At 63.8% G+C, this 87,638-nt stretch carries 95 protein-coding genes, 2 tRNA genes and 2 pseudogenes (1 of these 99 running past the window's edge); 49 read left to right on the forward strand and 50 right to left on the reverse strand.

All coding sequences use genetic code 11. The features are described 5' to 3' along the window. Together AC0SZ7_RS24695 and AC0SZ7_RS24700 are read right to left on the reverse strand one after the other, a co-directional pair. On the reverse strand, nt 1-608 hold the 5' portion of the coding sequence (locus tag AC0SZ7_RS24695) for a thiamine pyrophosphate-dependent dehydrogenase E1 component subunit alpha (protein ID WP_475506840.1). 370 nt of this gene lie to the left of the window's left edge; only the first 608 of its 978 coding nucleotides appear in the window; it begins with the start codon at nt 606-608; the stop codon falls past the left edge of the window. Between the two features lie 3 nt (nt 609-611). Then, on the reverse strand, nt 612-1,688 hold the full coding sequence (locus tag AC0SZ7_RS24700) for an ATP-NAD kinase family protein (RefSeq protein WP_475506841.1): 1,077 nt from the start codon (nt 1,686-1,688) through the stop codon (nt 612-614). A 281-nt stretch (nt 1,689-1,969) separates the two neighbouring features. Between AC0SZ7_RS24700 and AC0SZ7_RS24705 the strand changes: the two genes are divergently transcribed. The 7 genes from AC0SZ7_RS24705 (at nt 1,970) to AC0SZ7_RS24735 (ending at nt 10,775) form a co-directional block, all read left to right on the forward strand. Further along, nucleotides 1,970-3,841, forward strand: coding sequence for a sigma-54-dependent Fis family transcriptional regulator (locus AC0SZ7_RS24705; protein WP_475506842.1), 1,872 nt, complete (start codon nt 1,970-1,972; stop codon nt 3,839-3,841). A 416-nt stretch (nt 3,842-4,257) separates the two neighbouring features. Beyond that, a complete protein-coding gene (locus AC0SZ7_RS24710; protein ID WP_475506843.1) occupies nt 4,258-4,665 on the forward strand; it encodes an ExbD/TolR family protein in 408 nt (135 codons plus the stop codon). Between the two features lie 3 nt (nt 4,666-4,668). Then, nucleotides 4,669-5,403 carry an energy transducer TonB family protein gene (locus AC0SZ7_RS24715; protein WP_475506844.1) on the forward strand — a complete coding sequence of 245 codons (735 nt, stop codon included), beginning with the start codon at nt 4,669-4,671 and terminating at the stop codon, nt 5,401-5,403. A 41-nt stretch (nt 5,404-5,444) separates the two neighbouring features. Then, nucleotides 5,445-7,676, forward strand: a complete 2,232-nt coding sequence (locus AC0SZ7_RS24720) for a TonB-dependent receptor family protein (protein WP_475506845.1) — start codon at nt 5,445-5,447, stop codon at nt 7,674-7,676. 50 nt (nt 7,677-7,726) lie between these two features. Next, nucleotides 7,727-8,377: a MotA/TolQ/ExbB proton channel family protein gene (locus tag AC0SZ7_RS24725; RefSeq protein WP_475506846.1), complete on the forward strand. Its 651-nt coding sequence runs from the start codon at nt 7,727-7,729 to the stop codon at nt 8,375-8,377. A gap of 18 nt (nt 8,378-8,395) precedes the next feature. Beyond that, nucleotides 8,396-10,096 carry a bifunctional metallophosphatase/5'-nucleotidase gene (locus tag AC0SZ7_RS24730; protein WP_475506847.1) on the forward strand — a complete coding sequence of 567 codons (1,701 nt, stop codon included), beginning with the start codon at nt 8,396-8,398 and terminating at the stop codon, nt 10,094-10,096. A gap of 58 nt (nt 10,097-10,154) precedes the next feature. After that, nucleotides 10,155-10,775, forward strand: a complete 621-nt coding sequence (locus AC0SZ7_RS24735; RefSeq protein WP_475506848.1) for a TetR family transcriptional regulator C-terminal domain-containing protein — start codon at nt 10,155-10,157, stop codon at nt 10,773-10,775. Between the two features lie 82 nt (nt 10,776-10,857). On the opposite strand, the gene AC0SZ7_RS24740 is transcribed toward AC0SZ7_RS24735, so the two are convergent. After that, nucleotides 10,858-11,988, reverse strand: a complete 1,131-nt coding sequence (locus AC0SZ7_RS24740) for an SMP-30/gluconolactonase/LRE family protein (protein ID WP_475506849.1) — start codon at nt 11,986-11,988, stop codon at nt 10,858-10,860. Nucleotides 11,989-12,192: 204 nt separating this feature from the next. Here AC0SZ7_RS24740 and AC0SZ7_RS24745 point away from each other — a divergent pair, with 204 nt between their 5' ends. The 4 genes from AC0SZ7_RS24745 to AC0SZ7_RS24760 all read left to right on the forward strand — a co-directional run bounded on the left by AC0SZ7_RS24745 (nt 12,193) and on the right by AC0SZ7_RS24760 (nt 15,573). Then, nucleotides 12,193-13,719, forward strand: coding sequence for a nucleobase:cation symporter-2 family protein (locus AC0SZ7_RS24745; RefSeq protein WP_475506850.1), 1,527 nt, complete (start codon nt 12,193-12,195; stop codon nt 13,717-13,719). Nucleotides 13,720-13,879: 160 nt separating this feature from the next. After that, nucleotides 13,880-14,314: a hypothetical protein gene (locus tag AC0SZ7_RS24750; RefSeq protein ID WP_475506851.1), complete on the forward strand. Its 435-nt coding sequence runs from the start codon at nt 13,880-13,882 to the stop codon at nt 14,312-14,314. 286 nt (nt 14,315-14,600) lie between these two features. Continuing rightward, nucleotides 14,601-14,831, forward strand: a complete 231-nt coding sequence (locus tag AC0SZ7_RS24755) for a hypothetical protein (RefSeq protein ID WP_473003518.1) — start codon at nt 14,601-14,603, stop codon at nt 14,829-14,831. A 217-nt stretch (nt 14,832-15,048) separates the two neighbouring features. Beyond that, nucleotides 15,049-15,573 (forward strand): hypothetical protein, encoded by a 525-nt coding sequence (locus AC0SZ7_RS24760; protein WP_475506852.1) that lies wholly within the window; start codon nt 15,049-15,051, stop codon nt 15,571-15,573. Between the two features lie 775 nt (nt 15,574-16,348). On the opposite strand, the gene AC0SZ7_RS24765 is transcribed toward AC0SZ7_RS24760, so the two are convergent. From AC0SZ7_RS24765 to thrS, 9 genes are all read right to left on the reverse strand, one after another. Then, nucleotides 16,349-16,425 (reverse strand) — tRNA-Pro (locus AC0SZ7_RS24765). A 106-nt stretch (nt 16,426-16,531) separates the two neighbouring features. Beyond that, nucleotides 16,532-16,888: a MerR family transcriptional regulator gene (locus AC0SZ7_RS24770; RefSeq protein WP_475506853.1), complete on the reverse strand. Its 357-nt coding sequence runs from the start codon at nt 16,886-16,888 to the stop codon at nt 16,532-16,534. Further along, entirely contained in the window at nt 16,869-17,171 is a 303-nt protein-coding gene (ihfA, locus tag AC0SZ7_RS24775; protein ID WP_002553164.1) for an integration host factor subunit alpha, read from the reverse strand. Before ihfA ends, AC0SZ7_RS24770 begins: the two co-directional genes overlap by 20 nt. A gap of 3 nt (nt 17,172-17,174) precedes the next feature. Further along, on the reverse strand, nt 17,175-19,553 hold the full coding sequence (pheT, locus tag AC0SZ7_RS24780; protein ID WP_475506854.1) for a phenylalanine--tRNA ligase subunit beta: 2,379 nt from the start codon (nt 19,551-19,553) through the stop codon (nt 17,175-17,177). Between the two features lie 21 nt (nt 19,554-19,574). After that, on the reverse strand, nt 19,575-20,591 hold the full coding sequence (gene pheS / locus AC0SZ7_RS24785) for a phenylalanine--tRNA ligase subunit alpha (RefSeq protein WP_475506855.1): 1,017 nt from the start codon (nt 20,589-20,591) through the stop codon (nt 19,575-19,577). A 110-nt stretch (nt 20,592-20,701) separates the two neighbouring features. Then, nucleotides 20,702-21,058, reverse strand: coding sequence for a 50S ribosomal protein L20 (gene rplT / locus AC0SZ7_RS24790; RefSeq protein WP_002553161.1), 357 nt, complete (start codon nt 21,056-21,058; stop codon nt 20,702-20,704). Nucleotides 21,059-21,086: 28 nt separating this feature from the next. Next, nucleotides 21,087-21,281, reverse strand: a complete 195-nt coding sequence (gene rpmI, locus AC0SZ7_RS24795) for a 50S ribosomal protein L35 (protein ID WP_002553160.1) — start codon at nt 21,279-21,281, stop codon at nt 21,087-21,089. Nucleotides 21,282-21,341: 60 nt separating this feature from the next. Further along, nucleotides 21,342-21,893 (reverse strand): translation initiation factor IF-3, encoded by a 552-nt coding sequence (gene infC / locus AC0SZ7_RS24800; RefSeq protein ID WP_176572446.1) that lies wholly within the window; start codon nt 21,891-21,893, stop codon nt 21,342-21,344. Next, entirely contained in the window at nt 21,893-23,815 is a 1,923-nt protein-coding gene (thrS, locus tag AC0SZ7_RS24805) for a threonine--tRNA ligase (protein ID WP_475506856.1), read from the reverse strand. Before thrS ends, infC begins: the two co-directional genes overlap by 1 nt. A 331-nt stretch (nt 23,816-24,146) precedes the next feature. Between thrS and AC0SZ7_RS24810 the strand changes: the two genes are divergently transcribed. After that, nucleotides 24,147-24,452, forward strand: coding sequence for a hypothetical protein (locus AC0SZ7_RS24810; protein ID WP_475506857.1), 306 nt, complete (start codon nt 24,147-24,149; stop codon nt 24,450-24,452). A 287-nt stretch (nt 24,453-24,739) separates the two neighbouring features. Further along, on the forward strand, nt 24,740-24,952 hold the full coding sequence (locus AC0SZ7_RS24815) for a cold-shock protein (protein WP_003234260.1): 213 nt from the start codon (nt 24,740-24,742) through the stop codon (nt 24,950-24,952). A 71-nt stretch (nt 24,953-25,023) separates the two neighbouring features. Here the strand turns inward: AC0SZ7_RS24815 and AC0SZ7_RS24820 are convergent, their stop codons facing one another. Beyond that, nucleotides 25,024-25,353, reverse strand: coding sequence for an I78 family peptidase inhibitor (locus AC0SZ7_RS24820; RefSeq protein ID WP_475506858.1), 330 nt, complete (start codon nt 25,351-25,353; stop codon nt 25,024-25,026). A 119-nt stretch (nt 25,354-25,472) separates the two neighbouring features. Continuing rightward, complete coding sequence (locus AC0SZ7_RS24825; RefSeq protein WP_475506859.1) at nt 25,473-25,775, reverse strand: hypothetical protein; 303 nt, start codon at nt 25,773-25,775, stop codon at nt 25,473-25,475. Nucleotides 25,776-25,966: 191 nt separating this feature from the next. Here AC0SZ7_RS24825 and AC0SZ7_RS24830 point away from each other — a divergent pair, with 191 nt between their 5' ends. Further along, complete coding sequence (locus AC0SZ7_RS24830) at nt 25,967-26,161, forward strand: hypothetical protein (RefSeq protein WP_475506860.1); 195 nt, start codon at nt 25,967-25,969, stop codon at nt 26,159-26,161. 35 nt (nt 26,162-26,196) lie between these two features. On the opposite strand, the gene rbsD is transcribed toward AC0SZ7_RS24830, so the two are convergent. From rbsD to AC0SZ7_RS24865, 7 genes are all read right to left on the reverse strand, one after another. After that, nucleotides 26,197-26,601 carry a D-ribose pyranase gene (gene rbsD, locus AC0SZ7_RS24835; protein ID WP_475506861.1) on the reverse strand — a complete coding sequence of 135 codons (405 nt, stop codon included), beginning with the start codon at nt 26,599-26,601 and terminating at the stop codon, nt 26,197-26,199. Then, nucleotides 26,598-27,518, reverse strand: coding sequence for a ribokinase (rbsK, locus tag AC0SZ7_RS24840; protein WP_475506862.1), 921 nt, complete (start codon nt 27,516-27,518; stop codon nt 26,598-26,600). The genes rbsD and rbsK overlap by 4 nt, the downstream gene beginning before the upstream one ends. 16 nt (nt 27,519-27,534) lie before the next feature. Next, nucleotides 27,535-28,560, reverse strand: coding sequence for a LacI family DNA-binding transcriptional regulator (locus AC0SZ7_RS24845; protein WP_475506863.1), 1,026 nt, complete (start codon nt 28,558-28,560; stop codon nt 27,535-27,537). Between the two features lie 3 nt (nt 28,561-28,563). Beyond that, nucleotides 28,564-29,556 carry an ABC transporter permease gene (locus tag AC0SZ7_RS24850; protein ID WP_475506864.1) on the reverse strand — a complete coding sequence of 331 codons (993 nt, stop codon included), beginning with the start codon at nt 29,554-29,556 and terminating at the stop codon, nt 28,564-28,566. Further along, nucleotides 29,553-31,106 carry a sugar ABC transporter ATP-binding protein gene (locus AC0SZ7_RS24855; protein WP_475506865.1) on the reverse strand — a complete coding sequence of 518 codons (1,554 nt, stop codon included), beginning with the start codon at nt 31,104-31,106 and terminating at the stop codon, nt 29,553-29,555. Before AC0SZ7_RS24855 ends, AC0SZ7_RS24850 begins: the two co-directional genes overlap by 4 nt. A 61-nt stretch (nt 31,107-31,167) precedes the next feature. Beyond that, a complete protein-coding gene (locus AC0SZ7_RS24860; protein ID WP_416425661.1) occupies nt 31,168-32,124 on the reverse strand; it encodes a sugar ABC transporter substrate-binding protein in 957 nt (318 codons plus the stop codon). A 241-nt stretch (nt 32,125-32,365) separates the two neighbouring features. Beyond that, nucleotides 32,366-32,590, reverse strand: a complete 225-nt coding sequence (locus AC0SZ7_RS24865; protein WP_475506866.1) for a YgdI/YgdR family lipoprotein — start codon at nt 32,588-32,590, stop codon at nt 32,366-32,368. A 137-nt stretch (nt 32,591-32,727) separates the two neighbouring features. Here AC0SZ7_RS24865 and AC0SZ7_RS24870 point away from each other — a divergent pair, with 137 nt between their 5' ends. The 3 genes from AC0SZ7_RS24870 (at nt 32,728) to AC0SZ7_RS24880 (ending at nt 34,576) form a co-directional block, all read left to right on the forward strand. Then, nucleotides 32,728-33,027: a DUF1654 domain-containing protein gene (locus AC0SZ7_RS24870; protein WP_475506867.1), complete on the forward strand. Its 300-nt coding sequence runs from the start codon at nt 32,728-32,730 to the stop codon at nt 33,025-33,027. Nucleotides 33,028-33,106: 79 nt separating this feature from the next. Beyond that, complete coding sequence (locus AC0SZ7_RS24875) at nt 33,107-34,171, forward strand: endonuclease/exonuclease/phosphatase family protein (protein ID WP_475506868.1); 1,065 nt, start codon at nt 33,107-33,109, stop codon at nt 34,169-34,171. Nucleotides 34,172-34,207: 36 nt separating this feature from the next. Then, nucleotides 34,208-34,576 carry a hypothetical protein gene (locus AC0SZ7_RS24880; RefSeq protein WP_475506869.1) on the forward strand — a complete coding sequence of 123 codons (369 nt, stop codon included), beginning with the start codon at nt 34,208-34,210 and terminating at the stop codon, nt 34,574-34,576. Here the strand turns inward: AC0SZ7_RS24880 and AC0SZ7_RS24885 are convergent. Together AC0SZ7_RS24885 and AC0SZ7_RS24890 are read right to left on the reverse strand one after the other, a co-directional pair. Further along, nucleotides 34,543-35,061: a GNAT family N-acetyltransferase gene (locus AC0SZ7_RS24885; protein WP_475506870.1), complete on the reverse strand. Its 519-nt coding sequence runs from the start codon at nt 35,059-35,061 to the stop codon at nt 34,543-34,545. The two genes, AC0SZ7_RS24880 and AC0SZ7_RS24885, sit on opposite strands and share 34 nt — an antisense overlap. Before the next feature lie 60 nt (nt 35,062-35,121). Beyond that, nucleotides 35,122-35,694, reverse strand: a complete 573-nt coding sequence (locus AC0SZ7_RS24890) for an SPOR domain-containing protein (protein WP_475506871.1) — start codon at nt 35,692-35,694, stop codon at nt 35,122-35,124. 272 nt (nt 35,695-35,966) lie between these two features. Between AC0SZ7_RS24890 and AC0SZ7_RS24895 the strand changes: the two genes are divergently transcribed. Then, nucleotides 35,967-36,260: a DUF6388 family protein gene (locus AC0SZ7_RS24895; protein ID WP_475506872.1), complete on the forward strand. Its 294-nt coding sequence runs from the start codon at nt 35,967-35,969 to the stop codon at nt 36,258-36,260. 26 nt (nt 36,261-36,286) lie between these two features. Beyond that, nucleotides 36,287-36,430, forward strand: coding sequence for a hypothetical protein (locus AC0SZ7_RS24900; protein WP_475506873.1), 144 nt, complete (start codon nt 36,287-36,289; stop codon nt 36,428-36,430). On the opposite strand, the gene AC0SZ7_RS24905 is transcribed toward AC0SZ7_RS24900, so the two are convergent. The 5 genes from AC0SZ7_RS24905 to AC0SZ7_RS24925 form a co-directional block, all read right to left on the reverse strand. Next, nucleotides 36,427-37,077, reverse strand: a complete 651-nt coding sequence (locus AC0SZ7_RS24905) for an SPOR domain-containing protein (protein ID WP_475506874.1) — start codon at nt 37,075-37,077, stop codon at nt 36,427-36,429. The two genes, AC0SZ7_RS24900 and AC0SZ7_RS24905, sit on opposite strands and share 4 nt — an antisense overlap. A 163-nt stretch (nt 37,078-37,240) precedes the next feature. Then, nucleotides 37,241-37,564, reverse strand: a complete 324-nt coding sequence (locus AC0SZ7_RS24910; protein WP_475506875.1) for a hypothetical protein — start codon at nt 37,562-37,564, stop codon at nt 37,241-37,243. A 9-nt stretch (nt 37,565-37,573) separates the two neighbouring features. Continuing rightward, complete coding sequence (locus AC0SZ7_RS24915) at nt 37,574-37,762, reverse strand: hypothetical protein (protein ID WP_475506876.1); 189 nt, start codon at nt 37,760-37,762, stop codon at nt 37,574-37,576. A 160-nt stretch (nt 37,763-37,922) separates the two neighbouring features. After that, a complete protein-coding gene (locus AC0SZ7_RS24920) occupies nt 37,923-38,270 on the reverse strand; it encodes a hypothetical protein (protein ID WP_475506877.1) in 348 nt (115 codons plus the stop codon). A gap of 159 nt (nt 38,271-38,429) precedes the next feature. After that, nucleotides 38,430-38,506: transfer RNA gene (locus AC0SZ7_RS24925), tRNA-Val, on the reverse strand. Nucleotides 38,507-38,681: 175 nt separating this feature from the next. Between AC0SZ7_RS24925 and AC0SZ7_RS24930 the strand changes: the two genes are divergently transcribed. Continuing rightward, entirely contained in the window at nt 38,682-39,965 is a 1,284-nt protein-coding gene (locus AC0SZ7_RS24930; RefSeq protein WP_475506878.1) for an NAD(P)/FAD-dependent oxidoreductase, read from the forward strand. 42 nt (nt 39,966-40,007) lie between these two features. Here the strand turns inward: AC0SZ7_RS24930 and AC0SZ7_RS24935 are convergent, their stop codons facing one another. Then, entirely contained in the window at nt 40,008-40,691 is a 684-nt protein-coding gene (locus tag AC0SZ7_RS24935) for a peptidase C39 family protein (RefSeq protein ID WP_475506879.1), read from the reverse strand. Between the two features lie 209 nt (nt 40,692-40,900). On the opposite strand from AC0SZ7_RS24935, the gene AC0SZ7_RS24940 reads away from it, so the two are divergent. Further along, nucleotides 40,901-41,107, forward strand: a complete 207-nt coding sequence (locus tag AC0SZ7_RS24940) for a hypothetical protein (protein ID WP_475506880.1) — start codon at nt 40,901-40,903, stop codon at nt 41,105-41,107. A gap of 31 nt (nt 41,108-41,138) precedes the next feature. Here AC0SZ7_RS24940 and AC0SZ7_RS24945 read toward each other — a convergent pair whose 3' ends face one another. Beyond that, the gene (locus tag AC0SZ7_RS24945; RefSeq protein WP_475506881.1) at nt 41,139-41,891 is read right to left on the reverse strand and encodes a TerC family protein; all 753 of its coding nucleotides are present in this window, start codon (nt 41,889-41,891) and stop codon (nt 41,139-41,141) included. 113 nt (nt 41,892-42,004) lie between these two features. On the opposite strand from AC0SZ7_RS24945, the gene nhaR reads away from it, so the two are divergent. After that, on the forward strand, nt 42,005-42,898 hold the full coding sequence (gene nhaR, locus AC0SZ7_RS24950) for a transcriptional activator NhaR (RefSeq protein WP_475506882.1): 894 nt from the start codon (nt 42,005-42,007) through the stop codon (nt 42,896-42,898). 2 nt (nt 42,899-42,900) lie between these two features. On the opposite strand, the gene AC0SZ7_RS24955 is transcribed toward nhaR, so the two are convergent. Then, a complete protein-coding gene (locus tag AC0SZ7_RS24955) occupies nt 42,901-44,061 on the reverse strand; it encodes an MFS transporter (protein ID WP_475506883.1) in 1,161 nt (386 codons plus the stop codon). A gap of 188 nt (nt 44,062-44,249) precedes the next feature. Then, the gene (locus tag AC0SZ7_RS24960; RefSeq protein WP_475506884.1) at nt 44,250-44,759 is read right to left on the reverse strand and encodes a DUF1993 domain-containing protein; all 510 of its coding nucleotides are present in this window, start codon (nt 44,757-44,759) and stop codon (nt 44,250-44,252) included. A 122-nt stretch (nt 44,760-44,881) separates the two neighbouring features. On the opposite strand from AC0SZ7_RS24960, the gene AC0SZ7_RS24965 reads away from it, so the two are divergent. Further along, the gene (locus AC0SZ7_RS24965; RefSeq protein ID WP_475506885.1) at nt 44,882-45,535 is read left to right on the forward strand and encodes a YceH family protein; all 654 of its coding nucleotides are present in this window, start codon (nt 44,882-44,884) and stop codon (nt 45,533-45,535) included. On the opposite strand, the gene AC0SZ7_RS24970 is transcribed toward AC0SZ7_RS24965, so the two are convergent. Next, nucleotides 45,536-46,354 (reverse strand): shikimate 5-dehydrogenase, encoded by an 819-nt coding sequence (locus AC0SZ7_RS24970; protein WP_475506886.1) that lies wholly within the window; start codon nt 46,352-46,354, stop codon nt 45,536-45,538. A gap of 178 nt (nt 46,355-46,532) precedes the next feature. Between AC0SZ7_RS24970 and AC0SZ7_RS24975 the strand changes: the two genes are divergently transcribed. Both AC0SZ7_RS24975 and AC0SZ7_RS24980 read left to right on the forward strand, forming a co-directional pair. Beyond that, complete coding sequence (locus AC0SZ7_RS24975; RefSeq protein ID WP_475506887.1) at nt 46,533-46,850, forward strand: hypothetical protein; 318 nt, start codon at nt 46,533-46,535, stop codon at nt 46,848-46,850. Between the two features lie 138 nt (nt 46,851-46,988). Beyond that, on the forward strand, nt 46,989-47,186 hold the full coding sequence (locus AC0SZ7_RS24980; RefSeq protein WP_475506888.1) for a hypothetical protein: 198 nt from the start codon (nt 46,989-46,991) through the stop codon (nt 47,184-47,186). A gap of 140 nt (nt 47,187-47,326) precedes the next feature. On the opposite strand, the gene AC0SZ7_RS24985 is transcribed toward AC0SZ7_RS24980, so the two are convergent. Further along, nucleotides 47,327-47,887 (reverse strand): hypothetical protein, encoded by a 561-nt coding sequence (locus AC0SZ7_RS24985; protein WP_475506889.1) that lies wholly within the window; start codon nt 47,885-47,887, stop codon nt 47,327-47,329. A 221-nt stretch (nt 47,888-48,108) separates the two neighbouring features. On the opposite strand from AC0SZ7_RS24985, the gene pbpG reads away from it, so the two are divergent. Continuing rightward, entirely contained in the window at nt 48,109-49,026 is a 918-nt protein-coding gene (pbpG, locus tag AC0SZ7_RS24990) for a D-alanyl-D-alanine endopeptidase (protein ID WP_475506890.1), read from the forward strand. A gap of 38 nt (nt 49,027-49,064) precedes the next feature. On the opposite strand, the gene AC0SZ7_RS24995 is transcribed toward pbpG, so the two are convergent. Then, nucleotides 49,065-50,030 carry a sensor domain-containing diguanylate cyclase gene (locus AC0SZ7_RS24995; RefSeq protein ID WP_475506891.1) on the reverse strand — a complete coding sequence of 322 codons (966 nt, stop codon included), beginning with the start codon at nt 50,028-50,030 and terminating at the stop codon, nt 49,065-49,067. An 83-nt stretch (nt 50,031-50,113) separates the two neighbouring features. Next, a complete protein-coding gene (locus tag AC0SZ7_RS25000) occupies nt 50,114-50,590 on the reverse strand; it encodes a hypothetical protein (RefSeq protein WP_475506892.1) in 477 nt (158 codons plus the stop codon). Between the two features lie 234 nt (nt 50,591-50,824). Between AC0SZ7_RS25000 and AC0SZ7_RS25005 the strand changes: the two genes are divergently transcribed. From AC0SZ7_RS25005 to AC0SZ7_RS25015, 3 genes are read left to right on the forward strand one after another with little or no spacing between them, the layout of a single operon-like run. Further along, the gene (locus tag AC0SZ7_RS25005; protein WP_027981497.1) at nt 50,825-51,508 is read left to right on the forward strand and encodes a response regulator transcription factor; all 684 of its coding nucleotides are present in this window, start codon (nt 50,825-50,827) and stop codon (nt 51,506-51,508) included. Continuing rightward, nucleotides 51,486-52,877: a sensor histidine kinase gene (locus AC0SZ7_RS25010; protein ID WP_475506893.1), complete on the forward strand. Its 1,392-nt coding sequence runs from the start codon at nt 51,486-51,488 to the stop codon at nt 52,875-52,877. Before AC0SZ7_RS25005 ends, AC0SZ7_RS25010 begins: the two co-directional genes overlap by 23 nt. A 5-nt stretch (nt 52,878-52,882) precedes the next feature. Continuing rightward, nucleotides 52,883-53,545 carry a response regulator transcription factor gene (locus AC0SZ7_RS25015; RefSeq protein ID WP_475506894.1) on the forward strand — a complete coding sequence of 221 codons (663 nt, stop codon included), beginning with the start codon at nt 52,883-52,885 and terminating at the stop codon, nt 53,543-53,545. 283 nt (nt 53,546-53,828) lie between these two features. Here AC0SZ7_RS25015 and AC0SZ7_RS25020 read toward each other — a convergent pair whose 3' ends face one another. Beyond that, nucleotides 53,829-54,242 carry a PA0061/PA0062 family lipoprotein gene (locus tag AC0SZ7_RS25020; RefSeq protein WP_475506895.1) on the reverse strand — a complete coding sequence of 138 codons (414 nt, stop codon included), beginning with the start codon at nt 54,240-54,242 and terminating at the stop codon, nt 53,829-53,831. Nucleotides 54,243-54,456: 214 nt separating this feature from the next. On the opposite strand from AC0SZ7_RS25020, the gene AC0SZ7_RS25025 reads away from it, so the two are divergent. The 5 genes from AC0SZ7_RS25025 to AC0SZ7_RS25045 all read left to right on the forward strand — a co-directional run bounded on the left by AC0SZ7_RS25025 (nt 54,457) and on the right by AC0SZ7_RS25045 (nt 61,417). Beyond that, nucleotides 54,457-57,678, forward strand: coding sequence for an efflux RND transporter permease subunit (locus AC0SZ7_RS25025; RefSeq protein WP_475506896.1), 3,222 nt, complete (start codon nt 54,457-54,459; stop codon nt 57,676-57,678). Beyond that, nucleotides 57,668-58,852, forward strand: coding sequence for an efflux RND transporter periplasmic adaptor subunit (locus tag AC0SZ7_RS25030; RefSeq protein ID WP_475506897.1), 1,185 nt, complete (start codon nt 57,668-57,670; stop codon nt 58,850-58,852). Before AC0SZ7_RS25025 ends, AC0SZ7_RS25030 begins: the two co-directional genes overlap by 11 nt. Next, nucleotides 58,836-60,242 (forward strand): efflux transporter outer membrane subunit, encoded by a 1,407-nt coding sequence (locus tag AC0SZ7_RS25035; RefSeq protein WP_475506898.1) that lies wholly within the window; start codon nt 58,836-58,838, stop codon nt 60,240-60,242. The genes AC0SZ7_RS25030 and AC0SZ7_RS25035 overlap by 17 nt, the downstream gene beginning before the upstream one ends. 490 nt (nt 60,243-60,732) lie before the next feature. Then, nucleotides 60,733-61,119: a transcriptional regulator gene (locus AC0SZ7_RS25040; protein WP_475506899.1), complete on the forward strand. Its 387-nt coding sequence runs from the start codon at nt 60,733-60,735 to the stop codon at nt 61,117-61,119. Further along, a complete protein-coding gene (locus AC0SZ7_RS25045) occupies nt 61,106-61,417 on the forward strand; it encodes a helix-turn-helix domain-containing protein (protein ID WP_475506900.1) in 312 nt (103 codons plus the stop codon). The genes AC0SZ7_RS25040 and AC0SZ7_RS25045 overlap by 14 nt, the downstream gene beginning before the upstream one ends. A 115-nt stretch (nt 61,418-61,532) precedes the next feature. On the opposite strand, the gene AC0SZ7_RS25050 is transcribed toward AC0SZ7_RS25045, so the two are convergent. The 5 genes from AC0SZ7_RS25050 to AC0SZ7_RS25070 form a co-directional block, all read right to left on the reverse strand. After that, nucleotides 61,533-62,534 carry an ABC transporter substrate-binding protein gene (locus AC0SZ7_RS25050; protein ID WP_475506901.1) on the reverse strand — a complete coding sequence of 334 codons (1,002 nt, stop codon included), beginning with the start codon at nt 62,532-62,534 and terminating at the stop codon, nt 61,533-61,535. A 36-nt stretch (nt 62,535-62,570) separates the two neighbouring features. After that, nucleotides 62,571-63,437, reverse strand: coding sequence for an ABC transporter permease (locus AC0SZ7_RS25055; RefSeq protein WP_475506902.1), 867 nt, complete (start codon nt 63,435-63,437; stop codon nt 62,571-62,573). 15 nt (nt 63,438-63,452) lie between these two features. Continuing rightward, nucleotides 63,453-64,331 carry an ABC transporter ATP-binding protein gene (locus AC0SZ7_RS25060; RefSeq protein ID WP_416425720.1) on the reverse strand — a complete coding sequence of 293 codons (879 nt, stop codon included), beginning with the start codon at nt 64,329-64,331 and terminating at the stop codon, nt 63,453-63,455. A gap of 13 nt (nt 64,332-64,344) precedes the next feature. After that, nucleotides 64,345-65,229: a TauD/TfdA dioxygenase family protein gene (locus AC0SZ7_RS25065; RefSeq protein WP_475506903.1), complete on the reverse strand. Its 885-nt coding sequence runs from the start codon at nt 65,227-65,229 to the stop codon at nt 64,345-64,347. 198 nt (nt 65,230-65,427) lie between these two features. Beyond that, nucleotides 65,428-66,291 (reverse strand): LysR substrate-binding domain-containing protein, encoded by an 864-nt coding sequence (locus tag AC0SZ7_RS25070; RefSeq protein ID WP_475506904.1) that lies wholly within the window; start codon nt 66,289-66,291, stop codon nt 65,428-65,430. 113 nt (nt 66,292-66,404) lie between these two features. Between AC0SZ7_RS25070 and phnD the strand changes: the two genes are divergently transcribed. The 8 genes from phnD (at nt 66,405) to AC0SZ7_RS25110 (ending at nt 74,330) form a co-directional block, all read left to right on the forward strand. Beyond that, nucleotides 66,405-67,268, forward strand: coding sequence for a phosphonate ABC transporter substrate-binding protein (gene phnD, locus AC0SZ7_RS25075; RefSeq protein ID WP_475506905.1), 864 nt, complete (start codon nt 66,405-66,407; stop codon nt 67,266-67,268). A 20-nt stretch (nt 67,269-67,288) separates the two neighbouring features. Continuing rightward, on the forward strand, nt 67,289-68,068 hold the full coding sequence (gene phnC, locus AC0SZ7_RS25080) for a phosphonate ABC transporter ATP-binding protein (protein WP_475506906.1): 780 nt from the start codon (nt 67,289-67,291) through the stop codon (nt 68,066-68,068). Then, nucleotides 68,031-68,831: a phosphonate ABC transporter, permease protein PhnE gene (gene phnE, locus AC0SZ7_RS25085; RefSeq protein ID WP_475506907.1), complete on the forward strand. Its 801-nt coding sequence runs from the start codon at nt 68,031-68,033 to the stop codon at nt 68,829-68,831. Before phnC ends, phnE (AC0SZ7_RS25085) begins: the two co-directional genes overlap by 38 nt. Before the next feature lies 1 nt (nt 68,832). After that, on the forward strand, nt 68,833-69,618 hold the full coding sequence (phnE, locus tag AC0SZ7_RS25090; protein ID WP_475506908.1) for a phosphonate ABC transporter, permease protein PhnE: 786 nt from the start codon (nt 68,833-68,835) through the stop codon (nt 69,616-69,618). A gap of 29 nt (nt 69,619-69,647) precedes the next feature. Continuing rightward, nucleotides 69,648-70,745, forward strand: coding sequence for a phosphonoacetaldehyde reductase (locus AC0SZ7_RS25095; RefSeq protein WP_475506909.1), 1,098 nt, complete (start codon nt 69,648-69,650; stop codon nt 70,743-70,745). Between the two features lie 99 nt (nt 70,746-70,844). Then, entirely contained in the window at nt 70,845-71,228 is a 384-nt protein-coding gene (locus tag AC0SZ7_RS25100; RefSeq protein WP_475506910.1) for a hypothetical protein, read from the forward strand. Nucleotides 71,229-71,418: 190 nt separating this feature from the next. Then, a complete protein-coding gene (locus AC0SZ7_RS25105) occupies nt 71,419-72,813 on the forward strand; it encodes an MFS transporter (protein WP_475506911.1) in 1,395 nt (464 codons plus the stop codon). A gap of 125 nt (nt 72,814-72,938) precedes the next feature. Continuing rightward, complete coding sequence (locus AC0SZ7_RS25110; RefSeq protein WP_475506912.1) at nt 72,939-74,330, forward strand: amidase; 1,392 nt, start codon at nt 72,939-72,941, stop codon at nt 74,328-74,330. 78 nt (nt 74,331-74,408) lie between these two features. On the opposite strand, the pseudogene AC0SZ7_RS25115 reads toward AC0SZ7_RS25110, so the two are convergent. The 3 genes and pseudogenes from AC0SZ7_RS25115 to gntR all read right to left on the reverse strand — a co-directional run. Further along, nucleotides 74,409-74,771 (reverse strand): annotated as a pseudogene (locus tag AC0SZ7_RS25115) (methyl-accepting chemotaxis protein); the annotation flags it as partial. 174 nt (nt 74,772-74,945) lie between these two features. Beyond that, nucleotides 74,946-75,728 (reverse strand): annotated as a pseudogene (locus AC0SZ7_RS25120) (PAS domain-containing protein); the annotation flags it as partial. Between the two features lie 263 nt (nt 75,729-75,991). After that, nucleotides 75,992-77,008, reverse strand: coding sequence for an HTH-type transcriptional regulator GntR (gene gntR, locus AC0SZ7_RS25125; RefSeq protein ID WP_475506913.1), 1,017 nt, complete (start codon nt 77,006-77,008; stop codon nt 75,992-75,994). Nucleotides 77,009-77,215: 207 nt separating this feature from the next. On the opposite strand from gntR, the gene AC0SZ7_RS25130 reads away from it, so the two are divergent. Continuing rightward, complete coding sequence (locus AC0SZ7_RS25130; protein ID WP_473003728.1) at nt 77,216-77,752, forward strand: gluconokinase, GntK/IdnK-type; 537 nt, start codon at nt 77,216-77,218, stop codon at nt 77,750-77,752. A 73-nt stretch (nt 77,753-77,825) separates the two neighbouring features. Further along, the gene (locus tag AC0SZ7_RS25135; RefSeq protein WP_475506914.1) at nt 77,826-79,178 is read left to right on the forward strand and encodes a GntP family permease; all 1,353 of its coding nucleotides are present in this window, start codon (nt 77,826-77,828) and stop codon (nt 79,176-79,178) included. Nucleotides 79,179-79,212: 34 nt separating this feature from the next. On the opposite strand, the gene ilvA is transcribed toward AC0SZ7_RS25135, so the two are convergent. Further along, nucleotides 79,213-80,217, reverse strand: a complete 1,005-nt coding sequence (ilvA, locus tag AC0SZ7_RS25140) for a threonine ammonia-lyase, biosynthetic (RefSeq protein WP_475506915.1) — start codon at nt 80,215-80,217, stop codon at nt 79,213-79,215. A 263-nt stretch (nt 80,218-80,480) separates the two neighbouring features. On the opposite strand from ilvA, the gene AC0SZ7_RS25145 reads away from it, so the two are divergent. Continuing rightward, nucleotides 80,481-80,792, forward strand: coding sequence for a hypothetical protein (locus AC0SZ7_RS25145; RefSeq protein ID WP_475506916.1), 312 nt, complete (start codon nt 80,481-80,483; stop codon nt 80,790-80,792). Nucleotides 80,793-80,852: 60 nt separating this feature from the next. Then, nucleotides 80,853-81,482, forward strand: coding sequence for a glutathione S-transferase family protein (locus tag AC0SZ7_RS25150; RefSeq protein WP_475506917.1), 630 nt, complete (start codon nt 80,853-80,855; stop codon nt 81,480-81,482). Nucleotides 81,483-81,533: 51 nt separating this feature from the next. Here AC0SZ7_RS25150 and AC0SZ7_RS25155 read toward each other — a convergent pair whose 3' ends face one another. Then, nucleotides 81,534-82,394: a LysR family transcriptional regulator gene (locus AC0SZ7_RS25155; RefSeq protein ID WP_475506918.1), complete on the reverse strand. Its 861-nt coding sequence runs from the start codon at nt 82,392-82,394 to the stop codon at nt 81,534-81,536. Between the two features lie 102 nt (nt 82,395-82,496). Between AC0SZ7_RS25155 and AC0SZ7_RS25160 the strand changes: the two genes are divergently transcribed. Both AC0SZ7_RS25160 and AC0SZ7_RS25165 read left to right on the forward strand, forming a co-directional pair. Continuing rightward, on the forward strand, nt 82,497-83,204 hold the full coding sequence (locus AC0SZ7_RS25160) for a CTP synthase C-terminal region-related (seleno)protein (RefSeq protein ID WP_475506919.1): 708 nt from the start codon (nt 82,497-82,499) through the stop codon (nt 83,202-83,204). 2 nt (nt 83,205-83,206) lie between these two features. Next, nucleotides 83,207-83,536 carry an antibiotic biosynthesis monooxygenase family protein gene (locus AC0SZ7_RS25165; protein ID WP_475506920.1) on the forward strand — a complete coding sequence of 110 codons (330 nt, stop codon included), beginning with the start codon at nt 83,207-83,209 and terminating at the stop codon, nt 83,534-83,536. A 7-nt stretch (nt 83,537-83,543) separates the two neighbouring features. Here AC0SZ7_RS25165 and AC0SZ7_RS25170 read toward each other — a convergent pair whose 3' ends face one another. The 3 genes from AC0SZ7_RS25170 to AC0SZ7_RS25180 all read right to left on the reverse strand — a co-directional run bounded on the left by AC0SZ7_RS25170 (nt 83,544) and on the right by AC0SZ7_RS25180 (nt 86,496). Beyond that, a complete protein-coding gene (locus tag AC0SZ7_RS25170) occupies nt 83,544-84,962 on the reverse strand; it encodes a short-chain fatty acid transporter (RefSeq protein WP_475506921.1) in 1,419 nt (472 codons plus the stop codon). 146 nt (nt 84,963-85,108) lie between these two features. After that, on the reverse strand, nt 85,109-85,765 hold the full coding sequence (locus AC0SZ7_RS25175; RefSeq protein WP_475506922.1) for a CoA transferase subunit B: 657 nt from the start codon (nt 85,763-85,765) through the stop codon (nt 85,109-85,111). 32 nt (nt 85,766-85,797) lie between these two features. Further along, complete coding sequence (locus AC0SZ7_RS25180) at nt 85,798-86,496, reverse strand: CoA transferase subunit A (protein WP_475506923.1); 699 nt, start codon at nt 86,494-86,496, stop codon at nt 85,798-85,800. A 131-nt stretch (nt 86,497-86,627) separates the two neighbouring features. Here AC0SZ7_RS25180 and AC0SZ7_RS25185 point away from each other — a divergent pair, with 131 nt between their 5' ends. Next, nucleotides 86,628-87,527 carry a LysR family transcriptional regulator gene (locus AC0SZ7_RS25185; RefSeq protein ID WP_475506924.1) on the forward strand — a complete coding sequence of 300 codons (900 nt, stop codon included), beginning with the start codon at nt 86,628-86,630 and terminating at the stop codon, nt 87,525-87,527. The last annotated feature ends 111 nt before the right edge of the window (nt 87,528-87,638 follow it).

The raw sequence follows: 87,638 nt of genomic DNA on the forward strand, positions 1-87,638 counted from the left end.
GGCATGCCGAAGCCGGCAGCGCGGTCGGCGATGTGGTCGCAGGCCACCGACCAGTTCGACGCGGTGGCCTCGGCGTAGCCGTTGTTCTCGGCGACGAAAATGCACGGCAGGTTCCACACCGAGGCCATGTTCATGGCTTCGAACACCGCTCCTTCGTTGGAGCCGCCGTCGCCGAAGAAGGCCACACCGACGCCGTCGGTGCCCTTGAGCTTGGCCGCCAGCGCTGCGCCCACGGCCAGGGGCGCGCCGGCACCGACGATGCCGTTGGCGCCGAGCATGCCTTTCTCCATGTCGGCGATGTGCATGGAGCCGCCCTTGCCCTGGCACACCCCGGTTTTCTTGCCGTAAATCTCGGCCATCATGCCGTACACCTCCACGCCCTTGGCGATGCAATGGCCGTGGCCGCGGTGGGTGGAGGCAATGAAGTCGGTGTCGCCCAGGTGCGCCATGACGCCGGCGGCGGAGGCTTCTTCGCCGGCGTACAGGTGCACGAAGCCGGGAATTTCGCCGGTGGCGAACTCCACGTGCAGGCGTTCTTCGAACACACGGATGGTGCGCATCACCCGGTAGGCGTGCAGCAGTTGGTCAGCGCTCAGCGGTGTCGACATTTTTTATTCTCCAAGGGTGTCTGGGTGCATGAGGTTCAGCGGGTGCAGCGGGTGTTCACGGGGAATGGCCAGCAGCCGTTGTTGCGCTGCAAAGGCCAGCACCGCGGGTACGTCGATGCTCAGCGGGCCGCCAGCATCGAGGGTGACCGTGGGCCGGTCATGGGCGTTGAATTCGATCTCGCGCTCGCCATCCAGGGCGAGGGTGCCGCTGGCCAGGCACAGCGGCTGGGGCTCGCCGGCTTGCAGGTAGCCGGCCTCCAACACCCCACAGCCCTGCAGCAGGCCAGGTGCCAGGGGCGCCAGCAGCGTTTCGGCCGCCTGCGCGCCCAGGCGCATCCAGGCGCCGTGGGCGGCCTGGCGGCTGACCGGCAGCCACAGCCCGCACAGCGCCGAGAGGCCGATGGCCTGGGGCTCGGCGAAGGTGACGAAGACCTCAGCGAGGTCTTCGGCGCGGCTGATGGCGCGGGCGCCGATGAACGGCAAGGCCGACACCGCCACGTCCACCAGCGCGGTCTCGCACAGGCCGCGCGCCGCTTCGCGCACCAGCAGGCGCTTATTGCGCCGCAGCGCCAGGGCGGGTGGTACCCGGCCGCTGGCGAACAGCCCCCCGGCCAGGCCGGCGCTGGTGGCTTCGCGCAATTCGGGGAACGCGTTGTTGGTGCCGGTGGACAGCGCCAGCAGCGGGACGTCGCCGACCTCGGCGGCCACCGCCTTGTGGGTGCCGTCGCCGCCTAGCACGGCGATCAACGCTACCTCGCGCTCGGCCATCCAGCGCGCGGCCTGGCGGGTGTCGTCGACGCTCTGGCGCAGCGGCAGGTCAAGGAATTCAAGGGTCGGCCAGTGGCCGTCGCGGGCCTGGCGGCCGTGGCTGTTCTTCTGCACGGCGGCGGCGATGCCGGTCATGTCGGTGGGCATCAGCACCCGCTCGATGCCAGTGGCACCGAAGGCGGCCAGCAGGCGCTGGATCACCGAGACCTTGTCGGTGCTGGAAAACAGCCCGGCGTTGGCGGTGAGGCGGCGCACATCGCGGCCCGAGGCGGGGTTGGCGATGATGCCTGCGGTCAGGGGCCGACGGCTCATGGGTGACCTCGTTGTTATTGTGGTTTGCCAAGGCCAGAGCAAGGCCGGTGCCAGTTATCGGCTGCTGGGCTGAAACGCTTGTGCCAGGGCCTCTGCGCGCTCGCAGCGAGCGACTTTCCAACCGCCTGTTTGAGACGTGCGGTCGCAACCTGCACGGTGCCCCGGCGAGACGCTGAGACGTGGCGTCTCACCGCCCGTGTCGACGGCCTGCCCCTTGTCGACGCCTGCGGATGGGGGCTTAATGCCCGTACAACTACAAGAAGCTCGACCCGGAGGCCCTGATGCTTTCCGCACACTCGAAGGCGCACGTGGAGTGCGTCAGCCGTGTATTGAAAAATGCCGCGCACCTGCCGCAACTGCCTGTCCCCGACCTGATCCTGGACTCGTGGCGGCGCTCCATGGACCAGCACCACCTGGACCCCGGCTCCCTGCAGGGGCCGCGCATCCTGTCGCACAATGTGCTGCGCGAATGCCGCGAGCGTTCCGACCTGTTCCTGCGCATTGCCAGCGAAGAAGTGGCGCGCCTGCATGGCCGGGTGCGCGACGCCGACTACTGCGTGCTGCTGACCGACGCCCAGGGCCAGACCATCGATTACCGGGTGGAAAGCGCCATCCGCAATGACTGCCGCAAGGCCGGGCTCTACCTGGGCACCTGCTGGTCGGAAGGCGAGGAAGGCACCTGCGGAGTGGCCGCCGTGCTCACCAGCGGCGCCCCGGTGACGGTGCACAAGCGCGACCATTTTCGCGCCGCCTTCATCGGCCTGACCTGCTCCGCCGCCCCGGTGTTCGACCCCCAGGGCCAGCTGCTGGGGGTGCTGGACGTGTCGGCGGTACGCTCGCCCGACGAACGCCGTTCCCAGCACCTTATCCGCCAGATGGTGGTGCAGAGCGCACGCGAGATCGAACAGGCGTTCTTCATGAGCAGCGCCCAGGGGTATTGGGTGCTGCGCGCGCACCGCAGCCCCGGCTACGTCGACAGCCAGCCTGACTACCTGTTCGCCTGGGACGACGACGGCTGCCTGCAGGCGCTGAACCCGGCGGCCCGGCATTACCTGCTGCAACGCCACGGCCAGCTGCCGGCGCACATCAGCCAGGTGTTCGACCAGGACCTGCTGCACGGCGCACGCGACCAGTCGCTGTGCCAGTTGCACGACCTGCACGGCCGCCTCAGCGGCCCCCGCCGCCCACCTGCCCATGCCCGCCGCCCGGCCTTGGCGCCGGCCGAGTCGGACCCACGCATCGAGGAAAGCCTGCGCCTGGCCGTGCGCGTGAAAGACCGTAACCTGCCAGTGCTGATCCAGGGCGAGACCGGCTCGGGCAAAGAAGTGTTCGCCCGCCAGCTGCACCAGGCCAGCCAGCGCCGGGCGCGGCCGTTCGTGGCGCTCAACTGCGCGGCCATTCCCGAAAGCCTGATCGAGAGCGAACTGTTCGGCTACAGCGCCGGCGCCTTCACCGGCGCTTCCAGCAAGGGCATGCAGGGCCTGCTGCAACAGGCCGACGGCGGCACGCTGTTCCTCGACGAGATCGGCGACATGCCCTTGGCGCTGCAAACCCGCCTGCTGCGGGTGCTGGCCGAAGGCGAAGTGGCGCCCCTGGGCGCGGCGCGGCGCCAGGCGGTGGACATCCAGGTGGTGTGCGCCAGCCACCGCGACCTGGAGGCCATGGTGGCGGCCGGCGAGTTCCGCGAGGACCTGTACTTCCGCCTGGGCGGCGCGCGCTTCCAGCTACCACCGCTGCGCGAACGCAGTGACCGCCTGAGCTTGATCAACCGCCTGCTCAAGGAAGAAGCCATTGGCAGCGACAGCCCGTTGCAACTGAGCGATGCGGCGCTGGAACTGCTGCTGGGCTACCGCTGGCCGGGCAACGTGCGCCAGCTTCGCCACGTGCTGCGCTATGCCTGCGCGGTGTGCGAGGGCGCGATAATTCAACTGGCGCATCTGCCGGAAGGCCTGCAAGGCGAGCCGGACGGTGCCACGCATGAAGATGTCGCCAGCTGCCCGGAACGCCAGGCCCTGCTGGACGCCCTGATACGCCATCGCTGGAAGCCGGCGCCAGCGGCCCAGGCCCTGGGCATATCCCGGGCAACCCTGTACCGCAGGGTGCGCCAGCACGGCATCGAGATGCCCGGCAGAAGCCCAACCAAAATTCCGTAACAGCGACTGTCTTGTGGGAGCTGGCTTGCCAGCGAGCTTTTATGGCCCCAACAGCTCGCTGGCAAGCCAGCTCCCACAGGCCGCGTCATGGCCTGCGCGCTGCGGAAACGCTTCACCTATCCTGACACCTGAGACCAACCTGCGTCGCCGCCCGCCAAACGCGTACCATCGTCCCATAAAAAACCGATATCCAGCGATCAAGCCGCGAATCCCCTGGCATCTCCATGAAAACGTTTTTTCAGGAATCTCCCGGTAAAAATCTTCCCCACTGCAATGAAACTTAAACATACCCTCCCTATCTTGCATCCTGCCGCTGGCGTCAGGTTCCGAACAACCCCTGCCCAGACGCCGCGCCACCACAGAACCTGAGCGACTGCCCAGGTTTCAAAGGACCACTGTGAAAAGGGTGTAGAGCCATGCGTACCTGGGAAGAACCAAAGAAAAAGCGCCTGCACATCGAAATTGTGCCGATGATCGACGTGATGATGTTCCTGCTGGTGTTCTTTGTGCTGATCAGCCTCAACGTGATCCCGGCGCTGGGCATCAAGACCCAGCTGCCCGGCGCCAGCCATGCGCAGCAGCTCAAGCCGCAGAACAAGGCAATCATCACCCTGGGCCTGGACCAGCGCCTGCAACTGGATGGCAAGGACGTGAGCGAAGAGGCACTGGTGAGCCAACTCAAGCCCCTGCAACAGGACAGCGACAAGCTGGTGATCATCCTCAACAGCGACCAGGGCGTGGAAGTGGCCCGGCTGGTGGCGGTGATGGACCTGTTGAAAAGCAACGGCTTTGCCTCCGTGTCCATCGCTACCCGGAAGCACTGAGCCATGTGGATGCTATTCAAGTCGCGCAAGGCCCTGGCTTGCCTGCCGGCCCTGTGTCTGCTGGCGGCGGCGATTCACAGTGCCTTGCACAGCGAACTCAAGATTACGCCCAGGTACGACAACAGCACCGTGGAAGTAGCGCTGGTGGAACCTGAAGCGCCACCGCCACCGCCGCAACCCGTGGCCCAGGCCGAACCACCACCACCGCCAGTGGAAGAAACGGCCGAGGCTGTCGAGCAGGCGCCACCGCCCAAACCCAAGCCACCGGTGGTGAAACCGCAGCCACCCAAGCCACGGCCGCAGGTGGCCAAGGCAGCCCCGGCGAAATCGGCCCCCGCAGTGCCCACGCCGCCCGCACCGGCCGCAGCTCCCGCACCGGTAGCCCCGGTGGTAGCCGCCCGCCCCGCTTCGCCGCCACCGCCGAACCCTGCGGACGCGGAAAACCGCTACATCGCCCGGCTGCTGGCCGAGCTGGAAAAGTACAAGCAATACCCCACCGGCCGCGAAGCCTCGCTGCAGCGCCCCCAGGGCAATGTGGTGGTGTGGCTGGAGGTGGACCGCAGCGGCAAGGTGCTGGACTCGGGCATCGAGAAACGCGCCACCAACATGCTGCTCAACCGCGCCGCGCAAACCAGCCTGCGACGCATGGAACAGGTGGTGCCGTTCCCGGACACCGCGTTCTCGGGCAAGGACAGATACCGCTTCAGCGCAACGCTTGTGTACAACCTGGACAACTAAAAAAACCTCGACTGCAACACTGACCTCCCTAGGGGAACACCTTGAAACTCAATCGTTTATTCGTGACGCTACTGGCCGTGGGGGCTGGCGGCTGGACGCTTGCCGCCCTGGCCGACGATTCAATGGACATTGGTGACGTGACCGTGACCGGGCAAAGCCTGGGCGGGGGCCACATGGTGCAGGAGGACAGCGCCAAGGCGCGCTCCACCGTGACCAAGGAAGCCATGGACCAGATGTCCAGCACCGCCAACGCCCTGGACAAGCTCAAGTACACCCCGGGTGTCAACGTCTCCAGCACCGACGCCACGGGCCTGGTGGGGACCAGCCTGACCATGCGCGGGATGAACGCCGACCAGATCGGTATCTCCGCCGACGGCATCCCCATCAACGACTCGGGCAGCTACACCATCTACCCCAACCTGCTGGGCGACCCGGAAAACATCGGCGAAGTGTTCGCCACCCAGGGCTCGTCCGAGGCCGACGGCCCGCACATCGGTTCCAGCGGCGGCAATATCGGCCTGGTGACCTTGCGCCCGGAGAAAGATTTCGGCGTGTTCGTCAAGCAATCGGTGGGCACCAACAACCTGCGCAAGAGCTTTGCGCGGCTCAACACCGGCGACATCAACGGCTTCCGCACCTGGGTATCGGCCTCGCACACCGAGGGCGACAAGTGGCGCGGCGCCGGTGGCGTGCGCGCGGACAAGGTGGAATGGAACACCCTGTTCGACGACGGCAGCGGCAACTCCACCAACCTGATCGTCAAGTACAACCGCCAGGAAGGCTACAACTACTACACCCTGAGCAAGGCACAGTTCGAAGCCGACCCGCGCACCGACTACCCGACCACGCCGGTGTACAAGAACGGCAAGCTGTCGAGCTACTACAAACTCAACCGCAACAACTTCGAGAACTTCAACGCCTCGCTGACCCAGCGTTTCCAGCTGCGCGACAACCTCTCGCTGTCGGTGGCGCCGTATTACTCCTGGGGTTCGGGCGGCAGTTTCTCGGGCAACGCCTCGACCCTGTCCAGCACCTCCTCCACCGCTGGCAACTACAACCTGGCAGGCCTTGCCTCCAATACGTATTACAAGCCTTCGTGGACCGAGACCTGGCGTTCGGGCGTGACCAGCAAGGTGAAGTGGGACATCAACGACGAGCACAGCGCCGACTTCGGCTACTGGTATGAACTGGCCCGCCAGCGCCAGACCCAGCCATTCATCAGCATCAACGCCGACGGCACGCCGTCCAGCGTGTGGGCCGAGTACAACGGCGCCAACCAGGTGACCGACAACAACGGCGCCACCGTGCAGGGCCGCCACTACTACACCCAGACCCCGGCGCAGAAACTGTGGGCCCAGGACACCTGGTCGCTGACCCCGGACTGGACCGTGACCGGCGGCCTGGCCTACCAGTACGTGGAGCGCAAGGGCAACCTGATGGCGAGCCTGTACGACGTGCCGGAAAAACGTGACCGCACCTACCACGAGTTCCTGCCCAACTTCAGCGTTCGCTACCAGATCAATGACCGCAACCAGGCGTTCTACAACGTCACCCGCAACCTGCGCACGCCGCCCAACTACGTGCTGTACGACACTGCCGACTCCATGTACCTGGCTCCCGAACTGAGCTGGAACCAGGAGCTGGGCTGGCGCTACACCACCAAGGACACGGCCCTGAGCGCCACGCTGTTCCACATCGCCTACAAGGACCGCGAGGTGTCCACCACCAACGCCGACGGCGACTACGAGATGCTCAACGTCGGCACCGTGGTCAACCAGGGCCTGGAACTGGAGTGGAGCGGCCTGCTGCCGCACAACTTCAACTACTACACCTCGTACACCTACACCGACTCCACCCAGAAGGACGACGTGACGTACAAGGGCGTCGAGCTGCCCACCACCGGCAAGCAGTTGGCCAACGTGCCGAAGAACATGTTCAACGCCAGCATCGGCTATGACGACAAGCACTACTACGGCAACGTCGCCGGCAAGTACGTGGGCAGTTACTACGGCGACCTGACCGACGACGAGAAGATCAGCGGCCGCACCGTGTTCGACCTCAACGCCGGTATGTACCTGCCGGTGGACAAGAAGGTGATCAAGTCGGCCACCGTGCGCTTCTCGGTGCTGAACATGTTCGACAAGCACTACCTGGCCTCGGCCAGCACCGTGGCCTTCAACGCCCAGGCCCACAACGGCCTGAGCGCCAGCACGCCGTATTACAACGTCGGCGAAGAGCGCACCGCCATGGTGTCCCTGGAAGTCGGCTTCTGACCCCCGCGGCCGGCGCGCGGGCGCCGGCCTCTACATAAGGATGCGTTTCGATGAACATGAACCTGCTGCACGACCTGACGTTCTACGTGATGTACGGCGCCGCCGCCCTCGCCGCCTTCGTGGTGGTGGAACGCTGCATTTTCTTCAGCTACTCCCTGGGCCGCGCGCGCAAGCTGGTGCCGGCGCTGAACCCCAGCGTGCGCGGCACCGCTGACCTGCCGGCCGAGCTGACCGGCCGCGACAGCCTGCCACTGCAGCTGCTGCACCAGCTGTATGAAGGCCGCCGCCACCTGCACTCGCACCAGGAGCTGGAAGACCTGGGCCAGGCCATCTACATAGAACTGCGCGGCAAGCTCTCGCGCAGCCTGTGGATTCTGGAAGCCGTGGTGGCCGGCGCGCCGCTGCTGGGGCTGTTGGGCACCATCATGGGCATCATCGACACCTTCAAGGCGCTGGCCGAGGCCGGTGTGTCGGACCCGGGCGAAGTGTCCCGCGGCATCGGCACCGCGCTGTACGCCACCGCGCTGGGTATTTCCATCGCACTGGTGGGCCTGGTATTCAACAGCCACCTGCAGGACCGCCAGGAGCAGATCGCCGACCACCTGAAAATGCTACTGTTGCGCGCAGGCCTGGGCACCCGCTACGCGCCCGCCACCGACACCAGCGCCGCTGCCGCTGCCGCCCAGCACCGTACCGCCTGACCTGGACAAGGAGTGCCCATGCCCGCCCTACCGTTCGCCCCGCGCCGCGCCAGCCTGCTGGCCGCCGCACTGCTGCTGGGTGCCTGCACCCAGGCCGCCAGCCCGGCCAAGCCGGTCACGGTCAACATTGCCGCAATCAACGACTTCCACGGCAACCTGCTGCCCACCCCGCTGAGCTACCCCATGCCCAGCGCGCCGGGCGGCAAGGTGACCATGAAAGCCGGCGGCATCAACGCCCTCAGCGGCGTGGTTGCCCAACTGCGCCAGCAAGACCCGCACCTGCTGCTGATTGGCGGCGGCGACATGATCGGCGGCAGCCCGCCGATTTCGGCGATGTGGGCCGACGAGCCAACCCTGGACGCCCTCAACCTGCTGGGCCTGGACCTCAGCGTGGTGGGCAACCACGAACTCGACCAGGGCAGCGCCGAGCTGCTGCGCCAGGTGCGCGGCGGCTGCGATTCGGCGCGCCCGGACAAGGCTTGCCAGTTCGACAAGGCCTACCGTGGCGCGCGCTTCCCCTATATCGCCGCCAACCTGATCGACCAGGCCAGCGGCAAGCCGCTGTTCGCCCCCTACCAGATAGAGCAGGTGAACGGCGTCAAGGTGGCCTTCGTCGGTGCGGTGCTGCGCGACGTGGCGTCGGTGGTCACCGCCAAGGGCATGCAAGGCCTGGGCACGCTGGACGAGGCCGACGCCATCAACGCGCAACTGCCGGCCCTGCACCAGCAAGGCGTGGACGCGGTGGTGGCGGTGATTCACCAGGGCGGTGAAACGTCCGAACATTTTGACCAGGCCGACTGCAGCCACCTGCAGGGCGACATCGTCGACGTCGCCAAGCGCCTGGCCCCTGAAATCAAAGTGGTACTGACCGCCCACACCCACCAGGGCTACCTGTGCCGGGTGGGCGACAAGCTGGTGACCCAAGGCGCATCCTACGGCCGCCTGCTGACCTACCTGACCCTGACCATCGACCCCGACAAGCACCAGCTGCTCAACGCCAGCGCGCGCAACATCGTCGTCGACCCCAAGCGCTACACCGCCACGCCGGAAATCGCCGCACTGGAAGCCCGTGTGGAGCAACGCAGCCAGGCGCTGCTGAACAAACCGGTGGCACGCATCGCCGGCACCGAGCTGACGCGCACCCTGAGCCCGGCCGGCGAATCGAGCCTGGGCGACGTGATCGCCGACGGCCAACTGGCAGCCACCCGCGGCCTGGGCGCGCAGGTGGCGTTCACCAACCCTGGCGGCATGCGCAGCGACCTGATCCTGGAACCTGGGCAGGCGCTGCTGAACTTTGGCCAGGTGGCCAGCACCCAACCGTTCAACAACACCCTGAACATCCTCACCCTCAGCGGCGCGCAGTTGCAGGCGCTGCTGGAACAGCAGTGGCAGGACGGCGACAAGGCCTTCCGCCCACTGCAGCCCTCTTCCACCCTGCGCTACCGCTGGGACGCCACCCGCCCTGCCGGCCAGCGCCTGGTGCCGGGTAGCCTCAGCGTGGATGGCAAACCCGTGCTGGCCACGCAAACCTACCGCGTGACGGTGAACTCGTTCATGGCCGAGGGCGGCGACAACTTCAGCGTGCTGGCCCAGGCCGAACACCGCCTGGACACCGGCCTCAACGACCTCGACGCGTTGGTGGCCTATTTGCAGGCGCAGGACCAGGCCGGTACGCCAGCCGGCGGGGTAGCATCGCCGCGGATTCTGCGTGCGCCATGACCCGCCTCGCCAGATACCCGCTAGAATAAAAAACCACCGCGTTTCAATCAGGCAAGCGATGACCAACCCGAAAATCAAGATTCGCCAAAAAAACGTCGAGAAAATCCTGCTGGCCGCTGAAAAGGTCTTCGCGCAGAAGGGCTATGCCGGCACCGCCATGGCCGACATCGCCCAGGAAGCCGAACTGCCACGCACCAACCTCAACTATTACTTCTCCACCAAGGAGGACCTGTACCGCGAGGTGTTGATCAACCTGCTGGGCAGCTGGCAGCAGGAAGGCGCCTGCTTCGAGCGTTTCGACGACCCGCGCGTGGTGCTCACCAGCTACATCATGGAGAAGATGACCCACTCGCGCCTGCGCCCCCACGGCTCCAAGCTGTGGACCAACGAAATGATGCACGGCGCGCCGATCTTCCGCGACAAGCTGGACGAGCACCTGGCCATCGACGCCAAGGTCAAGGAAGCGAAGATTCGCCAATGGGTCGAGGAAAAACGCATCCGCCCGGTCAGCCCGTCGGCGCTGTTGTACATGATCTGGGCGTCCACCCAGCACTACGCCGACTTCGACCACCAGGTGGCGGCGCTCAACGGCCACCAGCCGCTGTCGGATGCGCAGTTTGCCGAGGCGGTGCAGACCATCACGGCGGTGATATTGCGCGGGATCGGGCTGGAGCCTTGAGCACAGGCGCTACCGTGTGGGAGCCGGCTTGCCGGCGAGCTTTTCGAGCGCAAAAACTCGCTGGCAAGCCAGCTCCCACAAGTCAGGCGTGATCCAGCGGTGACGGCTGGGCGTCGATACGAATCTTGTACAGGTGCACCGGGTACTCCACCGTCGACGGCTTGCCGCCGGTGGTGGCCGGCGTGCGGTTGATCTGCGCGGCGGGCAGGTACAGGTAGCCGTCCTGAATCCACAGTGCATCCACCCATACCAGCCGCGGGTCGGCCACCACCGTGGTCACGGTCTTGTCCGGGGCGATGCGCTTGACGCTGCGGGTGTTTACGTCCGAGGCGTAGATATTGCCCGCCGCATCAATCGCCGTGCCGCCCGTGCTCCAGGTGTCCAGCCAATGCTCGGCACGGGCCTCCACAGCCTTAGCGGGAATTTTCGGGTCATCCAGGTACTGGGTCTCGATACGCGCCAGCGGCCCGGGAATGGCCTGGTAATACAGGTACTGGCCGTCCGGCGAGACCTCCAGCTGGTCCAGCCCTACCCGCTTCTCCTGGCCGTTGGGAATGAACAGTTTCTTGCCGTCGGCATACATGGGCACATGGTCGATGGACAAGGCGTGGCCTTCCAGCAGCGTACGCGCCTTGCCGCTGTCCAGGTCCAGCACCACCAGGCGTTCGGCACCCGGGTCGGTCAGGTAGGCCAGCCGCGAGCGGAAGCGCACGTCGTCAAAATAGCTGTTGTCCTTCTGGATGGCGCTGTCGAAGCTATACACCTTGTCGACCTGGTTGGTGGCAAGGTCGATGCGCACCAGCTTGCCCGCGCCCGCCACCGCATGGGCGCCGGTGTTGATGCCGGTGTTGCCGGCGTCCACCGCCCACAGCTTGCCATCGAGGCCTACGCGCAAGGCGTTGACGTGGAGGAAATGCTTGCCCGGCTCGCCCGCATTCCAGGTGTTCCATTGGGCATCCGGGAAAGGATGCAACTGGCCGTCCTTGCCCACCTCGGCCAGGGACATACCCGGCCCCTCGGATTGCGTCAGGGATACGAAGGTGCGGCCATCGGCCGTGACGGCCGCGCCGTTCCAGATATGCGGCGAGGTGGCTACCTCGATCAGGCGGCTGTCCTGCTGGGTGGGCAGCGTGGGCGGCAACGCATCGGCGGCGCTAGCCAGCATCGGGCAAGTCAGGGCGAGGGCGAATAGCAGGGGCTTGCTGAAGGGCATGGGCATTTCTCCGGCTTATTGTTTGTCCTGAGTATTGCCGCCGGTGATAGTTCGAATCCATTTGCGAATTTTCAAGCATCGATGCCTGGAAGGAATGAGTGATGCCAGCCATCGATCGATCCAAATATTGTATACAACTTTATGGACACAATGACGAAACATTGAATACAGTATAAAAACAACAAAAACCAGGGAACCACCATCATGATCGAGTCCCCGCCTGCCGCTGTGCGTCCTGAAGATGAGAACCTCGGCCCGTTCGCCAACGCGGCGTACGGCCTGCAACACGTGTTGACCATGTATGGCGGCATCGTTGCCGTGCCGTTGATCATCGGCCAGGCCGCCGGCCTGTCGCCGGCGGAGATCGGCTTGCTGGTGGCCGCCTCGTTGTTCGCTGGCGGCCTTGCCACGCTGCTGCAAACCCTGGGCATTCCCTTCTTCGGCTGCCAGCTGCCGCTGGTGCAAGGCGTATCGTTCTCGGGCGTGGCAACCATGGTGGCCATCGTCGGCAGCCAGGAAGGCGGTGGCGTGGCGTCGATTCTTGGCGCGGTAATGGCGGCGTCGCTGATCGGCCTGTTGATCACCCCGGTGTTCTCGCGCATCACCCGCTTCTTCCCGCCGCTGGTCACCGGCATCGTCATCACCACCATCGGCCTGACGCTGATGCCGGTGGCGGCGCGCTGGGCCATGGGCGGCAACAGCCGCGCCGAGAACTTCGGCAGCATGGGCAATATCGGCCTGGCGGCGCTGACCCTGGTGCTGGTGCTGTTCCTGAGCAAGGTGGGCAGCGCGACCATCTCGCGCCTGTCTATTTTGCTGGCCATGGTCATCGGCACGGTGATCGCCAGCCTGCTGGGCATGACCGACTTTTCCGGCGTGGGCCAAGGCCCGATCTTCGGCCTGCCCAGCCCGTTCCACTTCGGCCTGCCGACCTTTCACCTGGCGGCCATCATCTCCATGTGCATTGTCATCATGGTGACCCTGGTGGAAACCTCCGCCGACATCCTCGCCGTGGGTGAAATCATCAACACCAAGGTCGACGCCAAGCGCCTGGGCAACGGCCTGCGCGCCGACATGCTGTCGAGCCTGCTGGCGCCCATCTTCGGCTCGTTCACCCAAAGCGCGTTTGCCCAGAACGTCGGCCTGGTGGCCGTCACCGGCGTGAAAAGCCGCTACGTGGTGGCCACCGGCGGCGTGTTCCTGGTGGTTCTAGGCCTGCTGCCAGTGATGGGCCGCGTCATTGCCGCAGTGCCCACCTCGGTGCTTGGCGGCGCTGGCATCGTACTGTTCGGCACCGTGGCAGCCAGCGGCATCCGCACCCTGTCGAAGGTCAACTACCGCAACAACATGAACCTGATCATCGTCGCCACCTCCATCGGCTTCGGCATGATCCCCATCGCCGCGCCCAACTTCTACGACCACTTCCCCACCTGGTTCGCCACCATCTTCCACTCCGGCATCAGTTCGTCGGCGATCATGGCCATCCTCCTCAACCTCACCTACAACCACTTCACTGCAGGCAATTCCGACCAGCAATCGGTATTCGTCGCCGGCACCGAGCGCAGCCTGCAGTACCGCGACGTCGCCGCGCTGCGCGATGGCGACTACTTCAGCGGCGGCAAACTGTACGACGCCGAACACAACGAAATCCCCCTGCTGGGCGACGCCGCTGCGCACCACATGGCAGCGCCGCATCACGGCGCCGTGTCGCCTGTGTCGGAACATTCCTGAGGCTTGTAGGAAGCGTCCGTCAGACGCTTCTGATTCTCTCCCCACACCTTGTAGGCGGCCGCCCCGCCGCCTAACCTGCCCACTCCTCACAGCCTTCCAACCTTGATGAAGCCGGCTCATCAAGGCTGGGGGCTGCATTGATACATCAGCGGAGCAGGACATGAAATACACACAGGTAGCGGCCATCGCAGTGATCGCCGCGTCGGTTACCTTGGGAGGGTGCGCCAGCATCTTCGGTGACAGCGACTCGAAGGTAGGCGTGTACGCCGTACCGCAAACCACCACCTTCAGCATCAAGGACAGCGCCAACCGCGTCGTGCAAACAGGCACCACGCCATCCCAGGTGCTGCTGAAATCCAGCCGCGGCTACTTCCAGAAAGAGACCTACACCGTGGTGTTCCACCGCGAAGGGCAGGCGGATGACGTGCATGTGCTGACGCCCTCGGTGAGCGGTTGGTATTGGGGGAACCTGTTGTTGGGTGGGTTGATCGGCATGCTGATTGTCGATCCGCTGACGGGGGCAATGTATACGTTGCCGGAGGACGTGACGGCGCGGCCGTTGGTGATGGCGTCGGGCGAGTCAGAGGCGGCTTGAACCGTAGCGTGTACGCACGTCCAGCGTGGACAAAAGATCACTACCATCTCGGAACGTGACGTAGTAATTTGGATCCGACGCTTTTCCTAGTCCGTTTTGCGTCACTAAGCCCCGGGCACTTGTGTTTCGGGGCTTTTTTGTGGGTGATCGCTACCGCGCTCGCTGACACGTTTTTGTCTGTAGGAAACCGCGTAGGACGGTTCTGTTTTTCCCCAACCCTGTTGAATGCTTGCCTTCCCCCCCATACGCTGGCAGCCGAATACAGGACTTAAGGACGGGTGATGAAATGGACGGAAGAATCGTGGCACTGGAAAAGTCGACCCTGGAGATCAGGGAGAAATTGGTGCGCGTGGAAACCAAGCTCGAAGGCATAGAGGCGACCATGGCCAGCAAGACAGACCTGGCGGACTTGAGAACAGCCATCGCCGAAGGTTTCACTGCACAGACCAAATGGGCCATCAGCACGGCGGTGGCCTTGGCTGTCATCGCCTTCACGGCAGCAAAGTTCATCGCCTAACGCCTGTAGCAGCGGCCGCCAGGCCGCGTCCGCAATTGATCTGGCAAATTGCGGTCCATGGAAAATCAGGTGAACACCTACTTCCAAGGGACGTTTTGACGCAAGCCTATGGCGATATCCACACCCTCAGGTTTGACATTGTACAAATGTACCAGCGCAGCACTCTACCTACGCAGAACGCTTTGCATAGGGGACTGGCCGGATAAGGATAGAATCAATGGCAATGACGAAATGTAAGGAATGCAAAAAAGAAGTTTCTACAGGCGCCAAGACTTGCCCTCATTGCGGAGTCAAGGACCCGGCAGTTGGTCCAGTCACGTTCTTGGTTGCTTTCATTACGGTAGCCGGTCTGGGGTGGTTCATTTACAGCGCAATAAATACACCGTCGGAAGAAAATCAGGCGACAGCAGAGGCTGGGAATGCCACAGGCAACGAGCCTGACTGCAAAAAAGACCTTCAGTGCTGGTTCACAAGGAATCGCCCAGAAGCTTCGTCTCGTTGTGAGAAAGCAGTTGAGGGGCTTGCAAAGTTTTCATCAAAATGGACCGACTCGATGTTCGAACCCAAGTTCAGCCACGCGGCATGGTCGGACCAGGACCAAGGCGTAATCACCTTTGTCGGCGATAAAATTCAGTACCAGAACGGCTTTGGCGCCTATCTGAACAGCATCTACAGATGTACCTATGACCCCAATATCAAGGCGGTCGTGGCTGTTTCCGCAGCGCCAGGAAGTTTGCCCTGAACGTTTCTGATGCCTGCCTTGCAATGCCGAACCTCCCTGAGGGTGCGGTTGGCTATGAATCCTTAAGCGCCATCGTGAAAAATAGGAAATTTCCGGCGTTTTCGGAGAAAACGGTTAGAGCCCAAGTCCATAGCAAGCAGCCGCCATGCCGCGTCCGCGGTTAGCCTCGTATGCGCGCCGCCTGTGACGCGGCCTGACGGCCGCTGCTACGGGTCTGCAGCGCTTGAGGCATCGCGGCAGGCCCAGTCAATATTCAGCAACTGCACCACACCTCCATTCAAGCCAGCCTCGCCAAAGCCATTTGCCGGGGCTTTGTCGTCTTTGGCTATTGGAGGCAAATATGTCTAGAGCGCAACGACGACACGACACACGTCGAATAAAGGCAAAATATTACCAGCACCTGCACACCCGCCTAGGGGACGTCGGGGCGAGCCCACGGGATGCGGGCATGTTTGCCAACCATGGCAAGCTCTGCTCATGTTGGATGTGTGGCAACCCGCGTAGGCTGGGCTTGATAACTTTGCAGGAGCTGAGCGCCGAAGATTATTCAGGGCGGCGATTTGAATTTGAATAGTCAGGAGCTCGATGTGGGAAATGCAAATACCTTGTAGCCGCTGCCGAAGGCTGCGCCCGCCATGGTGTGAGCCTGAGACTTACAGCGAGTCATAGGGCCAGCGCAGCCTGCCGGCAGCGGCTACAGGTTTAATGCAGCCAGCCTAAAAACCCGAACAGCAGAAACAACAAAGCCACCCGAAGGTGGCTCTGTTGAAGAATATGGTCGGGACGGAGTGATTCGAACACTCGACCCCTAGCACCCCATGCTAGTGCGCTACCGGACTGCGCTACGCCCCGACTAGGCGTGAAACCTGTTGCTCTACCGCTTTTCCCTGTTGAAGGGAACGATCAAGAATATACCGCAAGCTTTTGAAAAGTGGAAGTATTTTCTCGACCCGATTTATTACTTTTTGAGGACGCCCAACACGTCTTCCAGCTCCGAGATCATCTGACGAATCAGCTGCTTGTACTGGGTGGTGTCGTCCTTGGCTTCGTCGCTGGACAGGCGCAAACGCGCGCCGCCAATGGTGAAGCCCTGGTCGTATAGCAGGGCGCGAATCTGCCGGATCATCAGCACGTCCTGGCGCTGATAATACCGGCGGTTTCCGCGGCGCTTGACCGGGTTGAGTTGAGGAAACTCCTGTTCCCAGTACCGCAGTACGTGGGGTTTTACAGCGCAAAGTTCACTGACCTCACCAATGGTGAAGTAGCGTTTGCCAGGAATCGGCGGAAGCTCGTCGTTATGACTTGGTTCCAGCATATGCCTCAACTCGGGCCTTCAACTTCTGCCCTGGACGAAAGGTGACCACACGGCGAGCCGTGATCGGGATTTCCTCACCGGTTTTCGGGTTGCGGCCAGGCCGCTGGCGCTTGTCGCGCAGGTCAAAGTTTCCGAAACCGGACAGTTTGACCTGCTCGTTGTCTTCCAGAGCGTGCCTGATTTCCTCGAAAAACAGTTCGACCAATTCCTTGGCCTCCCGTTTGTTCAGGCCCAGCTCTTCGTAAAGACGCTCGGCCATCTCAGCTTTCGTCAGAGCCCCCATGCGCTACTTCCTTAACGTGGCATTCAACCTTTGTTCGAGCGAGGTGAGGATAGCTTGCGTCGTGGAATTCACCTCATCGTCATTAAGAGTGCGCGATGGATGCTGCCAGGTCAAGCCAACTGCAAGGCTTTTTCTATTGGGATCAATGCCTTTACCTTGGTAGACGTCAAAAAGGCTGAGGTCTGTGAGCCATTCCCCTGCATTTTCACGAATAACCTGCATGACCGCGCTCGAAGCCACTTCACGATCCGCTACCAAGGCCAGGTCGCGACGCACTTCAGGGAACCTGGACAGCTCCGAGAATTTCGGCAACTTGCCTTCGGCCACTTCCGCCAACACCAGTTCGAAGACGAACACCTCGCGGTCCAGGCCCAGGGCTTTTACCAGCTCTGGGTGCAGGGCGCCGAGGTAGCCGACTTCGCGGCCTTCACGCACGATGCGTGCGGTCTGGCCAGGGTGCAGGGCTGGGTGCTTGCCCGGCTCGAAGCTGAACTGTGCCAGCGCGCCGGCGAAGCCCAGCAGCGCTTCCACGTCCGCCTTGGCGTCGAAGAAGTCCACGGTGTCACGGCCTTGCGCCCAACCTTTCGGCAGGCGTGTGCCGCAGATCAGGCCTGCCAGCATCGGCTCCTGCTTCAGGCCGTCCAGCTGGCCGATGAAACGCAGGCCGCTTTCGAACAGGCGCACGCGGTCTTGCTGGCGGTTGAGGTTGTGTTGCAGCGCCTTGACCAGGCCCGGCCACAACGAGCTGCGCATGGCAGCCATGTCGTTGGAGATGGGATTGGCCAGCAGCAGCGGCTCGACACCTGGGTTGAACAGCTCGAACCATTTCGGATCGATGAAGCTGTAGGTGATCGCTTCCTGGTAGCCACGGGCAACCAGCAGGCGACGCAGCTCCGGCAGCTCGCCACGGGCTTCGGCCTTGGCTTGCGGGGCCAGGCGGGCTTGCGGGTAACGAACCGGCAGGCGGTTGTAGCCGTACAGGCGCGCCAGCTCTTCGATCAGGTCCACTTCCAGGCTGATGTCGAAGCGGTGGCTTGGCACTTCAACGCGCCATTGGCCGGCGCCTTCGGCAACGATGCCCAGGCCCAGGGCGGCGATCAGGCTTTCGATCTGCTCGGCCGGCATGTCCATGCCCAGCATCTGGCTGACGCGTTCGGCACGCAGGGTAACCGGCGCGATGTTCGGCAGGTGTTGCTGGCTGACGGTTTCGATGATCGGGCCAGGCTCGCCGCCGGTGATTTCCAGCAGCAGGCCGGTGGCACGTTCCATGGCTTCACGGGCCAGGTTGAAGTCCACGCCACGCTCGTAGCGGTGCGAGGCATCGGTGTGCAGGCCGTAGGAACGGGCCTTGCCAGCGACGGCGATCTGGTCGAAGAACGCACTTTCCAGGAAGATGTCGCGAGTCTTGGCGGTAACGCCGCTGTGCTCGCCACCCATGACACCGGCGATGGCCAGGGCACGGCTGTGGTCGGCGATAACCAGGGTATCGGCGCGCAGGGTGACTTCCTGGCCGTCCAGCAGGACGAGCTTCTCGCCCTCCTCGGCCATGCGCACGCGAATGCCACCGTTGATTTCAGCCAGGTCGAAGGCGTGCAGCGGCTGGCCCAGTTCGATCATCACGTAGTTGGTGATGTCGACGGCAGCGTCGATGCTACGCACGTCGCTGCGGCGCAGGCGTTCCACCATCCACAGCGGGGTCGGCCTGGACAGGTCGACGTTGCGGATGACACGGCCCAGGTAACGCGGGCAGGCCGCCGGCGCCAGCACTTCAACCGGACGCACTTCGTCGTTGACCGGCGCAACCGCAGGCACGACCGGACGGGTGACGGGGGCGGCGTACAGCGCGCCCACTTCACGGGCAAGGCCGGCCAGGGACAGGCAGTCGCCACGGTTCGGGGTCAGGTCGACCTCGATGCTGGCGTCGTCCAGGCCCAGGTACACGCGGAAGTCTTCACCTACCGGCGCATCGGCCGGCAGCTCCATCAGGCCGTCATTGCCCTCGCCCACTTGCAGCTCGGACTGCGAGCAGAGCATGCCGTTGGACTCGACGCCGCGCAGCTTCGCCTTCTTGATCTTGAAGTCGCCTGGCAGCTGGGCGCCCAGGGTGGCAAACGGGATTTTCAGGCCCGGGCGCACGTTCGGCGCGCCACAGACGACCTGGAAGGTCTCGGTGCCGTTGCTGACCTGGCAGACGCGCAGCTTGTCGGCATCGGGGTGTTGCTCGGTGCTCAGCACTTCGCCGACGATCACGCCGGTGAATTCGCCAGCCGCGGGGGTGACGCTGTCCACTTCCAGACCGGCCATGGACAGACGAGCCACCAGCTCATCGCGGCCTACCTGCGGGCTTACCCAGCCGCGCAGCCATTGTTCACTGAATTTCATCCTGCTCTCCTAATAATTCGTTTAGCGAAATTGCGCGAGGAAGCGCAAGTCGTTGTCGAAGAACAGGCGCAAGTCATTGACGCCATAACGCAGCATGGCCAGGCGCTCGGCGCCCATGCCGAAGGCGAAGCCCTGGAATTCTTCAGGGTCGATGCCCGACATGCGCAGCACGTTCGGGTGCACCATGCCGCAGCCCATCACTTCCAGCCAGCCGGTCTGCTTGCACACGCGGCAGCCTTTGCCGCTGCACATCACGCACTGGATGTCGACTTCAGCCGAAGGCTCGGTGAAGGGGAAGTAGGAGGGACGGAAACGTACTGCCAGCTCTTTCTCGAAGAACACCCGCAGGAATTCCTCGATGGTGCCTTTCAGGTCCGCGAAGTTGATATCGCGGTCGATCAGCAGACCCTCGACCTGATGGAACATCGGCGAGTGGGTGATATCCGAGTCGCTGCGGTATACCCGGCCTGGGCAGACGATGCGAATCGGTGGCTGCGAAGATTCCATGGTACGGACCTGCACCGGCGAGGTGTGGGTGCGCAACAGCATGTTCGCATTGAAATAGAAGGTGTCGTGCATCGACCGGGCCGGGTGGTGGCCTGGGATGTTGAGCGCCTCGAAGTTGTGGTAGTCGTCTTCAACCTCAGGGCCTTCGGCGATGCCGTAGCCGATGTGGGTGAAGAACTGCTCGATCCGCTCCAGGGTGCGAGTGATCGGATGCAGGCCGCCAGAAGTCTGGCCACGGCCCGGCAAGGTCACGTCGATCTGCTCGGCGGCGAGCTTGGCACTCAGTTCGGCTTCTTCGAAGCCAGCCTTGCGTGCATTGAGGACTTCTGTAACACGCTCCTTGGCGACGTTGATCAGCGCGCCGACTTTCGGGCGCTCATCGGCAGGCAGGTTGCCCAGGGTCTTCATCACCTGAGTCAGTTCGCCCTTCTTGCCAAGGAAGTGAACCCGGATCTGCTCCAGGGCATTGATATCTTCAGCGTTTTGCACGGCCTCCAGAGCTTGAGAGACCAGCGCATCCAGGTTTTCCATGTACAGACTCCAGATACAAAACAGGGGAAGAGCTTAAAGGCTCTTCCCCTGTTTATGACGTTTAACACCAAGGGCCGTGGAAAACGACCCCGGGTGATTGTCGTGGGTACTTAGGCCAGAGTGGCTTTAGCTTTCTCGACAATCGCAGCAAACGCCGCTTTTTCGTTCACTGCCAGATCAGCCAGAACCTTACGGTCGATCTCGATGGACGCTTTTTTCAGGCCAGCGATGAAACGGCTGTAGGACAGACCGTTTACACGAGCACCAGCGTTGATACGAGCGATCCACAGAGCGCGGAACTGACGCTTCTTCTGGCGACGGTCGCGGTAGGCGTATTGGCCTGCCTTGATGACCGCTTGCTTGGCAACACGGAACACGCGCGAACGCGCGCCGTAGTAGCCTTTAGCCAGTTTCAGAATCTTTTTGTGACGCTTACGGGCAATGACGCCACGCTTTACACGAGCCATGAGTAACTTCCTCTATCTTTGACCGAAATTAACGAAGGCGCAGCATGCGCTCGACTTTTGCAACGTCCGACGGATGCAGCAAGCTGCTACCGCGCAGTTGACGCTTACGCTTGGTCGACATTTTGGTCAGGATGTGGCTCTTGAAAGCGTGCTTGTGCTTGATGCCGTTAGCGGTTTTCAGGAACCGCTTAGCTGCACCACTCTTGGTTTTCATCTTTGGCATGTTCGGATACTCCGCATTCAGTTGATAAACATAACCGCAAGGCCTGCCGTGCCCTGGTGGTTATTTCTTTTTCTTGGGGGCGATGACCATGATCAGCTGGCGTCCTTCCATCTTAGGATGCTGCTCGACGGAACCGTACTCCAGCAGGTCTTGTTCGACGCGCTTGAGCAGCTCCATCCCCAGCTCCTGGTGTGCCATCTCACGGCCGCGAAATCTCAACGAAATCTTGGCCCTGTCCCCATCACTAAGGAAACGTACCAGGTTGCGTAGTTTTACCTGGTAATCCCCTTCCTCCGTCCCTGGACGAAACTTGATTTCTTTTACCTGGATCTGCTTCTGGTTCTTCTTCGCCGCAGCAATCTGCTTCTTCTTCTCGAAGATCGATTTGCCGTAGTCCATGACTCGGCAAACCGGAGGCACTGCGTCGGCAGAAATTTCTACCAGATCCAGCTTCGCTTCTTCAGCGATACGAAGCGCTTCATCAATCGAGACGATGCCAACCTGCTCGCCGTCAGCGCCAATTAACCGAACCTCGCGTGCCGAGATATTCTCGTTGATCGGGGCTTTCGGTGCAGCTCGTTTATCTTGTCTCATTTCACGCTTAATAATAATTACTCCGAATCTTGGCGACCACGCCGGGAAACCGCTTGTGCGAGGAACTCGGTGAATTGGGCGACGGGCATGGAGCCCAGGTCTGCACCTTCACGGGTACGCACAGCGACAGTTTGCGTTTCGACTTCCTTGTCCCCGATAACCAGGAGATAAGGAACCTTGAGCAACGTATGCTCGCGGATTTTAAAGCCGATCTTTTCATTTCTCAAGTCAGACTTGGCACGGAACCCGCTATCCGTCAGATTTTTTTCCACGGATTGCACAAAATCGGCTTGTTTATCAGTGATATTCATGACCACTGCCTGGGTTGGCGCCAGCCAGGCCGGGAATGCACCTTCGTAGTGCTCGATCAGGATACCGACAAAACGCTCGAACGAACCCAGGATGGCACGGTGCAGCATGACGGGATGCTTGCGACCGTTGTCCTCGGAGACGTACTCGGCGCCCAGGCGAATTGGCAGGTTGAAGTCCAGCTGCAGCGTACCGCACTGCCAGACGCGACCCAGGCAATCCTTCAGGGAAAACTCGATTTTCGGACCGTAGAACGCACCCTCGCCCGGCTGCAGGTCGTACGGCAGGCCAGCGGCGTCCAGCGCGGCGGCCAGAGCGGACTCGGCACGATCCCACAATTCGTCGCTGCCCACACGCTTTTCTGGACGAGTGGAGAGCTTGAGCTGGATATCCTTGAAGCCGAAGTCGCTGTACACGTCCATGGTCAGCTTGATGAACGCTGCCGATTCGGACTGCATCTGCTCTTCGGTGCAGAAGATGTGGGCGTCGTCCTGGACGAAGCCGCGCACGCGCATGATGCCGTGCAGGGCGCCCGAAGGCTCGTTGCGGTGGCAGGCACCGAACTCGGCCAGGCGCATCGGCAGCTCGCGGTAGCTCTTCAGGCCCTGATTGAACACCTGCACGTGGCATGGGCAGTTCATCGGCTTGATGGCGTAGTCGCGGTTTTCCGACTCGGTGGTGAACATGTTCTCGGCGTAGTTGGCCCAGTGGCCAGACTTTTCCCACAGGCTGCGGTCAACGACCTGCGGAGTCTTGATCTCCAGGTAGCCGTTGTCACGCTGCACCTTGCGCATGTACTGCTCGAGCACCTGGTACAGGGTCCAGCCGTTCGGGTGCCAGAACACCATGCCCGGCGCTTCTTCCTGGAGGTGGAACAGGTTCAGGCGCTTGCCGATCTTGCGGTGGTCGCGTTTTTCCGCTTCCTCGATGCGCTGGATGTAGGCGGCCAGCTGCTTCTTGTCAGCCCAGGCGGTACCGTACACGCGCTGCAGCTGCTCGTTCTTGGCATCGCCACGCCAGTAGGCGCCCGACAGCTTGGTCAGCTTGAACGACTTGAGGAAACGGGTGTTCGGCACGTGCGGGCCGCGGCACATGTCGACGTATTCTTCGTGGTAGTACAGGCCCATGGCCTGGGTGTCGGGCATGTCCTCGACCAGGCGCAGCTTGTAGTCTTCGCCACGGGCGGTGAACACGTCGATGACTTCGGCGCGCGGCGTGACTTTCTTGATCACGTCGTACTCGGTCTCGATCAGCTGGTGCATGCGCTGCTCGATGGCGGCCATGTCGTCAGGCGTGAAAGGACGCTCGAAGGCGATGTCGTAATAGAAGCCTTCGTCGATGACCGGGCCGATGACCATCTTGGCGGTCGGGTACAGCTGCTTGACCGCGTGGCCCACCAGGTGCGCGCACGAGTGGCGAATGATTTCCAGCCCCTCTGCATCCTTGGGGGTGATGATCTGCAGGGTGGCGTCTTTTTCGATCAGGTCGCAGGCGTCGACCAGCTGGCCGTCGACCTTGCCGGCAACGGTGGCCTTGGCCAGGCCGGCACCGATGGATGCGGCGACTTCAGCGACCGAAACCGCGTGATCGAACGAACGTTGACTGCCGTCGGGAAGAGTAATGATGGGCATGGCGCCTCCTCTCCTAGTGGTGACCCCTACCAAAGGTCACGTGGGTTGGGATGAGCCAGTACAAGATTCGGCGGTATGCCTGCCTCACAGTGGCAGGAGCCGCTAGGCCAACCAGGACCGAACCAGAGTGACTGGAATAGTAAAAATGGTAACTCGGCATTGCGGTTGCCAAAGGAGCAACCCGCACCTGTCGAGGCCGGCCACTCTAGCATAGAAAACCACCGATGAGTGGTCGAAACCGGCAGGCTTGCAGGAACTTGATCGCTCGCCTTCACTCTGATGCAGAGCAAGCCATACTTCGAGTCAACCTGAACCCAAGGAGCATTACGGTATGCGTCTTCAATCGCTTTTCCTTTCCCTGGCCGCCTGTGCCGCGATCACCCTGCCCCAGCTGGCCAGCGCCGGCGAGTGGCCTGCGGGGGCGGAGAGCCAGTTCGTGTCGCAGTGCGAGAAATCCGCCGGCGAGCACACCACGGCCGACAAGGCCAAGGCCGCCTGCGCCTGCAGCGACAAAGCCATCACCAGCAAGCTGAGCACCGAGGAACTCAAGCAGGTTGCCAACTCGGATAACGGCGTGGACGCCCAGTTGCAGAAGAAAATGATGGACGCCGCCGCCAGCTGCCGCACCAAAAAATGACCCGTTTTTCCGCCTTGCGTGCCGCGGCGAGACCCGCAAGGCCCGAAAACGGGCCTTGCGAGGGCTGATTCCGTGTTTTTTTTCGGCTTTTTTTTAGCCCGCTTTTTTCCGCCAAACCCAATGAAATCAAGGGTATGGCGGGTTTTTCGGGTCTGGGACGAAAAAATAGCTGAGACAAATGCGCATCTAAAGAGCTATTCGGTCGAACAATTAGACTATGATAGCCCGGTGTGCCCAGTTGGCCTGAGCAGCACAGCACTACTTAATATGTTTCTTGGAGATACACCATGTCTAATCGCCAAACCGGCACCGTAAAATGGTTCAACGATGAGAAAGGCTTCGGCTTCATCACTCCTCAAGGTGGCGGTGACGACCTGTTCGTACACTTCAAAGCTATCGAATCCGACGGTTTCAAAAGCCTGAAAGAAGGCCAGACCGTTTCGTTCGTGGCTGAGAAAGGCCAAAAGGGCATGCAAGCTGCTCAAGTTCGCGGCGAGTAATCTCCCGAGCTAAAAAAACCCGTCCTGGTGACGGGTTTTTTTGTGCCTGCGATTTACTGCCTGCCGGGCTGTCAGCCGCAGTTGACGCGCGTGACGGTGCCGCTGCCATCGGCGTTGAGGTTCAGACGGTCGGAGCGGTATTCCAGGGTCATCACGTCATTGGGCTTGAGGATACGGGCAATTTGCGACCCCGAGCGGGTGCGCGCCTGTTCCAGCAGTTGCGGGGTAGCCGGCTTGCCCACGGCGAACTGCGCGCCCTCGGCATTGCAGCGGCCATCGTTTGCTACCGCCGGCGAGCCACTCGCCGAACCACTGTCGCCCGAACCACCGCCGGACGATGCACAGCCCGCCAGGGCCAATGCCGCCAGCAGGGTTACCCATGATGCACGCATGCAGGACATGAAGCCTCCTTTGAGAAAATGGAACTGCCCCTGTGCGACAACACGTACGCCCCAGGGTTGCATGACACGCAGTCTGCCCCAGCCTTCCAGTGCGGGTGCAGCGTAATCGTGTCTAAATGTTAATAGACGTCGATGTAGTCGTATGGAGGGTTTGGCCAGTTCTGCTTGAGGGCATTATAGATCTGCTGCACCCACACATCGTCACAGGCCGCCACCTCGCCCACGTAGCCGGAGCCGGCCGCCCAGGTTTCCAGTCGGAAGCACAAGCCTTCGATGTGCTGGCCACCGACCACGGTGGACAGCCAGGCGCGGCCGTCCCGGCGCACCCGCAGCTGGTTATGGACATGGTCGTCACCAGCCGCGATGAGCTGGCGTACGGCGTCGAGGGTAAAGGCGTCGGGGTTGTTCAAATCGATGTACACGGGGGTATCCGGCCAGGCAAATAAGCCTGATTTTGGCACGATCCGCGCTTTATGCCTAAGTAGGAGTGCCAAACCCCGCCCCAGATGGTTTACTTGGGCTCCCCGTGCAGGCCATTTGCCGCAACGGGGCTCAGCGGCCAGGGAAACGGCCCCGCTGATGCCATTCCCCCTGCTCAGGTAATTCACGCACCATGGCCAACGTAACCCTAGACGCCGACATCAAAGCCAGGTGGCCCCAGGGCCAATGCTCCTACAGCCCGGGCACCCCGGAGGAACTGGCGATCATTGCCATCGACCTGCTGGTCAAGGAACTGGGCACCTCGGCGGCGCAGTCGTTCATCGACCAGGTGTTCGGCAAGCACATCCCCGCCATAGCAGCCCTGTAGCAGCGGCCGCAGGCCGCGTCCCGTGCCCACCGGGGTTAAAAGGTAACGCCCGCTACCAGAATGATGTTGCTGTAGGGCTGGCACTCACCGGTACGCACCACTGCGCGGGCTTGGCGGGTCAGCTGCTTGAACTCTTCATGGCCGAGCAATTGCCGCTCGCCGAGCGCACCCTCCCCGTCCAACTGCTGCAACGTGGCCAGCGCCAGTGGCTGCGCTGAAAGGATCTCGCGCGCCAGCACATGGCGCTCCACCTGCATTTCACTGAGGACCACCTGCAGGGTCGAGACGAAATCCGGCACGCCGGGCGTCAGCGCCAGGTCGATCAGCTCGACGCCGGGCGGCACCGGCAGGCCGGCGTCACCAATGACCACGAGATCACCATGCCCCAACGAGGCAATCAGCCGCGACAGGGCAATGTTCAGCAAGGATGTCTTCTTCATGGTCGCGCAAACCCCGCCACGTCTGCCTGGGTCGGAATGGACGGCTGTGCGCCCGCACGGGTGACGGACAACGCGGCGGCCACCTGGCCGAAGGCAATGGCCGCGCGTTCGCTTTCACCGCGCGACAGGGCTGCGGCGAAGGCACCGACAAAGGTATCGCCCGCCGCCGTGGTGTCCACGGCCTGCACCTTGGGCGCGGCGAAATGCTCGAAGCCGGCGCCATCGGCGAACAGCGACCCCTGGGCGCCCAATGTAATGATCACCTTGCGTGCACCTCGGGCCAGCAGCCAGGTGGCTGCCTGCTGCGCACTGGCAATGGAGTCCACCGTAATACCGGTCAACGCCAACGCCTCGCTTTCGTTGGGGATCAGGTAATCGATGTGCGCGAACCAGTCTGCCGGCAGCGGCGCGCTGGCCGGCGCCGGGTTGAGGATCACGGTCTTGCCCAGCGCGCGGCCGCGCTTGAGCGCGAACGCCACGGTATCGGCAGGCACCTCCAGCTGGCAGACGACCACCTCGGCCTGCTGCAGCAGCGTGTCAGCGGACGTGACCCGCGCAGCCGTGACTTCGCCATTGCCGCCAGCGACGATGACGATGGCGTTCTGGCTGGCGTCATCCACCACGATCAACGCCACGCCACTGCTCACCCCCGGCACCGTGGCCACCGCCTGGCAGTCGATGCCTTCATCCAGCAACGCCTGGCGCAGCTGCACGCCATAGGCGTCGTCGCCCACACAGCCAATCATCGCCGTAGGCGCCCCCAGGCGCGCCGCAGCCACTGCCTGGTTGGCACCCTTGCCGCCTGGCACCGTGGCAAAACCATTGCCTACCACGGTCTCGCCCGGCTGTGGCAACCGTGGCGCACGGGTCACCAGGTCCATATTCAAACTGCCTATTACCACGACTTTCGCTTGCATGTGCCTGCACTCTGTTTCAGCGGTATTCATTGAAAAGGTCCGAACGTGGCGCGGTGGACTCGCGCAACACAATGCTCGGCGCCACTATCTGCTGGCTGACGCCCTCGCCCGCCTTGCCGGCGATGCGCACCAGCAGGCGCTCTGCGGCCTGCTCGCCAAGCTGGCGAATCGACTGGCCCACGGTGGTCAGTGCCGGGTACACGTACCGGCACAATTGGATGTCATCGAAGCCGATCACCGACAGCTCGCCCGGCACGCGGATGTTGCGCTCGGCAGCCGCGCGCAGCACACCCATGCCGATCATGTCGTTGGCGGCAAAGATCGCCGTTGGCCGTTGCTGGCTGTCCAGCAGCTGCCCGGCGGCCTGGTAGCCACCAGGGCCACTGAAATCGCTTTCCAGCACGCGCAGCGGCTGGCTGTCGACGTTGAACTCGGCCAACGCGCGCTGGAAGCCGGCCAGGCGCATCTGCGCCACGCTGGTGTCCGCCGGGCCATTGATGCAGGCGATATCGCGGTGGCCCAGCTCCAGCAAATGCCGGGTGGCCAGGTAACCACCCAGCTCGTGATCGATGCGCACCAGGTCTGCGGCAACGCCGTCCAGGCTGCGGTCGACAATCACCATGGGCGTGCGCACCGTGGCCAGGCTGCTGAGCAGGTCGCTGTCCTCACCCACCGAGGCGACGATCAGGCCGTCCACGCGCTTTTCCAGCAGCACGCGCAGGTAGCTGCGCTGTTTCTTCGGGTCATCGTCGGAATTGCACAGAATCACGCAATAGCCGTTGCGCTCGCAGAAGTCCTCGATACCGCGCGCCAGTTCGGCGAAGTACGGGTTGATGCTGTTAGGCACCAACAGACCGATGGTGGCCGTGCTGCGCGCCTTCAGCGAGCGCGCCACGGCGCTGGGCACGTAGTCCAGCTGGGCGATGGCGGCCTCGACCTTGAGCCGCACCGGCTCGCTGACCGGCCGCGTCTTGTTCAGCACATGGGACACGGTGGTGTAGGAAATGCCCGCCAGGGCGGCCACGTCTTTAATGGTTGCCATGACTCAACTCCGCTTCCGGGCACGCTGGCTGCGGTAGGTGTCGAGCACCACCGCCACCACGATGACTGCACCGGTAATGATGCGTTTGGTGGGCTCGGTGGCGCCGATCTGCGCCAGGCCCGCGGCCAGCACTGAAATGATCAGCACGCCGAAGAAGGTGCTGATGACCGAACCGCGCCCGCCCATCAGGCTGGTGCCGCCGATCACCACGGCGGCGATCACTTGCAGTTCCAGGCCGGAACCGGCGTTGGGGTCGGCAGCCTCCAGCCGCGAGATCTGGAACAGCGCGGCCAGGCCGGCCAGCAGCCCCATCAGCGAGAACACCAGGATCTTGTACGGCTTGGGGTTGATACCCGCCAGGCGCACGGCCTCCTCGTTGGTGCCGATGCCGATCAGGTAGCGGCCGAACACCGTGCGCGTGAGCACCGCCTGGGCGAGGATGATCACCAACAGCGCGATGATGAACGACGGCGAGATGCCCAGGGCAATGGGGTCGGACAGCCAGGCGAAGGCGTCGCCGATGTAGGCGGTGCGCGAGTCGGTCATCTGGTAGGCGACGCCGCGGGCCATCTCCAGCAGGCCCAGTGACACGATGAACGAGGGAATGCGCCAGGCCACAGTGATGGAGCCGGTGATGGTACCCGCCAGCGCCGCGCAGCCCATGCCCAGCACGGCGGCCGGCAGCACGCTCCAGCCCCAGCCGAGAATCGCGACGCTGACCGCCGAGGCCGCCAGCGCCAACACCGAGCCCACCGACAGGTCGATGCCGCCAATGATCAGCACGAAGGTCATGCCGACGGCCAGCACCATCAGGTCGGGGATCTGGTTGGCCAGGGTGCTGAAGGTGCTGTAGGACAGGAAGTGGTCGCTGAGCAGCGAGAACAGCACAATCATGGCCAGCAACGCGCCGGCCAGGCCCAGGTAGGTGCCCAGGCCGAAATAGGTGCCGCTACGCTTGGCCGCAGGCGAGGCCTGGGGCAGTACGGGAGTTTTCATGCAAGGTTCCTGGGCGCTGTATCGCTGACCAGCGCGTCTCGTTTTTGATAGCCGGCAAACGCTGCCGCCAGCAGTTGGTCCTGGGTCCAGTGGTCGCGCTCGAAGGTGTCGATCAGGCGCCCGGCCGACAGCACGCCGATGCGGTCGCAGATCAGCATCAGCTCGCGCAGGTCGCTGGACACCACCACCAGCGCCTTGCCCTGGCGGGTCAGTTCGCCCAGCAGGGCGTAGATGTCGAACTTGGCGCCCACGTCGATGCCGCGCGTGGGTTCGTCGAACAGCAACACCGAACAATCGCGCTCCAGCCAGCGGCCGATCACCACCTTCTGCTGGTTGCCGCCCGACAGCTGCGACACCAACTGCTCGGGGCTGGAGCTGCGAATGCGCATGGCGGCGATCTGGCGCTGGGCCAATTCACGCTCGGCGCCGCCGTTGACCACGCCGCCAGCGGAAATCGCCGGCATGTTGCCCAGGGCGATGTTGGCACTGATCGACTGCGGCAGCAGCAGGCCTTCACCCTTGCGGTCCTCGGTGATCAGCGCGATGCCATGGGCCACGGCGTCGGCCGGTGAGCCGATGGCGGCCTTGCGCAGCGGCGAGCCCACCTCCACGTGGCCGCTGTCGGCGGCGTCGGCACCGAAAATAAGCCGCAGCAGTTCAGTGCGGCCGGCGCCGATCAAGCCGGAAATGCCGAAGATCTCACCGCGGCGCACGTCGAAGGACACGTCGTTGACTTTGCCCGCGCGGCTGAGGTTTTTCACCGACAGCACCGGCTCGCCAATGCTGCGCGGGCCAAGGTCGATGTGCTCGCCCAGCTCGCGGCCGACCATCAGGTTGACCAGCTGCTCGCTGTTGTATTTGCTCATCTCATCCACACACACCAACTGGCCGTCACGCAGCACGGCAATGCGCTGGGCCACCCGCGCCAGTTCTTCCAGGCGGTGGGAGATGTAGACGATGGCCACGCCGCGCGCCTGCAGGCGGGTGATCTGCTCGAAGAGCATTTCCACCTCCCGGGAGGTGAGCATGGCCGTAGGCTCATCGAGGATCAGCACGTGGCAGTCGCCGATCAGGTTGCGGGCAATTTCCACCATCTGCTGATGGCCGATGCCCAGCTCGCCAACCAGGGTGTCCGGGTCGATGGCTTCCAGGCCCACCTGGGCCATGGCTGCCAACGCCGCTTCACGCAGGCGCTTGCGGCTGATCCAGCCACCACGGCTGGGCAGGTTGTCGAGGAACAGGTTCTCTGCCACCGACAGCGTCGGCAGCAGGTTCAGCTCCTGCATCACCATGCGCACGCCCAACGCCTCGGCAGCCGCGCGGCTGCCGGGGCGATAGGCCTGGCCCTGGTACTGCATCTCACCCACGGTGGCCACTTCCAGGCCACCAATGATCTTCGACAAGGTACTTTTGCCGGCGCCGTTCTCGCCGGTCAGCGCCAGTACCTCGCCCCGCACCAGGCTCAGGTCGATGCCTGACAGCACGGGTTGGGCGTAAGTCTTACCGATACCACTGACCGAGAGTACGACGTTCGGGGCAGCAGCTGACATAGGAATTCTCCAGGCGCCCGCCTCCCGTTACAGGGAAGCGCGGGCGCGGCAATGCAGGGAATCAGGGCTTGGTGACCAGCTCTACCGGGGTTTCGATGACGCCATTGGCAGCGCCGTCCACGGGCTCGTGCTTGATCATCTTCAACGCGGCCTGAATGCCGAACACCGCCTGCTTGGCGGCGAACTGGTCGGCGGTGGCCAGCACGCGGCCGTCCTTGAGCATCGGCTTGATGGCGTTGATGTTGTCGTAACCCACTACCTGCACCTTGCCGGCCTTGCCGGCGGCGCGCACGGCGGACACCGCGCCCAGGGCCATGCTGTCGTTGCCGGCCAGCAGGGCCTTGAGGTCCGGGTATTCGCTGAGCATGGCCGAGGCCACGGCGTTGGCCTTGTCGATTTCCCAGTTGCCCGACTGTACCGAAACGATCTTCATCTGCGCGGCGTCCATGGCGTCCTTGAAGCCGGCGGTGCGCTGCTGGGCGTTGGTGGTGGTAGGCACGCCTTCGATGATGCCCACCTGGTCGCCGGCCTTCAGTTGCTTGGCCAGGTATTCGCCTACCAGGCGCGCACCCTTGCGGTTGTCAGGCCCCACGAACGGCACGCTGATGTCCTTGCTCTTGAGCACGGCCGGGTCCAGCTGGTTGTCGATGTTGATCACCGTGATACCGGCGTCCATGGCTTTCTTGATCACCGGCACCAGGGCTTTCGAATCGGCCGGGGCGATCACCAGGGCGTCGACCTTGGAGACGATCATCTGCTCGACGATACGGATCTGGTTGGCAGTGTCGGACTCGTCCTTGATGCCGTTGGAGATCAGGTCGAAGTCGGCAGCATGGGCTTTCTGGTAGTCCTTGGCGCCGTCTTCCATGGTCAGGAAGAATTCGTTGGCGAGCGACTTCATCACCAGCGCCACTTTTGGCTTGGTGGTGTCGGCAATGGCCTGGGACAACGGGGCGGCGGCACAGACGGCGGCCAGGAGGGAGACAGCGAGGAAACGTCCAGCGAATGGCAATTTCATGGGTCACTCCGATCTTATGATTATTTTTTGCAGCGGATGTGTGCAGAGATCGTGCTGAAAGGATAAAGCGGGGATCCCTCAACGCAAACGTTTGCGAGAGTGAACTATGCGAACGCCGCGCAACTTTGTCAACGGGTTGGGCGGCGAATTTTGCAGCGCCTGCGGGGCAGTTCACAGGCGTGGGGAAAGTCCTACAGGTGGCCAAACCACCCGTGGTCACAGCATAGCGCAGCTGTGGCCATCAGTCTTCGGGCTTGACCGTCGCCACCTCGTCGGCACGCACGCGCACGTGCTTGCCCGAGACATCGGTGAACTCATAGAAACCGTCGGCGGTCTTGGTGTCCGGCTTGGCGCGGGTGATGTACTGGGTGCCATTCTGCAAGGTGACCACGGTTTCGGTGGAGCAAGCGGCCAGGCTGGCAGTGGCCACCAGCGCGCTGGCGATGATCAGGTTCCGGGTATTCATCTGACGTCTCCTGGGGCAATGAGGGTAGGCTTCCTACAGCATGAGAGCTGCGAATAAACAGAAAAATTTCCTGCTCGCGCAGCAAATCGTGAAATTCACGGTCAGAAGCGCGCTTCTTCAGTAGACCCGTTGCGAAATTGCCCACAGTGAAATACTGTATGCACGTACAGCAAAATAAGGAATGCTTCGTGGCCAACACATCTTCAGCCCCTTCCCCGCTCGACAGCTACCAACAGCTGGGTCTGCGCATCTCGAAAATCATCAACGCCCCCACCGCCCAAAAGGCCAAGTCGGCGCTGATTTTCAAGCTGGACCACGAATCGCCCGAGGACTGGGCGCAGCTGCTGGAGGAGATCGGCGAGAACGACAACGTCACCCTCGCCTGGCGTGACGACGGCGGCGTGCAGATTTTCTGGGTCGTGCCCAAGGAAGACTGAGCCCGCGTCATCGTGCTTCTCATGGTGGCAGGCCGCACACATGGCCTGCCCCTCCCCTCGTTTTTGATTGGAATCATGCATGTTCAGGAAATTAACCACGGCGCTGCTGGCGTTGATGCTTGTCTGCGGGCAGGCCTTTGCCGATGTGCGCATCGGCACCTGGAACCTGGAGCACCTCAGCGTGCGCCCGGGCAAGGACTTCACCAGCATTGCCAAAGTGGCACAGAACGTCGACTTTCTAGCGGTACAGGAATTGATGAACGAGGACGGCCTGACCGCCCTGCAGAAAGCCCTGGAGCAGGCCACCGGGAAGAAATGGTCGGCCATGGCCTCCCACGCCACCGGGCGCAGCTCCTACAAGGAAATGTACGGGTTCGTCTGGCGTGACGACGCTGTCTCTTACGAAGACGGCGCCGTGACCTACCTCGACAAAGGCGACCACTTCGAGCGCGAACCGTACTCGGCGCGCTTCCGCAACCTGAAGGACAACACCACCTTCGTCGCCGCCACCGTGCACATTCACTACGGCAAGACCGTGGCCGACCGCACCAAGGAAATCGCCGTGCTGGGCGACTACTGGGACTGGCTGAAAAGCGTATATGACGGCAACACCAACATCATGCTGATGGGCGACTTCAATACCCCGCCCACCTCCACCGCCTGGGCCGGCCTGCGCACCAGCGCGCGCCCGTTAATGCTGCAGGGCGCCAGCACGCTGGCGACCACCGACGGCCAGTTCGCCAACCTCTACGACAACATCTTCGTGGCCAACGAAAGCACCATCAACGTCAAGAGCGTGAAGGTGTTCGACTACCCCAGCTACCTGAAGATGACCAATGCCAAGGGCCGCGCGGCGGTCTCCGACCATGCGCCGATCTTCATGGACGTCGTGATGGGCGGCAAGACCGCTGGCAAACCGGCGCCGTTCGCCGCTACCCAGCCAGCTGCACCGGCTACCACCCGGCAGGTGGCCAGTGCCGCCAGCACCGCCGCAGGCGCGGTGCGCGGCAACCGCACCTCGATGACCTACCACCGCCCGGATTGCCCCTCCTACGGCGCCATTGCCGCCAAGAACCGGGTGGAATTCGACAGCGAGGCGGCAGCCCTCGCGGCCCACTATCACATCGCCGGCAACTGCCGTTGATGCGGGTAGCGCTTTAACTTTCAGATGAGGTGATTGATGAGACGTGTGATTTTGGCCCTGTTGGCGCTAGTGCTGACCACCGCCGCTGGCAGCGCGATGGCGCGCGACCTGAGCCGCCACGACCGCGGCATGTGCCAGTGGGGCGCGGAGGCTGCGCGCCAGGCGCAACAATGGAAACTGTCGGGCGTTACCCTGTACAGCGCGCGGCGCAAGGTGCAGCAGCATCGCTATAGCCAGCCGTGGATGCGCAAGATGGCGCTGGGCATTACCGAGCAGACCTACCACAGCCGCTCGCGCCTGCGCCCGATGGCCGTGAAGCAGACGTATTACCAGGGTTGCGTGCGCCACGAAATGGCGCGTTCGCACCGCTGCTACAAGGGGGCACGCAGGCGGGCCATGGTGTAGACATTGACCAGGCCGCCGTCGCGCACCGCGTAATCGCGCAGCTCGCCCTCCACCTCGAAGCCGAACTTGCGGTACAGCGCCAACGCCGGGCCGTTGTCGATGTACACCGTCAACTCCACCCGGCGCAGCGCCATCCAGTTGTCGGCCACCTCAAGCGCGGCCGCGAGCAAGCGGCTGCCCACCCCCTTCCCCTGGCAACGTGGTGCAACGCCTATCGCCAGTGAACCGCCATGGGCCAGGCGTACCCGCTCGTTTTGCCACAGCCCGCAATGGCCCACCACTTGTCCTCGCTCCACCGCAACCAGGGCCACACGGCGTTCATTGTCGGCCCCTGCAGCCAGGCGCTTGCTCCACATCTCGGCGGTGGGCCAGGGCAGTTGCAGCACCTGCCGCGCCACGGCCGGGTCGCCGTACAGCGCGGCGAGGCCCTCGGCGTGTTGCTGGGTGGCAGCTTGCAGGTTTATGCCATCGGGCGATTCATTCACGGGCTTGCACTCCTTGTCGGTGAAGCCCGAGTGTAAGCGACCGTCGGTCGCCGCGGCCAGTCAGTTGCCCTGGTGCTCCACCACCACCGATTTTATGCCTTGGGACGCCAGCAGTTGCGCACGCTTCTGCTCGGCCTCGTCCTTGCTCTGGAAAGGGCCCAGGTACACCAACTGCTTGCCGTCACGCTGGGTCACGCTGGCAATGAAGCCGTTCTCGATCAGCCGCGAGGTCATGTCGCTGAGCGCGCCCATGTTGGCGCCGTCGACAATCTGCACCTCCCAGCCATGGGCGGCATTGGCAGCGGCAGGGCTGGCGGCGTCGCTGGCTGCGACTTCCTGGCCCTCGCCACACACCTCGCGCACCTTGGGGTTGTTGCCGTCTTCGTCGATGATGGCGGTGAAGCCGTCTTCAGTCTTGATGGCCGCATAGTTGCGATAGCCTTCGAACTGGCCAGCAGCGTTCTTCTGCCGCACCTGGCCGCAGACATCGCCCTTGGCCGTGGTCCGCACGTTGGTGAAACGCGCGGTCTTGGGATTGTCGAGGTGCAGCAGCACGGCCTTGGCCGACTCTTCCACCGCGCTGCCACAACCGGCCAGCATCAGCACCGCACCCACCACCATCAATTTGCGCACACGCCCACCTCCCGAATATGATCCACCAATTTTACCACCGATCGTCGCGCAGGGGCCCGCCCCGGCAAGCGGAACCGTGCCGCAGCGATATCCTGTAATAATTACCCTGGTTTATCTGCAACCGCCGCGCGCAGGACAAGCGATGAAGTTAGTAATGCTGATACTGCTGCTGGTGTTCGCCCTGATATTGCTGGCGGCGGCGCTCAATGCCGCTGCCCCCTGAGCCACCTTGCCGCCCAAATACACGCCTCACCGCCTGATTAGAGACCACCATGATTGCCAAAGACCGCACCCAGCTTGCCCTGGACAAATTCGCCGCTGCAAACCCGCACCTGCTTGAAGAAACCAGCGCGCTGAGCCCCGAAGAGCAAAAGCAGCAACTGCAATGGGCCTTCGACGACCAGGCGGAGGAACAGGGCATCGAGCCCTGGGAGCTGACCCTGGAATTGATCGCAGAAAACCCGGAGGAACTGAAGGCCATGCGCCTGGAAGTGCATCAGGAAGTGGCCGAAGCGCTGGGCATGAGCTGGGAAGAATACTGCTCGTTCAACGAAATCGAACCGTGATGCACTGAGCCACCAGGAGAGCCGCCATGAGCCACGACCCTGAATTCGACCACGGCGACGAAGCGCCGCTGAACGACCTGGACCAGGACGAGGCAGATGTCGACACTACCGAGGTGCTGTCAGACGAATCCGACAGCTACGTCGATGAGGGCATCAACAGCGTCGACTAGCCGTGCACCACTGCGGGCGCAGGCAAATCGCCCACCCCGCGGTAGCGCACCAGCACCCCGCGCAGTTTGTGGTCGCGACGCAATTGGTCAAGCTTGCGGGTTGCCTCGGACTTGCTGTCGAACGGCCCCACGTACACGCGGCTTACGTTGTCTTCACGCGCCACGTACGGGCTGTAGCCATAACCCGCCAGCTTCTTGCTCATCACCGCAGCCGATTCGGCGCTGGTGGACGCCACCTTTACCGACCACTTCACCCCGGCGATTTCATTCGGCCCCTTGGCGGCCGCCACTGGCGCTGCCGGCGCCTGGACGGGCGTGGGCGTAGTTACCGGTGCTGGCGCTGCGGCCAACGGATAACCGCACGCCTGGGCGGCGTCGGCATTGGTGGCCTGCGGGTCCAGCACTACCTCGAAACCGTCCGTGCCCTTGCGCGCCAGGTAATGCCCGTAGCCCGAATAGGCGCCATAGTTATTCTTGCCATTGACCTCGCCGCAGACGCTGCCGTCCGCCAACTCGCGGTCTTCACGAAATTGCGCGGAGCCTGGGTCCATCAATTTGTAGGCCACGGCCTTGTGGGCGTCCTGTACGGCGCTGTCGCCACAACCGGCAAGCGCCAGGGCAACCGTTACAACAGAGAGCGTGCGCATGATGAGACCTCCACGAGGGGACTACACCCATGATTCTAGCAGCGCCGCAGCGTAGGGCAGCGCATTCCATGCCAGACCTAGGCCGACTATAGGCCGGGGCGCAGGCAGGCGACAAGCGGTCGAGGGGGCGGGAGGCGCGATTTCATGAAACCGACCCGCACGATCACTCCACCGCCGCGACTGGCGATACCAACGGCGATATCACGCTGGTACAAGCAGACACCACCGACGCCCATCCCATCGCAAGCGCTCCAAGCAAAATGCCAGCCTTCTGCTCCCTGAGGACACCCAGGTCCTCTGGCGGCGCACCATAGGCGGTAACGCCCAGCAAAATTGCTGCAATAACACTTGAGCAGGACATCGCAATCATGACCGCATGCGTCAAGCCAGGGGCTTTGCGCCGAGTACCGCACAAGCCCAGGTAGACAAAGATACAGAACAGGCTGAATGCAATGGACCAGCCGACCTGATCAAACTCGATAGCCATCGCCGCCACTCAGGCCACTCGAACCGCGAAGAGGCCAAACAGCAGCCCCACCACCGCCCCCACAACCACGCTGACGTTGCCTGGGAACAGTGCATTGGCAATGGTTGCGCTCCCGGCCATGGCAGCAACCAGGGTGACACTCCCCAACCGCGCGGGAGCCGTGGAGATGGAAAATAAAGCGGGCTTCTTGCCTGGCATGATTGCACTCCTTGAAAAATCCCTTGGGTGGGCTGGCACCGACTGTGCCGATGCAGCCAGTATGGGTACCCCCTACCGGCACAACAACCCAAGGAATCCAAATCAGAAGCGTCCTACATCACCCTATGGAAAGCGTTCGTACCGATTTCCACAGAAAACACTACAGGCAAGTGCTCAACGCCGCCAACCGCTGTTGCGACAACGGCACACCGCGCTCGGCAAAGTAGGCCACCGAACTGCCGGCGCCAGCCTGGCGCACGTCGGCAAAGTTCTTCGAATCCACCATCACGGTCAGGCTGCCATCCTTCGCAGGCTCGGTGTGGGAGTCGGCGGCGGCGCCGGACAACACCTCGTCCTGCCAGGAGTACTCAATGCACTGGGCGACGTCCTTTGCCGGCTTCTGCGACGTGAACGAGCGGTACGCGCCTTCGCTGCGGACCTGATCCATGTTCGCCGACATGCACCCGCCCAATGAAACCAGCAGCATCACGCTCAACAGCTTACGCATAGTGTTCCCTCAAGAATGGTCTGGGGCGCGACTCTACCATCACGACGGCATGGATGCTTATGCACCCGGCCAGCTGTGGCTACATTTTCTCCAGGCAAACAAAAAAGGCGACCCTTTCGGATCGCCTTTTTCACACCGCCCAGCAGAGCGGATTTTGTTTGGTAGGCGCGATTGGACTCGAACCAACGACCCCCACCATGTCAAGGTGGTGCTCTAACCAACTGAGCTACGTGCCTGCTGTGAGGCGGTATTCTACGGATTTGCCGGGACCTGTCAACGCCTTTTTGAGCTAACTTACTGAATATCCGAAATTTTTGCTCAAAACACGCTTTCAAGTTAGCGCTGGAATCCCGATTTCATCTCAGGTACGATTCGCCAACACGTCAAAAATATAAAACAGAGGTTGCAGCAATGGCGAACACCCCCTATCCACAGTCCTACTACGCCGCATCAGCCAATGCCGCGCCTTCACGCCCGTCCTTGCAGGATGAAGTGCAAACTGACGTGTGCATCATCGGCGCTGGCTACACCGGTCTGTCCAGCGCACTGTTTCTTTTAGAGAACGGCTTCAAGGTTACCGTCCTGGAGGCCGCCCGGGTCGGTTTCGGCGCTTCGGGCCGCAACGGCGGGCAGATCGTCAACAGCTACAGCCGCGACATCGACGTCATCGAGCGCACCGTGGGCCCCAAGCAGGCGCAACTGCTGGGCCAAATGGCCTTCGAAGGCGGGCGCATCATCCGCGAGCGCGTGGCCAAGTACAACATCCAGTGCGACCTGAAGGACGGCGGCGTGTTCGCCGCCCTCACCAGCAAGCAGATGGGCCACCTGGAGTCGCAGAAGCGCCTGTGGGAACGCTTCGGCCACACCCAGCTGGAACTGATGGACCAGCGCCGCATCCGCGAAGTGGTGGCGTGCGACCAATACATCGGCGGCATGCTGGACATGAGCGGCGGCCATATTCACCCGCTGAACCTGGCCCTGGGCGAGGCTGCGGCCGTGGAGTCCCTGGGCGGCACTATCTATGAACAGTCGCCCGCAGTGAAAATCGAGCGCGGCGCCAACCCGGTGGTGCACACCCCGCAGGGCCGCGTGCGCGCCAAGTTCGTCATCGTCGCAGGCAACGCCTACCTGGGTAACCTGGTGCCGGAGCTGGCCTCCAAGTCCATGCCGTGCGGCACCCAGGTGATCACCACCGAGCCGCTGAGCGACGAGCTGGCCAAGACCCTGCTGCCGCAGGATTACTGCGTGGAAGACTGCAACTACCTGCTGGACTACTACCGCCTGACCGCCGACAAGCGCCTGATCTTCGGCGGCGGCGTGGTGTACGGCGCCCGTGACCCGGCGAACATCGAAGCCATCATCCGGCCGAAGATGCTCAAGGCCTTCCCGCAACTCAAGGACGTGAAGATCGACTACGCCTGGACCGGCAACTTCCTGCTGACACTGTCGCGCCTGCCGCAAGTGGGCCGCCTGGGCGACAACATCTACTACTCCCAGGGCTGCAGCGGCCACGGCGTGACCTACACGCACCTGGCCGGCAAGGTGCTGGCCGAGGCGCTGCGCGGCCAGGCCGAGCGTTTCGACGCATTTGCCGACCTGCCGCACTACCCGTTCCCCGGCGGCCAAATGCTGCGCACCCCGCTGACCGCGCTGGGCGCCTGGTACTACAGCCTGCGTGACCGCCTGGGCGTATAAGGCAGTTGAAGAAACGGCACCGCAAGGTGCCGTTTTTCATACCTACTGCGCACCCAGGGTGCGCGTCGCCTGGGCCGCCGCCTGCTCCTGGCCGGCCTGGCCCAGGTCATGGGCGGCCTTGAGCCAGCGTTGACGGTCGACGTTGGCTGGCAGTTGCCCCGGCTTCTGCACCAGCACTGCCCAGTGCCCGGCGTCTTTCCAGGCCGAGTCAAAGCTGGCGAAATCCATCAACTTGCGCCGTTCGTTGCCCGAGCGCAGCAGTACATGCTGCTTATAGCGGTCATAACCCACCAGCAGCGCGTAGCGCGGGCTGGTCCAGACCCTACCATCCATGTACCGCACCAGCACCGGGTAGCCGGCCGCCACCTGGGCAAACAGCGCCGGCAGGTCGTCAGCCAGGGGGTACACCACCATGCCGTATTCCTGGGCCGTGGCCTGCATGGAGGCCTGCAGCCTGGCTTCGCCACCCGGCATGTGCAGCGACTTGTCCAGCAAGCCGGGGGTAATGATCACGCCCTGCTGCGACAGCGCACTGGCCAGCGCCATGGAGGCACCCTGCTCGGTGTCGCCGCGGAAGAACGGTACGCTGCTGAGCTCCACCCGGTCCGGCAAGCCCTTGATGGGCGGCGCCGGTTTGTGCCCGGCACAAGCAACCACGGCAAGCGCCAGCAGCACCGGGGCCAACAGTTTCACGAAGGGGGTCTGGAATCGCGCAAGTCCCTGCAAAATTAGCCTCACTGACAAAGGAAGGCCGCCCATCGGGGGCGGGGCCCCTGATGATAGGCCCCCGCCAGGCCGGGGTATAGCGTTTGCGCGCAGTTTGCAGGCAGCCATAGAGCCAATCAGCCCAAGGCTGCGACCTTTGGTCAATAGTCTGAAACACGCTACCGACTAGACTGTCATTTGTAAGCCCGTGAACACCTGAGGAGGCACCCATGAGCCTGGCCATGGCGATTGTCATGATGATCGGCGCCTGGATCCTGGTGGCCGCCGCCATGCTGTGGGGGGTCATGCGGATCGCCCGTCGGCACCACCACCCTGCCCCACCCAAGCCTGCACTGCCCCGTAGCAACGGTGGGGCGGCCATCCGTGGGGCGGCCATCCAAGGTGAGGCCGCGTCATTGGCACCGCGTAACGGCTGACGCAGCCTGGCGGCAACCGCTACTCCACCGTTTACGACGCCACTGTGGCTTCGCGCTTCTGCCGGGCGCGGCGGCCCAGCATGTTCAGGCCTTCGATCAGCGCCGAGAAGCTCATGGCGGTGTACACATAGCCCTTGGGCACGTGGGCGCCGAAGCCTTCGGCGATCAGCGTCATGCCAATCATGATCAGGAAGCCCAGGGCCAGCATCACCACCGTCGGGTTGTCGTTGATGAAGCGCGCCAGGGGTTCGGCCGCCAGCAGCATCACCAGCACGGCGCTGATCACGGCGATGATCATGATGGGCAGGTGCTCGGTCATGCCCACGGCGGTGATGATGCTGTCGATGGAGAACACCAGGTCCAGCATCAGGATCTGACAGATAGCCCCCACAAATCCCATGGCCACCTTGCCGCCGACGCTGGCCTCATGCTGGGCGCGCGGGTCGACGCTGTGGTGGATCTCGCGGGTTGCCTTCCACAGCAGGAACAGGCCGCCGGCGATCAGAATCATGTCTTTCCACGAAAACGCCTGGCCGAACAGGTCGATGACCGGCTCGGTCAGTTGCACGATATAAGCCACGGTGCTCAGCAGGCCCAGGCGCAGCACCAGGGCCATGCCGATACCGATGCGCCGCGCCCGCGCCTGGAACTGCTTGGGCAGCTTGTTGGTAAGAATCGAGATGAAGATGAGGTTGTCGATGCCCAGCACGATTTCCATCACCACCAAGGTGGCCAGGGCAATCCAGGCAGTGGGGCTGGAAGCGAGTTGCAGAAGGTAGTCCATGGAAGCGCTGCTCATGCGGCCGAGGGGATACGGCGCAGTCTAGAAACTTTGACACCTCAGGAAAATTCGTATTTTCACCCGCTATACTTCGGTTTTTACGAATCGGCACTGTGATGCTCAATTACCGTCAACTGCACTATTTCTGGATCGTGGCCAAGACCGGCAGCATCACCCGCGCCGCCGAGCAGCTGAACCTCACACCACAAACCATCAGCGGCCAGATAACCCTGCTGGAGCAGACCTTCGGCATCGAACTTTTCCAGCGCGTCGGCCGCCAGCTGGAACTCACCGACGCCGGGCGCCAGGCCCTGCCCTACGCCGAGCAGATGTTCCAGCTGGGCGACGAACTGCAGACCCTGCTGCGCGGGCAGACCGGCCAGCAGGTGCTGCCCCTGCGCGTGGGCGTGGCCGACGTGGTGCCCAAGTCCATTGTGTATCGGCTGATTGCGCCGAGCATGCACCTGCCCGAGGCGGTGCACATCACCTGCCGCGAGGACAAACTGGAGCGCCTGCTGGCCGACCTGGCCGTGCAGCGCCTGGACCTGGTGATCTCCGACAGCCCCATGCCCGCGCACCTGGACATCAAGGGCTACAGCCAGAAGCTGGGCGAATCGGGCATCAGCTTTTTCGCCACCCAGGCCCTGGCGGCCCAGTACGCCCCAGGTTTTCCGGCAAGCCTTGCAGGCGCGCCGCTGCTGATTCCCGGCCAGGAGACCATGGTGCGCAGCCGACTGCTGCGCTGGTTTGGCGACCAGCTTATCCAGCCACGCATCGTCGGCGAATTCGACGACAGCGCACTGATGCAGGCCTTCGGCCAATCCGGCAGCGGCCTGTTCATCGGCCCCAGCGTGATTGCCGAGGAAATCCAGGCGCAGCACCAGGTTGCCCTGGTAGGCCAGACCGAGGCGGTGCGCGAGTCGTTTTATGCGATTTCGGTGGAGCGCAAGGTCAGCCACCCCGGCATCGTCGCCATTACCGAGGGCGCGCGCCGGGAGCTGTTTACCTGAAGTCAGGCAGCAGGTGACGGTGCCGCCAGGCGCGAACTCATCATCAGCCACGCCAGGGCGATGGACAGCAGCATGAAGCCGGCGGCGGCGAACCCGACGCTGCCCAGGCCCAGGGTGTCGATTACCCGGCCACCGACGATGGCGCCCAGGCCAATACCCAGGTTGGCACCGGCAATGTTCAGCGACGCGGCGAACGCCGGCGCCTGAGGCGCGGCCTTGATCAGGCGCACCTGGCTGACCAGGAACAGCGCCGCCTGGGTCACGCCCCAGACGGCCAGCGCCACGGCCAGGCCGAAGCTTGAGTGAATGCTGGGCACCACGGCCACCAGGCCGCCGACCATGAAGGCCGAGAACAGGATGGAGGCAATCAGCGGGTGGCGGTCCACCAGGCGGCCACCCAGGGAGTTGCCGACCAGGCCCACGGCGCCGAACGCCATCAGGCACCAGCCCACCACCGCGCCGTCGAAACCGGCCAGGCGTTCGAGGATGTCGGCAAGGTAGGTGTAGGCAGTGAACATGCCGCAGAACACCACGATCGACAGCAGCACATGGCCCTGCATCAACGGGTTGCGCAGGATGGCGAACTGCGAGCGCAATGAGCGCTCCTCGCCCCGCGGCGGGCTCACCGGCAGGAACACCGTGAGCAGCAGCGCCTTGGCCAGGGCTACGCCGGCGATGATCCAGAACGCCGCGCGCCACCCCAGGGCATCACCGATCAGGGTGCCCACCGGAATGCCGAACACGGTGGCACAGACGATGCCGAAGCCGATCTTGGCGATGGCCCGGCCGGCGTGGTCGGGGCCGACGATGTCCACCGCCGTTTCACTGGCCAGCGCCCAGAATACCGGCAGGCCCAGCGCCGGGATCAGGCGGGCGATACCCATCACGATGATATTCGGCGCCAGGGCGGCAATCACGTTGGCCACGGCGAACAACAGCAGGATGGTAACGAACAGGCGCTTGCGCTCGAAGCGTGCGCAGTACGCGGTAAGGAACGGCCCGAGGGCGGCGACGGTAAAGGCGAACAGGGTAACCAGCAACCCGGCCTGGGACACGCTGACGTGCAGGTCGCGGGCGATCGCCGGCAGCAGGCCGACGATGACGAACTCTGTGGTCAGCACGGTGAAACCGGCGGCCGACAACAGCAAAATGGGGAACAGCATTGCAACCTCAGAAAAGCGGAAAAGACAACGACACAACCTGTAGAAACAACTGCGGGAGTGGGCTCTGCCCACGAAAAAGACGCCGCGTAGTATCAGTTAATACGCAGTGAACCTTTCGCGGGTAGAACCCGCTCCCACGTGCCGCGTCATGGACACCAAGGCATCCCTGACACGACCCGATCAAACGATCAGTAGGCGCCCATGAAATCGCGCTTGCCCACCTCAACGCCGTTGTGGCGCAGGATGTCGTAGGCGGTGGTGACGTGGAAGAAGAACTGCGGCAGGCCGTAGTGCAGCAGGTAGGTCTGGCCGTTCAGTTTCTTCTCTTTCGGGGTACCTGGGCGCAGCACGATTTCGCGGCTTTCCTGGCCGTCGATCTGCGCGGCAGCCAGGCCGTCGATGAAGCCCAGCACCTTGGCCAGCAGGGCCTGCAAGTCAGCGAAGCTCTGCTCGGTATCGGGGAAAGACGGTACTTCCACGCCTGCCAGGCGCGCCGAGACGCCCTTGGCGAAATCGACGGCGATCTGCACCTGGCGCACCAGCGGGAACATGTCCGGGTACAGGCGCGACTGCAGCAGCACCGACGGCTCGATGTTACGGGCCGCGGCGTGGTCCTCGGCCTTCTTGAGCACGTCGCCCAGGGCCACGAGCAATTGCTTGAAGACGGGAACGGAGGCAGCGTACAGAGAAATGCTCATAAGAGCTCCTGATAACGGTTTAAGGGCAGTGAGCCGGCAATGATAGACCTGTGCCGGCACGGCGTCCGGTGTTTTATTGCATACTGGCGTTTCCGCCGACCTTCATGCCCACGGAGCGCCCCATGTCAGCCGAAACCGCACCCTCCACTGAAGACCTGACCCTGAGCGCCAGCGAAATCCGCATCCTGGGCGCGCTGATCGAAAAGCAGGCCACCAACCCGGAAACCTACCCGCTGACGCTCAACGCACTGGTGCTGGCCTGCAACCAGAAAACCAGCCGCGAGCCGGTGATGAACCTCACCCAGGGCGAGGTCGGCCACAGCCTGCGCATGCTGGAAGGCCGGGAGATGACCCGCCTGGTGATGGGCAGCCGCGCCGACCGTTGGGAACAGCGCCTGGACAAGGCCCTGGAGCTGGTGCCGGCACAGTTGATTCTGATGGGCCTGATGTTCCTGCGCGGCCCGCAGACGGTCAACGAACTGCTCACCCGCAGCAGCCGCATGCACGACTTCGAGGACAGCGAGCAGGTGCTGCACCAGCTTGAGCGCCTGGTAGCGCGCGGCTATGCCCTGCACCTGCCACGCCAGGCCGGCCAGCGCGAAGACCGCTACACCCACGCCCTGGGCGGCCCGGTGGACATGGATGCGCTGCTGGCCAGCCGCCAGGCAAGCAGCAACGAACGCAGCAGCCACGACAGTGGCGTGACCCTGGAGCGCGTGGAAGCGCTGGAGGCACGCATCGCCGCCCTGGAAGAGCGGCTCGCGCGCCTGGAGTAATCAGCTGCGGGCGTATTCGGTGGCCAGGCGCACCTGCTCATCGGTGGGCCGCACGCCGGTGTACAGCACGAACTGCTCCAGCGCCTGCAGGGCGATCACTTCCAGCCCGGTAATCACTTGCTTGCCCAGCGCCTGGCCCAACTGCACGAACGGCGTCAGCGCCGGCAGCGCCACCACGTCGAAGACGATACTGGCGGCTTCCACGGCGGGCGCCGGGAACGCCAGGTCGTTGGCTTCGGGGCCGCCGCTCATGCCGACAGGCGTCACGTTCACCAGCATCTGCGGGCGCAGCTCACCCAGCTCGGCACGCCATTGGTAACCCAACTGGCGCGCCAGCGCCGGCCCGCTTTCGGGGTTGCGTGCCACCAGGGTGCCCTTGGTGAAGCCGGCATCACGAAACGCCGAAGCCACCGCCTTGCCCATGCCGCCACTGCCGCGCAGGGCGAAGGTGGTGTCGGGCGGCAGGCTATGACGGTCAATCAGTTGACGAATGGCGATATAATCAGTGTTGTACGCTTTCAAATGGCCGTTATCATTGACCACGGTATTGATCGACTGAATGGCTGCCGCCGACGCATCCAGCTCATCGACCAGCGCGATGACCGCTTCCTTGAACGGCATCGACACCCCGCAACCCCGGATTCCCAGGGCGCGGATACCGCCAACCGCTGCCGGCAGATCGCTGGTGCTGCAAGCCTTGTAGTAATAATCGAGACCCAGCTGTTCATACAGATGGTTGTGGAAACGCACGCCGAACGTGCCCGGGCGCCCGGCCAGGGACATGCAAAGTACGGTGTCGCGTGTGGGGATCATGGGCATTGCAAGGCTCCATCACTGGCATGTAACTGAAATGTAAGGACACTGTGGTTTCAGACCTTACACAAAATTTACCAAACACCGTCGCAGATTCTTACAAATTCGCTGTCATAGTAGTGCGACAGTCCTTGGATCAACCATCCGGTGCCAGGTACTGGAATCGTAATATGAGGAACAAGTCATGATTCGTCAGCTTCCCAAGATTGCCTTGCTGATCGGCGCCCTCGCCGCAGCTGGCCAGGCGTCCGCCCACGGCGGTGGTGGTCCAGGTGTGTTGGGTGCCGTTCTAGGTGGCGCTGTTGTCGGCGCCGTGGTGACCTCTGCCCTGGCCCCACGCGAGGTAGTGGTTCAGCAGCCGGTCTACGCCGCGCCACCGCCACCCGTGTACGTTGCCCCACCGCCGCCGGTGTACTACGCGCCGCAGCCGGTCGTGTACGCGCAGCCTGTGTACGCGCCGCCACCGCCGCCGCGCTACTACTACGGCCGCCCGGGCTGGTAATACGCATCGCCACCGCATTCGCCCCCCGGGCGGTTGCGGTGAGCTGATGTGTCGGGTCAATGATCACTATTGAAAGCGGTGATTTCCCGGCACTCCTGCAGCGCCCTATGCTGGGCACATGTTTCGCAGGAGTCAGCCATGAACACCGTCAACATCATGTCAGTCATCGGCAGCGCCGTACCCGCCAACCTTCGCGACCTGGGGTTGCTGGCCTGCTGGTACGTGGTCAAGGACGGCGAGCCGCTCAGCGGTCCGCTGTTGTCGCTGGACCAGGCCAGGGCCTTGTCCCTGAGCTTCACGGCTGCGCAACCGGCCAAACTGGCGGCGACCCACTGACCTGCACCCCGAATTCATCCCGTGCGTTGCTCTCGCACCCCCTTGCCCCGCCTGCGTCGCGGGGCTTTTTAATTCCCGCGAATAACCATCGCACTCTCACCTGTAGCCGCTGCCGGCAGGCAGCGGCTACAGGTGAGAGGTCAGGCGCGCTCGGCCATCAGCACGTTCGCCTGCGCCCGCTGGGCCAGTTTCTGCAGGCGTTTTTCCAGGCCCTGCAGCACCGCGCGGTCGGAGCGGCCGCTTTCCAGCTCGTCGGCCAGCGCATTCACCACCTGGCGCAGTTCATGGGCGATGACAATGCGGTCGTCGTTGTGGTCATGCTTGTGCGACTCGAACAACCGGTGCAGGTAGTCCTGCAGCATCGCCTGCACCCGATGCCGGTCGGTGGCGCGCCAGTGCGCCATGCTCACGCCCACCTGGTTCAGCAGCTCCTGGAACTCCAGCACCAGGTATTGCAGGCGCCGCGCATAGCCCACCTGGCCGTCACGCCACTGTTTGTGCTGCACGGCGGTTTCCTGCTTGCGCTGCAGCGCCGGCACGGCAATGGCCAGCATCAGCGCGATGACCACCGCCACGGCCTGAATCCAGGCCAGGGCATCCAACGGTTTTTGAATGAACGCACACAACAGCAGGACCACTGCGATGACACTGCCCCAGAGCAGCAGCGCCCTGTAATCCTTGCTGAAGAAACCCTTAAGCATTGCGCGACTCCCGAGTCGTTTTTTAGCGTTTTTGGAAGGAGATATTCGCCGGACCGCCCTTGGACGGCGAGCGAACATGAAATATCACTTTTATTTTTTTATTACAGGGGTTTAAGGCCGCCAGCCAATCGACAGTTGCTGAGCCATACTCATAAACTACTGCGTTTTTTCAAGAACAACCCGTCACAAACGGCTTATCTACTTTTTAGCGAGCGCTACACGTGAAAACCTCCCTTTCTATCCTCAGCCTGTTGCTTGTTCTGACAGGTACTGCTGCCGTCACGTCGAACGCTGTTGCTGCCGAAAAACCTGTTTCCCAACGAGATCCCGCGCAGTTGCGCCTGGCGTCGGGCAGCGCATTGCTGATCGACCTGGAGACCAACAAGGTGATCTACGAGAACCGCGCCGACAACGTCGTGCCGATTGCCTCGGTTTCCAAGCTCATGACCGCCATGGTGGTGCTGGACGCCAAGCAGGACATGAACGAGATGATCGACGTGAACATCAGCCACAACCCGGAGATGCGCGGTGTGTTCTCGCGGGTCAAGCTGGGTAGCGAGCTGACCCGTCACGACATGATGCTGATTGCCCTCATGTCCTCGGAAAACCGCGCCGCCACTACCCTGGCCGAGCACTATCCGGGCGGCTACAACGCCTTCATCAATGCCATGAACGCCAAGGCGCGCAGCCTGGGCATGAGCCACACCCACTACGCCGAACCCACCGGCCTGTCCATCAACAACACCTCCACCGCCCGCGACCTGAGCAAGCTGCTGATCGCGGCCCAGCACTACCCTACCCTGCGCGAGCTGAGCACCACCCGCGAGAAAACCGTGTTCTTCAAGAAACCCAGCTACAGCCTGGGCTTCCACAACACCGACCACCTGGTAAACAAGAACAACTGGGACATTCGCCTGACCAAGACCGGCTTCACCAACCAGGCCGGCCACTGCCTGGTGCTGTTGACCACCATGGGCAACCGCCCGGTGGCCATGGTCATCCTCGACGCCTTCGGCAAGTTCACCACCTTTGCCGACGCCACCCGCCTGCGCAACTGGGTCGAAACCGGCCGTGGCACCGCCGCCCCCGCCGTGGCCCTGCGCTACAAGACCGACAAGCACGGCCGCCAGGTCGACTGACCGCCACCGCCACCGCGCGTTGACCCTGCCCGGCAGGGTCAGTGCCGGCGGCTGGCCTGCTTGTGCGCGTACATGGCCGCATCCGCCTCGGCCAGCAAGCGCTTGATCGAATCATGCCTGGCCGGGTCATACTCTATCCGGCCAATGCTGTAGCGAATGTCATAGCCGCGCTGGGCCTCGGCGTTCTTGCGCGCCAGCGCCTCCTTCAGGCGCCCTGCAATCAAGTCGCCATCCTGGGCGTTGGAGCCCATCAGCAGGGCCACGAACTCGTCGCCGCCCAGGCGCCCGACCAAATCCATCTCGCGCAGCACCTCGCGCAACGTCTCGGCAAACGCCACCAACGCCCGGTCGCCCTCGGCATGGCCCCAGGTATCGTTGATCTTCTTGAAATCGTTCAAATCGAAAAACAGCAGCGAGGCCGGGGTGTTCATACGCTTGCAGATGCTCAGCGCGTGCTCGGCCAGGGCCTCGAAGCCACGGCGGTTGGAAACCTGGGTGAGGTCATCGATGGTCGCCAGCTGCAGCGCCTCGATTTCCTGCTCGGCCATGCTCGCCAGGTCACGCAGCAGTTCGCGCTCCTCGGCATCGAGAATGCGCGGCCGCGAGTCGATCAGGCACAACGTGCCGATCTTCGCGCCGTTGCCCACGCGCAGCGGGCAACCGGCATAGAAACGGATGTGCGGGTCACCGGTCACCAACGGGTTGTCATGGAAGCGCTCATCGTTGGTGGCATCGGGGATCATCAACACCTGATCACCGAGAATGGCGTGGCCGCAAAAGGAGATATCGCGCGGCGTCTCGCTGGCAGTCAGGCCCTGGCAGGACTTGAACCACTGGCGGTTGACGTCCACCAGGCTGACCAGCGCAATGGGCACGTCGAACAGCCGGCGCGCCAGGCGCGTCAGGCGGTCGAAGCGCTCTTCGGGCGCGGTATCGAGGATATTCATCGAGCGCAGCGTGCTCACGCGCTCGGCTTCGTTCACCGGTTTGGCTGGGGCCAGCATCGAAACACTCCAGAGTCCAGGCTTTGCAGATTCTGCTAAGCCTAGTCCATAAGTGCGGGTGCACGACAACTGGCCCCAAAACATCAGGCGGTGGTGTTGACGGTGGAGCCGGTGGTGCTGCTGCCTTCGTCGACCAGGGCCTGCGACAGCTCGGCGGTCAGCGAGGAAATCTCGGCCGAGGTGGCCGATACGGCGGCCTGGGCAGTAGCGACGGCTGCGGCCTTGGCGTCTTCGTCCTTGGTGGCCTGGGCTTTCTGTACAGCCTGCTGCTGGGTCTGCAGCTGCTTTTGCAGCTCGGCGATTTGCTTTTGCAGCTCGGTCACGGTGTCGGAGCTGCTGGAGCTGCTGTCGCTATCGCTGCTGCTGCTACCGCCGCCGCCTGCACCTGCCGCGCCGCCAGCCGCGCTGGCGGTGGTGGACGAGGTACCGGTGGTGGTGCCATCGGTGCTGGTCGCCGTGGCGGAGGTGTCATCGGTGGTCGCGGTGGTGGCTGCGGTCGACTTGGCGGTAGTGGTGGTGCTGATCTGCAGCCCCGAGGAGATGTTGCTGATGCTGGACATGACGAAATTCCTTTAAGGGAAGATGGTTCATGTGTCATCGACAGGGCATCCCGCAGCTTTAGAAATATCGTGTAACACATGGGATACCTCGGCGATACATCCCCGGACACCGCGCAAACCCACGGTTTAGAGCCCTCTATGGCAAACCCCTATAGATGAAATAATCTTCAGCAAGGCGACAGGTAAAAATCGGCACAATGGCCGCTCAACAGTCGAAATCCCAGGTACAACACCATGACACGCGTTTTGACCATCGAAGACGATGCCGTGACAGCCAAGGAAATCGTGGCCGAACTGAGCAGCCACGGCCTTGAAGTTGATTGGGTCGATAATGGCCGCGAGGGCCTGGTCAAGGCCGTCAGCGGCAACTATGACGTTATCACCCTGGACCGCATGCTCCCCGAGCTGGATGGCCTGGCCATTGTCACCACCCTGCGCACCATTGGCGTGTCTACGCCAATCCTGATGATCAGCGCCCTGTCCGACGTGGACGAGCGCGTGCGCGGCCTGCGCGCCGGCGGCGACGACTACCTGACCAAGCCGTTCGCCTCGGATGAGATGGCCGCCCGCGTCGAAGTTCTGCTGCGCCGCAAGAGCACGGTCGCCGACGTCGACACGACCCTGAAGGTCGCCGACCTCGAGCTGGACCTGATCACCCGTGAAGCGCGTCGTGGCGAACAGGCCCTGAACCTGCTGCCCACCGAATACAAGCTGCTGGAATTCCTGATGCGCAATGCCGGGCAGATCCTCACCCGCATGATGATTTTCGAGGAAGTCTGGGGTTACCACTTCGACCCGGGCACCAACCTGATCGACGTGCACATCGGCCGTCTGCGCAAGAAAATCGATCCGCCTGGCGCCATTGCGCTGATCAAGACCGTTCGGGGCTCCGGCTATGTCATTGCCGAACCCCTCTAAGGGCTGGCGCTCGTCCAGCAGTCGCCTGCTGGCGCTCTACAGTTTTCTCTTCGTGGCCTGGAGCTGCATCCTCATGGGTGTGCTCTATTACGAGGTGTCGGACTACCTGAACAGCCTGGCGCGCCATTCCCTCATGCAGCGCCAGCACCTGTTCTCGCGCTTCAGCGGCCAGGCCCTGGACGACGCGCTGTCGGCCAGCGAGACCTTCGACAACCGTGCCTATGACGCCTACGGGCTGTTCGACGCGCAGTTGCGCCCGGTGGGTGGCGACCTCAAGGAAATACCCAAGGGCGTGGCCCTGGACGGCAACATCTATGAACTGGATGACTGCATAGACTCCGACGACCCCAAGCTGCCCCAGCAGGGCTGCGACGCGGTGGCCATGGCCACCCAGGACGGGCGCTGGCTGGTGCTGGTGCGTGACAACGGCTCGCTGTTCGCCGTGACGCGAATCATTCTGCACGCGCTGTTGTGGGGCATATCGCTGACCATCATTCCCGGGGCTGCGGGCTGGCACCTGCTGCGCAGGCGGCCCTTACGGCGCATCCGGGCGATCCAGGACAGCGCCGACGCCATCGTCGCCGGCGACCTCACCCAGCGCCTGCCGCTGTCCAACCGGCGTGACGAACTGGACATGCTGGCGGCCATCGTCAACGCCATGCTCGACCGTATCGAGCGGCTGATGATGGAGGTCAAGGGCGTGTGCGACAACATCGCCCACGACCTGCGCACGCCGCTGACCCGGCTGCGCGCCCAGCTGTACCGCATCCAGCAGCAGGCCGGCATGGACTCCGACCACGCCCTGCAGCTGGACGGTGTGATTGCCGAGACCGACACGCTGATGGCGCGCTTCCGCGGCCTGCTGCGCATTTCCGAGCTGGAAGACCATCAGCGTCGCTCCGGCTTCGTGGAATTCGACCCCTTGCCGCTGCTACACGAGCTGCACGACTTCTACCTGCCGCTGGCGGAAGAAGGCGAGCTGCGCCTGGAACTGGATTCGCCCCAGGTACTGCCCAGCCTCAACGGCGACCGCGCACTGTTGTTCGAGGCCATCGGCAACCTGCTGAGCAACTCGATCAAGTTCACCCCGCCCGGTGGCGTGGTGGTGTTGCGCGCGCGCAACGAGCTGGACAGCACCTGCATCGAAGTTCAGGACTCGGGGCCCGGTATTCCCCAGGAAGAGCGCGAGGCGGTGTTCCAGCGCTTCTACCGCTGCGACGACGACAACACCCAACCGGGCTTCGGCCTTGGGCTGTCGATCGTGGCCGCCATCGTCAACCTGCACGGTTTCACCCTTGAAGTGGGCAACAGCCAACAAGGCGGTGCCAGCCTGGCACTGCATTGCCGTCAAAGCAAAGCGCGAGTGTGATCGACATGAATCTGCTCTATATCGCCGATACCCGAGACGAACAGCTGCTGCGCGGCTTTGCTGACAGCGGCCAGCGCGTCGTCGAGGCCAAGCCGCACGAAGCCGACTGGGCCCTGGCCGACAGCAACTACGGCTTCATTCTGCTGGACCTGCAACAGGCGCAGCCCGACCTGCTGGAGCGCTGCCTGGCGCGCAAGCGCAAGTCGCGCATCCTCGTGCTGCTGGCCGACGACGACGGCCCGGCGCGGGTAGCGGCCCTGCGCGCTGGCGCCGAACTGTGCCTGACCAAGCCGGTGCTGTTCATCGAGCTACAGGCGCGCATGCACGCCCTGTTGCGCGACCACCTCAGCCCGGCCGTGGACGCCGAGGCCGGCCTGTGGCTGTCCACCACGCGCCTGCTGCTGGGCCGTGGCGCGCACCAGCAGCCGTTGACGGTCAGTGAGCAGCGGCTGCTGGCCATCCTCGCAAAGCGGCCCGGCGCGGTGAGTCGCGAGCTGATTGAAGAACAGCTGTGGGGTGCAGCCCATGACTCACGCAGCGCCCTGATCGAGCGGCACATCTGCAACCTGCGCCGCAAGCTGGCACGGCTGGACGCACCCAACGCACTGCAGACCTTGCGCGGGTTCGGGTACAGCTTGCGCGAAACGGTGCATGTGCGTACTGATTGAGGTCAAGGGATTGGCGATACACAAAAGCCCCGTGCCAATGGCCCGGGGCTTTTTTATACGCCCATGACGCGGCCTGCGGCCGCTGCTACACCTTCGCCTCTGTCGCAGCGGCCGGCGGCCGCGTCAGCGGTGGGCCTGGCAAACCGTGGCGTTCCATGACGCGGCCTGCGGCCGCTGCTACGCCTCCGCCTTCTGTAGCAGCGGCCGCAGGCCGCGTCTGGACTGGACGCAAAAAAAAGGCCCTTCACGCATCGCGCCAGGGCCTTGATTCACCGCAAAAACCTCAACCCGACATGCAATCGAAGTTGTCAGTCGAAGCAACGGTCTTGCCTTGGTCATTCTTCAAATCAGCCCGCAGGTTGGTATCGCCCAGGCTGCTCTCCACCAGGGTGTAATGCTTGCCCTGTTTGAACGCCTTGTAATCAATGGTGGCGCGGCAGGTCTGGTCGTCCTGTTGGGCAGTGCTTTCTTCGTACAACAACACTTCAAGTTTGTGCTCGCCCGGTTTTACCTGGAAGTAGCGGCCATCTTTCAGGTTCTTGCCATCCAGCTGTTCCGCCAGCATCGAATTCTGGGTTTCTTCTTTAAGGCCCACCCAGGCATCGTTCGGGTTGGGTTGCGGCATGGGCCCGGCGCACGCCGAGAGCAGACCGACCAGCCCAAGCATGGGCACCAGCATTAGCGTTTTCGCATTCATGGGGTATTCCTCAAATGTGTTGGAAGTGGCCTGCCCTGGCAGGTCGTTTTCGATCGATGCCAAGTGTGATGACCGCCCTCTTTCAACACCAATGAATCACCGTGAAACGAATTTCAGTTGCGCCTTAAAACATCTTTCACCTTCATGAAAGGCTTGTGTTAGGTGGTTCCAGCAAGACTTGCCAGCATACGCAAACCCTTTGGAGGTTCCTGGCATGCTAGGGCTGGTAAAGACCGCATTGCTCAAGCCATACACGTTTATCGTGTTGGCGATATTCATCTGCATCATCGGGCCCCTGTCCGCGATGCGGACCCCTACCGACGTATTCCCCGACATCGGCATCCCCGTGATCGCCGTGGTCTGGTCCTACACCGGCCTGTCGCCGGACGCCATGGCCGGGCGGGTGATCTACACCTACGAGCGCTCACTCAGTACCACGGTGAACGACATCGAGCACATCGAGTCGCAATCGCTGCCGGGCATGGGCATCGTCAAGATCTTCTTCCAGCCGGGCGTGGACATCCGTACCGCCAACGCCCAGGTGACCGCGGTGTCGCAAACCGTGCTCAAGCAGATGCCCCCGGGCATCACGCCGCCGCTGATCCTCAACTACAGCGCCTCCACGGTGCCGATCCTGCAGATGGCGTTCTCCAGCCCCACCCTGTCCGAAGCGCGTATTCGTGACCTGGTGCAGAACTCCATCCGCCTGCCGCTTTCCGCCGTGCCGGGCCTGGCCATGCCGACCCCCATGGGTGGCAAGCAGCGCCAGATCACCCTCGACCTCGACCCCCAGGCGCTGGCCGCCAAGGGCCTGTCGGCGCAGGACGTGAGCAACGCCCTGGCCGCGCAGAACCAGATCGTGCCGGTGGGTACCGCCAAGCTGGGCAGCGATGAGTACACCGTGCTGCTGAACAACAGCCCGGATGCCATCGGGCAGCTCAACGACCTGCCGATCAAGACCGTCGACGGCGCGGTGATCACCGTCGGCCAGGTGGCCCACGTGCGTGACGGCTCGCCGCCACAGACCAACATCGTGCGGGTGGACGGCCGTCGTGCGGTACTGATGCCGGCCCTGAAAAACGGCAACATCTCGACCCTGTCGATTGTGCAGAGCATTCGCGACATGTTCCCGTTGATCAACGAGACCCTGCCGCCCTCGCTGAAAACCTCGATGCTGGGCGACGCCTCGGTGTTCGTGAAAGAGTCGGTAGGCAGCGTGGCCCGCGAAGGTATCATCGCCGCCCTGCTGACCAGCGCCATGATCCTGCTGTTCCTGGGCAGCTGGCGCTCGACCATCATCATCGCCGCCTCGATTCCCCTGGCGGTGCTGTCGGCGATCGCCCTGCTGGCGGTCAGCGGCCAGACCCTCAACGTAATGACGCTCGGGGGGCTGGCGCTGGCCGTCGGTATCCTGGTGGACGATGCCACGGTGACCATCGAGAACATCAACTGGCACCTTGAACAAGGCAAGCAGGTGAAGGACGCCATCCTCGATGGCGCCAAGCAGATCGTCGGCCCGGCCTTCGTGTCCCTGCTGTGTATCTGCATCGTGTTCGTGCCGATGTTCATGCTGCAAGGCATTGCCGGCTACCTGTTCCGCCCCATGGCGCTGGCGGTGATCTTCGCCATGGCCTCCTCGTTCATCCTGTCGCGTACCCTGGTGCCGACCCTGGCGATGTTCCTGCTCAAGCCCCACGTGGTCGAGGCAGGCGAAGGCCGCCACCCGGACAACGCCCTGCTCAACCACCACGAAGGCGACCAGCACAAACCCAAGCACGGCGCGTTCGTGCAAAGCCTGCTGAACTTCCAGCAGGGCTTCGAGAAGCGCTTCAGCAACGTGCGTGACAGCTACCACGGTGTGCTCACCCTGGCCCTGGAAAACCGCAAGCGCTTCCTGATCGGCTTCATGGTCTGCGTGCTGGCATCCTTCGCGCTGCTGCCAACGCTGGGTGAAGACTTCTTCCCGGCCACCGACGCCGGCGCCATGTCGCTGCACGTCAGCCTGCCGGTGGGTACCCGTATCGAGGAAAGCGCCGCTGCCTTCGACCGTATCGAAGCACGCATTCGTGAAGTGGTGCCGGCCAATGAGTTGGACACCGTGATCGACAACATCGGCATCCCGCTCAGCGGTATCGACATGGCCTACAGCGCCAGCGGTACTACCGGCCCGCAGGACGGCGATATCTCCGTCACCCTGAAGGAAGGCCACAAGCCGACCGCCGACTACGTGAAGAAACTGCGTGAAGTCCTGCCGGAAAGCTTCCCAGGCAGCACCTTCTCGTTCCTGCCGGCCGACATCAGCAGCGAGATTCTCAACTTCGGTGCGCCAGCGCCCCTGGACGTGAAAATTTCCGGCCCCGACAACGACGCCAACCACGCCTACGCCCTGGAACTGCAGCGCGCCCTCAAGCATGTGCGTGGCATCGCCGACCTGCGTATCCAGCAGTCCAACGGCTACCCTACCCTGCAAGTGGACGTGAACCGTGAACGCGCCAACGGCCTGGGCATTACCGAACGTGACGTGACCAACTCCATGGTCGCCTCGCTGGCCGGTAGCTCGCAGGTATCGCCGCTGTACTGGCTGAACCCGAAAAACGGCATCAGCTACTCGATCGTCGCGGCCACCCCGCAGTACCGCCTCGACAGCATGCCGGAACTTGAAGCCCTGCCGGTGACCGGCGCCAACGGCCAATCGCAGATCCTCGGCGGCCTGGCCACCATCCACCGCGTCGACACCCCGGCGGTGGTCACCCACTACAACATCCAGCCCACCCTGGACATCTACGCCAACGTGCAAGGCCGTGACCTGGGCGGCGTGGCCAAGGACATTCAGAAAGCCATCGACCTGGCCGCACCGCACCGCCCTAAGGGCGCCACCATCACCCTGCACGGCCAGATCGACGCCCTGCATGAAGCCTTCAGCGGCCTGTCCCTGGGCCTGCTCGGCGCCGTGGTGCTGATCTACCTGCTGATCGTGGTCAACTTCCAGTCCTGGCTCGACCCGTTCGTGATCATCACCGCCCTGCCGGCTGCCCTGGCAGGCATCGTCTGGATGCTGTTCCTGTCCGGCACCTCGCTATCGGTGCCGGCATTGACAGGGGCCATCTTGTGCATGGGTGTGGCCACCGCCAACTCCATCCTGGTGGTGAGTTTCTGTCGAGAACGCCTGGACGTGCACGGCGACGCCCTGCTGGCCGCCATGGAGGCCGGTTTCACCCGCTTCCGTCCGGTGTGCATGACCGCCCTGGCGATGATCATCGGCATGCTGCCGCTGGCCATCTCCCAGGAACAGAACGCCCCACTGGGTCGCGCCGTCATCGGCGGCCTGATCCTGGCCACCACGGCCACCCTGCTCTTCGTTCCGGTGGTGTTCAGCCTTGTGCATGGACGCCGCACCGCCAAGCTTTCCGTTGGAGAAACCTCCCATGTCGTCTGATTCCCTACCGACCATCGCAAAGAAGCCTTCGCGCAAGCGCCTGATGGTGCTCGGCGTCGGCGGCCTGACCCTGGCTGCCGTGCTGGTGGCCGGCGGCCTGGCCGCCCGGACCCGTCACGATGACAACGTTGCGACCTGGACCGAAGCCCAGTCGATGCCCATCGTCAGCGTGTTCCAGCCGATCCACAACACCACCGGCGACACCCTGGTGCTGCCGGCGCACCTGGAAGCCTGGAGCCAGGCGATGATTCACGCCCGGGTCAGCGGCTACCTGAAAGACTGGAAAGCCGACATCGGCACGCCGGTGAAAGCCGGCCAGGTGCTGGCCGAAATCGACAGCCCCGACCTGGACCAACAACTGGCCCAGGCCCACGCGCACCTGCTGCAGCAACAGGCCGACGAGAAACTGGCGCAGACCAGCGCCGCGCGCTGGCAGCACCTGCTGAGCACGCACTCGGTCTCGCAACAGGAAGTGGACGAGAAAGTCGCCAACGCCGACGCCGCCAAGGCCAACGTCGAGGCGGCCCGCGCCGACTTTGCGCGCCTCACCGACCTGTCCAACTACAAGACCCTGCGTGCGCCGTTTGATGGCACCGTGACCGCGCGTAACACCGACGTCGGCCAACTGATCAAGGCCGACGCCGATACCGGCCCGGACCTGTTCGAAGTGGCTGACACCCATCGCCTGCGCCTCTACGTGCCGGTGCCACAGAACTACGCCGCTGCCGTGCGCACCGGCATGCACGTGAGCCTGACCGTGCCGGAGCACCCGGGCGAGCAGTTCGACGCACAGTTGGTGGGCAACTCCAACGCCGTGGACGCCAAGTCCGGCACCATGCTGGCCCAGTTTGTCGCCGACAACCCCAAGGGTGAACTGCTGGCCGGTGACTACACCGAGGTCACCCTCAAGGTGCCTGCGGGTAGCCAGGGTGTGAGCATTCCCGGCAGCGCGCTGATCTTCCGCGCCGCCGGCACCCAGGTGGCCGTGGTGGATGCGCAGAAGCACGTGCACCTGCGCAACGTGCACATCGGCATGGACCTGGGCGCCACCCTGTTCATCGACCAGGGCCTGGCCCCCACCGACCAGGTCATCGACAACCCGCCGGATTCCCTGCGCGAGAACGACCCGGTGAAACTGGCCGACGCAGGAGACACCCATGCCCCTAAAGCTTAACCGCCTGGTAGCGGCGATGGCCCTGGTGCTCCAGGGCTGCTCGCTGGCGCCGACCTACAAAGTGCCGGACGCACCGATCCCGTTGCATTACAGCGGCCCGTGGCAGGCCGCCAAGCCTGCCGACAAGGTGCCGCAGCAATGGTGGTCGTTGTACAACGACCCGCAGCTCAACGACCTGCAGGGCAAGCTGATCAGCGCCAACCCTGACCTGGCCGCGGCCTTGGCGCATTTCGATGCGGCCCAGGCCTACGCCAGCCAGTTGCACGGCGGCCTGTTCCCGGAAATCGGCGCCACCGGTTCCAGCGTGCGCCAGCGCCAGTCCGAGAACAAACCACTGCGCGGCAGCGACCAGCCCAACGTGTACAACACCAACACCGCGGCGTTCACCCTGAACTGGGACCTGGACTTCTGGGGCAAGGTGCGCAACCGCGTGGCCGCCGGCGACGCCCAGGCCCAGGCCTCGGCCGACGACCTGGAAGTGGCGCGCCAGAGCTTGCAACGCCAGCTCAGCAACCTGTACCTGACCCTGGCCGGGCTGGACGCCCAGCAGGCCATTCTGAAAACCTCACTGGACGACTATACCCAGGCGTTGAACCTGACCCGCGACCGCTACGAAGGCCAGATCGCCAGCGAACTGGACATGACCCGCGCGCAAAGCGAGCTGGCCCAGGCCCAGGCCCAACTGGACGACGTGATCAACCAGCGCAACCTCACCGAGCACGCCATCGGCGAGCTGGTAGGCCAGCCGGCGACCACCTTCCAGCTGGCGGCCATCGCCAAATTCCCGGCCCTGCCCGACGTGCCAGCCGAGCTGCCCAGCACCCTGCTGCAACGCCGCCCTGACATCGCCGCCGCCGAGCGCCGGGTGTTCGCCGCCAACGCCAACATTGGCGTGGCGAAGGCTGCGTTCTACCCCGACTTCAGCCTGAGCGGCTACTTCGGTGGCCAGGACATGGGCGTGGGCAACGTGCTCAGCGCCACCAACCGCTTCTGGGCCATCGGCCCGGTGGTCAACCTGCCGATCTTCACCGGCGGCCGCCTCACCGGCGCCGAAAACCAGGCCAAGGCCGAGTTCGCCGAAGCCAGCGCCCACTACCGTGGCAGCGTGTTGAAGGCCCTGCGCGAGGTGGAAGACAACCTGTCGCAACTGCGTGACTTGAAGCAGGAAGCAGCGGACCAGCAGGCGGCAGTGGATGCGGCGACCCAGTCGCAGACCCTGGCCATGAACAGCTATGAAGCCGGCGCGGTGAACTACCTGGACGTGGTGACGGCGCAGACGGCGGCGCTGGACGCGCAGCGCAAGTTGCAGGATGTGCAGACGCGTCGGTTGCAGGCCAGCGTGGGGTTGATGGTTGCGTTGGGTGGGGGGTGGCAGCCCGCCAAGTCCTGATTCATGTGCTGATACATACAACCGCGTAGCCGCTGCCGCCAGGCTACGCTGGCCCTCGTTTACGCTGGAGATTCCCAGCGAGGCTCAGGGCCAGCGCAGCCTGCGGCAGCGGCTACAGGGTCGGCTGGAAAGGATAAGGGAAACAATTGCAGGGGCTTCAACATACCAAGCGGTCCCTCTCACCGTTCATTTTAGATAGTTACAAGACATGTCCCCACCCCGGACGGCATCCCGCCACATCAGCCGCCTTATCGTTGCCGCAGGCTGCCTGCCTTACGGAAAACCTCCCGTGTAAGCATGGCCCAGCGAAACCCAGCTTCAGCAGGCGTAAACGCTTACGATCAGCAACACTTCCAGCATTGAGTCCCTTCCCCAGCTTGCTGCAATGTGCCGTCCTCTCGACGCCTCGGAGGCTGAATCGGATGGAACTTCACCCCACGCATCCAGCAGTTACACACTCATCGGGCCTGATCGAGAAGGCACCGATACCATGAATGACTTTTTCTACAGAAACCCTCATTTGCAGATTCATCCGTCAAAGACGTATGATCATCACCTGCTGACGATCATCGAGTCTCCGGTTTTTTCAAAGTTATGGCCCGACTATTGGACCCGGCAGGAACACGGCGACTTCATGAGCTATCTGGCGGCCAATCCAGACGCGGGCGCAGTCATTCCAGGTTCCGGAGGGTGTCGCAAGGTTCGTTGGGGAATGACAGGTTCAGGAAAAAGTGGTGCAGTCAGGGTGATTTATACAGCCCAACTCGCCAACGGCGTACTGGTAGCACTGCTGATCTACGCAAAAGGTGCGACCGAGAACATACCTGCACACTTGCTACGCAAAATTTCGAGGGAGTTGGGCAATGCCTCTGACTGAACAAGAGTTGCTGGAACGTGATGCCCAGCGAAACATCGGCGAAGAACTGCTTGCGTCCATTCGCGACGTCAAAGCCGAACGGCTGGGTGCAGTTAATCAGGTCCAGGTTACCGAAGCCGCCCAGGCAAGAAGTAAGACAGGGCTCTCCCAGCCCAGATTCGCCCAGTTGCTGGGCGTATCCGTTCGTACGTTGCAGGAGTGGGAGCAAGGCCGCCGATCACCTTCCGGGGCAGCTCGCTCCTTACTTCATATCGCTGCACTGCGCCCCGACGTGTTTCGCGACGTTTTAGCCGAATAAAACGACGCCTAGCCACTGCCGCCAGGCTGCACTGGCGCCATGCCTCACCGAAGATCTCCAGTGTCTGCAAGGGCCAGCGCAGCCTGGCGGCAGCCGCTACAGGGTGGCTGACGGGTCAGCTACCGGCGCCACCATGCGCCTCTTCAAAGAAGAAATCCTTCCAGCTATCAGCCTTGTTCTTCAACACCCCCAGCTCATTCAACTTATCGGCATACACCCCGGTACGCTGCGGCACGATGGTGAAGTCGATCTCCGGGTCATTGACGATTTTCTCCACCAGCGCCAACGGCAACTTCGACTGCTCTACGCGGATGTAGGTCTTGGCCGCCTCGGTCTTGTTCGCCTTGATGTACTGCGAAGCTTCAGCCAGCGCGTCGTAGAACGCCTTGTAGGTCTTGGGGTTTTCGTCGTGGAATTTCTGCGTGGTGTACAGCACGTTGAACGTCGCCTGGCCACCCAGTACGTCGTACGAGCTGAGCACCTTGTGCACTTTCGGGTTTTCCAGCTCCTGGTACTGGAACGGCGGGCTGGAGAAGTGCGCGGTGATTTCCGAGCTGCCGGCAATCAGCGCCGAGGTGGCGTCGGGGTGCGGGATGCTTACCGAGTAGTTGTCGAAGCGCTTGAAGTCGGCGTCGCCGAAGACCTTGGCGGTTTCGATCTGCAGGGTGCGCGACTGGAAGCCCACGCCGGCGGCCGGCACGGCGATGCGGTCCTTGTCGGTGAAGTCCTTCAGGGTCTTGATGTTGGGGTTGTTGGTCAACAGGTAGTTGGGCATCGAGCCTAGCGAGGCGATGGCCTTGACGTTCTGGCGGCCCTTGGTGCGGTCCCAGATGGTCAGCATCGGCGGCACGCCCGCCGACACCACGTCCAGGGCGCCGGCCAGCAGCGCTTCGTTCATGGCGGTGGCGCCGGAGATGCTGTTCCAGTCCACGGTGATGTCGATGCCTTCGGCCTTGCCGTGTTTCTCGATCAGGTGCTGGTCGCGCACCACGTCGAGGATCAGGTAACCAATGCCGAACTGCTGGGCGATGCTGATCTTGCCTTCGGCGTGGGCGCTGGTGCCGAGCACGGCACCGACGAGCCCCAGGGCGATGGAAAGGCGGGATAACTTGGCCATTTGAATGCTCACGTATTTAGTGGAGAGAGTGGCGAATCAGCGCTGCATGCCCCATTTCTTGATGGTCAGGCGCTCGAAGGTATTGAACAGCAGGTTTTCCACCAGCAGGCCAATGATGATCACTGCCGCAAGGCCGGCGAACACCTTGTCGGTGTACAGCTCGTTGCGGTTCTGGAAGATGTACCAGCCCAGGCCGCCCTTGCCGGACGATGCGCCGAACACCAGCTCGGCGGCGATCAGGGTGCGCCAGGCGAACGCCCAGCCAATCTTCAGGCCCGCCAGGATCGACGGCAGCGCGGCCGGGATCAGGATGTACCAGACAAAACGCAGGCCGCGCAGGCCGTAGTTGCGGCCGGCCATGCGTTGGGTTTCCGACACGGCCAGGAAGCCCGAGTAGGTGTTGAGCGCCAGCGCCCACAGCACCGAGTGCACCAGCACGAAGATCAGGCTGTTGTCGCCAAGGCCAAACCACAGCAATGACAGCGGCAGCAGCGCGATGGCCGGCAGCGGGTTGAACATGGCGGTCAGGGTGCTGAGCAGGTCGCGGCCCAGTTGGGTCGACACCGCCAGGGTGGTCAGGCCGAACGCCAGGACGATACCGATCAGGTAGCCCTTGATCAGCACGGTCAGGGAGATCCACACCTTGCCCAGCAGCTCGCCGGTGGCGATGCCGTCGACGAAAGCATGGGCGGTCTGCAGGAAGCTGGGCAGCAGCAGGTCGTTGTTCTGGATGCGCGCGGCAATTTCCCAGATCAGCGCCAGGGCGATCATGATCACCGTCTTGCGCACCCAGCCCTGTTGCCAGATGCGCTGGGCCAGGGAAATGTCGCGGGTCAGTGCGGCCTGGGTGAAGGGTTCCAGCTCGATTTCGTATTCTGCGCGCACGGGCGGTTGCAGGCTCATGGCAAGGCTCCAGAGTCAGTAGGCGATGCGGATGTCGTGGAAACCCAGGTCCTGCTCGACCGGCCCTTGGGCCTCGTCGAACAGCAGCCGGTGAATCCGCTGGGCACTGGCCTGGAAGGCCACGCCACCGAGGCTCTGCAAATCGTATTCGTGGCTGTTGATCTCAGCGCGCACCCGGCCCGGGTGCGGCGACAGCAACAGGATGCGGTTGCCCACCACCAGCGCTTCCTCAATGGAGTGGGTGACGAACAGCAGGGTGAAGCGCACCTCGTCCCACAGTTCCAGCAGCTCTTCCTGCATCTTGCGCCGGGTCAGGGCGTCGAGGGCGGCGAAAGGCTCGTCCATCAGCAGGATCTTCGGCTGCATGGCCAGCGCACGGGCGATGGCCACGCGGGCCTTCATGCCGCCGGACAGGGTATGCGGGTAGGCGTTGGCGAACGCGCTGAGGCCGACCTTCTCCAGGTAATGGCGCGCGCGTTCCTCGGCTTCCTTGCGCTTGAGGGTGCGCGAGGCCAGCAGCGGGAACATGACGTTTTCCAGCACGGTTTTCCAGGCTGGCAACTGGTCGAATTCCTGGAATACGACGATGCGGTCGGGGCCCGGCTCGGTGACGGTGGCACCGCCCAGGCGGATCTCGCCCTCGCTGGGCTTGATAAAGCCGGCCACGGCCTTGAGCAGGGTCGACTTGCCGCAGCCCGAAGGGCCGAGCAGCACGAAACGATCACTGCGGTCGACTTCGAAACTGACCTGGTGGGTGGCCCGCACCACGCGTTCGGGGGTGCGGTATTCGAGACTGACGTTGCTCACTTGCAGCAGGACTTCAGGGGTCGCCTGATGGCCAGCCTGCGCAGGTAATACATCGCTGGCCGTGTGGCCTTGCAGTACAGCGTTCATGGTGACTCCCGGATCAGAACGGCGCATCGCCCTGGATAGTGGTGCGGTGCAGCTTGCGGCGCAGGTGCTCGGGGGTGCCGGCAGCCAGGTGGATCAGCGAACGGTTGTCCCAGAACACCATGTCGTTGGGTTGCCACTGGTGGCGGTATACGTTCTCCGGCCGCACGCTGTGGGCGTACAACTGGTTGAGGATGTCGCGGCTCTCGTCTTCCGGCAGGCCGACGATGTGGGTGGTGAAACCTTCACTGACGAACAGCGCCTTGCGGCCATTCTCAGGGTGGGTACGCACCACCGGATGGCTGACGGTGACCACCTGGGCCAACTGCTCGGCCGTCAGGGTCGGGCGCCAGTTGGCGGCGTTCTTGCCCTCGCTGTAGCGGGCGGTATAGGAATGCACGGCGTTCTTGCCTTGCACGGCGTCCTGCAGGTGTTGCGGCAGGCTGTCCCAGGCGCGGTGCATGTCGGCGAACAGGGTGTCGCCCCCCTCGCTCGGCAGCTCCTGGGCGTACAGCATCGAACCCAGGCTTGGCAGTTCCTTGTAGGACAGGTCCGAGTGCCAGTATTTGCCAGCATCGCCCAGGCCGACCGGCTGGCCGTTCTCGACAATATTGGAAACAATGAGGATTTCCGGGTGGTTGGCCAGCAGGAACTGCTTGAGCACGTGGATCTGCAGCACGCCGAAGCGGCGGCTGAAATCGATCTGCTGTTGCGGGGTGATGTGCTGGTCGCGGAACACCACCAGGTGGTAGTCCAGGTGCGCGCGGTGTACGCGGGCGAAGTCTTCGTCATTGAGCGGCCGGCTCAGGTCCAGGCCAACGATCTCGGCGCCCACCAGGCCTTGCAGGGGGCGGACTTCGAAGGTCTGGGAAGGCAGGGGGGCGAACGATAAGGCGGACATGCTGGGCTCCGGCTCTGGCTATTGAGTACGAGTAGGTAATGACCAAACTCTATAGGCATAAGAACCGAAATTTAAATATCTTTAATGCATAACGATATCACTGGAAATTGTGGATGCGTTTGTGGGAGCTGGCTTGCCAGCGAGTTTTTGGCTGCCAACAGCTCGCTGGCAAGCCAGCTCCCACAAAAACCACGGCGGTTACATCGCCCGCGCAACCTCCAGGAACGCGCTGATGATGGTGTTGGCGCCCCGCTCCTTGCGCCACACCAGCGTGGCATTGGTCAGCAGCCCGGCCTGTTCGGCAAACGGCACCATGACAATGCGCTCATGGGGCACCACCTCGTCCTGGGACACATAACCGATGCCCATGCCCTTGGCGATGGCAATGCGAATGGCCTCGCGGCTGCCAATTTCCAGCACGCTGGCCGGCTGCACGCCCGCGGCCTGGCACGCCGCCTCGAAAATCTGCCGGCTGGAGGAACCCGCCTCGCGGTGAATCACCGGCTCGCCCTCAAGCTCGTTCAACGCCACGCTGGCGCGGGTGGCCAGCACATGGTCCGCCGGCACTGCCAGCATCAGGGGGCACTGCCGGTAACGCAGGCGTGCCAGGCCGTTGCCGGGTTGCTGGCTGGCCAGTACGCCCAGGTCGGCATCGAAGCTCTCCACCGCATCGTGCACGTACTGCGAATGGCCGAACTCGACGCTGACCTGCACCCGCGGGTAGCGCCGGTGGAATTCGTGGAGGATTTCCACCAGGTGATACGGGCCCACCGCAGCGATGCGCAAATGGCCCGAGCCCAGCGCGCGCACGTCGCTGAGCAACTGCAGGGCATCCACCTCGGCATCCATCATGCGCCGGGCGCTGGCCATCACCTGCACGCCCAAGGGCGTGAGGCGCACCTGACGGCCGGTACGGTCGAACAACGGTTCGCCACAGCGTTCCTCCAGCTCGCGAATCTGCTTGGAGATCGAAGGCTGGGTAATCTTCAGCAGCCGCGCGCCCTCGGTAAAACTGCCGGTTCGCGCCGCCGCCAGGAAGGCGCGCAGTTGGGCGTAGATCATCAGTGCATTCCCTGAGGCTATGGGTTGTGTCGTACATAGCTATCAAATTCATGCATCAATTGTCATATCGCCTCTGCAACATTCGCTCATCAGTCACCTGAAGAGACGAATCGATGAAGCCGTTGCTGAAGAAAATCGCCGCCGTGGCCTGCCTGACCTGCGCCGCCAGCGTGGCCCAGGCACGCGACCTGGTGATGGGCCTGATTCCGGCCGAAAACAACGAAGAGATGATCCAGCACTTCGAACCCATGCGCGCCTACCTTGAGAAAAAGCTGGGCGTGCATGTGAAGATGTACACCGCCACCGACTACGCCGGCGTCATCGAGGCCATGCGCAAGAAGCGCCTGGACATCGCCTGGCTGGGCCCGCTGTCGTACATCCTCGCCGAGCAGGAAGCCGGCGCCGAAGCCTTCGCCGTGGGCGTGAGCCCCGACGGCCGCTCTATCTACAAGAGCATCTTCGTGGTGCCCGGCGACTCGCCGGTGCAGAAGCTTGAAGACCTGAAAGGCAAGAACGTCGCCTTCGTCGAGCCGGCCTCCACCAGCGGCAACCTGGTGCCCAGCTACATCCTCAAGCAGCGCACTGGCCAGACGCCTGCGCAGTTCTTCGGCAAGTTCACCTACGCCGGTTCCCACGACGCCGCGCAGCTGGCGGTGAAGAATCACGCGGTGGACGCCGCCGCGGCGAATGACATTTCCTACAAGATCTTGCTGGAAAAAGGCCTGATCACCCCGCAAAGCAACCGCATCATCGAAACCTCGATGGACATCCCCGACTCGCCGCTGACCTACCGCAAGGACCTGGACCCGGAGCTGAAGGCCAAGATCCGCGACGCCTTCTACAACGCCCACAAGGACATGCAGGTGACCGGCTACGGCAAGTACCTCCGCTACACCGAGGCGAAGCCGGCCGACTACCAACCGATTCGCGACATGATCACTTCGCTGGGGCTGGGCCGCGACGCCCTGCTCAAGTGATGCAGCCACAGGAGCGCGCCATGCCGGCCTTCCGCTTGACCCATGTGTGCAAGCACTACGACAACGGCCACCAGGCCCTGAAAGACATCAACCTGGACATCGAGGCCGGCAGTTTCGTGGTGATTCTCGGCCCGTCCGGCGCCGGCAAGTCGACGCTGCTGCGTTCGCTCAACGGCCTGGAGAGCATCCAGGCCGGCGAGATTCTGTTCGACGGCGTGCAGGTGGTGCCGCGCAACCTGCGCCACGTGCGCAGCGGCGTGGCCATGGTGTTCCAGCAGTTCAACCTGGTGGGGCGGCTATCGGTGATGACCAACGTGCTGACCGGCCGCCTGGCCCGGCGCTCGTGGCTGGGCAGCTTGCTGCACCTGTTCCGCCGTGAGGACGTTGAACTGGCCACGCGCCTGCTGGCCCGGGTCGGCCTGACCGAACGTGCCTGGCAGCGCGCCGACAAACTGTCCGGCGGCCAGCAGCAACGGGTGGGCATCGCCCGCGCCCTGGCGCAGCAACCCAAGGTTATCCTCGCCGACGAACCGGTGGCCAGCCTCGACCCGCTGGCCACCGAGGAAGTCATGGCCATGCTGGCCGCCATCAATCGCGAGGACGGCATCACCGTGATCCTCAACCTGCACCAGGTTGACCTGGCCAAGCGCTTCGCCGACCGGGTGATCGGCGTCAACGCAGGCAGCATCGTCTTCGACGGCACACCCGCGCAATTGGACCGCCACGCCCTGGCGCACATCTACCATCGTGAAGGAGACGCCCATGCGCAGCCCGTCCCGGCTCTGCTGGCCTACGCCTGACGGCCGCGCGCCCTGGCGCCTGATCGGCCTGGCCGTACTGCTGCTGGTGTTGCTGCTGGCCAGCGCGCCGCTGGTGGAAATGGACCCGCTCAAGCTGCTGCGTTCGCTGGGCAACCTCGCCGAGTTCATCGGCAAGCTGGTGACCGTGCCGGAGTGGAGTTACCTGCCGCAGCTGGGCATCAAGCTGCTGGAGACCTTCGAGATCGCCTTCCTGGCTACCCTGCTGGCTGCCTGCGTGAGCCTGCCACTGGCGGTCATCGCCGCGCGCAACACCACGCCGCGGCCGTGGCTGGGCCGCGCCGCGCGCCTGCTGCTGTCGTTCACCCGCGCCCTGCCCGACCTGATCTGGGCGCTGGTGTTCGTCGCCGCCCTGGGCCTGGGCCCACTGCCGGGGGTGATGGCGCTGGCAGTGGTAACGGTGGGTTTCATGGCCAAGTTCTTTGCCGAAGCCATCGAGGTGGTGGACGACAAGGCCGTGGAAGGCCTGGCTGCGCACAACGCCAGCTGGCTGCAGGTGCGCACCTTCGCCCACCTGCCCCAAGCCTTGCCCGACCTGCTCGGCTCGCTGCTGTACATCCTCGACCACAACTTCCGCGCCGCCACCATCCTGGGCATCGTCGGCGCCGGCGGCATTGGCTACGACCTGGTGATGTCCATGCGTTTGTACGACTTCCCGCGCCTGCTGCTGATCATGCTGGCGGTACTGCTGGTGGTGTCGACGCTTGACCGTCTCAGCGCTGCCCTGCGCAAGAGGATTATCTGACATGCACACAGTATTGACCGCCCTGCCCAAGCGCCCCTTCAACCCCGCCCCCCTGCTGATTGCCGCAGTATTCGCAGTGGCCGCGCTGTGCGTGATGCACCTGGACCTGTCGGTGGAAGGCCTGGGCTATGCGCTGCAGGACATTGGCGAGTATTTCTCGCGCTACACCCGCCCGGACTTCAGCGACCTGCCACACTCGCTGTTCCTGCTGCTGCAAACCCTGGCCACCGCCCTGTGGGGCACGGCCATCGCCTGTATCGGGGCGTTCATCCTGGCGCCACTGGCCGCGCGCAACCTGACGCCCAACCGCCTGTGTTTCGCCCTGGTGCGCGAAGCGCTCAGCGTGTCGCGGGCAACCCCCGACCTGGTGCTGGCGCTGTTCTTCGTCGCCGCCATCGGCCTGGGGCCGCTGCCCGGCACGCTCGCCTTGGGCGTGCACACCCTGGGCTTCCTCGCCAAGTTCATCGCCGAAAGCCTGGAGCGCGTACCTGAAGGCACTTACGAAGGCGTGCGCGCCACTGGTGCCGGGCGTATCCAGACACTGTTCTTCGCCGGCTGGCCGTCCATTGGCCGCGAGACGGTGGGCTATGTGCTGTACATCTTCGACCGCAATGTGCGCATGAGCTCGGTGCTCGGCCTGGTGGGCGCCGGCGGCATCGGCCAGGCGTTGTACGACGCCCTGCGACTGTTCCAGTACGGCCGCTCGGCGATGCTGATCCTGATCCTGCTGGTGACCGTGGTCGCCATCGACGCCCTGTCCGGCTGGGCGCGCCAACGCCTGGCCTGAACCCTTAACCTCTGCCAAGGAGCCCTTCGATGTGGTCCTACCGTAACCCCGTGCAGCTGCAATTCGGCATCGACGCTTTCGAGCGCACCGCCGAATTCATCAACGGCAGGCCTTATGTGCTGCTGACCTACGACCACCCGCTGTTCGCCGGCCTGGCCCAGCGCCTGGCGCAACAGGCCGGCGCGCCGCTGCTGGTGATCGACGACGTACGCGAGAACCCCGACATCGATTTCCTGCGCGATGCCGCCGCACGCCTGTACCCGGCCAGTTGCGCCGCCGCGCAACCGCCGGTGCTGGTAGCCCTGGGCGGCGGCTCGGTGATAGACAGCGCCAAGTGCCTGGCCGCGTTCGAGGGCGACTTCGCCCGTACCCTGGACTACCTGGAAGGCCGCGCGCAGCATTTCAGCGCCCTGCCCATCATCGCCATCCCCACCACGGCCGGCACCGGCAGCGAAGTGACCTGCTGGGCCACCGTGTGGGACCCGGCCAACCAGCGCAAGTTGTCCCTGGCCCACGACCAGCTGTACCCGGAAGTGGCCCTGTGCGACCCGCAGCTGGGGCGCAGCCTGCCCCGCGGGCTGACTATCGCCACTGGCCTGGACGCTTTGTCCCACGCGCTGGAAAGCATCTGGAATACCCAGCGCAACCCCTTGTCGCTGCACTACGCCGAGACGGCGGCCAGGACCATTATCGAGGTGCTGCCACGCCTGGCCGATGACCTCGACAACCTGGCCCTGCGCAGCCGCATGCTGCAGGCTGCTACCTGGGCGGGCCTGGCGTTCTCCAACACGCGCACGGCGCTGGCGCACAACATTTCCTACGCCATCACCCTGGAACAGGGCACGGCCCACGGCATCGCCTGCTCATTCAGCCTGCCGCACGTACTGCGCTGGGCCGTGGGCCACGCCGCAGACATCGACGAGAGCCTGGCGCGGGTGTTCGGGGTCAGCGTCAGCCAGGTGGGCGAGGCCGGCGCCGCGCGGCTGGCAGCGCTGCTGGACCAATTGGGCGTCAGCCGTGAACCGGCCGCCTACGGGCTGGACGACAGCGGCTGGCAAACCTTGGTGAAGGCCGCGACCCAGGGCGCCCGGGGGCGCAATTTCGCCGGCGAGCCACTGTGGGGGTGATTCGCTTCACATTTGATACATATACACGCTGGCACTAATACTATCGTTTGGGATACTTTTGGATCCACCTACCCATGTGCTCAAGGATAAGCCCCGACAATGCTGGTCTCCCGTGAAATCACCGTCCCCGTGCGCCCCAAGCTGACGTGGGAGGAAACCTGGCAGGGCCCCGATCAGGGATTGATCCGCTGCTGGGAAATTGGCCGCGAGCGCGCGCAGAAGATGCCTGAGCTGGCCGAGCAATGCCGCGCCGGCGAGCTGCCGGTGCTGGGCTGGAAAGGCGGTGTGGCCCGCGCCTTGAAGAAAAAGGAGAAATACGGCGCGCTGAAATACCTGGCCCAGTGGCAAGGCCTGCGCGGCGAGGACCTGCAAGTGCAGGCGGACCGTGAAACCACCCTGACCTGCACCCGCACCGGAATGATGGTGACGTTCACGCCGGACCGCGGCAAATACCTCAACCAGCTGGCCGACAACGACGACTGATCCCGTAGCAGCTGCCGCAGGCTGCGTCCTGCCCACGCACAAAATCCTGGAATTATGCGCGGGCCAGGGACGCAGCCAGCGGCCCCAGCTACGGGATCGCAAAAAAATATGGGTTTTTGGTAATATTTAGCAATCTATTGCCGCGCAACAATCAGTATCATCCCCGCTCCACCCGCCTGGATTCACGCCCATGTCCACCCCAGCCTCCCCCGACCGCGCCGCGCTGATTTCGGCACGCATCGACCGCCTGCCCGCCGTGGCGACGTTGTGGAAGCTGGTGGCGCTGCTATCGATTGGCGGTTTCTTCGAACTGTATGACCTGTTCCAGACTGCCTACATCAGCCCCGGCCTGATCCGCGACGGAATCTTCGCCGCCGGCAACCAGGGCGTGTTCGGCCTGTCCGACCAGGCGGCGTTCGCCGCGGCGACCTTCCTCGGCCTGTTCTTCGGCGCCAGCCTGCTCAGCCCCATCGCCGACCGCTTCGGCCGCCGGGCCATCTTCACCTTCGCGCTGGTCTGGTACACCCTGGCCACCTTGGTCATGGGCCTGCAGAGCAGCGCGCTGGGCTTGATCGTGTGCCGGTTCTTCGTTGGCATCGGCCTGGGCATCGAGCTGGTGACCATCGACGCCTACCTGTCGGAGCTGGTGCCCAAACGCATGCGCAGCTCGGCGTTCGCCTTTGCCTTTTTCGTGCAATTCCTTTCCGTGCCGGCCGTGGCGCTGATGTCCTGGTGGCTGGTGCCCCAGGCGCCGCTGGGGGTTTCCGGCTGGCGCTGGGTGGTGCTGGCCAGCGCGCTGTTCGCGCTGATCATCTGGTGGCTGCGCTCGCGCCTGCCCGAGTCGCCGCGCTGGCTGGCCCAGCATGGGCGCTTCGACGAGGCCGAGGCGATTCTTGCGCCCATCGAGGCGCGCTGCCAACGCGACCATGGCCAGCCACTGCCCACGCCGCAATTGGAAGCAGTGCTGGTGGAAGCCCAGGGCCATTTCCGTGACATCTGGCAGCCACCCTACCGCCGCCGTGCGCTGATGCTGATTGTCTTCAACATCTTCCAGGCCATTGGTTTCTTCGGCTTTGGCAACTGGCTGCCGGCGCTGTTGTCGGGCCAGGGCGTCAGCGTTACCCACAGCCTGGGCTATGCCTTCATCATCACCCTGGCCTACCCGCTGGGGCCGCTGCTGTTCGTGCGCATCGCCAACCGTTTCGAAAACAAATGGCAGATCGTCGGCTCGGCGCTGGGCACCATGCTGTTCGGCACCCTGTTCGCCTTCCAGACCAGCGCGGTGGGGCTGATTGTGTGCGGGGTGATGATCACCTTCTGCAACGCCTGGCTGACTTTCAGCTACCACTCGTACCAGAGCGAGATGTTCCCCACCCATATTCGTGCGCGTGCGGTGGGCTTCTGCTATTCGTTCAGCCGCCTGTCCACGGTGTTCAGCAGCCTGATGATCGGCTTCTTCCTGGAGCACTTCGGCACCCCGGGGGTACTGGCGTTCATTGTCAGCAGCATGTTGATCGTGACCCTGACCATCGGCGGCTTCGGCCCCAGGACCCGCAACCTGGCGCTGGAGAACATCGCCCACTGACGACGCCCGTGGGAGCTGGCTTGCCAGCGAGCTGTTCAGGCCCAAAAAGCTCGCTGGCAAGCCAGCTCCCACCAAGACAGTTGCTGCTACGCTTCCTGCAAAGCCACGTTCAGGGAGTGAGGGTGATGACCGATCTGCATGATCTGCCGGCAGCGCAGCTGCTGACCATGTTCGCCAGCAAGACGCTGTCGCCGCTGGAGTACTACCAGCATCTGGTGGATCACATCGGTCGCTGGGAACCGCACATCAACGCGCTGTGGAATTTCGACCCGCAGGGTGTCATGGAACAGGCCCGCGGTGCCACCGAGCGCTGGGCCCGGGGCCTGCCGCGCGGGCCGCTGGACGGTGTGCCGGTGACCCTCAAGGAATTGATTGCCACCCAGGGCCAGCCCATTCCCCTGGGCAGCGCCGCCACCGTGCTGCAACCCGCCGCCCAGGATGCGCCACCTGCCGCACGGCTGCGCGAGGCTGGGGCCATCGTGCTGGGCAAGACCACGGTGCCGGATTTCGGCATGCTGTCCTCGGGGCTGTCCAGCTTTCATGGCGTCACCCGCAACCCCTGGAACCTCGCCAACAATACCGGTGGTTCAAGCTCCGGTGCCGCCGCTGCGGCGGCCGCCGGCTATGGCCCGTTGCACGTGGGCACCGACATCGGCGGTTCGATCCGCCTGCCCGCCGGCTGGTGCGGCCTGGTGGGCTTCAAGCCGACCCTGGGGCGCATCCCCATCGACCCTTACTACACCGGGCGCTGCGCCGGCCCCATGACCCGCAGCCTGGACGACTGCGCCCTGCTGATGCGCTACCTGTCGCTGCCCGACAGCCGCGACGCCACCAGCCTGGCGCCCCAGGCGCTGGACTGGAAACTGGCGCCGCCGTCCATGCGTGGCCTGCGGGTGGGGGTGCTGCTGGACCCCGGCGTGGGCTTCACGCCGTCGGCACGCACCTGCGCGCTGGTGGAGGCCGCCGCCAAGCATTTCCAGGCCCATGGCGCGCGCCTGCAAACAGTGGCGCCGTTGATGGACCGCACCTTGCTGGAAGGCATGGACCGTTTCTGGCGCGCACGCCAATGGGCCGAGCTGAGCGCCATGGGCAGCGCACAGTTCGAAAAAGTGCTGCCTTATATACGCGAGTGGGCCGCCCCCGCCGCGGATTTTACCGCCGTGCAGGCGGTGCAGGGCTTCAACCAGACCTTCGAAATGCGGCGCCGCGCCGCCGCGGTGTTCGATGAGGTGGACCTGCTGTTGTGCCCCACCAACCAGGTCGACGCCTTCCCCGCCGACTGGCCATCGCCGGGCAACGACCCGCAGAAACCCTTCGAGCACATCGTTTTTACCTTGCCGTGGAACATGGGCGAGCAGCCGGCGCTGTCGATCAACTGCGGCTTTACCGAGCACGGCATGCCGGTGGGCTTGCAGATGGTAGGGCCGCGTTTTGCCGATGAATGGCTGCTGCAGATGGGCAAGTGGTATGAAGGGGTGCGGGGCGAGATGCCGGGCTGGCCGACACCTCCCCGGTAGCAGCGGCCGCCAGGCCGCGTCCCAGGCACCACCGAGGGGTGGCCCGGACGCAGCCTTCGGCAGCTGCTACGGTTAGTGTCAGTGCAGCTGCAGGGTGGAGTTGATCTGGCTGATCGCGTCCACCACGTGCCGCGAGCCTTCCTGGATTTCCAGGATCACCTCGCCCGCCTCGTTCGCCAGCTCCACGCCCAGGCCGGTGCGGCTCAGGCTCGATTGCATGCTGGCCACGGCGCTCAGCGACAGGTCGTGGTTCTGCCGCACCACATCGACGATCTCCACCGTGGCCTGGCTGGTGCGCGCCGCCAGGCTGCGCACCTCGTCGGCCACCACGGCAAAGCCGCGGCCATGCTCACCGGCGCGCGCCGCTTCGATGGCGGCGTTGAGCGCCAGCAGGTTGGTCTGGTCGGCAATGCCGCGAATGGTCTGCACGATCTTGCCGATGTTCTCCGACTGGCGGTTCACGGCATCGATGCTGCGCGCGGCCTCGTTGAGGTCGTTGGAGATTTCCTTGATCACGTCCACGGTCTGGCGCACCACGCTTGAGCCCTTCTGCGCGCAGGCGTCATTCTGCACCGAAGTGGCGTGGGCAGCCTCGGCGGCCGACTGTTGGGTGTTGATCTGCGCGGTAATGTCGCTGGCGAACTTCACCACTTTATACAAGCGGCCGTGGGGGTCGAAGATCGGGTTGTACGAGGCTTCGAGGAAAACCACGCGGCCGTGCTTGTCCACCCGTTCGAAGCGGTGCGAATGGTATTCGCCACGGTTCAGCGAGGCCCAGAATGCCTTGTAATTAGGCGATTCGGCTTCGGTGCGGGTACAGAACATGCTGTGGTGCTGGCCGATCACCTCGTTCAGCGAGTAGTGCATGGCCTGCAGGAAATTGTCGTTGGCGGTGAGCACGCGGCCGTCGGGGCTGAATTCGATCACCGCCATGGAGCGGCCGATGGCCTTGAGCTTGCTTTCGCTTTCGTGCTCCAGGTGCGCGCGGTCGGAGATGTCGGCCGCCACCTTGATCACGCTGCGCACCTCGCGGTTGGGCCCCAGCACTGGCATGTAGCTGGCCTCCAGCCACACTTCGCGGCCGCCCTTGTCCAGCCGTTCGAAGGTTCCGCTCAAGGCCTCGCCGCGTTGCAGGGCTTGCCACATGCGCTGGTATTCCTCGCTTTTGTGGAAGCCGTCGGCGCAGAACAGCCGGTGGTGTTTGCCGCGAATTTCTTCCACGGAGTAACCCATGGTCTTGCAGAAGTTGCTGTTGGCATCGAGTATCAGCCCCTCGGGGGTGAATTCGATCATGGCCATGGACCGGCTGATGGCAGCCAGGCGTGCATTGGCCTGTTCAAGTTCAGCGGACAGGCGCGCGATTTCCGCCACGTCGGCCTTGCGGTGGGAGTCAAACATGGTTCGAAGACCTCAAGCGTCCGGTTACTTTTCAAAACCCAATGGTTAAAAGCAGAAGCAACGCACTTCGGGGCACGACGAATGGAATGGGGGGCGTGAAGAAAGGCTGGCGCAACATTCCCTGTGCTTTCTTCCCTGACAAGGCAACTCCCGGCTCACCTGCTGAGCATAGCCAGCAAGTGCGCGGTTGCAAGCAAAGCGCCATTACCCGGTGCACGCGCGCCCGTAGCAGCTGCCGAAGGCTGCGTCCGAGCCCAACACGGTCAACTCTCGCGCACCACCAGTTCGAACCCCAAGTCCTGGGTAGGCAGGGCCATGGGCTTGCCATCCAGCAGGCCCAGCAGCAGGTGCGCCGCCTGGCGGCCGATGGCCGCGCGCGGGGTGCGAATGGAGGTGAGGCGCGGTACCAGGTGCGCCGAGGCCGGCAGGTCGTTGAAGCCGACCATGGCCACCTGCTCGGGAATCTTCAAACCCTGGCGTGAGGCTTCCAGGATGGCGCCCTGGGCCAGGTCGTCGTTGCAGAAGAATATGCCGTCGACGTCCGGGTGGCGGCGCAGCAGGTCGTTGAACAGCTCGCCGCCCAGGCCGATGGAAGAAGGCGTGGGCGCCATTAATTGCAGCGCCGGGTCGAAACAGCCGGCGGCCTGCAGGGTCTGCCGGAAGCCATCGCCACGCTGCAGCACCCGCGGGTCGAGCTGCGCGGCCACGTAGGCCAGCCGCTTGCGCCCACGGCTGAGCAGGTGACGGGCGGCAACCGCGCCCGCCTGTTCCTGGGAAAAGCCCACCGAGGCGATGCCCGGCGTAGCGTCCAGCTCCATCATGTGCACGCACGGCACGCCGCTGGCGGCGAGCATGCGCCGCGACGCCTCGGTGCGCTCGAAACCGGTCAGCAGCAGCCCCCGTGGCTGGTAGGCCAGGTAGTTGCGGATCAGGTTTTCTTCTTCATTGATGTCGTAGTGGGAGTTGCCGATCAGCACTTCCAGGCCCCGGGGGCGCATCACATCGTGAATGGCTTCCAGGGTGTCGATGAACAGTTGGTTGGACAGCGACGGGATCAGCACCACAATGGACTGGCTTTGCGCCGAGGCCAGCGCGCGGGCCGCAGGGTTGGCCACGTAGCCCAGCTGCAGGGCGGCTTCGTGGACCTTTATGGCCAGTTCCGGCGCGACGGTGGGCACCCCCCGCAACGCGCGGGAAGCGGTGATCGGGGAAACGCCGGACAGCCGTGCGACTTCGGAAAGCGTCGGGCGACCGGTAGTGCGGGAGCCGGTGCGGGTCATGGGTCTTATTGTTTTCGACTTGCCATTAATAGGGGTGGCGGCTAAGGTAGCGCTGTCTTTAGCACAGGGCAATGATGAAATTATTTCATCGTGTGCAACTCCCCGAGCAAGGGCTGCTCAAAACATATCAATAAGATCAGGGTGCAGTAGCCGCCGGGGTAGCCTTCCAAGGATCCTCTGCACGCGCTGTTCCTGCAGGAGATACCGATGGTTTTCCCTCTTTCCGCAATCGTGGTGATGGGTGTTGCGGGCTGCGGCAAGAGCAGCGTCGGCGATGCTATCTGTCACCGTAGCGGAGGTCGCCTGATTGAAGGTGACGTGTTCCACCCTGCCGCCAATATCGAAAAAATGTCCGCTGGTATCCCCCTCAACGACGATGACCGCGCCGGCTGGCTGACACGCCTCGGCGAGGAAATGAGTGCGTGCGTGGCCAGTGGCGAACGCGCCATCCTGACCTGTTCGGCGCTCAAGCTGGCCTACCGTGACAAGTTGCGCGCTGCCGTGCCCAACCTGGGCTTCGTGTTCCTGGAATTGACCCGCGAGGAAGCAGCTGACCGCGTTTCCCACCGCCCGGGCCATTTCATGCCCGCCAGCCTGATCGACAGCCAGTTCGCTACCCTGGAATCGCCCAAGGGCGAAGTGCTGACCCTGCCCCTGGACGCGACGCTGCCCATCGCCACCCTGGCAGACAAGGTCGACGCCTGGCTGCATAACCAAGATGCATCGCTGTCGCAATCGGCCTGATTCATGAGCTCGAACAAGACAGCGCTACCTCAACTAGAATTGCTCCGACCACAACAAGAAGAGGCATACCCCGATGCTGGGTCTACCGACTAACACCTACTTGCTGCTCGACGCCCTGATCACCATCGTCGGCCTGGTACTGCTGATCACCAAATTCAAGATCCACCCCTTCGTGGCGCTGACCATCGCCGCAGGTTTCCTGGGGTTGACGTCCGGCATGCCGGTGGCCAAGGTGATGAAATCCTTCCAGGACGGCTTCGGCGGCGTGCTGGGCTTCGTCGGCATTGTGCTTGCCCTGGGCACCATGCTCGGCAAGCTGATGGCCGACTCGGGCGGTGCCGACCAGATCGCGCAAACGCTGATCCGCGCCTTCGGCAAACGCAACGTGCACTGGGCAATGATGTGCTCGGCGTTCCTGGTGGGCATCCCGCTGTTCTTCGAGATCGGCTTCGTGCTGCTGATCCCGTTGGTGTTCATCGTCGCCCGCCGTTCCGGCGTGTCGCTGGTGAAAATCGGCATTCCGCTGCTGGCCGGCCTGTCCGTGGTACACGGCCTGGTACCGCCGCACCCGGGCCCGCTGCTGGCCATTGGCATCTTCAAGGCTGACATCGGCAAGACCATCTTCTACGGCCTGATTGTCGGTTTGCCTACCGCCATCATCGCCGGTCCGCTGTTCGGCAGCTTCATCTCCAAGTATGTGCCGGGCAACCCGTCCACCGAACTGATGGACCAGATCGCCAAGGAATCCCAGCACGAGAACCTGCCCAGCTTCAGCGTGACCCTGATCACCGTGCTGCTGCCCGTGTTCCTGATGCTGCTGAAGACCTTCGCCGACGTGTTCGTGCCGGCCGACCACATCTTCCGCCAGTGGATGGACCTGATCGGTCACCCGATCACCGCGCTGTTGGCCGCCCTGCTGCTGGCCTTCTACACCTTCGGTTTTGCCCGTGGTTTCGACCGCACCAAGATCATGAAGCTGCTGGACCAGAGCCTGGCACCGACCGCCGCCATCATCCTGATCGTGGGCGCCGGTGGCGGCTTCAAGCAGATGCTAGTGGACACCGGCGTGGGCAACGTGATTGGTGAAATGGCCGTGCAGGCCAACGTTTCGCCGATCCTGCTGGCCTGGCTGGTGGCTGCTGTGATCCGTATCGCCACCGGTTCCGCTACCGTGGCCACCATCACCGGCGCCGGCATTGTCGCCCCGGTGGTGGACATGATCCCGGGTGTGCCGCGCGAGCTGCTGGTGCTGGCCGCCGGTGCCGGTTCGGTGATCCTGTCGCACGTCAACGACGCCGGCTTCTGGCTGGTGAAGCAGTACTTCAACATGACCGTGGCCGAGACCTTCAAGACCTGGAGCATGATGGAAACCATCCTCTCGGTGGTTGCCCTGATCTTCATCATGTTGCTGTCGCTGGTGGTGTAACCCCGACCTTGTAGCCGCTGCCACCAGGCAGCGGCTACAAGGCTTCAGCGAAACGCAACGCCCGCTGGGCAAAGTCCCCCAAGCGATCGAAATTCACGTTCGCCCCCGAATCAATCGCCACCAGCACCTGCCCGCGCACCCCGCGCGTGGCCACGTAGCGCTTGATGCCCGCCACCGCCAACGCCCCCGACGGCTCGGTGATGGAGCGCGTGTCGTCATAGATATCCTTGATCGCCGCGCCCAGTTCGTCATTGCTCACCGTGATCACCTCATCCACCCAGCGCCGGCAGATGTCGTAGCAATGGGCCCCCACCTGCGCCACCGCCACGCCGTCGGCAAACGTATCGACCTGCCCCAGCACCACCCGCTCCCCCGCCGCCAACGCTGCCTGCAGGCAGTTCGAGCCTTCGGATTCGACGCCGATGACGCGGATCTGCGGGCGCAGGTATTTGACGTAGGCAGCAATGCCGGCAATCAGCCCACCACCACCCACCGGCACGAAGATGGCGTCCAGGCCTTCGGGGTGCTGGCGCAAGATCTCCATGGCCACGGTGCCCTGCCCGGCGATCACGTCGGGGTCGTCGAAGGGCGCCACGAAGGTCATGCCGCCCTTGGCCAGTTCCAGCGCGTGCGCCAGGGCCTGGGGAAAGGCCGGCCCGTGCAGCACCGCGTTGCCGCCACGCGACAGCACGCCATCGATCTTCAACTGCGGCGTGGTCTGCGGCATCACGATGGTGGCCGCAATGCCCAGCTCGCGCGCCGCCAGCGCCACCCCCTGGGCATGGTTGCCAGCCGAGGCGGTGACCACGCCGGCGGCACGCTCGGCCGGGCTCAACTGCGCCAGCTTGTTGCACGCGCCGCGAATCTTGAAGGAGTAAGTAGGCTGCAGGTCTTCGCGCTTGAGCAGGACCTGGTTGCCCAGGCGCAGGGACAACGCCGGCGCCACCTGCAATGGGGTAACGATGGCCAGGTCGTAGACCTTGGCTTCCAGGGTCTTGCGGGCGTAGTAGGCGAGCTGGGCGGTGTCGGTGTCACTCATGGGGCGTCTCCGGTGCAGTACTCGGAGCCCTGGTGACGTTCACGTGAAACCCGCCACAAGGGCGGGTTTGGGTGCAGCTGCTAGCCCGCCAGATGAGGAATGGCGGTAATAATAATGCTCATGGCTGGCAGCAACAGGAAGGTATTCATGCCCAGAACATACGCCGCCGGGCCGGCCGCCGTCAACCGCCCGTCGGCAGTGGGGCACCTTGTTCATCGGGCAATGGCCCAAAGCCTGTACCGCTCATGAAAAGGAGACTGTTCATGACTACTGCACGCTGGGCCGCCCTGGCCCTGACCACCTTGCTCAGCGCCGGCGCCTTTGCCGATGACAGCACCGGCCCCACCAACCCGGCCAACCCCAACGGCGCCATCGGCACCACCCCTGCCGAAATTGGCGTGCCCAGCGGCACCGGCACGCGCATGCAGAATGGCAACACCGATGGCTCGGCTGCGCCCAACATGCCCGCCGGCAGCCAGCCGATCAAGCCCATTGGGGGCAACCCCGAAGGCAGTTCCATGGGCAACAGCAACACCAAGCCCGACAGCCCATCGAGCACCACCAGCAAACCGTGACTTGCGGCGGGCCGGCGGGTTAGATTCCGCACTCCCCTTCGGCCCGCACAGGACTTTCGCATGGACATGCCCGTTCGCATTCTGGGACGCGACACCTCGATCAACGTACGCAAGGTCCTGTGGACGTGCCACGAGCTGGGTATCGGCTTCATTCGCGAAGACTACGGCAACGGCTTTGCCTCCACCCATACCCCCGACTACCTGCGGCTGAACCCCAACGCCCAGGTGCCGGTGCTGGTGGAAGACGATTTTGTGCTGTGGGAATCCAATAGCATCTGCCGCTACCTGGCAAGCAAACAGGGCGCGCCGCTGCTGCCGGTGGAGCGCCGCGCGCGGGCGCGCGTGGAACAGTGGATGGACTGGCAGGCCACCGAGCTGAATCCGGCCTGGCGTTACCCGTTCACCGCGCTGATCCGCCAGGATCCGGCCTTCCAGGACCCGCAAAAACTGGCTGACGGCACGGCCGAGTGGAACCGGGTGATGGCCATTCTCGACGCGCAATTGGCGCGCACCGGCGCGTTTGTCACCGGCGAGCACTTCAGCCTGGCGGACGTAGTGCTGGGCTTGTCGGTAAACCGCTGGAAGATGACGCCCATCGCGCATGCGGCGTTGCCGGAAGTAGAGGCCTATTACCTGCGCCTGCAGGAACGCGAAGGCTTCCGCCTGTACGGCGCCAACGGCATGCCGTGACCGCCGGGACGCAAGTATCTCCGTAGCAGCGGCCGCAGGCCGCGTCCGGGGTCACCCCAGAACTATCGCCGAACGCAGTTCACCAAACAACGTCACCACCGACCGCAGCGCCCGGCAATCGGGCCGCGTCAGCATCCACAGCGCGCTGTCATGCCCGGCCAACGGGCCACCGAGCACCGTCAGGTCGCCGATCAGGAACTGCGGCAACACCGCCACGCCCATCCCCGCCCGCACCATCTGCGCCACCGCCAGCATGGAACTGGCCCGGTACAACGGCGTCACTCCCGGCAGGTGCTCACGGCGCCAGGCCACGCCGGGGTGGTCGGGAATGAAATCGTCAGCGGCAATCCAGTTCATCAACGCCAGGTCGGTGCTGGCCTGCGCCGCCAGGTAACCGGGGCTGGCACACACCCGGTATTGCACGGTGCCCAGGCGGCTGCCCACCAGGTGTTCGGGCGGTGCCTGGGTCAGGCGCAGGGCGATATCGGCATCGCGGCGGCTGAGGTTGGCGAAGTCATTGCTGGTGGTCAGCTCCAGCGCCAGCGCCGGGTAACGCGGCATGAACGCCGCCAGAGCCGGTAACAGCAGGTGCTGCAGCACCGCGTCGGTGCAGGTCAGCCGCACCGTCCCGCTGACCACCTCGCCGCCCTGCTCCACGCTCACCTGCGCCACCTGCAACGCCTGTTCGGCCTGCTCGGCCTGGGCCGCCAGGCTCACCGCCACCGCCGTGGGCAGGTAGCCGCCGCGGCTTTTCTCGAACAGCGACTGGCCCAGCGCCGATTCGAGCCGCCGAATTGAACGGAACACCGTCGACACGTCCACGCCCAGCAGGCGTGAAGCCCGCGCCAACGAACGCCCACGCACCAGGGCGAGGATCAGGGCAAGGTCTTGGTGACTGAGGCGATATTGCATGAATGCACGGATACTTTGCCGAAATGCCAATATTGATTGCGCGAGTGCCAGCTTATAGTGGCCCCACTTCCACCGGCAAGGCCTCACTGAAGGAACAGCACCATGCCCCGCTCGCGCCCGCTGCACATCGCCCTGGTTGGCGATTTCGACGCCTCCATCACCGCCCACCGCGCCATCCAGGCGGCCCTGCCGCTGGCCGGCCGCGCCCTGGGCCTGAGCGTGGAGGCGCGCTGCCTGGCCACCGACCAGGTCACCGCCGCCAGCCTCGACCAGCCCTTCGACGCCATCTGGTGCATGCCCGGCAGCCCCTACCGCTCGCTGGAAGGCGCGCTGGCCGCTATCCGCCATGCGCGCGAACAGCGCATCCCGTTCCTGGGCACCTGCGCCGGCTTCCAGCACGCCCTGCTGGAATACGCCCGCAACGTGCTGGGCTGGGCTGACGCCGAGCACGGCGAAAACTTCCCCGACGCCGCCCGGGCCATCATCAGCCCGCTCAGCTGCTCGCTGGTGGAAAAGCGCGGTGGCCTGCACCTGACGCCCGGCAGCCTGATCGCCCAGGCGTACGAGCAGTTGGACATCGAGGAAGGCTACCACTGCAACTACGGCCTCAACCCCGCATTCGCCGACGCGCTGTTCGAAGGCCCGCTGCGGCCTTGCGCGCACGACGCAGCAGGCGATGTGCGCGCCGTGCAGCTGGAAGGCCACCCGTTCTTCATCGCCACCCTGTTCCAGCCCGAACGCGCCGCCCTCGAAGGGCGCGTGCCGCCGCTGCTGACCGCGCTGCTGCACGCCGCCAACCGGAGCGCCTGAGCATGTTCGCCAACACCCCGAAACCGCCCTATTACGCGGTGATCTTCACCTCCACCCGCACCGACGTCGACGCCGGCTACGGCGAAGCAGCCCAGCGCATGGTCGACCTCGCCAGCGACCAGCCGGGCTTCCTCGGCGTGGAATCGGCGCGCGGCGAGGACGGTCTGGGCATTACCGTGTCTTACTGGCAAAGCGAAGCCGCGATCCTTGCGTGGAAGCAGCACGCCGAACACACCGACGCCCGCAACACCGGGCGCGCGCAGTGGTACCAGCGCTGCATCACGCGGGTGGCGCATGTGCAGCGGGCGTACGCGTTCGATCGCGAAGGCTAGCGGCCGCTCAGGGCAGCACGGGGGGCACGTACTGCAACGTCGTCCCCAACGCCCACAACAGCACCAGCACCAGCGGCACGTGCACCAGCAGTTGCACGAAGCTGAAGCCGATCAAGTCGCGCGCCTTCAGCCCCAGCACCCCCAGCAGCGGCAGCATGTAGAACGGGTTGATGAGGTTGGGCAGCGCCTCGGCGGCGTTGTAGATCTGCACGGCCCAGCCCAGGTGGTACTTGAGGTCAGTGGCCACCTGCATCACGTACGGCGCCTCGATGATCCACTTGCCGCCGCCCGAGGGGATGAAGAAGCCCAGCACTGCCGAGTACACGCCCATCAGCAACGCGTAGGTGTCGTGCGAGGCAATCTGCACGAAGAACGTGGAGATGTGCTGCGCCAGGGTCTGGCCTTCGCCGCCCTTCACCGTGGTGAGGATGGCGGCGATGGAGCCGTACAGCGGGAACTGGATCAGCACGCCGGTGGTGGTGGGCACCGCGCGGGCCACGGCGTCGAGGAAGCTGCGCGGGCGCCAGTGCAGCAGCGCGCCCAGCATGATGAACAGGAAGTTGTAGGTGTTCAGCCCGGAAATGGCGGTGATCGCCGGCTTGCTGGAGAACTCGTGGTACAGCCAGCCGGCCGCCAGCGCAACCAGCAGCAGGGTCAGCAACGGGCTGTGTTCCAGCCACTCGCCCGGGCGCGTGCGCTGGGCCTGGGGCGGCAGGTTGAAGCTGGGGTCGATGCCGCAGGCCTTGGCGTCGCGGGCGCTGTTGGGGCCGGGCGCAGTGGCGTAGGCGATGACCAGCGACACCAACACCAGCACGGCCAGCATCAGCCCCGACTGCCAGAGGAAGATGGTCTGGGTGAAGGGAATGACGCCGGTGATGGCGAGGATTGACGGCGGCAGGCTGGCCGGGTTGGCCTGCAATTGCGCAGCCGACGACGACAGGCCCAACGCCCACACGGCGCCCAGGCCCAAATAGGCGGCGGCACCGGCGGCGCGGTAGTCCATTTTCAGGTCGGTGCGCCGCGCCAGGGCGCGTACCAGCAGGCCGCCGAACACCAGCGACAGGCCCCAGTTGAGCAACGAGGCGACCATGGAAATCAGCGCCACCCAGGCCACGGCCGAGCGGCCGTTGCTGGGCAGGCGCGCCAGGCGGTCGATGAGCTTCACTGCTGGCGGCGAGCTGGCGACCACGTAGCCGCCGATGACCACGAAGGCCATTTGCATGGTGAACGGAATAAGGCTCCAGAAGCCGTCACCGAAGGCGGTGGCAGTATCGTTGGGCTTGGCGCCCATGGCCATGGCGGCCAGCGCCACGACGATCACCGCCACGGCGGCGAACACCCAGGAATCGGGGAACCAGCGCTCGGCCCAGTTGGAGCAGCGCAGGGCGAACCGCGCGTAGCGGCTCTCTTCAATGTCTACGGACATGGGGTGCTACCTTTTATTGTCTTTATTTTTGGATATCAGAAACGCCGACGGCCCCTTCGCGGGCACGGCCCGCTCCTACAGGGTTGGCAGTCAACCTGTAGGAGCGGGCCGTGCCCGCGAAGGGGCCGGTGAAGCCTGCAGAAAACCTAGAACGTCATTTCGATCACATCATCCGGCACAATCAGCTTGCCCGCAGTCTTGGCGATAATTTCCTCGACGCTGATGCCGGGCGCCCGCTCGCGCAGGATGAACGCGCCGTTCTCGATTTCCAGGTACGCAAGGTCGGTCAGCACCTTGCGAATGCAGCCCGCGCCGGTCAGCGGCAGGCTGCACTGGGGCAGCAGCTTGGACTCGCCGTCCTTGGAGGCGTGGGTCATGGTGACGATGATATTGTCGGCGCCGGCCACCAGGTCCATGGCGCCGCCCATGCCTTTCACCAGCTTGCCGGGGATCATCCACGAGGCGATGTTGCCCTGCACGTCCACCTCGAAAGCGCCCAGCACGGTCAAGTCGACGTGGCCGCCACGAATCATCGCGAAGGATTCGGCCGAATTGAAAATGGACGCACCAGCACGCGCGGTGACGGTCTGCTTGCCGGCGTTGATCATGTCGGCGTCAATGGTTTCCTCGGTAGGAAACTCGCCCATGCCCAGCAGGCCGTTTTCCGATTGCAGCATCACGTCGATGTCGTCGGGAACGTAGTTGGCCACGAGCGTCGGAATGCCGATGCCCAGGTTCACGTAGTAGCCATCCTTGAGTTCGCGGGCCACACGCTGGGCCATTTGTTCGCGGGTCAGTGCCATGTGCAAAACCTCTTGTTATTCGGGGCCGGACGTCAGGCCTTGACGGTGCGCTTTTCGATGCGTTTTTCGAAGGTGCCGAGAATCACCCGGTCGACGTAGATGCCGGGGGTGTGGATCTGGCTGGGCGGCAGCTCGCCCGGGGCGACGATTTCCTCGACCTCGACCACGGTGATCTTGCCGGCTGCAGCCGCCAGCGGGTTGAAGTTCTGCGCGGTGTGGCGGTAGATGACGTTGCCGAAGTGGTCGGCTTTCCAGCCCTTGACGATGGCGAAGTCGCCGGTGATGGCCTCTTCAAGAATGTACTTGCGGCCGTTGAACTCGCGCACCTCCTTGCCTTCGGCCACCGGGGTGCCGTAGCCGGTGGCGGTGTAGAACGCCGGGATGCCGGCGCCGCCGGCGCGCATTTTTTCCGCCAGGGTGCCTTGGGGGGTGAGTTCCACTTCCAGCTCGCCGTCCAGCAACTGGCGTTCGAACAGGGCGTTCTCGCCCACGTACGAGGCGATCATTTTGCGGATTTGCCGGTCTTCCAGCAGCACGCCCAGGCCAAAGCCGTCGACGCCGCAGTTGTTGGACACCACGGTCAGCCCGCGCACGCCCATGCGGCGGATCTGCGCAATCAGGTTCTCGGGAATGCCGCACAGGCCGAAGCCACCGGACAATACCGTCATGTTGTCGGTGAGGCCGGCGAGGGCCTCTTCCCAGGTTGTTACTCGTTTATCGAGTCCAGCCATGTCAATCCGCCTTTTTATCGTTATTGGGCTATTCGAAGCTTAGCCACCGAAGCGTGTCCGGCCCATCTTCTCGCCAACCGAGTTATTTGTTAATTTTGTTTTTCTGATGGATTGATTGAGTTTGCAAAACAATGAACATCAAGCAGCTTCGCGCGTTCCTGGCCGTGGCCCAGGCCTTGAGCTTCGCCCAGGCGGGCGAGCGCCTGCACCTGTCCCAACCGGCCCTGAGCCTGACCATCAAGGGCCTGGAGGAAGACCTGGGCGGCGCGCTGTTGATCCGCACCACCCGCAGCGTGGCGCTGACACCCGAGGGCGAGACCCTGCTGCCCCTGGCACGGCAGCTGCTGGCCGACTGGGACAACGCCGAAGAGCTGCTGCGCCAGCACTTCACCCTGCAGACCGGCAAGGTCTCGATCGCCGCCATGCCCTCCTTCGCCGGCAACCGCCTGCCCGCGGCGCTGAAGACCTTCCGCGACCGCCACCCGCGGGTGAACGTGGCCGTGCACGACGTGATCAACGAGCAGGTACTGGAAATGGTGCGCCACCGGCGCGTGGAGCTGGGCATCGGCTTTGAGCCGGAGTCCACCAGCACGCTGGTGTTCACGCCGTTCTACCTGGACCGCTTCGTGGCAGTGGTGCCGGCCGATTCGCCCCTGGCCCTGCGCGAAAAACTCAGCTGGACCGAGCTGCTGCAGGAAGATTTCGTCACCCTGCAGCGGCCCTCGGCGGTGCGCCTGATGCTGGAGCAGGACTTGGCCAACACCCACGGCAAGTTGTCTGTCGCCTTTGAAAGCCACCAACTGAGCACCGTCGGCCGCATGGTCGCCAGTGGCCTGGGCGTGAGCGCGGTGCCGTCGCTGTGCATCGAACAGATGGAAGAACTGGGCGCGCGTTGCGTGGCCCTGGACGAGCCGCGCATCGAGCGGCGTATCGGCCTGATGCGCCTGGCCGACCACAAGCTGTCGGCGGCGGCGCAGGCGTTGCAGGAGGTACTGATTGAGACTTCCGCCCAGCACCAGCCCACGCCATGACGACGAACGATTTGTGGGAGCTGGCTTGCCAGCGAGCTGTTGGGGCCCGAAAAACTCGCTGGCAAGCCCGCTCCCCCAACACGGTTGCGGCTACGGGGGGGGGGGGGGTTG

It is taken from the genome of Pseudomonas sp. JC1203, from assembly GCF_056175065.1.

Coding starts and splice junctions, on each gene's coding strand:
- AC0SZ7_RS24700 (WP_475506841.1), bottom strand. CDS start 1,688: ATGAGCCGTCGGCCCCTGACCGCAGGCATCATCGCCAACCCCGCCTCG.
- AC0SZ7_RS24705 (WP_475506842.1), top strand. CDS start 1,970: ATGCTTTCCGCACACTCGAAGGCGCACGTGGAGTGCGTCAGCCGTGTA.
- AC0SZ7_RS24710 (WP_475506843.1), top strand. CDS start 4,258: ATGCGTACCTGGGAAGAACCAAAGAAAAAGCGCCTGCACATCGAAATT.
- AC0SZ7_RS24715 (WP_475506844.1), top strand. CDS start 4,669: ATGTGGATGCTATTCAAGTCGCGCAAGGCCCTGGCTTGCCTGCCGGCC.
- AC0SZ7_RS24725 (WP_475506846.1), top strand. CDS start 7,727: ATGAACATGAACCTGCTGCACGACCTGACGTTCTACGTGATGTACGGC.
- AC0SZ7_RS24730 (WP_475506847.1), top strand. CDS start 8,396: ATGCCCGCCCTACCGTTCGCCCCGCGCCGCGCCAGCCTGCTGGCCGCC.
- AC0SZ7_RS24735 (WP_475506848.1), top strand. CDS start 10,155: ATGACCAACCCGAAAATCAAGATTCGCCAAAAAAACGTCGAGAAAATC.
- AC0SZ7_RS24740 (WP_475506849.1), bottom strand. CDS start 11,988: ATGCCCTTCAGCAAGCCCCTGCTATTCGCCCTCGCCCTGACTTGCCCG.
- AC0SZ7_RS24745 (WP_475506850.1), top strand. CDS start 12,193: ATGATCGAGTCCCCGCCTGCCGCTGTGCGTCCTGAAGATGAGAACCTC.
- AC0SZ7_RS24750 (WP_475506851.1), top strand. CDS start 13,880: ATGAAATACACACAGGTAGCGGCCATCGCAGTGATCGCCGCGTCGGTT.
- AC0SZ7_RS24755 (WP_473003518.1), top strand. CDS start 14,601: ATGGACGGAAGAATCGTGGCACTGGAAAAGTCGACCCTGGAGATCAGG.
- AC0SZ7_RS24760 (WP_475506852.1), top strand. CDS start 15,049: ATGGCAATGACGAAATGTAAGGAATGCAAAAAAGAAGTTTCTACAGGC.
- AC0SZ7_RS24770 (WP_475506853.1), bottom strand. CDS start 16,888: ATGCTGGAACCAAGTCATAACGACGAGCTTCCGCCGATTCCTGGCAAA.
- ihfA (WP_002553164.1), bottom strand. CDS start 17,171: ATGGGGGCTCTGACGAAAGCTGAGATGGCCGAGCGTCTTTACGAAGAG.
- pheT (WP_475506854.1), bottom strand. CDS start 19,553: ATGAAATTCAGTGAACAATGGCTGCGCGGCTGGGTAAGCCCGCAGGTA.
- pheS (WP_475506855.1), bottom strand. CDS start 20,591: ATGGAAAACCTGGATGCGCTGGTCTCTCAAGCTCTGGAGGCCGTGCAA.
- rplT (WP_002553161.1), bottom strand. CDS start 21,058: ATGGCTCGTGTAAAGCGTGGCGTCATTGCCCGTAAGCGTCACAAAAAG.
- rpmI (WP_002553160.1), bottom strand. CDS start 21,281: ATGCCAAAGATGAAAACCAAGAGTGGTGCAGCTAAGCGGTTCCTGAAA.
- thrS (WP_475506856.1), bottom strand. CDS start 23,815: ATGCCCATCATTACTCTTCCCGACGGCAGTCAACGTTCGTTCGATCAC.
- AC0SZ7_RS24810 (WP_475506857.1), top strand. CDS start 24,147: ATGCGTCTTCAATCGCTTTTCCTTTCCCTGGCCGCCTGTGCCGCGATC.
- AC0SZ7_RS24815 (WP_003234260.1), top strand. CDS start 24,740: ATGTCTAATCGCCAAACCGGCACCGTAAAATGGTTCAACGATGAGAAA.
- AC0SZ7_RS24820 (WP_475506858.1), bottom strand. CDS start 25,353: ATGTCCTGCATGCGTGCATCATGGGTAACCCTGCTGGCGGCATTGGCC.
- AC0SZ7_RS24830 (WP_475506860.1), top strand. CDS start 25,967: ATGGCCAACGTAACCCTAGACGCCGACATCAAAGCCAGGTGGCCCCAG.
- rbsD (WP_475506861.1), bottom strand. CDS start 26,601: ATGAAGAAGACATCCTTGCTGAACATTGCCCTGTCGCGGCTGATTGCC.
- rbsK (WP_475506862.1), bottom strand. CDS start 27,518: ATGCAAGCGAAAGTCGTGGTAATAGGCAGTTTGAATATGGACCTGGTG.
- AC0SZ7_RS24845 (WP_475506863.1), bottom strand. CDS start 28,560: ATGGCAACCATTAAAGACGTGGCCGCCCTGGCGGGCATTTCCTACACC.
- AC0SZ7_RS24850 (WP_475506864.1), bottom strand. CDS start 29,556: ATGAAAACTCCCGTACTGCCCCAGGCCTCGCCTGCGGCCAAGCGTAGC.
- AC0SZ7_RS24855 (WP_475506865.1), bottom strand. CDS start 31,106: ATGTCAGCTGCTGCCCCGAACGTCGTACTCTCGGTCAGTGGTATCGGT.
- AC0SZ7_RS24860 (WP_416425661.1), bottom strand. CDS start 32,124: ATGAAATTGCCATTCGCTGGACGTTTCCTCGCTGTCTCCCTCCTGGCC.
- AC0SZ7_RS24865 (WP_475506866.1), bottom strand. CDS start 32,590: ATGAATACCCGGAACCTGATCATCGCCAGCGCGCTGGTGGCCACTGCC.
- AC0SZ7_RS24875 (WP_475506868.1), top strand. CDS start 33,107: ATGTTCAGGAAATTAACCACGGCGCTGCTGGCGTTGATGCTTGTCTGC.
- AC0SZ7_RS24880 (WP_475506869.1), top strand. CDS start 34,208: ATGAGACGTGTGATTTTGGCCCTGTTGGCGCTAGTGCTGACCACCGCC.
- AC0SZ7_RS24895 (WP_475506872.1), top strand. CDS start 35,967: ATGATTGCCAAAGACCGCACCCAGCTTGCCCTGGACAAATTCGCCGCT.
- AC0SZ7_RS24900 (WP_475506873.1), top strand. CDS start 36,287: ATGAGCCACGACCCTGAATTCGACCACGGCGACGAAGCGCCGCTGAAC.
- AC0SZ7_RS24905 (WP_475506874.1), bottom strand. CDS start 37,077: ATGCGCACGCTCTCTGTTGTAACGGTTGCCCTGGCGCTTGCCGGTTGT.
- AC0SZ7_RS24910 (WP_475506875.1), bottom strand. CDS start 37,564: ATGGCTATCGAGTTTGATCAGGTCGGCTGGTCCATTGCATTCAGCCTG.
- AC0SZ7_RS24915 (WP_475506876.1), bottom strand. CDS start 37,762: ATGCCAGGCAAGAAGCCCGCTTTATTTTCCATCTCCACGGCTCCCGCG.
- AC0SZ7_RS24920 (WP_475506877.1), bottom strand. CDS start 38,270: ATGCGTAAGCTGTTGAGCGTGATGCTGCTGGTTTCATTGGGCGGGTGC.
- AC0SZ7_RS24930 (WP_475506878.1), top strand. CDS start 38,682: ATGGCGAACACCCCCTATCCACAGTCCTACTACGCCGCATCAGCCAAT.
- AC0SZ7_RS24940 (WP_475506880.1), top strand. CDS start 40,901: ATGAGCCTGGCCATGGCGATTGTCATGATGATCGGCGCCTGGATCCTG.
- AC0SZ7_RS24945 (WP_475506881.1), bottom strand. CDS start 41,891: ATGGACTACCTTCTGCAACTCGCTTCCAGCCCCACTGCCTGGATTGCC.
- nhaR (WP_475506882.1), top strand. CDS start 42,005: ATGCTCAATTACCGTCAACTGCACTATTTCTGGATCGTGGCCAAGACC.
- AC0SZ7_RS24955 (WP_475506883.1), bottom strand. CDS start 44,061: ATGCTGTTCCCCATTTTGCTGTTGTCGGCCGCCGGTTTCACCGTGCTG.
- AC0SZ7_RS24960 (WP_475506884.1), bottom strand. CDS start 44,759: ATGAGCATTTCTCTGTACGCTGCCTCCGTTCCCGTCTTCAAGCAATTG.
- AC0SZ7_RS24965 (WP_475506885.1), top strand. CDS start 44,882: ATGTCAGCCGAAACCGCACCCTCCACTGAAGACCTGACCCTGAGCGCC.
- AC0SZ7_RS24970 (WP_475506886.1), bottom strand. CDS start 46,354: ATGCCCATGATCCCCACACGCGACACCGTACTTTGCATGTCCCTGGCC.
- AC0SZ7_RS24975 (WP_475506887.1), top strand. CDS start 46,533: ATGATTCGTCAGCTTCCCAAGATTGCCTTGCTGATCGGCGCCCTCGCC.
- AC0SZ7_RS24980 (WP_475506888.1), top strand. CDS start 46,989: ATGAACACCGTCAACATCATGTCAGTCATCGGCAGCGCCGTACCCGCC.
- AC0SZ7_RS24985 (WP_475506889.1), bottom strand. CDS start 47,887: ATGCTTAAGGGTTTCTTCAGCAAGGATTACAGGGCGCTGCTGCTCTGG.
- AC0SZ7_RS24995 (WP_475506891.1), bottom strand. CDS start 50,030: ATGCTGGCCCCAGCCAAACCGGTGAACGAAGCCGAGCGCGTGAGCACG.
- AC0SZ7_RS25000 (WP_475506892.1), bottom strand. CDS start 50,590: ATGTCCAGCATCAGCAACATCTCCTCGGGGCTGCAGATCAGCACCACC.
- AC0SZ7_RS25005 (WP_027981497.1), top strand. CDS start 50,825: ATGACACGCGTTTTGACCATCGAAGACGATGCCGTGACAGCCAAGGAA.
- AC0SZ7_RS25010 (WP_475506893.1), top strand. CDS start 51,486: ATGTCATTGCCGAACCCCTCTAAGGGCTGGCGCTCGTCCAGCAGTCGC.
- AC0SZ7_RS25015 (WP_475506894.1), top strand. CDS start 52,883: ATGAATCTGCTCTATATCGCCGATACCCGAGACGAACAGCTGCTGCGC.
- AC0SZ7_RS25020 (WP_475506895.1), bottom strand. CDS start 54,242: ATGAATGCGAAAACGCTAATGCTGGTGCCCATGCTTGGGCTGGTCGGT.
- AC0SZ7_RS25025 (WP_475506896.1), top strand. CDS start 54,457: ATGCTAGGGCTGGTAAAGACCGCATTGCTCAAGCCATACACGTTTATC.
- AC0SZ7_RS25030 (WP_475506897.1), top strand. CDS start 57,668: ATGTCGTCTGATTCCCTACCGACCATCGCAAAGAAGCCTTCGCGCAAG.
- AC0SZ7_RS25035 (WP_475506898.1), top strand. CDS start 58,836: ATGCCCCTAAAGCTTAACCGCCTGGTAGCGGCGATGGCCCTGGTGCTC.
- AC0SZ7_RS25040 (WP_475506899.1), top strand. CDS start 60,733: ATGAATGACTTTTTCTACAGAAACCCTCATTTGCAGATTCATCCGTCA.
- AC0SZ7_RS25045 (WP_475506900.1), top strand. CDS start 61,106: ATGCCTCTGACTGAACAAGAGTTGCTGGAACGTGATGCCCAGCGAAAC.
- AC0SZ7_RS25050 (WP_475506901.1), bottom strand. CDS start 62,534: ATGGCCAAGTTATCCCGCCTTTCCATCGCCCTGGGGCTCGTCGGTGCC.
- AC0SZ7_RS25055 (WP_475506902.1), bottom strand. CDS start 63,437: ATGAGCCTGCAACCGCCCGTGCGCGCAGAATACGAAATCGAGCTGGAA.
- AC0SZ7_RS25060 (WP_416425720.1), bottom strand. CDS start 64,331: ATGAACGCTGTACTGCAAGGCCACACGGCCAGCGATGTATTACCTGCG.
- AC0SZ7_RS25065 (WP_475506903.1), bottom strand. CDS start 65,229: ATGTCCGCCTTATCGTTCGCCCCCCTGCCTTCCCAGACCTTCGAAGTC.
- AC0SZ7_RS25070 (WP_475506904.1), bottom strand. CDS start 66,291: ATGATCTACGCCCAACTGCGCGCCTTCCTGGCGGCGGCGCGAACCGGC.
- phnD (WP_475506905.1), top strand. CDS start 66,405: ATGAAGCCGTTGCTGAAGAAAATCGCCGCCGTGGCCTGCCTGACCTGC.
- phnC (WP_475506906.1), top strand. CDS start 67,289: ATGCCGGCCTTCCGCTTGACCCATGTGTGCAAGCACTACGACAACGGC.
- phnE (WP_475506907.1), top strand. CDS start 68,031: ATGCGCAGCCCGTCCCGGCTCTGCTGGCCTACGCCTGACGGCCGCGCG.
- phnE (WP_475506908.1), top strand. CDS start 68,833: ATGCACACAGTATTGACCGCCCTGCCCAAGCGCCCCTTCAACCCCGCC.
- AC0SZ7_RS25095 (WP_475506909.1), top strand. CDS start 69,648: ATGTGGTCCTACCGTAACCCCGTGCAGCTGCAATTCGGCATCGACGCT.
- AC0SZ7_RS25100 (WP_475506910.1), top strand. CDS start 70,845: ATGCTGGTCTCCCGTGAAATCACCGTCCCCGTGCGCCCCAAGCTGACG.
- AC0SZ7_RS25105 (WP_475506911.1), top strand. CDS start 71,419: ATGTCCACCCCAGCCTCCCCCGACCGCGCCGCGCTGATTTCGGCACGC.
- AC0SZ7_RS25110 (WP_475506912.1), top strand. CDS start 72,939: ATGACCGATCTGCATGATCTGCCGGCAGCGCAGCTGCTGACCATGTTC.
- gntR (WP_475506913.1), bottom strand. CDS start 77,008: ATGACCCGCACCGGCTCCCGCACTACCGGTCGCCCGACGCTTTCCGAA.
- AC0SZ7_RS25130 (WP_473003728.1), top strand. CDS start 77,216: ATGGTTTTCCCTCTTTCCGCAATCGTGGTGATGGGTGTTGCGGGCTGC.
- AC0SZ7_RS25135 (WP_475506914.1), top strand. CDS start 77,826: ATGCTGGGTCTACCGACTAACACCTACTTGCTGCTCGACGCCCTGATC.
- ilvA (WP_475506915.1), bottom strand. CDS start 80,217: ATGAGTGACACCGACACCGCCCAGCTCGCCTACTACGCCCGCAAGACC.
- AC0SZ7_RS25145 (WP_475506916.1), top strand. CDS start 80,481: ATGACTACTGCACGCTGGGCCGCCCTGGCCCTGACCACCTTGCTCAGC.
- AC0SZ7_RS25150 (WP_475506917.1), top strand. CDS start 80,853: ATGGACATGCCCGTTCGCATTCTGGGACGCGACACCTCGATCAACGTA.
- AC0SZ7_RS25155 (WP_475506918.1), bottom strand. CDS start 82,394: ATGCAATATCGCCTCAGTCACCAAGACCTTGCCCTGATCCTCGCCCTG.
- AC0SZ7_RS25160 (WP_475506919.1), top strand. CDS start 82,497: ATGCCCCGCTCGCGCCCGCTGCACATCGCCCTGGTTGGCGATTTCGAC.
- AC0SZ7_RS25165 (WP_475506920.1), top strand. CDS start 83,207: ATGTTCGCCAACACCCCGAAACCGCCCTATTACGCGGTGATCTTCACC.
- AC0SZ7_RS25170 (WP_475506921.1), bottom strand. CDS start 84,962: ATGTCCGTAGACATTGAAGAGAGCCGCTACGCGCGGTTCGCCCTGCGC.
- AC0SZ7_RS25175 (WP_475506922.1), bottom strand. CDS start 85,765: ATGGCACTGACCCGCGAACAAATGGCCCAGCGTGTGGCCCGCGAACTC.
- AC0SZ7_RS25180 (WP_475506923.1), bottom strand. CDS start 86,496: ATGGCTGGACTCGATAAACGAGTAACAACCTGGGAAGAGGCCCTCGCC.
- AC0SZ7_RS25185 (WP_475506924.1), top strand. CDS start 86,628: ATGAACATCAAGCAGCTTCGCGCGTTCCTGGCCGTGGCCCAGGCCTTG.